This is a genomic window from Formosa haliotis (genome assembly GCF_001685485.1).
In the GTDB taxonomy this organism is placed as follows: domain Bacteria; phylum Bacteroidota; class Bacteroidia; order Flavobacteriales; family Flavobacteriaceae; genus Formosa; species Formosa haliotis.
Window position 1 is genome coordinate 1907913 of record NZ_BDEL01000001.1, and the last position, 115343, is coordinate 2023255.

Annotated in this window: 102 protein-coding genes and 4 pseudogenes (1 of these 106 only partly in view); 53 read left to right on the plus strand and 53 right to left on the minus strand. The window is 33.6% G+C overall.

Annotated features, from left to right (window positions below):
* Window positions 1-17: 17 nt before the first annotated feature.
* From A9D35_RS07720 to radC, 4 genes are all read right to left on the minus strand, one after another.
* On the minus strand, window positions 18-794 hold the full coding sequence (locus tag A9D35_RS07720) for a hypothetical protein (protein ID WP_066221214.1): 777 nt from the start codon (window positions 792-794) through the stop codon (window positions 18-20).
* A 33-nt stretch (window positions 795-827) separates the two neighbouring features.
* Window positions 828-1517 carry a YjjG family noncanonical pyrimidine nucleotidase gene (locus A9D35_RS07725; protein ID WP_066221216.1) on the minus strand — a complete coding sequence of 230 codons (690 nt, stop codon included), beginning with the start codon at window positions 1515-1517 and terminating at the stop codon, window positions 828-830.
* Window positions 1504-2808 carry a polysaccharide deacetylase family protein gene (locus tag A9D35_RS07730; RefSeq protein WP_066221219.1) on the minus strand — a complete coding sequence of 435 codons (1305 nt, stop codon included), beginning with the start codon at window positions 2806-2808 and terminating at the stop codon, window positions 1504-1506. Before A9D35_RS07730 ends, A9D35_RS07725 begins: the two co-directional genes overlap by 14 nt.
* A gap of 71 nt (window positions 2809-2879) precedes the next feature.
* Entirely contained in the window at window positions 2880-3578 is a 699-nt protein-coding gene (gene radC / locus A9D35_RS07735) for a RadC family protein (protein ID WP_066221224.1), read from the minus strand.
* 51 nt (window positions 3579-3629) lie between these two features.
* On the opposite strand from radC, the gene A9D35_RS07740 reads away from it, so the two are divergent.
* From A9D35_RS07740 to A9D35_RS07750, 3 genes are read left to right on the plus strand one after another with little or no spacing between them, the layout of a single operon-like run.
* Window positions 3630-4082, plus strand: coding sequence for a DUF1569 domain-containing protein (locus tag A9D35_RS07740; protein ID WP_066221230.1), 453 nt, complete (start codon window positions 3630-3632; stop codon window positions 4080-4082).
* A 17-nt stretch (window positions 4083-4099) separates the two neighbouring features.
* Window positions 4100-4690 (plus strand): FMN-binding negative transcriptional regulator, encoded by a 591-nt coding sequence (locus A9D35_RS07745; RefSeq protein ID WP_066221233.1) that lies wholly within the window; start codon window positions 4100-4102, stop codon window positions 4688-4690.
* A gap of 47 nt (window positions 4691-4737) precedes the next feature.
* Window positions 4738-7329 (plus strand): mechanosensitive ion channel family protein, encoded by a 2592-nt coding sequence (locus tag A9D35_RS07750; RefSeq protein WP_066221235.1) that lies wholly within the window; start codon window positions 4738-4740, stop codon window positions 7327-7329.
* Between the two features lie 66 nt (window positions 7330-7395).
* Here the strand turns inward: A9D35_RS07750 and A9D35_RS07755 are convergent, their stop codons facing one another.
* Window positions 7396-8751, minus strand: a complete 1356-nt coding sequence (locus A9D35_RS07755; RefSeq protein ID WP_066221238.1) for a UDP-N-acetylmuramate--L-alanine ligase — start codon at window positions 8749-8751, stop codon at window positions 7396-7398.
* 53 nt (window positions 8752-8804) lie between these two features.
* On the minus strand, window positions 8805-9545 hold the full coding sequence (locus tag A9D35_RS07760; RefSeq protein WP_066221243.1) for a tetratricopeptide repeat protein: 741 nt from the start codon (window positions 9543-9545) through the stop codon (window positions 8805-8807).
* 146 nt (window positions 9546-9691) lie between these two features.
* Here A9D35_RS07760 and A9D35_RS07765 point away from each other — a divergent pair, with 146 nt between their 5' ends.
* Window positions 9692-15892, plus strand: coding sequence for an alpha-2-macroglobulin family protein (locus tag A9D35_RS07765; RefSeq protein WP_066225928.1), 6201 nt, complete (start codon window positions 9692-9694; stop codon window positions 15890-15892).
* Window positions 15893-15995: 103 nt separating this feature from the next.
* Here the strand turns inward: A9D35_RS07765 and A9D35_RS07770 are convergent, their stop codons facing one another.
* The gene (locus A9D35_RS07770; RefSeq protein WP_066221245.1) at window positions 15996-16721 is read right to left on the minus strand and encodes an SDR family oxidoreductase; all 726 of its coding nucleotides are present in this window, start codon (window positions 16719-16721) and stop codon (window positions 15996-15998) included.
* A gap of 115 nt (window positions 16722-16836) precedes the next feature.
* On the opposite strand from A9D35_RS07770, the gene A9D35_RS19820 reads away from it, so the two are divergent.
* Window positions 16837-16959, plus strand: coding sequence for a T9SS type A sorting domain-containing protein (locus tag A9D35_RS19820; protein WP_501161663.1), 123 nt, complete (start codon window positions 16837-16839; stop codon window positions 16957-16959).
* Window positions 16960-17199: 240 nt separating this feature from the next.
* Here the strand turns inward: A9D35_RS19820 and obgE are convergent, their stop codons facing one another.
* Window positions 17200-18195, minus strand: a complete 996-nt coding sequence (gene obgE, locus A9D35_RS07775) for a GTPase ObgE (protein WP_066221248.1) — start codon at window positions 18193-18195, stop codon at window positions 17200-17202.
* A gap of 61 nt (window positions 18196-18256) precedes the next feature.
* The gene (locus A9D35_RS18360; RefSeq protein WP_083191655.1) at window positions 18257-19366 is read right to left on the minus strand and encodes an adenylate kinase; all 1110 of its coding nucleotides are present in this window, start codon (window positions 19364-19366) and stop codon (window positions 18257-18259) included.
* Window positions 19367-19526: 160 nt separating this feature from the next.
* Between A9D35_RS18360 and A9D35_RS07785 the strand changes: the two genes are divergently transcribed.
* The 5 genes from A9D35_RS07785 (at window position 19527) to A9D35_RS07805 (ending at window position 24447) form a co-directional block, all read left to right on the plus strand.
* Window positions 19527-20681, plus strand: coding sequence for a 5-(carboxyamino)imidazole ribonucleotide synthase (locus A9D35_RS07785; RefSeq protein ID WP_066221250.1), 1155 nt, complete (start codon window positions 19527-19529; stop codon window positions 20679-20681).
* A 147-nt stretch (window positions 20682-20828) separates the two neighbouring features.
* Window positions 20829-21308 (plus strand): 5-(carboxyamino)imidazole ribonucleotide mutase, encoded by a 480-nt coding sequence (purE, locus tag A9D35_RS07790; RefSeq protein ID WP_066221253.1) that lies wholly within the window; start codon window positions 20829-20831, stop codon window positions 21306-21308.
* 170 nt (window positions 21309-21478) lie between these two features.
* A complete protein-coding gene (locus A9D35_RS07795) occupies window positions 21479-23509 on the plus strand; it encodes a M3 family metallopeptidase (protein ID WP_066221256.1) in 2031 nt (676 codons plus the stop codon).
* Window positions 23510-23635: 126 nt separating this feature from the next.
* A complete protein-coding gene (locus A9D35_RS07800; RefSeq protein ID WP_066221258.1) occupies window positions 23636-24190 on the plus strand; it encodes a sigma-70 family RNA polymerase sigma factor in 555 nt (184 codons plus the stop codon).
* Between the two features lie 2 nt (window positions 24191-24192).
* Window positions 24193-24447: a hypothetical protein gene (locus tag A9D35_RS07805; RefSeq protein ID WP_066221260.1), complete on the plus strand. Its 255-nt coding sequence runs from the start codon at window positions 24193-24195 to the stop codon at window positions 24445-24447.
* A 155-nt stretch (window positions 24448-24602) separates the two neighbouring features.
* Here the strand turns inward: A9D35_RS07805 and A9D35_RS07810 are convergent, their stop codons facing one another.
* Together A9D35_RS07810 and A9D35_RS07815 are read right to left on the minus strand one after the other, a co-directional pair.
* Window positions 24603-24926 (minus strand): STAS/SEC14 domain-containing protein, encoded by a 324-nt coding sequence (locus A9D35_RS07810; protein ID WP_066221263.1) that lies wholly within the window; start codon window positions 24924-24926, stop codon window positions 24603-24605.
* Window positions 24927-25036: 110 nt separating this feature from the next.
* Window positions 25037-25870 carry a UbiA prenyltransferase family protein gene (locus A9D35_RS07815; RefSeq protein WP_066221264.1) on the minus strand — a complete coding sequence of 278 codons (834 nt, stop codon included), beginning with the start codon at window positions 25868-25870 and terminating at the stop codon, window positions 25037-25039.
* Window positions 25871-25989: 119 nt separating this feature from the next.
* On the opposite strand from A9D35_RS07815, the gene gcvP reads away from it, so the two are divergent.
* From gcvP to A9D35_RS07835, 4 genes are all read left to right on the plus strand, one after another.
* A complete protein-coding gene (gene gcvP, locus A9D35_RS07820; protein ID WP_066221267.1) occupies window positions 25990-28839 on the plus strand; it encodes an aminomethyl-transferring glycine dehydrogenase in 2850 nt (949 codons plus the stop codon).
* A 106-nt stretch (window positions 28840-28945) separates the two neighbouring features.
* Window positions 28946-30004 carry a 3-oxoacyl-ACP synthase III family protein gene (locus A9D35_RS07825; RefSeq protein WP_066221271.1) on the plus strand — a complete coding sequence of 353 codons (1059 nt, stop codon included), beginning with the start codon at window positions 28946-28948 and terminating at the stop codon, window positions 30002-30004.
* 29 nt (window positions 30005-30033) lie between these two features.
* Window positions 30034-30555: a class I SAM-dependent methyltransferase gene (locus A9D35_RS07830; RefSeq protein WP_066221273.1), complete on the plus strand. Its 522-nt coding sequence runs from the start codon at window positions 30034-30036 to the stop codon at window positions 30553-30555.
* Window positions 30556-30576: 21 nt separating this feature from the next.
* Entirely contained in the window at window positions 30577-31428 is an 852-nt protein-coding gene (locus tag A9D35_RS07835; protein ID WP_066221275.1) for a glycosyltransferase family 2 protein, read from the plus strand.
* 587 nt (window positions 31429-32015) lie between these two features.
* On the opposite strand, the gene A9D35_RS07840 is transcribed toward A9D35_RS07835, so the two are convergent.
* Window positions 32016-34652, minus strand: coding sequence for a valine--tRNA ligase (locus tag A9D35_RS07840; RefSeq protein WP_066221278.1), 2637 nt, complete (start codon window positions 34650-34652; stop codon window positions 32016-32018).
* Window positions 34653-34926: 274 nt separating this feature from the next.
* On the opposite strand from A9D35_RS07840, the gene A9D35_RS07845 reads away from it, so the two are divergent.
* Window positions 34927-35316, plus strand: a complete 390-nt coding sequence (locus A9D35_RS07845) for a DUF1573 domain-containing protein (protein WP_066221281.1) — start codon at window positions 34927-34929, stop codon at window positions 35314-35316.
* A 59-nt stretch (window positions 35317-35375) separates the two neighbouring features.
* Here A9D35_RS07845 and A9D35_RS07850 read toward each other — a convergent pair whose 3' ends face one another.
* Entirely contained in the window at window positions 35376-36704 is a 1329-nt protein-coding gene (locus tag A9D35_RS07850; protein WP_066221284.1) for a PDZ domain-containing protein, read from the minus strand.
* Window positions 36705-36823: 119 nt separating this feature from the next.
* Here A9D35_RS07850 and A9D35_RS07855 point away from each other — a divergent pair, with 119 nt between their 5' ends.
* The 11 genes from A9D35_RS07855 to A9D35_RS07905 all read left to right on the plus strand — a co-directional run bounded on the left by A9D35_RS07855 (window position 36824) and on the right by A9D35_RS07905 (window position 47871).
* On the plus strand, window positions 36824-38014 hold the full coding sequence (locus tag A9D35_RS07855; protein ID WP_066221287.1) for a pyridoxal phosphate-dependent aminotransferase: 1191 nt from the start codon (window positions 36824-36826) through the stop codon (window positions 38012-38014).
* The gene (gene murB / locus A9D35_RS07860; protein ID WP_066221290.1) at window positions 38014-39027 is read left to right on the plus strand and encodes a UDP-N-acetylmuramate dehydrogenase; all 1014 of its coding nucleotides are present in this window, start codon (window positions 38014-38016) and stop codon (window positions 39025-39027) included. The genes A9D35_RS07855 and murB overlap by 1 nt, the downstream gene beginning before the upstream one ends.
* A 69-nt stretch (window positions 39028-39096) precedes the next feature.
* Window positions 39097-39630, plus strand: coding sequence for an RNA polymerase sigma factor (locus tag A9D35_RS07865; RefSeq protein WP_066221293.1), 534 nt, complete (start codon window positions 39097-39099; stop codon window positions 39628-39630).
* A 9-nt stretch (window positions 39631-39639) separates the two neighbouring features.
* Window positions 39640-40449: an anti-sigma factor gene (locus tag A9D35_RS07870; RefSeq protein WP_066221296.1), complete on the plus strand. Its 810-nt coding sequence runs from the start codon at window positions 39640-39642 to the stop codon at window positions 40447-40449.
* Between the two features lie 147 nt (window positions 40450-40596).
* Window positions 40597-40800, plus strand: coding sequence for a membrane or secreted protein (locus tag A9D35_RS07875; protein WP_066221299.1), 204 nt, complete (start codon window positions 40597-40599; stop codon window positions 40798-40800).
* A gap of 8 nt (window positions 40801-40808) precedes the next feature.
* A complete protein-coding gene (locus tag A9D35_RS07880) occupies window positions 40809-41921 on the plus strand; it encodes a glycosyltransferase (protein ID WP_066221303.1) in 1113 nt (370 codons plus the stop codon).
* Window positions 41912-42460: an RNA polymerase sigma factor gene (locus A9D35_RS07885; protein ID WP_066221306.1), complete on the plus strand. Its 549-nt coding sequence runs from the start codon at window positions 41912-41914 to the stop codon at window positions 42458-42460. The genes A9D35_RS07880 and A9D35_RS07885 overlap by 10 nt, the downstream gene beginning before the upstream one ends.
* Window positions 42453-43667 (plus strand): Nramp family divalent metal transporter, encoded by a 1215-nt coding sequence (locus A9D35_RS07890; protein WP_066221309.1) that lies wholly within the window; start codon window positions 42453-42455, stop codon window positions 43665-43667. The genes A9D35_RS07885 and A9D35_RS07890 overlap by 8 nt, the downstream gene beginning before the upstream one ends.
* Window positions 43668-43721: 54 nt before the next feature.
* Window positions 43722-44600 (plus strand): lipoyl synthase, encoded by an 879-nt coding sequence (gene lipA, locus A9D35_RS07895; RefSeq protein WP_066221311.1) that lies wholly within the window; start codon window positions 43722-43724, stop codon window positions 44598-44600.
* Window positions 44600-45595, plus strand: a complete 996-nt coding sequence (gene gap, locus A9D35_RS07900; RefSeq protein WP_066221313.1) for a type I glyceraldehyde-3-phosphate dehydrogenase — start codon at window positions 44600-44602, stop codon at window positions 45593-45595. Before lipA ends, gap begins: the two co-directional genes overlap by 1 nt.
* Before the next feature lie 47 nt (window positions 45596-45642).
* Window positions 45643-47871 carry a tetratricopeptide repeat-containing hybrid sensor histidine kinase/response regulator gene (locus A9D35_RS07905; RefSeq protein WP_066221315.1) on the plus strand — a complete coding sequence of 743 codons (2229 nt, stop codon included), beginning with the start codon at window positions 45643-45645 and terminating at the stop codon, window positions 47869-47871.
* On the opposite strand, the gene lpxK is transcribed toward A9D35_RS07905, so the two are convergent.
* Entirely contained in the window at window positions 47868-48875 is a 1008-nt protein-coding gene (gene lpxK, locus A9D35_RS07910; RefSeq protein WP_066221317.1) for a tetraacyldisaccharide 4'-kinase, read from the minus strand. The two genes, A9D35_RS07905 and lpxK, sit on opposite strands and share 4 nt — an antisense overlap.
* A gap of 53 nt (window positions 48876-48928) precedes the next feature.
* Here lpxK and A9D35_RS07915 point away from each other — a divergent pair, with 53 nt between their 5' ends.
* From A9D35_RS07915 to A9D35_RS07925, 3 genes are all read left to right on the plus strand, one after another.
* Window positions 48929-50023 (plus strand): Nif3-like dinuclear metal center hexameric protein, encoded by a 1095-nt coding sequence (locus A9D35_RS07915; RefSeq protein ID WP_066221320.1) that lies wholly within the window; start codon window positions 48929-48931, stop codon window positions 50021-50023.
* Window positions 50024-50026: 3 nt separating this feature from the next.
* Window positions 50027-50806 carry a zinc ribbon domain-containing protein gene (locus A9D35_RS07920; protein WP_066221322.1) on the plus strand — a complete coding sequence of 260 codons (780 nt, stop codon included), beginning with the start codon at window positions 50027-50029 and terminating at the stop codon, window positions 50804-50806.
* 202 nt (window positions 50807-51008) lie between these two features.
* On the plus strand, window positions 51009-52205 hold the full coding sequence (locus A9D35_RS07925; RefSeq protein WP_038527458.1) for an IS256 family transposase: 1197 nt from the start codon (window positions 51009-51011) through the stop codon (window positions 52203-52205).
* A gap of 119 nt (window positions 52206-52324) precedes the next feature.
* On the opposite strand, the gene A9D35_RS07930 is transcribed toward A9D35_RS07925, so the two are convergent.
* Window positions 52325-52720, minus strand: coding sequence for an ankyrin repeat domain-containing protein (locus tag A9D35_RS07930; protein ID WP_066221324.1), 396 nt, complete (start codon window positions 52718-52720; stop codon window positions 52325-52327).
* Between the two features lie 503 nt (window positions 52721-53223).
* Here A9D35_RS07930 and gpmI point away from each other — a divergent pair.
* Together gpmI and A9D35_RS07940 are read left to right on the plus strand one after the other, a co-directional pair.
* A pseudogene (gene gpmI, locus A9D35_RS07935) lies at window positions 53224-54743 on the plus strand (2,3-bisphosphoglycerate-independent phosphoglycerate mutase).
* Window positions 54744-54761: 18 nt separating this feature from the next.
* On the plus strand, window positions 54762-55178 hold the full coding sequence (locus tag A9D35_RS07940) for a BT0820 family HAD-type phosphatase (protein WP_066221328.1): 417 nt from the start codon (window positions 54762-54764) through the stop codon (window positions 55176-55178).
* Window positions 55179-55183: 5 nt separating this feature from the next.
* On the opposite strand, the gene A9D35_RS07945 is transcribed toward A9D35_RS07940, so the two are convergent.
* A complete protein-coding gene (locus A9D35_RS07945) occupies window positions 55184-56458 on the minus strand; it encodes an acetyl-CoA hydrolase/transferase family protein (protein WP_066221331.1) in 1275 nt (424 codons plus the stop codon).
* A 121-nt stretch (window positions 56459-56579) separates the two neighbouring features.
* Between A9D35_RS07945 and map the strand changes: the two genes are divergently transcribed.
* Genes map through A9D35_RS07960 form a run of 3 tightly spaced genes read left to right on the plus strand, consistent with a single transcriptional unit; the run spans window position 56580 to window position 58546 of the window.
* Window positions 56580-57398, plus strand: a complete 819-nt coding sequence (gene map / locus A9D35_RS07950; protein ID WP_066225933.1) for a type I methionyl aminopeptidase — start codon at window positions 56580-56582, stop codon at window positions 57396-57398.
* Window positions 57398-58162: a class I SAM-dependent methyltransferase gene (locus A9D35_RS07955; protein WP_066221334.1), complete on the plus strand. Its 765-nt coding sequence runs from the start codon at window positions 57398-57400 to the stop codon at window positions 58160-58162. Before map ends, A9D35_RS07955 begins: the two co-directional genes overlap by 1 nt.
* Window positions 58163-58177: 15 nt before the next feature.
* Window positions 58178-58546: a DUF423 domain-containing protein gene (locus tag A9D35_RS07960; protein ID WP_066221336.1), complete on the plus strand. Its 369-nt coding sequence runs from the start codon at window positions 58178-58180 to the stop codon at window positions 58544-58546.
* A gap of 17 nt (window positions 58547-58563) precedes the next feature.
* Here the strand turns inward: A9D35_RS07960 and A9D35_RS07965 are convergent, their stop codons facing one another.
* Both A9D35_RS07965 and A9D35_RS07970 read right to left on the minus strand, forming a co-directional pair.
* Entirely contained in the window at window positions 58564-59550 is a 987-nt protein-coding gene (locus tag A9D35_RS07965; RefSeq protein ID WP_066221339.1) for an FAD:protein FMN transferase, read from the minus strand.
* Window positions 59551-59928 carry a DUF8840 domain-containing protein gene (locus A9D35_RS07970; protein ID WP_066221342.1) on the minus strand — a complete coding sequence of 126 codons (378 nt, stop codon included), beginning with the start codon at window positions 59926-59928 and terminating at the stop codon, window positions 59551-59553. It lies immediately after the preceding gene.
* A 103-nt stretch (window positions 59929-60031) separates the two neighbouring features.
* On the opposite strand from A9D35_RS07970, the gene A9D35_RS07975 reads away from it, so the two are divergent.
* The gene (locus tag A9D35_RS07975) at window positions 60032-60487 is read left to right on the plus strand and encodes a Na(+)-translocating NADH-quinone reductase subunit F (RefSeq protein WP_066225938.1); all 456 of its coding nucleotides are present in this window, start codon (window positions 60032-60034) and stop codon (window positions 60485-60487) included.
* Window positions 60488-60534: 47 nt separating this feature from the next.
* Here A9D35_RS07975 and nqrF read toward each other — a convergent pair whose 3' ends face one another.
* The 6 genes and pseudogenes from nqrF to A9D35_RS08005 all read right to left on the minus strand — a co-directional run bounded on the left by nqrF (window position 60535) and on the right by A9D35_RS08005 (window position 66603).
* Window positions 60535-61845 carry an NADH:ubiquinone reductase (Na(+)-transporting) subunit F gene (gene nqrF, locus A9D35_RS07980; protein WP_066221345.1) on the minus strand — a complete coding sequence of 437 codons (1311 nt, stop codon included), beginning with the start codon at window positions 61843-61845 and terminating at the stop codon, window positions 60535-60537.
* A 6-nt stretch (window positions 61846-61851) separates the two neighbouring features.
* Window positions 61852-62568 (minus strand): NADH:ubiquinone reductase (Na(+)-transporting) subunit E, encoded by a 717-nt coding sequence (nqrE, locus tag A9D35_RS07985; RefSeq protein ID WP_066221348.1) that lies wholly within the window; start codon window positions 62566-62568, stop codon window positions 61852-61854.
* A gap of 72 nt (window positions 62569-62640) precedes the next feature.
* Window positions 62641-63288: an NADH:ubiquinone reductase (Na(+)-transporting) subunit D gene (locus A9D35_RS07990; RefSeq protein WP_066221351.1), complete on the minus strand. Its 648-nt coding sequence runs from the start codon at window positions 63286-63288 to the stop codon at window positions 62641-62643.
* 3 nt (window positions 63289-63291) lie between these two features.
* A pseudogene (locus A9D35_RS07995) lies at window positions 63292-64043 on the minus strand (Na(+)-translocating NADH-quinone reductase subunit C).
* A gap of 2 nt (window positions 64044-64045) precedes the next feature.
* Entirely contained in the window at window positions 64046-65245 is a 1200-nt protein-coding gene (locus tag A9D35_RS08000) for an NADH:ubiquinone reductase (Na(+)-transporting) subunit B (RefSeq protein ID WP_066221354.1), read from the minus strand.
* A 2-nt stretch (window positions 65246-65247) separates the two neighbouring features.
* Entirely contained in the window at window positions 65248-66603 is a 1356-nt protein-coding gene (locus A9D35_RS08005) for a Na(+)-translocating NADH-quinone reductase subunit A (protein ID WP_066221358.1), read from the minus strand.
* 193 nt (window positions 66604-66796) lie between these two features.
* On the opposite strand from A9D35_RS08005, the gene A9D35_RS08010 reads away from it, so the two are divergent.
* From A9D35_RS08010 to A9D35_RS08030, 5 genes are all read left to right on the plus strand, one after another.
* Complete coding sequence (locus A9D35_RS08010; protein WP_066221361.1) at window positions 66797-68050, plus strand: type IX secretion system plug protein; 1254 nt, start codon at window positions 66797-66799, stop codon at window positions 68048-68050.
* Window positions 68051-68159: 109 nt separating this feature from the next.
* A complete protein-coding gene (gene apaG, locus A9D35_RS08015; protein ID WP_066221364.1) occupies window positions 68160-68546 on the plus strand; it encodes a Co2+/Mg2+ efflux facilitator ApaG/CorD in 387 nt (128 codons plus the stop codon).
* A 177-nt stretch (window positions 68547-68723) separates the two neighbouring features.
* A complete protein-coding gene (pruA, locus tag A9D35_RS08020) occupies window positions 68724-70352 on the plus strand; it encodes an L-glutamate gamma-semialdehyde dehydrogenase (protein ID WP_066221367.1) in 1629 nt (542 codons plus the stop codon).
* A 123-nt stretch (window positions 70353-70475) separates the two neighbouring features.
* A complete protein-coding gene (locus A9D35_RS08025) occupies window positions 70476-71588 on the plus strand; it encodes a lactonase family protein (protein WP_066221370.1) in 1113 nt (370 codons plus the stop codon).
* A gap of 144 nt (window positions 71589-71732) precedes the next feature.
* Window positions 71733-72845, plus strand: coding sequence for a lactonase family protein (locus A9D35_RS08030; RefSeq protein ID WP_066225942.1), 1113 nt, complete (start codon window positions 71733-71735; stop codon window positions 72843-72845).
* Window positions 72846-72876: 31 nt separating this feature from the next.
* On the opposite strand, the gene rsmG is transcribed toward A9D35_RS08030, so the two are convergent.
* Complete coding sequence (gene rsmG / locus A9D35_RS08035) at window positions 72877-73506, minus strand: 16S rRNA (guanine(527)-N(7))-methyltransferase RsmG (protein ID WP_066221373.1); 630 nt, start codon at window positions 73504-73506, stop codon at window positions 72877-72879.
* Between the two features lie 136 nt (window positions 73507-73642).
* Between rsmG and A9D35_RS08040 the strand changes: the two genes are divergently transcribed.
* A complete protein-coding gene (locus A9D35_RS08040; protein ID WP_066221378.1) occupies window positions 73643-74743 on the plus strand; it encodes a fatty acid desaturase family protein in 1101 nt (366 codons plus the stop codon).
* A 20-nt stretch (window positions 74744-74763) separates the two neighbouring features.
* Entirely contained in the window at window positions 74764-75954 is a 1191-nt protein-coding gene (locus A9D35_RS08045; RefSeq protein ID WP_174545273.1) for a pyridoxal phosphate-dependent aminotransferase, read from the plus strand.
* Between the two features lie 55 nt (window positions 75955-76009).
* On the opposite strand, the gene A9D35_RS08050 is transcribed toward A9D35_RS08045, so the two are convergent.
* From A9D35_RS08050 to trkA, 3 genes are all read right to left on the minus strand, one after another.
* Window positions 76010-76282 (minus strand): hypothetical protein, encoded by a 273-nt coding sequence (locus tag A9D35_RS08050; RefSeq protein WP_066221380.1) that lies wholly within the window; start codon window positions 76280-76282, stop codon window positions 76010-76012.
* A 107-nt stretch (window positions 76283-76389) separates the two neighbouring features.
* The gene (locus tag A9D35_RS08055) at window positions 76390-77883 is read right to left on the minus strand and encodes a TrkH family potassium uptake protein (protein ID WP_066221383.1); all 1494 of its coding nucleotides are present in this window, start codon (window positions 77881-77883) and stop codon (window positions 76390-76392) included.
* Between the two features lie 3 nt (window positions 77884-77886).
* Window positions 77887-79236 (minus strand): Trk system potassium transporter TrkA, encoded by a 1350-nt coding sequence (gene trkA, locus A9D35_RS08060; protein ID WP_066221386.1) that lies wholly within the window; start codon window positions 79234-79236, stop codon window positions 77887-77889.
* 100 nt (window positions 79237-79336) lie between these two features.
* Between trkA and ubiE the strand changes: the two genes are divergently transcribed.
* Together ubiE and porT are read left to right on the plus strand one after the other, a co-directional pair.
* A complete protein-coding gene (ubiE, locus tag A9D35_RS08065) occupies window positions 79337-80101 on the plus strand; it encodes a bifunctional demethylmenaquinone methyltransferase/2-methoxy-6-polyprenyl-1,4-benzoquinol methylase UbiE (protein ID WP_066221389.1) in 765 nt (254 codons plus the stop codon).
* 1 nt (window position 80102) lies between these two features.
* On the plus strand, window positions 80103-80831 hold the full coding sequence (gene porT, locus A9D35_RS08070; RefSeq protein WP_066221391.1) for a type IX secretion/gliding motility protein PorT/SprT: 729 nt from the start codon (window positions 80103-80105) through the stop codon (window positions 80829-80831).
* On the opposite strand, the gene A9D35_RS08075 is transcribed toward porT, so the two are convergent.
* The gene (locus tag A9D35_RS08075; RefSeq protein ID WP_066221393.1) at window positions 80818-81549 is read right to left on the minus strand and encodes an RNA methyltransferase; all 732 of its coding nucleotides are present in this window, start codon (window positions 81547-81549) and stop codon (window positions 80818-80820) included. The genes porT and A9D35_RS08075 overlap by 14 nt on opposite strands.
* 105 nt (window positions 81550-81654) lie before the next feature.
* On the opposite strand from A9D35_RS08075, the gene tamL reads away from it, so the two are divergent.
* The 9 genes from tamL to A9D35_RS18535 all read left to right on the plus strand — a co-directional run bounded on the left by tamL (window position 81655) and on the right by A9D35_RS18535 (window position 92613).
* The gene (gene tamL, locus A9D35_RS08080; RefSeq protein WP_066221396.1) at window positions 81655-84192 is read left to right on the plus strand and encodes a translocation and assembly module lipoprotein TamL; all 2538 of its coding nucleotides are present in this window, start codon (window positions 81655-81657) and stop codon (window positions 84190-84192) included.
* Between the two features lie 130 nt (window positions 84193-84322).
* Window positions 84323-85390 carry a class II fructose-bisphosphate aldolase gene (fbaA, locus tag A9D35_RS08085; protein WP_066221399.1) on the plus strand — a complete coding sequence of 356 codons (1068 nt, stop codon included), beginning with the start codon at window positions 84323-84325 and terminating at the stop codon, window positions 85388-85390.
* A 241-nt stretch (window positions 85391-85631) separates the two neighbouring features.
* Window positions 85632-86489, plus strand: coding sequence for an acetyl-CoA carboxylase, carboxyltransferase subunit beta (accD, locus tag A9D35_RS08090; protein ID WP_066221402.1), 858 nt, complete (start codon window positions 85632-85634; stop codon window positions 86487-86489).
* Window positions 86490-86635: 146 nt separating this feature from the next.
* Window positions 86636-86905 carry a 30S ribosomal protein S15 gene (gene rpsO, locus A9D35_RS08095; protein ID WP_066221406.1) on the plus strand — a complete coding sequence of 90 codons (270 nt, stop codon included), beginning with the start codon at window positions 86636-86638 and terminating at the stop codon, window positions 86903-86905.
* A 143-nt stretch (window positions 86906-87048) separates the two neighbouring features.
* Window positions 87049-89298: a polyribonucleotide nucleotidyltransferase gene (locus tag A9D35_RS08100; RefSeq protein WP_066221409.1), complete on the plus strand. Its 2250-nt coding sequence runs from the start codon at window positions 87049-87051 to the stop codon at window positions 89296-89298.
* A 299-nt stretch (window positions 89299-89597) separates the two neighbouring features.
* A complete protein-coding gene (locus A9D35_RS08105) occupies window positions 89598-90461 on the plus strand; it encodes a sigma-70 family RNA polymerase sigma factor (protein ID WP_055435630.1) in 864 nt (287 codons plus the stop codon).
* Between the two features lie 141 nt (window positions 90462-90602).
* Complete coding sequence (gene rpe, locus A9D35_RS08110) at window positions 90603-91265, plus strand: ribulose-phosphate 3-epimerase (RefSeq protein ID WP_066221412.1); 663 nt, start codon at window positions 90603-90605, stop codon at window positions 91263-91265.
* Between the two features lie 164 nt (window positions 91266-91429).
* Entirely contained in the window at window positions 91430-92014 is a 585-nt protein-coding gene (locus tag A9D35_RS08115) for a hypothetical protein (protein ID WP_066221414.1), read from the plus strand.
* A 353-nt stretch (window positions 92015-92367) separates the two neighbouring features.
* Entirely contained in the window at window positions 92368-92613 is a 246-nt protein-coding gene (locus A9D35_RS18535) for a transposase (protein WP_141675493.1), read from the plus strand.
* Between the two features lie 23 nt (window positions 92614-92636).
* On the opposite strand, the pseudogene A9D35_RS08120 reads toward A9D35_RS18535, so the two are convergent.
* The 24 genes and pseudogenes from A9D35_RS08120 to A9D35_RS08240 all read right to left on the minus strand — a co-directional run.
* A pseudogene (locus A9D35_RS08120) lies at window positions 92637-92999 on the minus strand (integrase core domain-containing protein); the annotation flags it as partial.
* 18 nt (window positions 93000-93017) lie between these two features.
* Window positions 93018-93695 (minus strand): integrase core domain-containing protein, encoded by a 678-nt coding sequence (locus tag A9D35_RS08125; protein ID WP_141675494.1) that lies wholly within the window; start codon window positions 93693-93695, stop codon window positions 93018-93020.
* A gap of 199 nt (window positions 93696-93894) precedes the next feature.
* Entirely contained in the window at window positions 93895-94128 is a 234-nt protein-coding gene (locus A9D35_RS19665; RefSeq protein WP_159427049.1) for a transposase, read from the minus strand.
* A 72-nt stretch (window positions 94129-94200) separates the two neighbouring features.
* Window positions 94201-95036 (minus strand): annotated as a pseudogene (locus A9D35_RS18365) (IS3 family transposase); the annotation flags it as partial.
* A 114-nt stretch (window positions 95037-95150) separates the two neighbouring features.
* Complete coding sequence (locus A9D35_RS08145; protein WP_066221420.1) at window positions 95151-97523, minus strand: GumC family protein; 2373 nt, start codon at window positions 97521-97523, stop codon at window positions 95151-95153.
* Between the two features lie 5 nt (window positions 97524-97528).
* On the minus strand, window positions 97529-98293 hold the full coding sequence (locus A9D35_RS08150) for a polysaccharide biosynthesis/export family protein (protein WP_066221423.1): 765 nt from the start codon (window positions 98291-98293) through the stop codon (window positions 97529-97531).
* An 80-nt stretch (window positions 98294-98373) separates the two neighbouring features.
* On the minus strand, window positions 98374-99522 hold the full coding sequence (locus A9D35_RS08155) for a glycosyltransferase family 4 protein (RefSeq protein WP_066221426.1): 1149 nt from the start codon (window positions 99520-99522) through the stop codon (window positions 98374-98376).
* A 220-nt stretch (window positions 99523-99742) separates the two neighbouring features.
* A complete protein-coding gene (locus tag A9D35_RS08160; RefSeq protein ID WP_066221428.1) occupies window positions 99743-100498 on the minus strand; it encodes a glycosyltransferase family 2 protein in 756 nt (251 codons plus the stop codon).
* A complete protein-coding gene (locus A9D35_RS08165; RefSeq protein ID WP_066221430.1) occupies window positions 100499-101044 on the minus strand; it encodes a WcaF family extracellular polysaccharide biosynthesis acetyltransferase in 546 nt (181 codons plus the stop codon). It lies immediately after the preceding gene.
* On the minus strand, window positions 101045-101992 hold the full coding sequence (locus A9D35_RS08170) for a UDP-glucuronic acid decarboxylase family protein (RefSeq protein ID WP_066221434.1): 948 nt from the start codon (window positions 101990-101992) through the stop codon (window positions 101045-101047).
* A 16-nt stretch (window positions 101993-102008) separates the two neighbouring features.
* Window positions 102009-103151 carry a glycosyltransferase family 4 protein gene (locus tag A9D35_RS08175; protein ID WP_066221437.1) on the minus strand — a complete coding sequence of 381 codons (1143 nt, stop codon included), beginning with the start codon at window positions 103149-103151 and terminating at the stop codon, window positions 102009-102011.
* Window positions 103152-103156: 5 nt separating this feature from the next.
* The gene (locus tag A9D35_RS08180; protein ID WP_066221440.1) at window positions 103157-104155 is read right to left on the minus strand and encodes a glycosyltransferase family 4 protein; all 999 of its coding nucleotides are present in this window, start codon (window positions 104153-104155) and stop codon (window positions 103157-103159) included.
* On the minus strand, window positions 104139-105224 hold the full coding sequence (locus A9D35_RS08185; RefSeq protein WP_159427050.1) for a hypothetical protein: 1086 nt from the start codon (window positions 105222-105224) through the stop codon (window positions 104139-104141). The genes A9D35_RS08180 and A9D35_RS08185 overlap by 17 nt, the downstream gene beginning before the upstream one ends.
* Window positions 105225-105400: 176 nt before the next feature.
* Window positions 105401-106519 (minus strand): glycosyltransferase family protein, encoded by a 1119-nt coding sequence (locus tag A9D35_RS08190; RefSeq protein ID WP_066221446.1) that lies wholly within the window; start codon window positions 106517-106519, stop codon window positions 105401-105403.
* Entirely contained in the window at window positions 106520-107488 is a 969-nt protein-coding gene (locus A9D35_RS08195; protein WP_141675495.1) for a CgeB family protein, read from the minus strand.
* A 47-nt stretch (window positions 107489-107535) separates the two neighbouring features.
* Window positions 107536-108564: a glycosyltransferase gene (locus tag A9D35_RS08200; RefSeq protein ID WP_066221452.1), complete on the minus strand. Its 1029-nt coding sequence runs from the start codon at window positions 108562-108564 to the stop codon at window positions 107536-107538.
* Window positions 108565-109308, minus strand: coding sequence for an acyltransferase (locus A9D35_RS19545; RefSeq protein ID WP_066221455.1), 744 nt, complete (start codon window positions 109306-109308; stop codon window positions 108565-108567).
* Window positions 109309-109313: 5 nt separating this feature from the next.
* Window positions 109314-110276, minus strand: coding sequence for a glycosyltransferase family 2 protein (locus tag A9D35_RS08210; RefSeq protein ID WP_066221459.1), 963 nt, complete (start codon window positions 110274-110276; stop codon window positions 109314-109316).
* The gene (locus A9D35_RS08215) at window positions 110273-111019 is read right to left on the minus strand and encodes an acyltransferase (RefSeq protein WP_066221462.1); all 747 of its coding nucleotides are present in this window, start codon (window positions 111017-111019) and stop codon (window positions 110273-110275) included. The genes A9D35_RS08210 and A9D35_RS08215 overlap by 4 nt, the downstream gene beginning before the upstream one ends.
* Window positions 111016-111900, minus strand: a complete 885-nt coding sequence (locus A9D35_RS08220) for a glycosyltransferase family 2 protein (protein ID WP_066221465.1) — start codon at window positions 111898-111900, stop codon at window positions 111016-111018. The genes A9D35_RS08215 and A9D35_RS08220 overlap by 4 nt, the downstream gene beginning before the upstream one ends.
* Window positions 111900-113090: a glycosyltransferase family 4 protein gene (locus A9D35_RS08225; protein ID WP_066221468.1), complete on the minus strand. Its 1191-nt coding sequence runs from the start codon at window positions 113088-113090 to the stop codon at window positions 111900-111902. Before A9D35_RS08225 ends, A9D35_RS08220 begins: the two co-directional genes overlap by 1 nt.
* The gene (locus A9D35_RS08230; RefSeq protein WP_066221471.1) at window positions 113081-113785 is read right to left on the minus strand and encodes a DUF1919 domain-containing protein; all 705 of its coding nucleotides are present in this window, start codon (window positions 113783-113785) and stop codon (window positions 113081-113083) included. Before A9D35_RS08230 ends, A9D35_RS08225 begins: the two co-directional genes overlap by 10 nt.
* A gap of 152 nt (window positions 113786-113937) precedes the next feature.
* Window positions 113938-114585, minus strand: coding sequence for a glycosyltransferase (locus tag A9D35_RS08235; RefSeq protein ID WP_066221474.1), 648 nt, complete (start codon window positions 114583-114585; stop codon window positions 113938-113940).
* Window positions 114586-114589: 4 nt separating this feature from the next.
* Window positions 114590-115343, minus strand: partial view of a glycosyltransferase gene (locus A9D35_RS08240; RefSeq protein WP_066221477.1) — the 3' portion only. 218 nt of this gene lie beyond the right edge of the window; the window shows 754 of its 972 coding nt (coding positions 219-972); its start codon lies off the right edge, out of view — the gene reads right to left on this strand; its stop codon occupies window positions 114590-114592.

The window sequence follows — 115343 nt, forward strand, 5'->3', positions numbered from 1 at the left end:
AGCCTCCGGTAATCGTATCAAAACTTCACGTTTAAAGTTTCTTGCTTTAATTGTTCGCCTTCATAATACTCTAAAACCCATTTGTCTCCAGATTTTCTAACCATCGCTTGTTTACCTTCAACATAATATACATCATCCATATTCGATTTTTTCAACTTATACACCACTTTAGGTGTGCTATCTACCAGTTGAAAACCATTCGCAATTGGTTGCGCATACAACATTCCTGATTTTGAAGTTGCCTCAATTGTAGCAACAGTATTTGGTGCACCTTCTGGTGTAGAAGCTACTGGATGTGATGGTACTGGCTCTGGTAATTGCGTAACGAAACCAACATTTGCAGCTGCTCCGGCGGTATTCGCACTTGGCTCGTATTTATAGTTTACCTGATTAAATGAATTAAAGGCTTTTCTTAATGCGGCATGATACGCCTTTTTAAAATCTTTTTCTTTTGAAATCCCTTCTTCGGTTTCATAAACCACCACATTCTTACAGTCTCTTAATTGTACTTTTAACTTGGTAGTAAATAAATTAGATTCGTTTAATACATTAGATCGCAATCCTAAACAACCATTTGCATTTAAATCTGCGGGTATACTGTCTTCAGACATTACTGTTGTAAATCCGTACTTTTCAAACAAAAATTGCGTTAATTCATTTAATTGATATTGGTTAGCTTCTTTTAAAAAATCGAAAGAATTCGGAACAATAACGTATTTATAATTGTTTAAGTTTGCTTGAGCAACGCTGTTAAAACATACACATAAGCATACTAGTAAAATTATTTTTTTCATGAGAATTATAGTTTTGAATAAAGTTAATTAAATTTATAAATAGTTTTTTAAAGCTTTTAGCTTATTAATTTGTGGGATGTGATTATGATGTATTAAGGGCACTTGGTTAAAATAAATTACCTGAAATCCAACTTGTAGTGCACCGAGGATATCGGCCTCTAAATTATCGCCAATCATAACACTCGATTCTACTTTTGCATTCGCCTTTTTTAAGGCCATGTTAAAAATATCGGGATGCGGTTTCTTCACCCCGGCTTCCTCAGAATTTGTAACTGTTTTAAAATACTGATTAATTTTTGAACTCGTTAATTTTGACGCTTGCACATTCTCAAATCCGTTTGTAATAATATGAAGGTTATATTTGGAGTGCAAATAGTTTAACATCGATTTAGCATCTTCAAATAAGTAATTAAACGATGGCAAATGCATGATATAATCTTCAGATAATTTATAGATGAGGGCCGCATCTACCGGAAATTCTATAGCGTTAAAGGCATCATTAAGTCTTCCAAATCGCAAGGTTTCCTTATCGACTTCATTGTTTCTAAACCGTCGCCAATAAGTTTCATTTATAGGAACATACGCATCTAAAAACAAATTTAAATCTGGTTGAAGTTCATTGATTTCAAATATTTTTTGAAATGTTAATGTAGAATTTTTTTCAAAATCCCAAAGTGTGTGGTCTAAGTCAAAAAAGACATCTTTTATTTTAGTTTTCATCATCTGTAGAATCTAAAATAATATTGAATAATTCTTTAAAATCTTTCCATCTCCCTAGTCCGCTAAACGTGTAATTATGAAATACAGGAACAAATTCGCCATTTACCCGTTTTACCTGATTAATAATATATTGTAGCGATTCTTTTTTATCTAATAAGGAGGCATTTTTTAATAAGGCGGAGTCTATAACGTGATACGAGTTTACTCGCAATGGTGTTTGTACTTCATAATCTAAATCGTAAAAGAAAAATGGTGTGCAAGTACCAGCTCTAAAACCTAATTCGTTAACATAGCCCATAGTATAATCGTCTTGGACTTCTAACTCTACCAAATTTCTATATAAATCTGGTAAATTTAATTTCGAGAATGAGTTACGCGACTCTATTAATGAGGTATTAATGATACCTTCCATCCGCAATTTTTCAGTCTTCAAAATATCTTGATCTTCTATAGCAAAATAAGATACTTTTAGTCCTACTTTACAATAATCTGCAACCGATTTAATTAAAGACACAAAGTCTTTTCTAAATACGCTAACACTTTTATCGTAGGTAGAATAATCGCCTATTAAAAAGAAAAAATGAAACTTATATGGCGTTTGCTTTTGCTTATTTAAAATATACTTAAACGAATCGTATGGATCGCGTTTTAAGCCAAACAACACCATATATCTGTAATATATTTTTTTAAATCGTAGGGCGAACAAATCTTTAAGCGTACCACCAAAGGTGCGCATAAGGCCTTTTAACCTAAATTCGTAAGGTGATGGTACATCTATTACGGGTTTAATCATGTAATCCCGCTCTTCGAATTTATAGTCGGGATAATGTGTTTTTAAAACCGCTTTAAATTTATAAGCCCAAATATCGACCACCGGTTGTTTTAAAAAATTATGCCTATAACCTAAACTTTCTTTAGCCTCATAACGCCCGTATTCATCTTTTACATGTGGTAAATATTCTTCGTACCGACTTAACAAATAGAATGATGCTGCAAAAATATCGTAAGGCATCGCACTTTTATCGCCGTTAAAAAAGAAACATTTAGTCTCTTCCCATTTCGAAACATTTAAATCTGGATCTGACAGACCTTGCTCGAACAATAAATCGTGACTACGTACAAAAATTTCACCTCCTAGGGCTTGTTTTGTGTACGACATTTTTAAACTATCGTGAGCGATAAACGTTTCTATAGTGGTAGTAAACGACACCGGAATACCGAGAATTCTGGTACAGAGATGTTTAAATGCAAATTTTACACGCGGTGTTATTTTATGAGTATAGACTAGTAGCACACAATAGATTTAAAGTAATAAAAGTAATGAATTTTACACGTATCCGCATAGATTCTTAAGTATAAAGCATACTACATCTCGTTTTCATCGACAAAACTAAAATAGGCATGCTCTGTTACAATAACATGATCTAATACTTTTATATCCAAACTAGAAGCTGCTGTTTTTAATTTTTGCGTAATTTGTTTGTCTGCAAGACTGGGTTTTAAAGTGCCTGACGGATGGTTATGCACCAAGATTAGTGCTGTTGCCCCAAGCTCTAAAGCCATTTTTAAAGTTAATCGCACATCGACCAAAGTTCCCGTAATTCCGCCTTTACTGAGTTGTTGTTTTTGAATAATGGTATTAGAATTGTTTAAATAAATAATCCAGAATTCTTCGTGTGGTAACTCGCCGAGAATAGGTTGCATAATTTCGAATACCGATGCAGACGATGTAATTTTTTTAATGACAATAGCTTCTTCTCCTCTACGGCGTCGACCTAATTCCATAGCCGCAGCAATGCTTATAGCTTTTGCTTCTCCTATCCCTTTAAAGGTCATTAATTGTTTAATAGACAACTTTCCTAAAGCACTTAAATTATGGTCTACACTAGCCAATATTCTTTTAGTTAACGCTACAGCGCTTTCGTTTCTGCTACCCGAACCAATTAAAATGGCAACCAATTCGGCATCGCTTAAAGCAGCTTGACCTTTATAAAGCAACTTTTCTCTTGGCCGGTCGTCTTCCGACCAATTTTTAATGGAAAATGGAGTCTTTTTATCTGACATAATTATAAATATAAAAATTGTAAATTACTGAAGCAACTAAATTCACGTATTATGAAATCTTTATTTGAAACAGAATCAGCACGTTCCATCATTGAAAGACTAGATTTACTTGATAATAACAGCCAAGCTTTATGGGGAAAAATGGATGTGGGACAAATGCTAAAACATTGTCAAGGTCCTTTAAATATAGCTTTACAAAAACAAGTTGTAGTAACCCAACTAAGCTTTTTTAAACGCTTAATGATGAAATTATATAAACCTTTTTTATATAACAACACCCCTTGGAAACACGATTTACCCACAATTGAAGAGTTTAGAGTCACTACGCCTCAATCCTTTACCACAGAAAGAGAACATTTAGAACAGCTTATCGCAGAATTTTCAGAAAAAACAGATGTTAAAACTTGGCCAAATCATCCGCTTTTTGGTTATTTTACACCCGAACAATGGGGTAAAATGCAGTACAAACATTTAGATCATCATTTGTCGCAATTTGGCGTATAATTAAAAAATTTTCAGCTTTGAATTACCCACCTAAAATCCATCAAGACTTCAATAAAAATCACATGATAGACGTGATTAAAACGTACCCGTTGGCTACGCTTATTTCTGTTGAAAACAACACGCCGTTTATAACGCATTTACCATTAATTTTTGAGGATGGTAAACTTGTTGGACACATAGACAATAATAATCCGCACACAAAATTATTGGCAAACAACAATCCGGTAACCGTCATATTTTCGGGGCCAGATTGTTATATTTCACCGAGTTTGTTTACAACTCCCGAATTACCTACATGGAATTATATTAAAGTGCACATTCAGGGTAAGGTTACAAAAATAAACGATCCGGAACGTGTTAAACAATCTATGGTTACTATGACCTCGATTTTAGAATCGCCTAACCAAGCCTATAGTTTAGAGCTTAACGACCCAAAAATGGAGCAGTTTATTAATTATGTTTCCGGTTTTACCATTGAAATCTTAAATTGGGAAGGCAAATTTAAATTATCTCAAAACAAAAGTGCAACCGCTCAACACATTGCAAAAACCCAACTAATAGAAGCCAATAAGGCAAGTATTGAACCATTTTTAGATCTTTTAAGTTAGTCCTAAGTTAATTTTTATATTTGTTTTTAAATTACGCATTTCAAATTATGAATCCCCGAACCAATAGCATATATCGATTTCTTCTTGTTGTACTATGTTTTACATGCTTTATATCGCATGCGCAAACCAATATACTACCAGAAATTTTACCCGAAAAAGCCGATTCTACAAAGGTAGATGCTCCTAAAGCGATCCCTTTAATAAATATTATTCAGGAAATTGATAACACGAAAAATCAGTTAAAATTAATTTCTAAAAAAACGGCGAAACCTAATGAGGTTTTAAAGATTGATTCTTTATATGTGAAACATGGAGAATTCCTGCTCCAAGAATCAGACGAAGTAGAATCCTTTATTAAACAAGGACCAAATACACAAAAAATAAACAACCTCATTTCTAAATGGAATGGCTATAAAAGCACCTTAACGGGCTGGCAATCTACAATCCAAAAACAAGAAGAGCGTAATTCAAGATTAGTAGAGGATATTAAAAGAAAGGAAAAAATTTGGAGCTTAAGTCATGAAAAGGCTAAAAATGAGAGTGCTCCACCAGAAGTTTTGTCTGCTATAAATGAGATATGGGAATCTGCAAAAGACCTCAAAAAAACTATAAATAATAACAACAATTATTATCTGGTTTTAGAAACCCGCATAAACGATCAAATCAATATTACCGAAAATATTATCGATAATTTATTAGATTTAAAAAATTCCGATTTATACGACATTTTCTACAAACGGCATGATGCCTTATGGAATACATCCTTTAAAAGCCCAGAAGTTAGCAATGTAGATAAATCTGAAGAGGTTGAATCTATACACAATAATGTTTCTGGTACCTTTCAATTTTTAAAAGGTAACATCGCGCTAATTATATCTTATTTCGTATTTGTATATTTTATAATTATCTCCATACGATATTTGAAGAATGGATTTATAAAATATGTTTACGAAGAAAAAACCGATAAATTAAAAAGGGCAAAACTTATTATTTTAAACCAAGGAAATATTTGTATTATATTTCTTTCTCTACTGGCGGCAAAAATATTTTTCGCCAATACGCCTAAATTATTTCAAGATATTTTAACATTCCTTGTCCTTGTATGTTCTATTCCATTAATAAGACCATACATGCACAAACAGTTTAAGAACATTATATATTTTGTTATTTTGTTTTTTATCCTCGACTCGACCAAATCTTATATATGGTTCTCTTCTGCAAACTATAGAATTTACATACTATTTGAAGCCCTTATTGTAATTGCAATCCTGTTTAGTTTTACGCATCCTTACTTAAAGACCCGCCGTATGCATTCAGATTGGTTCGGAACGCTGTTAATCCGATTAACTCCAATCGTGTATTTTTTAAGTATTGTATCAATCGTTTCAAATTTATTTGGCTATACCAATTTAACAGATATCACCTTAAAAATTTGTACACAAGGTGGTATTTTAACCACCTTCTTTTACAGCTTATTAATGATTTTTAACGGTATAGCTGTTGGGGTAATAAACCGCCATTACGGTGTAAAGTTAAGTTATAATCAATACGACCGTTTACGCATTGAAAAACGCACCCTTAAAACGTCGCGAGCCATTATTATCGTTATTTGGCTTATGTACTTTTTAAATATGATTGATTTACTAAGGCCTTTATTGGTATCCATTTCTGATTCCGTTAGCGAGCCTTACACAATGGGAACTTTAACCTTTACTCTTGGAGGTGTTTTAAGTTTTTTATTTACGTTAATCATATCGTACGCGTTAACGAAACTCGTCTCGTTTTTAATAAATGATGGCGATGGTGTTCTAAGATTTTTAAAGTTACCTAAAGGGATTCCTGCTGCTGTTTCTTTAGTTATTCGCTACTTTATCTTAGGATTTGGAATTATTTTGGCCTTGGGTGCTTTAGGTGTCGATTTAAGTAAATTCAACCTAATGGCAGGAGCTTTAGGTCTGGGTATTGGTTTTGGTTTACAAACCGTGATCTCCAATTTTGTTTCCGGATTAATTTTGGTTTTTGAACGACCAATTTTACCAGGAGACACAGTAGAGGTAAATAATTTACTAGGAACAGTTAACCGTATTGGCGTACGGTCGTCTAGTATAAGCACTTTTGATGGTGCCGAAGTTGTAGTTCCTAACAATAATTTAATATCTAACGATTTAATAAACTGGACGCTTTCCAATAACACGAAACGTGTTGAAATCCTAATAGGAACATCATACGATTCCGATCCGAACCGGGTTTTAGAAATTCTTTTTGAAATTGCTCAGGCACATAAATTCACTTTAAAAGATCCTGAACCCCGCGCACTTTTTAATGATTTTGGAGATAGTTCTCTTAATTTTAGATTACTATTTTGGGTGCATTACGAAGTTGGTTTACAAGCTAAAAGCGATATTTCTATTGCGATTTACAACCGCTTTAAAGAGGAAGGCATAGAAATACCATTCCCACAACGTGACCTTAATTTAAGGAATGTACCAGAAAATTTCTCGCTTAATGCGCCTACTCCTAAAAAACCTGCTTCAAAATCTAAAACAGACAAAAATTTAAAAGCTCCTTTAGTAGAACCTTTAAAAACAGATATGGATTCTGATGCTACTGCAGACTCTAGTACCGAGGATTCGAAATAACAAACTATTAATCACAAAAAAAGCGAGACCTATTAAGATCTCGCTTTTTTAATTTGATATATTAAGCTATTTTATTAGCGTTTTTACGTCGTTAAAATCTAAGCCGCCATAATTTCCAGAACTCATTAATAACAGTGCCGAATTCTCTAACTCTTGACTAAATAAGAAATTCTTAAAATCGTCCGGATTGGTATAAATAATTAAATCGTCTCGCTCGAAGGCTGAAGCAATTTGCGCTTTAGTAACCGCTTCTAATTTTTTAATTTCTACAGCATGAGGCGAGTAAAAAACCACTGCAACATCGGCCGCATCTAAAGCTCCTTTATACTCTTTTAAAAACTCGGCATTTAAACTACTATAAGTATGTAATTCTAAACAGGCCACTAAGGTTCTATTTTCGTATTGTGCTTTTACTGCTTTTGTGGTCGCTTCTACTTTACTAGGTGAATGAGCAAAATCCTTATAAGCTACACTGTTTTTACCTTCGGCTATCTTTTCTAAACGTTTACTGGCGCCTTTAAATGTTGCGATAGCTTCATAAAAATCCTCCTCGTCTATTCCCATGTGCTGACAAATCCATTTAGCACCGGCCAAATTGTTCAAGTTATGTGCACCAAAAACTTCAATAGGTAATGGTCCTTCCGAAGTTTCTAAAATAGTTTCACCATGCTCAACAGTATATGCTGGTGTATGATAAGGTAATTTTCTAATAGTATTTTCCGAAGCTTCAACGACACGTTTTACAGCTTCATCTTCTTCATTATAAGTGATGCTCCCTCCACGGACGATGCTATCTACAAAAATCTTAAATTGTTCTTCGTAATTTTCGTACGTAGGAAACACGTTTATATGATCCCAGGCAATGCCACTTAACAAGGCGATATTAGGTTTATACAGGTGAAATTTAGGTCGGCGATCTATGGGTGAGCTTAAATATTCGTCCCCTTCAAGTACAATAAAGTCATTGTCGTCTGTCAATTTCACCATCACATCGAAGCCTTCCAGTTGGGCACCCACCATATAATCTACATCGCGGTCGTGATATTCCATTACATGAAGAATCATAGATGTAATCGTGGTCTTACCATGACTACCGCCTATTACCACACGGGTTTTCTCCTTAGATTGTTCGTATAAAAACTCTGGATAACTGTAAATTTTAAGGCCTAAATCCTGAGCTTTTAATAGTTCTGGATTATCAGCTTTGGCATGCATTCCAAGAACAATCGCATCCAAATTACTTGAAATTTTCTCCGGAAACCACCCAAAGGCTTCTGGCAATAATCCTTTTGCTTGTAATCTTGATTTTGAAGGCTCAAAAATCTCATCATCACTTCCCGTTACCAGATATCCTTTGTTATGCAAGGCCATGGCTAAATTGTGCATCGCACTTCCGCCAATGGCAATAAAATGTACATTCATAAACTTAATTTGAAGTTTGTAAAGATACAGGTTTTAGTACGTTTTTGGAAAGATTATTGGCTAATCTCCGCTAATTTTTGCTGAAACTCTTCATCTTGTAACTGATTATATCCTGCCTTTAAAACACGAATAGCCTTATCTGTTTCGTTCTGTTTTAAATAAAATTCTGAAAGCGAAGTATAACATAATTTAGAGCCCCCTACTTCTACCGCCCGTTTGTAATATAATTCAGCCTGCTCATAATCCTTATCCAATTCATAAATATACCCCTTGCACAAATATCCGTCAACATTAGAAAGCGCTTCTAATTCCTCTGCAAATTGTAGTGCTTTAGTTTTACTTCCGCCTAAAATTCCAGGTAATTCCATATAAATTTTAACCAAGGCCCAACGGGAATTAATATGATTGGTATCTAATGCTGATGCTTTTAAAAATTCGTCTTTGGCTTCAAAAACCAAAGGGAGAGCTAACAATTTATTAACCGTCAAAGCTTTCATGGCCAATGCGCCTCCTAGTTTATAATGGTAGTTTGCCGAATCTGGATGCAAACCAACTAATTTGTTATATTCCTTAATGGATCGATCCCATGCCAAGGTATAACTATAGGCATCGCCTAACATTTCTATAGCAGAAACATCTAGATCTTGATCTTTTAGCGGCTCTAAAACCTTAATCACTTCGGTATAGGCTTCCTGTTGAAAATACATTTCGGCGGTAGACAAATCGAGTTGTGACCACACGACTTGTGGCAGAAAAAAACAAACGAAAATCACCATTAAAAAGAAATGCTTCATCTTACAAAAATATACTTTCTTAAATTTAATTGGTTGAATTTCTTTTGAGTAAAAATCGGTAACTTTAAGTTCAAAAATAATAGCGGAATTGTTTTTGATGTCAAAAAACCATTAAATGCAATCTTCAATAAATGACAACCTCAAATATGAAACCCAACATCGCCCTGTTTTTCTCGCTTTTAATAACCACTGTTGTTTGGGCTCAGCAACCAAATTTAGATTCATTATGGTCGCAAGTTGAAGTTTTAGAACTCGCCGATTTACCAAAATCTGCCTTAAATAAAGTAGAACAAATAGATAAAATCGCCCTTAAAACCAACAATCAACCGCAACATATTAAGGCGATGTTGTATAAAAGTAAATTCGCTTTAGTACTCGAGGTAGATGCGCAACTTAGTATTATAAACAATTTTAAAGTTGAAATTTCCAAAAGCCAAGCGCCCACAAAAAATATTTTAGAAAGTATTTTGGCCAATTTATATTGGGATTACTTTAAGCAAAACCGCTATCAGTTTTATAAGCGTACTAAAACTGCTTCGAAAGTTACGGAAACCGATTTTAGAACCTGGGATTTACAAACGCTTTTTAATGAAATTCAGTTACATTTTCAAAATAGTTTAGCCAATGAAACGGTCTTAAAACAAACACCAATAGATGCCTATTCAGATATATTATTAGAACAAAAAGACTCAAAACTGTACCGACCAACACTTTACGATTTACTAAGTCATGAAGCTTTAAAATTCTATAAAAGCACCGAACGAAACATTACAAAACCTGCTTATAAATTTGAAATAAATGACCCTGGACTTTTATGTGATTCTAAAACATTTTCACAATTAAAACTTCAAACCAAAGACACGGCTTCATTAGAGTTTCAGGCATTAAAAATTTATCAAGATCTCATTTGCTTTCATCTACAAACAGAGAATACCGCAGCTTTAGTTTCAACAGACATTGAACGTTTATTATTTGTAAAAGACAAAGCTGTTTTTAAAGACTCAGAAGAATTTTTAATTGATGCCTTACAAAACGAAAGCTCACGCTACAAGAACAGCCCAGAATCTGCGAGCTACGATTTAGAGCGTGCTAGAATGTATAAAATTCAAGGCGACCAATATTTTAATAAAACCTCAACGGAACTACGTTGGAAGTTAAAAGACGCTGTTGCATTATGCAACCAAATTAACACAGCTTTTCCTGAAACGCGTATAGCAAAACGGGCATTAAATTTAAAGTCGGAAATCTTACAGCCAGAGGTTAGAATCACCACAGAATCTGCTTTACCTATTCAAGCAAAATCTCGTTTGTTAATCACATATAAAAACACAGCCGTTCTTGAATTTAAAGTGACTAAACTATCACATAAATCTAAGTTAGATTTTAGACAATTATACAGCCAAAAAGAGAAAGACAGTTTTGCAGCTACTTTAAAATATAGCAAAACTTGGAGCGCACAATTAAAGAGCGAAGGAGACTTCCAAACTCACACTACCGAAGTTATAGTTCCTGCCTTAGACAATGGCATCTACTTTATTGCGGCTATAGACCCCAAATCGGGAACAACAGGCTACACGACGTTTCAGGTCTCTAATATGGCTTTGGTAAAAAAGGATAACGACAAACATCTAGTGTTTCAAATTATAAATAGAAATACAGGCCAACCTATTACAAATACAGAAGTCATTACAACTTACCATTATAATGACAACAAAACGAAAACAGAGCGAAACCTAACCGATAGTTACGGCAATATTCGGATTCCGAAAACGACTAAAAGCCAATACGTTCGTTTAAATTTAGCCATTAACAGTACAAACGACAAGGCATATTTCGATAATTTTCAGCTGTGGTATTATCACAAAAGGAATACAGATAACCCTGAGATCACCTACAAATCATTTTTATTTACAGACCGAAGCCTATATCGGCCTGGGCAAACAGTCTATTTTAAGGCTATCGCAATGCAGACCACAGCAGATAACAATGCCGTGTTAACACAACAGGACCTTGAGATATCCTTATATAACGTTAATCGTGAGAACGTAAAAACACTGACTTTAAAAACAAATGACTTTGGGTCTATTCACGGCGACTTTATTCTACCCAATACCGGATTAAATGGTGAATATTATATTGAAGTTAGTAGTGCAAATAGCGAAAAAAAACTTAATTCGCGAGCCTATTTTAATGTTGAAGAATACAAACGTCCGACATTTAAAACGACTTTCAACCCTGTAACAGAAACTTATAAAATTAATGATTCTGTTACTATTTCAGGAAAAGCTTTAGCGTTTTCGGCTAGTAGTATTTCTGGAGCAAAGGTTGTTTATCGTGTAACACGCAAGACAGAATTCCCAAACTGGTATTCCCGAACACGACCGTATTATTACAATGAGGCACAAGAAATAACACATGGTCAACTAACTACAGATAGCAATGGTGATTTTAGTTTTACATTTGAAGCTCTTGCTGACGAAGCTATTGATAAATCAGCGTTCCCAATTTTTAATTATGAAGTTACTACAGATATCACCGATATTAACGGAGAAACACGTTCTTCGTCTACCCTAGTTTCTGTAGGTTACCACACCACCAAAGCACGTTTAGAGATTGAAAACAAATTAAACAAAACCGAGAAAGACCACACCATAGGTATACAAACCATGAATTTAAATGGTGAATTTGTTCCCGTTAAAGGCAGTATGAAAATTTATAAACTACAAGGTCCGAACAATGTATTAAGAACACGTCCTTGGGAAGCTCCCGATTATCAAATTATAGATAAAGACACTTTCAAATCCGCATTTCCATACGATGCTTATAGTAATGAAGACGACCTTAATAACTGGACAAAAGGAAAACTAGTTTTTGAAAGAACTGTAAACACAGCAGATATTAAAAAGCTGAATTTACAAAACATAAAGTCATGGGGTTCAGGACAATATATCGCCATCTTTGAAAGTACTACAGCCCAATCGGAACACATTACAACAAGTACAACTTTCGAGTTATTTAGTCCAGACGACACTACCGTTGCAGACCATGGATTATTTCAAATTCAGACGGATAAATCAGAGTACCAGCCAGACGATGTAGTCGCGTTAACTTTAAGTTCTGCAGCCAAACACTTAGTGGTTACAGTTGAAGTAGAAAAAAATTATGAAGTTTATGCACGTCATACTGTGACTTTAAACCAGAATAAAAAAACAATTACTATTCCTGTCTCACAAAACGATTTAGGTGGCTTTGCCGTTCATTACAGCTATGCCGCTTTCAATAGTTTTAAATCGGGAACCGAGCTTATTACAGTACCCTATCCAGAAACGGACTTACGCATTACCACCAAAACATTTAGAGATAATCTACAACCTGGAACTCAAGAAACTTGGGAGTTTAATATTTCTGGCCCCCGAGGGGAGAAACTAAGCAGTGAAGTCTTAGCAAGTATGTACGACGCCTCTTTAGATGAGTTTTACAGACACAGTTGGAACCTATATGCTATTTCTCAGCCGCGATATGGTTCTTATAATAATTGGAGAGCAAATTCATCTTTTGGTAATCATTATATACACTTTAATTATAACCCCGAACAAATACAAGTAACACCGCAATTGTACGATGCAATAAATTGGTTTGGTTTTAATTTTAATGGTAACCAGTGGATTAATCGTCAATATTTAAGTCAAAAACGTGCTAGTATGGCCGTGTCGCCACCGCCTTCATCAGAAGTTATTTCAATCGTTGAAGATAATGTTGAAATAGAAGAAACTGTAATGGAAGAGGTTGCAGAAGACGTTAGTGTTCCTATTCGTGGGGTGAATTCATTATCAGGCAAAAACACACCTTTATTTATAATTGATGGAGTAGCATCTGAAGTAAATACCGTAAATAAAGAAGATATTTTAAGTCTTGAAGTACTAAAACCTCAGGAAGCTATGGCGCTTTACGGGCGCAAAGCATTATACGGCGTTGTTTTAATAACAACTAAAAATGGTTCAACTTTTCAAGATGTAAAAACAAGAACGAACCTAAAAGAAACGGCTTTTTTCTTTCCGCAGTTACAAACTAATAGCGCTGGTGATGTCAGTTTTAGTTTTACATCCCCAGAAGCTTTGACACAATGGAAATTGCAACTATTAGCACATTCCACGAGTATGAATAGTGCTGTAAAAACCCTTACTACAGTTACCCAAAAAGAATTAATGGTACAACCCAATGTGCCCCGTTTTCTACGTCACGGCGATGACATCATCATTAGTAGTAAAATTGTAAATCTATCTGACAACACCTTAGAAGGAGAAGCCATTTTACAACTTTTTGATGCCGTTACCAATAAATCTATCGACATTAATTTAGAAAATACTGAAGCTGTAAAACATTTTACTGTCGATAAAAATAATAACACACAGGTTTCTTGGCGTCTTAAAATTCCAGAAACTGTAGACGCTGTGCAATATAAAATTATAGCAAAAGCTGGTGATTTTAGCGATGGTGAACAAAATAGTTTACCAGTATTATCCAATCGAACTTTAGTTACCGAAAGTTTACCGTTATGGGTTAACGCAAACGAATCGCGAACATTTACGCTCGACAATTTAAAACAAAGCAATTCCAAAACCTTAAGCCATCATCAACTGACTTTAGAAATGACCTCCAATCCGGCTTGGTATGCCGTGCAAGCTTTACCGTATGTTATGGAATATCCTTACGATTGTAACGAGCAAATATTTTCAAGATATTATGCCAATGCTTTAGCCAGCCATATAACAACGAGCACTCCTAGAATTCAGGAGGTTTTTAAACACTGGGCAACTAAAGAAACCCTGCTAAGTAATTTAGAGAAAAACGAAGATTTAAAATCGATTCTTATTGAAGAAACACCTTGGTTACGGGATGCACAAAGCGAAACGGAGCAAAAGAAACGTATCGGGTTGTTGTTCGATTTAAATACGATGAGTGCTAAAATGCAAGCCACGCTTCAAAAACTGGAAAGTAATCAATTAGGTTCTGGTGCTTGGCCTTGGTTTGCTGGCGGTAGAGACAACCGATTTATTACGCAACACATCCTTACGGGCTTTGGTCATTTACAACATTTAGGCCTATCTATAAAACCAGCTACCAAGATGCTTAAGCAAGCGCTAAAATACGCCGATCAAGAATTTATAGCCAGCTACCAAGCAATTACAAAACGTAATGAAAAACCAGATTTAAATGCCGATCATTTAACTAGTATGCAATTACACTACTTGTATATGAGAAGTTTTTATACCGAAGAACAACCTTCCGAAGCGCTTAAAAAAATACAGGCCTATTACCTATCACAAATTAAAAGCTATTGGACCAAAAAATCCTTATACGACAAAGGCCTAATGGCTTTAATTGCTCAGCGTTCTGGTGACACCAAAACTGCTACTGCTATTTTAAAATCTTTAAAAGAAAACAGTATAACCAGTGACGAATTAGGGATGTATTGGAAATCGAATACCGCTTCTTGGTATTGGCATCAAGCCCCAATAGAAACCCAATCGCTTTTAATTGAGGTCTTTTCAGAACTAGAAAACGACACCAACACCATCGATAATTTAACCAAATGGCTTTTAAAACAAAAACAAACCAACCGTTGGTCTACTACAAAATCGACTACCGATGCTGTATATGCCATTTTACTGAAAGGCTCCGATTGGTTATCAATTTCTGATGCTTTGGATATTAGTGTAGGCGGAAAACCTATCCCTAAGGCCAAACTACAAGACGCCGCAATCGAAGCCGGAACAGGCTATTTTAAAACCACTTGGAAAGCAAATGAAATCACTTCAGATTTAGCCGAAATCACCTTGAATAATTCAAATAAAAATATGGCTTGGGGAAGTTTATACTGGCAATATTTCGAAGATTTAGATGCGATAACCTCAGCAGAAACCCCGTTACAATTAACCAAAAAGTTATTTAAAAAATCGAATACAGATACTGGTGAAATCTTAACCGAAGTGAATCCAGAAACCACATTAAAAGTTGGAGATTTAATTCGTGTACGTATCACCCTAAAATCTGATCGTCCTATGGAATTCATTCATATGAAAGATATGCGGGCCTCTGGATTAGAACCCGTAGATGTGTTATCTGGCTACAAGTACCAAGATGGTTTGGCGTATTATCAAAGCACTAGAGATGCGGCTACAAATTTCTTTTTCGACAATTTACCAAAAGGGATTTTTGTATTTGAATATGATTTACGAGTAAATAACGCAGGTAATATGAGTAACGGTATTACCACGATACAAAGCATGTATGCTCCAGAATTTAGTAGTCATAGTGAAGGTATAAGAATCCAATCTACCAATTAATCATCTTAATTTTAAGTTGAAATACCCTGGCGAAATGAGTTTTAATATTACAATAAAATCCATCCGTGTTAAGATGGCTTTTATCGTAATTTTAATACAGGTTCTACTTGCTTGGCGGCATTGTAGGTCTAACCTCTATTTTACTCGGTAAGGTTCTCGGGTTCATTTTCAATAAATCGACCACTAACTCACCAATATCTTCGCTTTGAATTTTCCAATCACTGCTACTATCTGGCGTTTTACCATTAAAATAGGTAGATACCGATCCAGGCATAATAGTACTTACTTTAACGCCATATTGACGTAAATCGAGCATAACGGCCTGAGTAAATCCAGTCACTCCAAACTTACTTGCATTATAGGCAGATCCGTTTGCAAAGAAATTTGCTCCCGCCAAACTAGAAATCGTAATATAATATCCCTTACTTTTTTTAAGTGCCTCTACACTGGCTTTAATAGAATAAAATGCACCCGTAAGATTAGTATCTATAGTGTCCTGCCATTGTTGCGGTTCTAGATCTTCTATAGAGGCGAAATGCCCAATTCCAGCATTGGCGACAACAATATCCAATTGGCCAAATGTATCTAAAACCTTGTTCACGGCCTGTTTCTGACTATCATAATTGCGAACATCGGCTTCTAGGCCGATAGCCTTCGCTCCTGTTTTGGAATCTGAATTAAGTTTTTCTGCAGCTTCTAGAGCGGCAGATTCCTGTCTTCCCGTAATTGCGACATGTATGCCTTCAGCCATTAAACATTCTGCTATTCCAAATCCTATTCCTTTAGTTCCTCCAGTAATTAACGCTACTTTATCTTGTAATTTATCCATTTTGTCATTTTTAATTTAATCGATACTACTTGTTCTTCAAAATCCTTAGAAATTTCATTTTCTAATACATTTTTACAACAACTTAATGTAATCAAATAAATATAAAATACAAACGATAGAAATTACTAATCCTGACCAAACTCAAATTGATATCAGCCACTTAAGCCAAGGTGTGTATATCGCATCATTTTTTGCGAATAACATTTTGATGGGTAATAAAAAACTAATTGTGAATTAAAGTATAATCTATCTCTAATTCATAGTTACAAGACCGTGTAGCGAAGTAAGAGCGATTTATTGAGTTTAGTCTTTTGAATACATAAAAAAAGCTGTCCGAAAAGTAATATTTTCGTCAACCTGAACTTGATTCAGGTTCTCACATAATTCGTTTTCGATGTGATGAGATTCTGAAACAAACTCAGAATGACGGATTTTATTGCTTTTTAGACAGCTTTTTAAATTGCTTACTTTGAAAAATTTAGTTTAACATCTTCCAAAGTTTATCTTTTAATTCTGTAATTCCTTGTTGTGCTACTGCCGAAATAAAAATATAATCTATAGGTAATGTAGCATCCAATTCAGCCTTTAATTCGGCTTGTAATTCATCATCTAACATATCGCATTTCGAAATAGCAATAAGTCGATCCTTATCTAACATTTCAGGATTGTAGCGACGTAATTCATCTAATAAGATTTCGTATTGTTTGCTAATATCTTCAGCATCTGCAGGAATTAAAAACAATAAAGTAGAGTTACGCTCTATATGTCGTAAAAAGTAATACCCTAAGCCTTTACCTTCTGCAGCACCTTCAATAATACCCGGAATATCTGCCATTACGAAAGTTTGGAAATCGCGATATTTTACAATTCCTAAATTTGGCTTTAAAGTTGTAAATTCATAATCTGCAATCTTAGGTTTTGCAGAGGTTATCACCGATAATAACGTTGATTTTCCAGCATTCGGAAATCCAACTAAACCTACATCGGCAAGCAATTTCAACTCTAAAGTTACATGCTTTTCCTCTAAAGGTGTTCCAGGTTGTGCATAGCGTGGGGTTTGGTTTGTAGCACTTTTAAAATGCCAGTTACCACGACCACCCATACCACCTTGACAGATAATACGTTCTTCACCATTTTCTGTAATTTCGAAAATTACATCGTTGGTTTCTGTATCCCGTATAACGGTTCCTAGAGGTACATCTAAATACACATCTTCACCATCTGCACCAGAACTACGACCACTACTACCGTGTTCGCCATGTCCTGCTCTTAAATGGCGTTGAAACTTTAAATGAAAAAGTGTCCATAAATTATCGTTACCTCTTACAATAACATGACCTCCACGACCACCATCTCCCCCATCGGGACCTCCTTTTGTGATATACTTCTCACGATGTAGATGCGTAGATCCTTTACCACCATTACCAGATGTTAAATGAATTTTTACGTAGTCTACAAAATTTCCTTCAGTCATAATTATTTGAACCTCTAAAATGAAGTTTTTAAAATGTTATATAATTCTTGATAAATTGCAATTACAATTTATCGATTACAGCACTTAAACGCTCTGTAATCTCTTCGATAGAACCTACCCCGTCTACTCCAAAATACTTATCCTGTTCAGAATAATAGTCTTTCAAAATAGCTGTTTTAGAATAGTATTCTTTTATACGATTTGCGATAATAGATTCATCTGCATCGTCTGAACGCCCACTAGTTTTACCGCGTTCTAACAAGCGTTCTATTAAAATTTTATCTTCTACTTCTAAGGCAATCATAGCGTTGATTTCAGAATCTTTGCTTTGCATTAATTCTTGTAAAGCGGCTGCTTGTGCATTTGTTCGCGGGAAACCATCAAAAATAAATCCGTTTGCTTTGGCGTTCTTTTCAACTTCTGCATTTAACATATCTATGGTCACCTTATCTGGTACCAATTCCCCTTTATCCATGTAAGATTTTGCTAACATCCCTAAAGCGGTTTCGTTTTTTATGTTGTATCTAAATACATCTCCTGTAGAGATATGTACTAGGTTATATTTTTCTTTTAAGAAGTTTGCTTGTGTTCCTTTTCCAGCACCTGGAGGTCCAAATAGGACTAAATTTGTCATATGTTGAGTGGTTTTAATTTGATATACTTCTGGTAAATCTCTTCCTAATCCATCATAATCTAAACCGTAACCCACAATAAACTTGTCTGGAATTTCTATCCCCACATAATGCAGTTTAAAGTCGCGTTTATAAGCCGTTGGTTTAAAGAAGAGTGTGGCTATACTTAAAGATTTTACGTTTTCATTTTTAAAAATGCGATGTACTTCTGCCAAGGTTCTTCCAGAATCAATAATATCTTCTAAAATAATAACCGATCGGCCCGTTAAGTCTTGGGTTAAACCTATTAAACGCTGAATATCTTCAGTAGATTTTACCCCTTCATAAGATGCTAACTTTATAAAAGTGACTTCGCAAGGATTTGGATATTTTTTAACAAAATCGCTCACTATCATAAACGATCCATTTAAAATTCCAACAAAAACAGGGATTTCATCTGCAAAATCTACAGCGATTTGATCTACCATACGTTGTAAGGCTTCGTCTATTTCTTTAGCCGATACAAATGGCTTAAAATATTTATCGTGAAGTTTAATCATAAAATAACCGGTTTTTGTTAATTCTTGGCAAAGATAATCAATTGAGACCTATAATCTAATTTAGAAAAAGGTTTCATAGTATTGATTCTTAAAATTAGAATAAATTTCATATTAAAATGTATTTTTGCATGGTTTAAAACACAAGTAAAACAGCAATATAATGAATTATTTTTCTTCAAATTTCAAATTAGGAATACTGGGTGGTGGACAATTAGGTAAAATGGTTCTTACCGAAACCCGTAAATTCGATATTTACACCTGTGTCTTAGACCCTAGTGAAGAAGCGCCTTGTAAAGTTGGTAGTAACGAATTTCATTTAGGAGATTTAATGGATTACGATACTGTTTTTAACTTCGGAAAACAAGTGGATGTCTTAACGATTGAAATTGAAAATGTAAATGTAAATGCGCTTGAAGATTTAGAAAAATCGGGCATACACGTATATCCTTCATCTAAAACTTTACGTACCATTCAGAATAAAGCAACTCAAAAATTGTTTTATGTCGATCATAAATTACCAACAGCACCATTTTCAAGGTTTGCGTATACGGTTGAAATTGAAGATGCCATTTCTAACGGCGGATTAGAACTTCCGTTTGTATGGAAAAGTGCTCAGTTTGGTTACGACGGTACTGGCGTAAAAATTGTTCGCGAAACAAAAGATTTAGAACACTTACCAAATGTAGAGTGTATTGCAGAGACCTTAATTCCGTTTAAAAATGAATTATCTGTAATTGTAGCCCGCAATGTATCTGGTGAGGTTAAAACCTATCCGGTGGTAGAAATGGAATTTCATCCTGAAGCCAACCAAGTAGAATATGTAATTTGTCCAGCACGTATTGATGACGACATTGCTAAAAAAGCTACAGATGTTGCCTTAAAAGCTGCTCAAGCATTTAATCATGTTGGTTTATTAGCTGTCGAAATGTTTCAGACTCAAGACGATGAGATTATGATTAACGAAGTGGCACCAAGACCTCATAATTCTGGTCATCAAACTATAGAGGCAAGTTTTACCTCTCAGTTCGAGCAACATGTTAGAGCGGTTTTAAATTTACCATTAGGAAATACCGCGAATAAATTAAACGGTATTATGGTGAATTTGGTTGGTGCCGAAGGTCATACCGGAGATGTAGTGTACAAAAACATTGAAACCATTATGGCAATGGATGGTGTTACACCACACATTTATGGTAAAAAACAAACCCGTCCGTTTAGAAAAATGGGGCATGTTACGATTGTAAATGAAGATATCGTTGAAGCCAGAAAAATAGCAGAAAACGTAAAAAATTCTATTCAAGTTATTACCGAATAGACACGATAGACTTTTAATTATGCTTTTGTCAAATCAAACGAAGTCGAGATCATACTCAAACTAATTCGTATATAATTAGGGTCAAAAATGGGTATACATTAAAAATTTAAAACGCATTACATATAGATAATGCATAAAACATATATTATGAATAAAGTAGGCGTAATTATGGGAAGTAAAAGTGACCTTCCTGTTATGCAAGATGCTATAGACATCTTAAAAACATTTAATATAGAGGTTGAAGTAGATATCGTTTCGGCACATCGAACTCCAGAAAAATTATTCGACTACGGAAAAAACGCGCACACTAGAGGTATACAAGTTATTGTTGCTGGAGCTGGTGGTGCAGCACATTTACCAGGTATGATTGCCTCATTATCGCCACTTCCGGTAATTGGCGTGCCTGTAAAGAGTAGCAATTCTATAGATGGATGGGATTCTGTATTATCTATTTTACAAATGCCTGGTGGTGTTCCTGTTGCTACAGTTGCACTTAATGGAGCAAAAAATGCTGGTATTCTAGCCGCACAAATTATAGGAAGCTCAGACCGCTCGGTTTTAGATAAAATCTTGGAATATAAAGAAGGGCTAAAGCAAGCTGTAATGGAATCGGCCAAAAGCTTATAAAACCAAAAAAGCCTCGAAGTATCGAGGCTTTTATCGCTATTAATCAATAAATTTTTTCAGAGTAACCAGCTCTTATATGAAAAAAATCTTTGCAAAGATATAACAATTCCTTAGTTATCAAGCATCAAATCACATTTTTTAACATTTATTTATAAAAATTAGTCGAAAAAATGAACATTCTATTAAAATCCTTTTCAACAGCATATAATACAGCACCATTTTCAGAAATTAAAAATGAAGATTTTTTGCCGGCAATTACTACTTTAATTGAAGACACTAAAGCAGAAATTAATGCGATAACTTCTAATACTGAACCTCCTACTTTTGAAAACACTATCGAAGCCTTAGAATTTTCTGGCGAACAATTAGATCGCGTTACCAGTATTTTCTTCAATTTAAATTCGGCTGAAACCAACGATGATATTCAAAAAATAGCTCAAGAAGTTTCTCCTTTATTATCTGAATTCGGAAACGATATCACCTTAAACGAAGCACTTTTTAAACGTGTAAAATCTGTTTACGACAACAGAACACATTTAAATTTAGATGCTGAACAAACCATGTTATTAGAAAAGAAATACAAAAGTTTTTCTAGAAATGGTGCAAATTTAGCCGAAGACAAAAAAGAAACCCTTCGCGCTTTAGATAAAGATTTAAGCAAATTAAAATTAAGTTTTGGAGAAAATGTATTGGCAGAAACCAATGCCTTTGAAATGCATATAACAAACGAAGATGATTTAAGCGGACTTCCAGAAGGTGCAAAAGAAGCAGCTAAACAATTGGCCGAATCTAAAGACAAAGATGGTTGGTTAATTACCCTAGATTACCCGAGCTACATTCCGTTTATGACTTACGCCGACAATCGTGAACTACGTAAAAAACTGGCCATTGCCGCTGGCAAAAAAGGCTTTCATAATAACGAGTACGACAATCAAGACCATGTATTAAACATCGCAAAAAAACGTTTTCAACGTGCCAATTTACTGGGGTATAAAACACATGCGCATTTTGTGCTCGAAGAACGTATGGCCAAAACACCAGAAAATGTTTCCGAATTTTTAAACGAACTATTAGAAAAGGCAAAACCGGCAGCGCACGACGAGTTTAAAAACTTAGAAGAATTTGCAAAATCTATCGATAATATCGATCACCTTGAAAAATGGGATGGCGCTTACTATGCCGAAAAACTAAAACAAAAATTATTCAATTTAGACGACGAGAAACTTAAACCATACTTTCAATTAGAAAAAGTAACGGCTGGTGCATTTTTGGTTGCCGAGAAATTATTCGGCTTACATTTTGAAGAAATTAATACGATAGACAAATATCACGACGATGTTTTAACCTATAAAGTTACAGATACCGACGGCGAATTAGTGTCCATTTTTTATGCTGATTTTTTCCCAAGAGCAGGAAAACGTAACGGAGCTTGGATGACTTCTTTCAAATCGCAAGCTATTAAAAACGGTAAAAACGAGCGTCCGCATATCTCTATAGTATGCAACTTTACCAAACCCACAAAAAGCAAACCATCATTATTAACCTTTAATGAAGTAACGACATTATTTCATGAATTCGGACATGCTTTACACGGCATGTTAGCTAACACTACCTACCCAAGTTTATCGGGAACCAGTGTATATTGGGACTTTGTTGAATTACCAAGTCAGGTTATGGAAAACTGGTGTTTCGAAAAGGAAGCTTTAGAGTTATTTGCTAAACATTATAAAACAGGCGAAGTCATTCCAATGGAATTAGTTTCAAAAATCAAAGAATCTTCTACCTTCCACGAAGGCATGCAAACCTTACGCCAGATTAGTTTTGGATTATTAGACATGAGTTGGCACGGGATAGATCCGTCGCAAATACAAGACGTAAAAGCTCATGAATTGGTAGCTTTCCAGAACACAAAATTATACCCAGACGTAAAGGAAAACTGTATGAGTACAGCATTTTCTCATATTTTTCAAGGCGGATATTCATCTGGATATTACAGCTATAAATGGGCAGAAGTATTAGATGCCGATGCTTTTGAATACTTTAAAGAAGCAGGTATTTTTAACACTGAAGTGGCTACAAAATTTAAAGACCACGTACTCTCGCAAGGAGGTACCGTAGACCCAATGACACTTTATAAACGCTTTAGAGGAAAAGAACCTCAGCCAGAAGCTTTATTAAAACGTGCAGGCTTAATTAAATAAATTTTAAAAAGTTCATAGCTATAAAAGGTTATGAACTTTTTTTTAAATGTTAAAGCTAACAAAAACCTAAGTAGGCGTTTGAAATAGTTTTCCTATTTTTGATTTAACAAACCTACAATTCTTTTTATGCCAGAACACAAAATTGATGCAACCAAATGGGTAGATTCTTATTCTGACTACCTTTATAACTACACGATATCTCGAGTTAGTGATACCGAAATTGCTAAAGATTTGGTGCAAGACACATTTTTTGCTGGTTTAAAATCTATGAAAAATTTTAAAGGAGAAGCTAGCGAACGTACATGGCTAATTTCTATTTTAAAACGAAAAATAATAGATTATTACAGAAAAATAAATTCGAAAAAAGGTAAAGCCGAAGTTCGCATGTCTTACAATACAGATGGCGAAGACGAAGGCGAATGGCTAGAAGAGCGCGTAGAAGACAAAGCCTATAAAAACGCGGAAGACCTTATTGAAAACACAGAACTTAGCGAAGCTATTTACAATTGTTTAGATAAATTACCTAAAAAACAAGCCCAGGTTTTTAAAATGAAAACCATAGAAAATTACGACACCGATATTATTTGTAATGAACTAAATATTACACCGTCTAATTTATGGGTTATTATCCATAGAGCACGAACAGCCCTTTCAAGTTGCCTAGAAAAAAACTGGTATTAATTATGAGTAAATTATTTTTGTCTTGCGAGGAAGCCGCAGAAATTTGCGACCGCTCTCAGTACGAAGAGTCTACGACATGGGAACGTATAAAACTTAGATTGCACGTATTTTTTTGCGGATTTTGTAAAGAGCATGCTCAAAAAAATCACAAGTTAACCGACACCATTAAAAGCTCGAACATAGTGTGCTTAGATGCCAAATCTAAAGCCGAAATGAAGTCTTGTTTAGAAAAAGAATTAAAAAACCAGAAATTATAACCGTTTTAGGAGATATAATTATTCCCATCTGTGTTCTATTCACCAATCCTTCCTATTGCCTCCCTACTGCCTCCCTATATTCAAAACACTTTAAATTAATTTTCAGCAACAAACGCTAAAGCTTCTTCAAGCTGAGAGACATCAAAGTATTGTTCTTATTTTCCTTCCTTTAGTCTTTCAAAAAAGAAATTATCAATAGGTATTAATGCCTTTAAAATTTTTGAATGACCAACAATCGCTAGGTTTCCAAGATTTTTAAATTTCCGTATAAGAAAGATGATATCTTCAAAAAAGGCTTTAGCCTCTGTTTGCGATATTTTGTATTCGTCTATTTTCACTAAAACATTTACAGTTTTAAAGCCCGAATCTAATTTTTCATTAAAAAGTTTTTGTGCTAATTTTTCATCTGTTTCAGTAAAACTGTCAATAACATCAAATGCTAAAACATTAGAATCGAAAGTTTTTATTTGTTCAATCATTTTGTTAGGTATTAAGGTTATCACCTCTATAAAATCATCTTTAAATATACCGATTTTGAGGCCGTAAAAAAAGAAGTGTTTAGCAAAAAAGCCCTATAATTAATTGGGAGTTACAACACCGCTAATTCCATCAACAACCAAACAATAGGAATTCCTTCAACCCAAAAAGCCGTATAAATATCGCTTTGTTTTTCTCGAGAAAACAAAGTGAACAGTATAAGTAGAAACGCAATACATAGCGTTATTAGAATATGACTCCCCTTTAAATCGGGTTTAAAAAATTCTAAAAAGAAAAACACAAGTGCCAACAACACACCTACAATTTTGGATCGCTTTACACCTATTTTCTGCGGAATTGTACCCAGTTTTAAACTATCGTATTTTAAATCGCGAAGTTCGAAAGGTATCATAAGTGCTATAATAAAAATAAAGCGCTGAATAAAATTTAAAAATACGATATCGTTAAGCGTATAATGTTCATTAATTAGCGGCAATAACACTGTTACTCCTGCCCAAACCAAACCAATAACATATACTTTTAAACCACCAATACTTCTTAAATTATGGTTCTTATCTACAAAAAAACGTTTTGGTAAAAATGGAATGGCATACATAAATGTTATGGCTCCAAACCCAGCTATAACGAGCATGGTATTTCGCTCTAACTGCAAAGCAAAATAACACATAAACACGAAACATAGGAGCGAGAATAATTGAATGGCACGCAGCCAACTCGCCAAAGCACGACGATGAAATTTAGCTAAACCAAAATATTTCACAAAATTATATCCTGTTGCCGATGCAAAAAATATAAAATACAATACATTTTCATCGAAAGGTAATTCGAATTTTATTAAGGTAATCCAAGCCAAAGCAAATACCGATAATGCAACATGAATACTGGCATTTAGGTAAAATTTAAAAAGTTGTTTTAACATCATCATATGGTAAAAATAAATAAAGTTAAATTAACACAAACCTTTAACATAATTCTTTAATAATTCTTACCTAAAATACTAGTCAAATTCCGTACTTTTGCGCGGCAAATCACAATCATATTTCAATGAATACAAATGCTTTCTCATTGCGTCATATTGGTCCTAGAGAAGCGGACCAAGACCAAATGTTAAAAACAATTGGTGTAGACAGTTTAGATCAACTAATTTACGAGACTCTTCCTGATGGTATCCGCTTACAAAAGCCGCTTAATTTAGACGCGCCTATGACAGAGCATGAGTATTTAACTCATATTCACGAGTTATCGAAACAAAACCAAGTATTTAAAACCTATATTGGTTTAGGTTACCACCCAACCATTTTACCTGCGGTTATTCAACGTAATGTTTTAGAAAACCCGGGTTGGTATACTGCCTATACGCCTTACCAAGCAGAAATTGCTCAAGGTCGATTAGAAGCTTTATTAAACTTCCAGACCATGATTACAGATCTTACGGGTATGGAAATTGCAAACGCATCGCTTTTAGATGAAAGTACAGCTGCCGCAGAAGCTATGAGTTTGTTGTTTGCTGTTCGCGACAGAGCACAGAAAAAAGCGGGTGTAAATAAATTCTTTGTTTCTGAAGCTATTTTACCTCAAACTTTAGCCTTATTACAAAGCCGTTCTAATCCGATAGGTATAGAATTAGTTGTTGGAGATGAAACAACTTTCGATTTTTCTTCTGAATTTTTTGGAGCTATATTACAATATCCTGGAAAAGACGGATTAATTAGCGATATTAAAACCTTTATAGAAAACGCGAAAGCAGCCGACATTAAAGTAGCTGTTGCTGCAGATATTTTAAGTTTAGTAAAACTTGAAGCACCAGGAAAATTTGGTGCCGATGTGGTTATTGGTACCACTCAGCGTTTTGGTATTCCTATGGGATACGGCGGACCACATGCCGCTTATTTTGCGACTAAAGAAGCTTACAAACGTGACTTACCTGGACGTATCATTGGAGTAACCAAAGACGTAAATGGTAACCGTGCATTACGTATGGCATTACAAACTCGTGAGCAACATATTAAACGTGACAAAGCAACATCTAACATCTGTACTGCACAAGTATTATTAGCTGTAATGGCAGGAATGTATGCCGTATATCACGGTCCTAAAGGTTTAACCTTTATTGCAAATGCTATTCACGACAAAGCATCTGCCCTGTCTAATGCTTTAAAAAGCATGGGATTTAAACAAAACAACACCACCTTTTTCGATACCTTAAATATCGAAGCCGATGCCGAAAAAGTAAAAGCACTTGCAGAAGCTAAAGAAATTAATTTCTACTATCCAGATGCAGATACGGTTACTATTTCTATAAATGAAACAACTTCTATTGCAGATATCAATGCAATTATTGCTGTATTTGCTGAAGTTGTAAAAGCAGACCCTATTGCTTTAGAAACCATTTCTGAAGCCAATAATATAAACGAAAACTTACAACGTACAACAGACTTTTTAACCTCTGATGTATTTAACTCGCATCATTCTGAAACGGAATTAATGCGTTATATAAAAATGCTTGAACGTAAAGATTTATCATTAAATCACTCGATGATATCTTTAGGATCTTGTACAATGAAATTAAATGCTGCTTCAGAAATGTTACCATTAAGTTGGTCTAACTGGGGAAGCATTCACCCATTTGTTCCTGTAGAACAAGCCAAAGGGTACCAAACCGTATTAAAAGCTTTAGAAGATCAATTAACCGAAATCACAGGATTTGCTGCAACATCGTTACAGCCTAATTCTGGAGCTCAAGGAGAATATGCTGGCTTAATGGCTATTCGCGCATATCACGAGTCTCGTGGCGATCATCATAGAAACATTTGTTTAATTCCTTCTTCTGCACACGGAACAAATCCGGCAAGTGCAGTAATGGCAGGAATGAAAGTGGTCGTTACTAAATCGACTGCCGAAGGTAATATCGATGTAGATGATTTACGTGAAAAAGCAGAATTACACAAAGACGACCTATCTTGTTTAATGGTTACCTATCCTTCAACTCATGGAGTTTACGAATCGGCAATTAAAGAAATTACCCAACTTATTCATGATAATGGCGGACAAGTGTATATGGATGGTGCAAATATGAATGCACAAGTTGGATTAACAAATCCAGGAAACATTGGTGCAGATGTTTGCCATTTAAACTTACACAAAACATTTGCTATCCCTCATGGTGGTGGTGGACCAGGTGTAGGACCAATCTGTGTTGCCGAGCAATTAGTACCGTTCTTACCAGGAAACCCAGTTATAAAAACAGGAGGAGATCAAGCCATAAAAGCTATTTCTGCTGCTCCATTCGGATCGTCATTAGTATGTTTAATCTCTTATGGTTATATTAAAATGTTAGGTGAACAAGGCTTATTAGCATCTACAAAAACCGCTATTTTAAATGCCAACTACATTAAAAGTCGTTTACAAGGTCAGTTTGACACCTTATATTCTGGAGAATGTGGTCGTGCAGCTCACGAGATGATTGTAGATTGCAGACCTTTTAAAGCTAACGGTATAGAAGTTACAGACATTGCTAAACGCTTAATGGATTACGGATTCCACGCTCCAACAGTATCTTTTCCAGTTGCCGGTACTTTAATGATTGAACCGACAGAAAGTGAAAGTAAACAAGAAATGGACCGTTTCTGTGACGCTCTTATTTCTATTAAAAAAGAAATCGATAGTGCATCTAAAGACGAACCAAATAACGTACTTAAAAATGCACCACATACTCTAGAAATGCTTACAGCTAGTACTTGGGATTTCCCATACACTAGAGAAACTGCTGCTTTTCCGTTAGATTATGTTCGCGACAATAAATTTTGGCCAACAGTACGTCGTGTAGATGATGCTTTTGGAGATAGAAATTTAATATGTACTTGCGCCCCTATTGAAGCCTATATGGAAGCCTAAGTACCGGTTTGGACATCGTAAAATAATTCAAAATACAAATTGCCTTTCTAGTAATTGTAACTATCTTCATAAAGATAAAACATGCTATAAAGGCAATTTCTTTTTAATGAACATAAAAATCACAGGAACAGGAAGTTACATACCTTCAGTTGTTCAAAAAAACGATAATTTTCTTAATCATTATTTCCTTAATGATGATGGATCTGACTTTAAAAATGACAATACTGTCATAATTGAGAAATTTAAATCCATTACAGGAATTTCTGAACGTCGTTACGTCACCGAAGAGTTAACCTCTTCAGACATCGGATTTTTTGCTGCCCAAAAGGCCATTGCCGATGCCAACATAGATCCTGAGACTTTAGACTATATTATTTTTGCTCATAATTTTGGAGATATAGAAAACGGCAACATTCAAAGTGATATGCTGCCTGGTTTAGGTGCGCGAGTAAAACATTTACTACGTATAAAAAATCCAAAATGTGTGGCTTACGATTTACTTTTTGGCTGTCCTGGTTGGATTGAAGGCGTTATTCAAGCCCAAGCATTTATAAAAGCAGGTATTGCAAAACGCTGTTTAATTATTGGTTCTGAAACCTTATCTCGAGTAGTCGATAAACACGATCGCGATGCCATGATTTTTTCCGATGGTGCTGGTGCTTGTATTTTAGAGGCTACAGAAGAAGACGGAGGCATATTAGCCCACGAAACAGCAAGCTATACCTTTGACGAAGCCTATTACCTATCGTTTGGCAAATCTAATAATCAAGATTTAGACCCGAATACCAAGTACATTAAAATGGATGGCCGTAAAATTTACGAATTTGCCTTAACCCATGTTCCGGCTGCCATGAAAGCGTGTTTAGATCAAAGCGGCGTGGACATCAAGGACGTTAAAAAAATATTTATTCATCAGGCCAACGAGAAGATGGATGATGCCATTTTAAAGCGCTTCTATCGCTTATTTAAAACACCAATTCCAGAGTTTATTATGCCTATGAGCATAGGTAACTTAGGAAATAGCTCGGTTGCTACCGTACCTACACTTCTGGACTTGGTTAAGCACAATAAATTTGAAAATCATAGCCTTAACAAGGGCGATGTTATTATATTTGCAAGCGTTGGAGCAGGAATGCATATTAACGCCATAGTTTACAAATATTAAAAGTACCGCTTATGCGGAAATAGAATACCATGTACGAAAGTCATTTTCCGCATAAGCGCTATAAAAACACTATTGAATTCCTAGAGAAACACGTTCAAAAAGAGTCTCATATTTTAGATTTAGGTGTTGTAAATCCATTTACTAAAGTTATGGAAGAACATGGATTTTCAGTTAAAAACACATCTGGCGAAGATTTAGATATCGATACCTCAGCCTTAAAAAACTCGACTGCCGATGTGGTTACCGCTTTTGAAATATTTGAACACCTCCTTTCTCCTTTTACCGTTTTAAAAGACATCAAAGCCAATAAATTAGTAGCTAGTGTACCGCTTAAATTATGGTTTGCTGAAGCATACAGAAGTAAAACCGATATGCGCGACAGACATTACCACGAGTTTGAAGATTGGCAATTCGACTGGCTTTTAGAAAAAACGGGATGGCAAATTAAAGCGCGCCATAAATGGACCAACCCAACAAACAAAATCGGAATTCGTCCTATTTTAAGACGCTTTACACCGCGATATTATATCGTATATGCCGAACGGATTTAATTTTTAAATCAGCTTTTTATATTGAATTTTTATATCGTCATACCCGCGCATAACGAAGCCGATTCTATTGGCTTAACTTTGGAATCTTTAGCTAAACAAACGCTGTTACCAAAACGGGTGGTAGTTGTAAACGATCATTCTACTGACGAAACCCAAAGTATTGTTGAGTCTTTTATTTCTAAATACCATTGGATTTCCCAAGTCAACGTGGTGTCTTCAGACAAGCATTTACCAGGTTCTAAAATCATCAATGCGTTTTATAAAGGCTATGACACCTTAGATGATGATTACGATGTAATTTGTAAGTTTGATGCCGATTTAATCTTTCCTAATACTTATCTTGAAACGATTTCTCAACACTTTTCATCTAGCCCTACTTTAGGCATGGCTGCTGGTTTTTGTTATATCGAAAAAAATAACGACTGGATTTTAGAAGATTTAACAAACAAAGATCACATTCGTGGGGCCTTGAAGGCCTATAGAAAACAATGCTTCCTAGACATCGGAAAACTTAAACCTGCTATGGGCTGGGATACCATAGACGAGCTATTAGCTAAGTTTTATCACTGGAACATTCTTACAGACGACAATTTACATGTAAAACACCTAAAACCTACGGGAGCGAGCTACAATAAAAGCTCTAAATACATGCAAGGTGAAGCCATGTACAAAATGCGCTACGGGTTTACCATTACAGCCATTTCTGCATTTAAATTAGCGATGAAGAAAAAGAACCTGTCCCTTTTTAACGATTATATGTCGGGTTACTTTAAAGCCAAAAATAATAATGTGCAACCTTTGGTATCTCCAGAACAAGGCAATTTTATTAGAAAACTACGTTGGAAAGGCATGCTGAAAAAGTTTGGGATTTAGTTAGTGAGAAACAAGAGCCAAGAATCAAGAATCAAGACGTTAAAGAACAAATTTGAAAATGTATTGATTTGAAAATTTGAAGATTTGATTCCTCCTTTCCTCGGAATTACAAGACCTTAATTAGCTAGCATTATTTCAAGGTATCAAGATCTAAATTTAAACTTCAGATTAGCTCCAATTTATCTAACACGCTCATTTGAAATCAATCGTCATGCTGAACTTGTTTCAGCATCACATAATTAAACAATAAGGATAGTAAAGCTTTGACACAATTTGATTTGAAATCTGTTGTTTTGAAGATTTAAAGATAGTATTTCGATACACTGTAATTCCGTTGCTCTCTATTACAGCACTCAATTACCAGAGAATAATACAACAATGACATAATCTAGAAATGTAGCAATTTGAAATTCAAGAATCGAGAATCCAACCGTCATGCTGAACTTGTTTCAGCATCACACAACAAGCTAAGAAATTTTTCTATAATGAGAATCTGAAATGAGTTCAGATTGACGACAATTCAAAGCATAAAAAAACACCTCAACAAAACTTAAAGAGGTGCTTAATTATATATACTAAAATTCGTGTTATTTCAAACTTACTAAACTCGATTTTATCGTTTCAATTTTCGCTAAGGCGTCGGCTTCTTTTTTACGTTCGTTGGCAATGACTTGTTCTGGTGCTCCATTAACAAAACGCTCGTTAGACAATTTCTTTTGAACCGATTTTAAGAAACCTTCGGTGTAGTTTAACTCTTCGGTTAGCTTCTTAATTTCAGCTTCAACATCGATAGCGCCTTCCATAGGAATAAAATACTCGTTAGATTTTACTCGGAATGTTAAGGCGCCTTCAACTGCTTCAGACACGTAGTTGATAGCTTCTAAATTTCCTAGCTTCGCAATAACAGAATCAAAAGCTGTATTTACGTTTTCATTATTGATTACAGAAAATCCTATAGCATCTTTAAAAGCAATGTTCTTATCTTTTCTTACTGTTCTAATACCCGAAATAACTTCAGAAGCAAATTCAAACTGAGCAATTAAATCTGTATTTATGGGCTTCGCTTCTGGCCATTTTGCAACAATTAATGCTTCCTCTGGAGTACGTTCGGCAATATATTGCCAAATATCTTCGGTTAAAAACGGCATAAACGGGTGAAGAATTTTTAAATTATCTTCGAAACGAACCATTACACTATTGTACGTTTTAGCATCAATAGGTTGTTGGTATGCTGGTTTTACAATCTCTAACAACCATCCGCAGAAATCATCGTAAATCAACTTATAAATACTCATTAAAGCATCGCTTAATCTGTATTTACTAAAGTGATCTTCTATTTCTACTAAAGCAGCTTGAAATTTAGCTTCGTACCAATCTAACGCTATTTTGCTAGATTCTGGCTGCTCAATCGCATCGCTAACTTCCCATAAATTGGTTAAATTAAAGGCATTCCATATTTTGTTACCGAATCCTTTTCCTTGTTGGCAAAGGGCTTCATCGAACATTAAATCGTTTCCTGCAGCGGAACTTAAAAGCAAACCAACACGAACACCATCGGCACTATAATCGTCGATTAATTTTAAAGCATCTGGAGAATTCCCTAAAGATTTACTCATTTTTCGACGCTGCTTATCGCGAACTAATCCCGTTAAATACACATTGTTAAACGGTTTTTCGTCTTTGTATTCGTAACCCGCAATAATCATTCTAGCCACCCAGAAAAATAAAATATCTGGACCGGTTACTAAATCGTTGGTTGGGTAATAATATTTTATGTCTTCATTTTCTGGATTACGAATCCCATCAAAAACACTCATTGGCCATAACCAAGACGAGAACCATGTATCTAAAGCATCGGTATCTTGCGTAAGATCGCTAGTTGATAGTTGTTGGTTGTTAGTTTTTTGTTTAGCTAACTCTAAAGCTTCTTCAATAGTTTCTGCAACTACGAAATCTTCTTTCCGATCGCCGTAATAGAAAGCAGGGATTTGTTGTCCCCATAATAACTGACGCGAAATATTCCAGTCGCGAATATTTTCCATCCAGTGACGGTATGTGTTTTCGAATTTCTTAGGAAACAGTTTAATTTCGGCATCTTCACCTAAAACCGCTTCGATTGCCGGTTTTACTAAATCTTCCATTTTTAAGAACCATTGGTCACTTAAACGAGGTTCGATTACCGCTTTAGTACGCTCAGAAGTTCCGACTTTATTTGTATGGATTTCAGTTTTTACTAAAACACCCAAAGTTTCAAGTTCTTTTGCGACAGTTTTTCTAGCCTCAAAACGATCTTGACCTTCAAATTGCAATCCGAAGCTATTTAAAGTTGCATTCGCATTAAAAATATCAACAACTTCTAAATTATGCTTATCTCCTAAATTCTTATCATTTTCATCGTGTGCAGGCGTTACTTTTAAACATCCTGTACCAAATTCTAAATCGACATAGTCATCTTCTATAATAGGTACCACGCGATTACAAATTGGTACAATCGCCTTTTTCCCTTTTAAATGTGTAAAACGTTCATCGTTCGGGTTAATACAAATAGCGGTATCTCCAAAAATAGTTTCGGGACGTGTTGTCGCAATGGTTAAAGTATCGTCGCTTCCTTCAATTTTATAATTAATGTAGTATAGGTTTCCTTGACGTTCTTCATGAATCACTTCTTCATCAGACAAGGTAGTTTGTGCTTCAGGATCCCAATTAACCATACGGTAACCCCGATAGATTAAGCCTTTGTTAAATAAATCGACAAACACTTTTATAACGGCTTCAGACATGTCGTCGTCCATGGTAAACTTGGTTCTATCCCAATCGCAAGAACATCCTAATTTTTTAAGTTGCTCTAAAATAACCCCTCCATATTCGTGAGTCCAATCCCAAGCATGAGCTAAAAATTCATCGCGAGTCAGATCGTTTTTATCGATGCCTTGCTCTTTTAGTTTTGCAACCACCTTAGCTTCTGTAGCAATAGAGGCATGATCTGTCCCAGGAACCCAACATGCATTTTTACCCAACAACCGCGCACGACGCACTAATACATCTTGAATGGTATTATTAAGCATATGCCCCATATGTAATACACCAGTAACATTTGGCGGCGGAATTACAATAGTATAGGGTTCTCTGTCATCTGGTGTAGAATGAAAATAATTATGTTTCATCCAGTAATCGTACCATTTGCTCTCTACAGTATTTGCATCATATTTTGAAGGAATATCCATCTGCATAATTTTGAATCTTAATATTGCTTAAAATGAAAATAAACACGCAATTATTAGATTTTTAAACTAATAAAAAAGGTGTTTATTCCACTTTGGAATAGTTTTTGAATTAAAAAGGCAAAAGTACTTATATTTCTTTTGATGTAAAATTATATTGTGTATTTATGGCTTAACAAAACCTAATGTTATGTTAATAGAAGTCGTATTACATCTAAAAATTTTGCATAATGACTAAAAAGTATTTACGTTTACACCAAATTTAAAATCATAAATCATGAAACAGCTTATAACTATTTTATTTATCGGATTGATTAGTTTTTCTATTCAAGCACAGGAAAAAGTGGCAAAAATTGAATTTAAATCAGATACGATAGACTATGGTACAATTGAAAAAGGTGCCAATGGTGTTCGTGTATTTGAATTTACAAACACTGGTGATGCTCCTCTTATTGTTTCTAAAGTAACATCTAGTTGTGGTTGTACCGTGCCTAAAAAACCAGAGGCTCCAATTATGCCTGGAAAAACTGGTGAAATTCAAGTAAAATATGATACAAATCGCGTTATGCCAATTAGAAAAACAATAACTGTTATTTCTAACGCAGACACCCCTACAGTAGCTTTAAAAATTAAAGGAGAAGTTATTGACCCGAGTAAAGCAAAATAATTACAAGATTAATTATATTTAAAAAGCCTTTGAGACCTACTCAATGGCTTTTTTTTGTTTTAATTAGATTCTAAAGGCGCTTCTAATTTAAATTTAAAATTAGAGACAAATCCGTTTCTATCTATAGTAATATTCATACGTTCGCCTACATCTCCATAAAACAAATGCACAATTTCTTGTAGTTTATATTGGTGGGCTTTTCTATTATTCACGCTTAATATAACATCGCCTACTAAAAGTCCGGCACGTTCTGCTGGCGAGCCTGGTCTTAGTTCTACAATAACGAAAGCAGGCTTTAGAATAATTTGATACGATGGCTTTAAAGCTACATCTATGTTTATTTTATTCCGAGAAAAGCCATCAGAATTAACCTCATCTACATTCACTATCATATCGCCATGGTGCTCTAATTCTATTCCACTTTTATTATAACTAAAAGAATCCTTAAAAAACTTATTCTTTTTAAGCGTTAATCGCGCCTTATTATAATCGACAATACAGTTGAATCGTTTTAAAACACTACCTGAAACACTGCCGTTTCGCGTTTTAAACCGTTTGGCCAGTTTAATATCTGTAGAATCTGGATAGGCAACATTAACATTTTCAAGTATAAACGATTTTAAATGCAGCTCCTGAATTTTTGCGCGTTTTCCATAAACACTACCACTTAAACCATGACCTAAAAAATCGATAAAATAGTTTTCATGTTCATACAGTCCTTGCGATTCATCTTCGAAAACCCACAAAGCATCACTTCCGCCAGAATCTATTAATAATTTTACAGGCACTACATTATCGTGTACTTTTATGTCGGCATTTAAAAAAGGCTTATTATTATAAAATTCTAAATTAATAGTTTCGCATTTGTCGCAGGGTTTATAGGTATAAGTATTAGGATTATAAATTTTAATATATCGAGACGAATAGTTTATCTCGATAACAAAATCTTTAAACAAATCGTAGCCTATAATACCATGAATAGGTATGCCTAATTGCGGTGTAAAATTTAATGTGGCATCATGAATGGCATACATATCCTGACTTGGATTAATCGCATCTCCTATTTTAAAAATATTACCCTTAGACTTTAAAGCTTCAAACGAATCTCCTTCCCCTAGGCCTTGCAAAAAATATGCTTCTGTATTATTAATTTGAAGTGTATCTTTTTCGTTTAAAAAACTAAACACGATAGGTTTTGCCACACCCGTATCTAAAATAAACGATAATTCTACCCCATTAATTTCAACAGGAATAACAATTAAATTATTAATAAGTTGAAAACGCACTTTATCGAACTTCTTTCCTTCGGGAAGTTGAAATTTGGATTGCGAGAACATTAAATAACTTCCACAAAACAAAAAGAAAAGAAAATACAACAGCTTTTTCATTTATTCGTAAAATTCATCCTTATTAATTTACAAATTTTTATTTTACGATAAGATTATTAGATTTTTTTTAGATAAAATTTAAGAATATTTCTCAACTTTGTAGCTTAAATTTTTAAACTATGCCAAAAATATCTACCAAAGGACAAAACATGCCAGAATCTCCAATTCGTAAATTGGTTCCCTATTCTGAAAAAGCATTAAAAGCCGGTAAAAAGATTTTCCATTTAAACATAGGTCAGCCTGATATTAAAACTCCCGAAGTTGCTTTGGAAGCTGTTAAAAACATATCCCTAACAACTATAGAATATTCGCGTTCTGAAGGTTCTGAAGAATACAGAACTAAAATAGCAGCGTATTATCATAAAAATAACATTGAGGTAAATCACGACGATATCATTGTCACAACAGGAGGAAGTGAAGCTTTACTTTTTGCTTTTGGAAGCATCATGGATGTTGATGATGAAATTATTATACCAGAACCGTTTTATGCAAATTACAATGGTTTTTCTACGGCTTCGGGCGTAAATGTTGTGCCCGTAATTTCTAAAATTGACAACAATTTTGCCTTACCTCCAATTTCTGAATTCGAGAAATTAATTACGCCAAAAACAAAAGCTATTTTAATTTGTAATCCTGGAAACCCTACGGGATACTTATATTCTAAAGATGAAATTCTTCAGCTTGCGGCCTTGGTTAAAAAACACAATTTATTTTTAATTGCAGACGAGGTGTATAGAGAGTTTACTTACGATGGTGTAAAACATCATTCTATCATGGAAATTGAAGGTTTAGAAGACTATGCGATTATGGTAGATTCTGTTTCTAAACGATATAGTATGTGCGGAGCCAGAATTGGGTGTTTAGTTTCTAGAAATAAAGAGTTGATTAAAACCGCCATTAAGTTTGCTCAAGCCCGATTAAGTCCGCCAACTCTTGCACAAATAGCTAGCGAGGCTGCCTTAGACACACCACAAAGTTATTTTGACGAAGTAAAAACAGAATATGTAGAGCGCAGAAATACGCTAATTTCTGAATTACGAAAAATTGATGGTGTTAAAATAGGTGTCCCAAAAGGCGCTTTTTATTGTATCGTAGAACTTCCTGTAAAAAACACAGATGCTTTTGCTCAGTGGCTTTTAGAAGATTTCGATTTAAATGGAGAAACGGTTATGGTTGCCCCTGCCGCTGGATTTTACTCAACTCCTGGCGAGGGCTTAAATCAAATTAGAATTGCCTACGTCCTTAACAAAGAGAGTTTAATTAAAGCCGTACATATTTTAAAAGAGGCTTTAAAAGTTTACAAAGACTAGTGAACATACAACATAATATATCTTTAAAACCTTATAATACCTTCGGAATAGATGTTGCAGCAAAACATTTTGTTGCAATATCTACTCTAGAGGAATTAACAGCCGTTTTATCGCTTAAAGACTATCCGAACAAACTTATTTTAGGCGGAGGCAGTAATATGTTACTCACTAAAGATGTTGATGCTTTAGTAATTCATATTAACATAAAAGGGATTTCAATTATTTCTGAAACGGAAGATAGCGTTTTAGTAAAAGCCAATGCTGGGGAGATTTGGCACGATTTTGTATTGTGGACCTTAAACCAAGATTATGGTGGCTTAGAAAATTTATCGTTAATCCCTGGTAATGTGGGCACTTCGCCTATTCAAAATATTGGAGCTTATGGTGTAGAATTAAAAGATGTTTTTGAATCTTGTGAAGCTATTCATTTACAAACTTTAAAATTACACACCTTTAACAAAGCTGCTTGTAATTTTGGATATAGAAATTCCATTTTTAAACAAGAGGCCAAAGGGCAATATATTATTACATCGGTTACTTTTAAACTAAGTAAAACCAACCACGAATTACACACCAATTACGGGGCTATTACTACAGAACTAGAACACATGCAGGTTAGCAATCCTAGCATACAAGATATCTCTAAGGCTGTTATTAGTATTCGAAATAGTAAATTACCAAACCCAAAAGACATTGGAAATAGCGGAAGCTTTTTTAAAAACCCCGTTGTTTCAAAAGATTTATATCTTCATTTATTACATCAATTCCCAGATATACCAAGTTATCCAGTTTCAGAAACCGAAGTAAAAATCCCAGCAGGCTGGCTTATAGAAAAGGCCGGATTTAAAGGTAAACGATTAGGAGACTATGGAGTGCATAAAAACCAAGCCTTGGTTTTAGTCAATTATGGCGGAGCAAAAGGATCGGATATTCTTAAGTTATCTGAAATAATTCAACAGACTATTCAAAGAATTTTCAATATTAGTATCGAATCCGAGGTTAATATCTTATAATTAGCAATAATTTATATAACTTTGATTAATTACAACCTATTGTGATTATGCTAACTTAATGCTATTATTTTGATTGCACCTATTGAACAGGAGATTGTTGGATTATTAAAGCATGGCAACAAGAAAGCCATTGCTTTACTATATGAGCATTATGCAGATACGCTTTTAGGTGTCATTTCTAAAGTTATTACAGACGAAGATTTAGCGCAAGATGTACTTCAGGAAAGTTTTATTAAAGTTTGGAAGAAAGCAAAATCTTACGACCCAAGTAAAGCCAAACTATTCACATGGTTGTATCGCATTGCATACAATACCGCTATAGACAAAGTAAGATCGGTATCGAATAAAGATAACAAGGAAGTCCAAATTGATGTTTCAAACGTATATCAATTAACGGCCGATGGTGTAAATCAAGATGTCATGGACATTAAAAAACACCTAAAGTCTATAGACCTCAAGTACCAAATAGTACTTAATGCTCTCTTTTTTGAAGGCATGACGCAGCAAGAGGCCAGCGATGAATTGGACATTCCGTTAGGCACTATAAAATCGAGATTAAAAATAGGACTTCGTGAATTGAAAAAAATTTACGATCCAGAATAAATTACAGTCATGAATGAAAAAATACATAAATTTTTAAATTCTGGTCTTCTAGAAAACTATCTAATAGGAGCTACTACTGCGAAAGAAACAGAATTAGTTGAAACTTACATCTCTAAATTTCCAGAGGTTGAAAATGCATACAATCAACTGCAACATAATTTAGAAATAGTATCAAAATATCATGCAGTAGAAGCACCTTCTTCTGTTTTAGATAAGATATTACACACTATAGATAACGACACTCCTGTAATTCAATTACAACCTGAATTGGAAACCAAACAAAAGCCGTGGTTTAAATATTATTCCATTGCTGCCAGTGTTGTTGCTATACTTTTTGCCTGTGCTTCATTTATCTTTTTTAGTCAAAATGTAGAACTGAAAAAAGAAAACCAAATAGTGGTTGAAGAAATTTTCGATTTGAGAAGTGATATAGAAATGAACAACAAAAAACTGGACAATGTTATGGCCCAGTTTAAGCAACTCAATAATCCTGAAACACAGAAATACATTATTAAAGGAAATAATCGCGCTAAAAATTTAAAAACCGTAGCTTACATTAACCCTAAAGACAAAACATCTATGATTGATGTGGTATCGCTACCAGACTTACCACAAGAACAGTGTTACCAAATTTGGGCAGAACTTAATGGTAAGATGGTTAACCTAGGTATTTTAGACGAAACCGACAGACAATTAAAATCGATTCCATATACCGAAAATGCGTTAGGACTTAACATAACTATTGAACCAAAAGGCGGAAATACGAACGCATCTTTAGAAAATTCTGTAGCAGAAATTGAGTTAAACAGCAGAGAATAAAACAAAATAAATCTACACAACTTAAGCCTCACTTTTACAAAAAAGTGAGGCTTACTTGTTTTACTCTTATTCTAAAAAGTAGTACCTTTGCACTTAGATATAATAGATTGTTTTAGTAATACATCTATTCATTTTAAATATTTGGTTATGAAATTATTTCTTATAACATTAGTTTTATTAGGGTTAGGATTCGCAGGGATTGCTATTAAGATTTGGGCTAAAAAAGATGGTAAGTTTGCAGGAACTTGTGCTAGCCAAAATCCGGCACTTAACCAATCTGGAGAATCTTGTGGCTTTTGCGGTAAATCACCAGACGAATTTAAAGACTGTAGCGAACCTCAACACTCTTAAAAACATACATGATTGCACTCGACATTATTTTCTACATTTTTGTAGCAATTGTCTTTATACAGTTATTTTATTATTTAATTTTTCTTAGAACTTTCGCATTTCTTGCACAACAAAAACCACAACCCAAAGACCTTCCTGTCTCTGTTATTGTGTGTGCCAAAAATGAAGAAGAAAATTTAAAATTATTCTTACCCTCGCTATTAAATCAAGATTATCCCAATTTTGAAGTCGTTTTAATTAACGATGCTTCAAGAGACGAAACTTTAGCCGTTTTCGAACACTTTTCTGAGCAATATAACAACATAAAAATTGTTGATGTAAAAAACACAGAAGCCTTTTGGGCAAACAAAAAATATGCCCTTACACTTGGTATAAAAGCTTCTAAATACAATCATTTACTTTTTACTGATGCCGATTGCAAACCTGTTTCCTCACAATGGATTTCGGAAATGACCTCGGCTTTCGATAATCAAAAATCGATTGTATTGGGATATGGAGCTTATGCTAAAATTAAAAACTCGTTACTCAATAAAATCATCCGATTTGAAACCGTATTAACCGCTTCTCAATACTTTTCTTATGCTAAATTAGGCATGCCGTACATGGGTGTAGGTAGAAATTTAGCCTATACTAAATCTTTGTTTTTCGAGGCTAACGGCTTTATAAATCATATGAATGTTCGCTCGGGTGACGACGATTTGTTTGTAAACCAAATGGCCACGAGTAAAAACACTGCGCTCTGTTTTACAACCGAAAGCTTTACAGAATCGGTTCCGAAGAAAACATTAACGGCGTGGATAAATCAAAAACGCAGACACATCTCTACCGTTAGTCATTATAAAAAAAGCCATAAGTTTTTACTAGGCCTATTTTACAGTACTCAACTCTTATTTTGGGTTCTAGCCATTGTTTTACTTTCACTTTTATTTCAGTGGGAAATTGTAGTAGGCTTAATTGGTTTACGTATTCTCGTGCAATGGTTAATTATGGGAAAAACTGCGAAAAAGCTAGACGAACCGGATTTAGTATTCTTTATCCCTTTCTTAGAATTTTTCCTTATTCTCCTACAATTAACTATATTTATATCTAATAAGATATCAAAACCCCATACTTGGAAATAGAAAAAGCCATAAGCAAAGCTAAAGAAAACGATCAGAAAGCCTTTAATTTTCTACTACATACCTATTGGGATGATGTCTATGGTTTTCAGTTAAAACGTATAGGAAACGAGAATGATGCCGAAGATATTACCATTCAGACCTTCTCTAAAGCATTCGACAAGATCGACACCTATAACGACGATTATGTATTTAAAACGTGGCTTATAGCCATTTCAAAAAATCTGCATATAGATTTACTTCGGAAAGAAAAAAGTTCTATTTCTAGACAAATCACCAACGAAGATGAAAATACTATTAATCAAGTTTTAGACGAAACTCCTTCGGCTGAAGACAAGATTATTACCGATCAAAATCTAGCAAAACTCCTCAGAGACATTAAAAAATTGAAGCCGCACTACCAAGAAGTGATTAATCTTCGGTATTTTCAAGAACTGACTTATAAAGAAATCTCTAACGAGCTTAAGGAACCCATAAATAATGTTAAGGTTAAACTATTACGTGCTAAAAAACTACTAGCCGAGATTATCCAAAATGCATGATTTTTTAAAACGGCTAGGCCCAGGATTATTATTCGCCGGTGCTGCTATTGGCGTTTCTCATTTAGTTCAATCTACTCGAGCCGGAGCCGACTTTGGTTTAGGCTTTATTTGGGCCTTGCTATGTGTACACCTCTTTAAATATCCTTTTTTTCAGATTGGACCAAGATATGCAGCAGCTACAGGAGAAAGTCTTTTGGACGGTTATAAAAAACTTGGCAAAGGTGTATTACTTGTTTATTTCATTATTACTTGTGCCACTATGTTTACCATACAAACGGCGGTAACCATTGTAACGGCAGGAATAGCTTCGGCACTATTTGGAGGTACTCTTGGCATTAAACATTGGACCATTATAATTCTGGTGGTGTGCTTTTTAATTCTGATTATCGGGAAGTACAAGGTCTTAGATAAACTGATGAAAATTATTATAGTTACGCTAAGTATTAGCACCCTAATTGCGGTTTACTTTGCCTTCTCGTCTGCGAATCTGACCTTAAATTTTCAACAAGTACTTCCTAAAAACAGTATAGAAATCGGGTTTCTAATTGCGTTTATGGGATGGATGCCAGCGCCTTTAGACATTTCTATTTGGCATTCCCTTTGGACCATAGAAAAGAAGAAAAGCAATTCTGAGATTACACCAAAATCGGCGTTATTCGATTTTAATCTTGGCTTCTTTACCACCATAATTTTAGGACTCGCATTTATGGCCTTGGGGTATCTCGTTATGTTTCCTTCGGGAGAAACATTTAGTGATTCTGCCACTGTATTTGCAAATCAGCTAATAGCCATGTACACTAAAAGTCTAGGGAGTTGGGCCTATTTAATTATAGGAATTGCCGCTTTAACAACCATGTTTAGTACTACATTAACCACTCTAGATGCCTCTCCTCGTGCTATGAACCGCTGTACCCAATTATTATTTCAAAACAATACTAAAAACTATGTATGGCTTTGGACCTTATTTTTATGCCTTGGCACCATATTTATTTTTTACTTCCTAGCTTCAGAAATGGCATTATTAATTAAAATTGCAACTATTATTTCATTCTTAACTGCACCTTTTTACGCCATTACAAATTATATTTTAATATCTAGTAAACACACACCTAAAGCGTGGCAACTGTCTAAACCGTTGCACATACTCTGTTGGCTAGGTATCATCTTCCTAATTGGATTTAGCATTTGGTATCTAACGGCTTTATAACATATTTTTTAGATTATACTTCGTATCTTTGCATTTCGAAAAGAGGAAAAATTTATGAATTCAGAAACAGCTTCAAATATTCTACCTGATCGCTTACCAAAACCTAAATGGTTACGAGTAAAATTACCAACAGGTAAAAAATATACCGAATTAAGAACTTTAGTAGACAAGTACAGTTTAAATACTATTTGTACTTCTGGAAGTTGCCCAAATATGGGAGAATGTTGGGGAGAAGGCACAGCAACGTTTATGATTTTAGGAAATGTTTGTACACGTTCTTGTGGATTCTGTGGTGTAAAAACTGGTAGGCCAGAAACCGTAGACTGGGATGAACCAGAAAAAGTTGCCCGTTCTATAAAATTAATGAAAATTAATCATGCTGTTTTAACAAGTGTAGACCGCGATGATTTAAAAGATATGGGAAGTATTATGTGGGCAGAAACCGTTAAAGCGGTGAGACGTATGAACCCGAATACAACACTTGAAACCCTAATTCCGGATTTTCAAGGTATCGAACAACATATAGACCGTATTATAGATGTGGCTCCAGAAGTGGTATCTCACAATATAGAAACAGTAAGACGTTTAACTCGAGAAGTTCGTATTCAAGCCAAATACGACCGTAGTTTAGGAACATTAAAATACTTAAAATCTCAAGGACAACGTAGAACTAAATCTGGTATTATGTTAGGCCTTGGAGAAACGCGCGAAGAGGTTATAGAAACACTTCACGATTTAAAAGATAATGATGTAGACGTGGTTACCATTGGTCAATACTTACAACCAAGTAAAAAACATTTACCGGTTAAGCAATTTATTACGCCAGATCAGTTTGCTGAATACGAAAAAATTGGATTAGAACTAGGATTTAGACACGTAGAAAGTAGCTCTCTTGTTCGTTCTTCATACAAAGCACAGAAACATATTAATTAATGATTAATGTTGCCATAAATGGATTTGGACGTATTGGACGTCGTGTTTTCCGTTTGCTCCAATCCAATCCCAACATTAACGTTGTTGCTATAAATGATTTAGCAGATGCTTACACCCTAAGTCATCTGCTAAAATACGATAGCATTCACGGTGTATTACCTGCCTCCGTAACGCACAAAGGACAACACATTATTGTTAACGATGTATCTGTGCCGTTATTAAATGAAAAGCATCCAAAAGACATTAATTGGCGTCCATACCAAGTAGATTATGTGATAGAATCTACAGGAAAATTTAAAACTAGAGAGGCTTTACAACATCATATTACAAATGGTGCTAAACGTGTTATTTTAAGCGTTCCTGCACATGAAGATGATATAAAAACTATAGTGCTTGGTGTGAATGACAATTTAATAGATGGCACCGAGACAATCATTTCTAACGCCTCATGTACCACTAATAATGCTGCTCCAATGATGTCGATTATAAACGATCATTTTGGCATAGAACAAGCATATATTACAACCATTCACTCCTACACTACCGATCAAAGTTTACACGATCAGCCCCATCGGGATTTACGCCGAGCACGTGCTGCTGGTCAATCTATAGTGCCTACAACAACGGGAGCAGCCAAAGCATTAACTAAAATATTCCCAGAACTTTCTGAAGTTATTGGAGGGTGTGGTATTCGTGTCCCGGTTCCAAATGGTTCGCTAACAGATATTACCTTCAATATAAAAAAAACGGCAACTATAGAAGATGTTAATAATGCTTTTAAACAAGCTTCGTTATCTCGATTTAAAAACATCTTAGAATATACCGCAGACCCCATCGTTTCTATAGATATTGTTGGTAATCCTCATTCTTGTATTTTCGACTCGCAAATGACTTCTGTTATAGGAAATATGGTGAAAATTATAGGTTGGTACGATAATGAAACAGGATATTCGAGTAGAATCATAGATTTAATATGCAAGTTATCGGAAAAATAGTTACTTTTAACGGGTAAAATTAATTTACACGTAAAGCTGACGTTTACATGATTAACATCAAAAATTATATCTGGGGAATTCTTATGCTGCTAACCTTCGTTGTTAATGCGCAGAATACTTTAAGCACCGACCCCGAAACCATACAAAACACTATAGATTATCGCATTACCCAGGCGCAATACGATATCGACAATAATAATTATTATCCGGCCAAGAAAAAATTAGAGACCGCTTTAAAACTTGCTGAAAACATTCAGAATAAAAAAAGTATTGGTTTAATTTATTCTAAACTGGGGAAACTTGAATATATTATTGAAGAGCCAGAAGAAGCAATTAAAACCTTAACCAAAGCGATAGAAGTACAACGTTTTGCTAAGGATAACATTAACATTGCCGAAACCTACAAAACCTTGGGTAACGTTTATATGACGTTAAAAGATTACGAACAGGCCTTAATTTATTTCACAGCTTCTTTAACTCTTTTTGAACAAGAAAACTTAGACGAATTTGCTGCCGAAGTCCTATTAAACGAAGGAAAGGCTTACATGTATTTAAAGCAATACAGAAAAGCTAGAGAGCGAATAGATAAATCTTTAGCCTTAGCCCAACGCTACGATTTAACAAAAATTAGAAGTAGTGCTCTAATCTATCAAGCCAAAGTATATTATTATTTAAATGATAACGACACGGCGCTTAAATTAGGAAACCAAGGTTTGATATTGGCAGAAAGTAATAGTTTTACCGATGTGCTAAGCCATGGATATTTAATTTTAAGCGAATTAAACGAGAAGCTAGGTAATTATAAGCTTTCTACGCAGTATTTAAAAAACCATATCGCGCTTTCGGAAACTTTACTCGAGCTTAAGCGTAAAAATCTATCTCCAGAAAAGCGTGCTAAATTTATTTTAGACGATCAAACCCAGTTTCAAAAAGAAAAAGAGGCCGATTTAGAGAAATTAAAAGTTGACAAAAGTTTAAACAAATTAGCTACGATTTTAAGTATTGCCTTAATTACTATTCTGTCGTTATTAACCTTGTCTTTATACAAAAACAACAACATAAGGTTAAAAACCAATAATATGTTGCACAAGAAAAACGGCGAACTTATTCTGGCGAAAGAAAAAGCCGAATTGGCATCAAAAACCAAAGCCAACTTCTTATCGACTGTAACTCACGAACTACGAACACCGCTATATGCCGTAACAGGTTTAACCAATATGTTATTGGACGAAAACCCTAAGCCAGATCAAATTCAGCACTTAAAATCATTAAAATTTTCTGGCGATTATTTGCTAACCTTTATAAACGACATCCTTCAAATTAATAAAATTGAAGCTAATAAAGTAGATATTGAATATGAAGTATTCGATTTAAAAAAGACGATAGCAAATGTTATTTCAGCATTAAACAATTCTGCCGAAGACAATAATGTAAAAATTCATTTCGAGTACGGTAACGATGTTCCTACAACCTTTAATGCCGACCAGATAAAAATATCTCAAATCCTTATCAATTTAATAGGAAACTCTATAAAGTTTACGAAAGACGGAGACATTTGGGTTCGCGTTAAAAAGTTGAAAATTAAAGACAACATTTACACCTTAAAATTTGAAATTGAAGATAACGGAATTGGTATTACCGAGGAAAAACAGAAACATATGTTTGAAAGTTTCTCTCAAGGCTCTATTCAAATTAATAGAAAATACGGAGGTACCGGTTTAGGTTTATCTATTGTTAAAGGTTTGATTGACATTTTAAATGGAAAAATCAATCTTAAAAGTGAACTAAATAAAGGAACTACTTTCTTTTTTGAAATCCCGTTAAAACATACCAATGACGAGGTGGTTGTAGAAGACCGTAAAAATTATTTTAAAGATGTTTCTGATTTAGAATTAAGTAACATTAAAATTTTAGTCGTTGAGGACAACAAAATCAACCAAATGATTACTAAAAAGATTCTGACTAAAATGAAGCTGATGTGCGATGTTGTAGATAATGGTGAAGAAGCAGTAGATTTAGTGAAGAACAACCATTACGATGTTGTTTTAATGGATATACATATGCCTGGAATTAGCGGGATTGAAGCCACTAAAATCATTAGAACCTTCGATAGAGAATTAAACATTTTTGCTTTAACCGCTGTTACCATTGAAGATAAAATGCACGAGTTTGAAGAAGCTGGTTTCGACGATATTATTTCTAAGCCGTTTAAACAAGATGAGTTTGAGAAGAAATTATACAGCGCCGTAATTGGTAATAAACAAAAAATGAGCTAAAATGTTTTTATAAACTTGGTCACAGTTTGATTAAAAACTAAAGGTCGATCTAAAACAGCTTCTATACTTAAATAGAATAAACTGTCTTCGAGAAACGAAAACTGATTTAAGCGCATAAAATCTTTTTCTGTAGTAATTATAAATGGTTTCTGCTTAAATACATCAAGCTCTTCCGCACTAAAATCGTGATGATCCTTAAAGTTCAAGTGTTCAAAATCCAACCCTTTTTCCTTTAAATACTCTACTAAAGGTGCTGGATTTGCAATTCCGGTAATTAAGGTGAATTTAGGAACTTGCTCTAATGGCACTTGTTTTCTTTTAGAAATAACGTGATCTGCATAGCTAATAGAACTAAAAAACACGTGTTGATGCAGCTCAGGTTTAATCGCTTGTAGTATAGCTTTCTTCTCTAAAACTGTAATGCTTACCGGACATTTTGTAACGATTATAACATCTGCACGTTTTGCTCCACTTTTAGGTTCTCTTAAATTTCCTGTTGGTAAAACAACATCAGACGTATACGTATTAGAAAAAGTGGTTAACACAATATTGAATCCGGCTTTTACTTTTCTATGTTGATAGGCATCGTCTAACAAAACAACTTCAGGTTTTGGTGTTGTAGCTCTTAATTTCTCTATGCCTTCTACTCTATTTGCATCAACTGCAACTTTAATTTTATCGGCATATTTGTAGTAGAATTGAAAAGGTTCATCACCTAAAACATCAGCTGTAACACCAGGAGCTCCTATTTGAAAACCTTCGCTTTTGCGTTTATAACCCCGACTTAAAGTCGCAACTTTATAATCGTCTTTAAGCAAGCGAATTAAATATTCTATCATTGGTGTTTTACCTGTTCCTCCAACACTTAAATTCCCCACACATATTACAGGAAAATCGAACGACTTAGATTCTAGTACACCCAAATCGTACAATTTATTTCGCACCCAAGTTACACTATAATATATTGGCACGATAGGAAAGAAGATGTAACGCAATAATTTCATTGTAACGAAAGTAAATATTTTATCTTTGTTTTAAACCTAATACCAAAAATATTATGATTGTTCAAGACGTTATAAATCATCTTGAAGATTTTGCACCCTTACAATATGCCGAAGATTTCGATAATGTTGGTTTACTTGTAGGTGATAAAAATCAGAAATTAACTGGAGTTTTGGTCACTTTAGACACTTTAGAGCCTGTTATAGATGAAGCCATTGCAAATAACTGCAATTTAATTGTAAGCTTTCATCCTATAATATTTAAAGGACTTAAATCACTAACAGGGAAAACCTATGTGGAGCGCGTGGTTTTAAAAGCCATAAAACACAATATTGCAATTTATGCCATTCACACAGCTTTAGACAACCATATTCAAGGTGTAAATGCAATGATTTGCGAACAACTTGGCCTGGTTAACACGTCGATATTGGTTCCGCAAAAAAACACCATAAAAAAACTTACAACCTATGTTCCTAAAACAGAAGCTGAAGTTTTACGCAAAGCTCTGTTTGCTGCTGGTGCAGGACATATAGGAAATTATTCAGATTGCAGTTTTAATACCGATGGCGTGGGTACATATAACGGAAATTCGAACGCTAACCCGACCAAAGGTGAAAAAGGAACACTTCACTACGAAGAGGAAACTCAGATTTCGGTTGTCTTTGAGAAACATTTAGAGTCTAAAATTTTGAAAGCCTTATTCAACACCCATTCTTATGAAGAAGTAGCTTACGAAATAATTACTCTAGAGAACCAAAACCAAGATATTGGAATTGGAATGGTAGGCGAATTTGAAACCGAAATGAGTGAAGCAGATTTTCTATCGTATGTAAAAACTAAAATGAATACAGCCTGTATTCGTCATAGTGCTTTATTACAGAAACCTATAAAAAAGATTGCCGTTTTAGGAGGTTCAGGAAGTTTCGCTATTCCTAACGCAAAACGGACTGAAGTTGATGCTTTTATAACTTCAGACTTAAAATATCACGACTTTTTTTCGGCAGAAAATAAGCTGATTTTGGCCGATATCGGGCATTTTGAAAGCGAACAGTTTACAAAAAACGGTTTAGTAGCACTTCTTACAAAAAAAATTACTAATTTTGCAATCGTTTTATCAAAGACTGACACAAACCCTGTTAAGTATTTTTAAAGTATGGCAAAAAGTAAAGAAGTAACTGTAGAAGAACGTTTAAGAGCTTTATACGATCTACAACTTATCGATTCTAGGATTGATGAAATTAGAAACGTTCGCGGAGAACTACCTTTAGAGGTACGTGATTTAGAAGATGAAGTTGCTGGACTACACACAAGACTTGAGAAATTAGATGCGAGTCTAGAAACTTTAGACGAAGAAATTAAATCTAAAAAGAATTTAATTGAAGAGGCTAAATCTTTAATTAAAAAATACAGTGAGCAACAAAAAAATGTTAGAAATAACAGAGAATACAACTCACTAACAAAAGAAATTGAATTCCAAGATTTAGAAATTCAATTAGCTGAAAAGCACATTAAAGAATTCAAAGTTCAAATTGAACAAAAGAAGGAGGTAATTAATCAAACTAAAGAACGCTCTAAAGAACGTCAAGCGCATTTAAAACACAAAAAAGGTGAATTAGATGCTATTTTAGCTGAAACTGAAAAAGAAGAGTTGGCTTTAATTAAAAAATCTGACGAGTACAAGACTTTAATTGAAGAGCGATTAGTAACGGCCTATACAAGAATTCGTACTAACGTTAAAAATGGTTTAGCTGTTGTTGCTGTAGAAAGAGGCGCTTCTGGAGGATCTTTCTTCACCATTCCACCACAGGTGATTATGGAAATTGCATCTCGTAAAAAAATAATTACAGATGAGCACAGTGGAAGAATCTTAGTAGATGAAGCTTTAGCTTTAGAACAAAAAGAAAAAATGGAAAAGCTTTTCGCAAAGTTTTAATCCGTTCCTAATACAAAATCAAAAACCGTTTAAAATTATATTTTAGACGGTTTTTTTATGCCTTAAGTTTAGCATCAAGTTCCATAAAGAAATTACTAGCATAAAAAAAGGTAGTATCTCATAAACTGTGTAAGTTTTAAAATCTCAGGTTAAATATTAATCTGAGATTTTTTTATTCATTAATTTTAACTTTTACACACTTATGAAACCAGAAGATTTATTAAACGAAGACTTTTTAAAACAATTCAAGAATGCACCAGAGCTAACATCCTTTTTAGAACAGTTGCACAAACGTGGTATTGAGAAGTTACTAGAAGGGGAACTAGATGCCCATTTAGACTACGATAAGCACAAAAAAAGCAAAGCAGCCAACCTTCGAAATGGTTACACTAAAAAGAAATTAAAATCCGTTTTAGGAGAAACAGAGATTCAAGTTCCTCGAGACCGTGATAGTTCGTTTAATCCTTTAATTGTAAAGAAAAGAGAAAGTACAACAGAAGGCATCGAAAATATTATTATATCGCTTTATGCCAAAGGCATGAGTAACAGTGATATTGAAGAACAAATACGTGAGCTGTACGATTTTAATATTTCTACATCCACTATTTCAAGGATTACAGATAAGATTACAGAAGATGTTATTGCTTGGCGGAACAGGCCTTTGGAGGCCACTTACCTAATTGTTTGGATGGATGGCATCGTATTTAAAGTTAGGGAAAACTCTAAAGTCATAAACAAGACTATTTATATTGCAGTAGGCCTGAGAACAGATGGCAAAAAGGAAGTCCTAGGATTATGGTTAGGTAAAAATGAATCTTCAGCCTTTTGGATGAGTGTTTTAACCGATATTAAAGCTCGAGGAACTCAAGATATACTTATCACAGCTACCGATAATTTAAATGGATTTACGGATACTATTAAAACTATTTTTCCGAAATCAACGACTCAAATTTGTGTTGTGCATCAAATAAGAAATTCGTGTCGTTACGTGGTCTGGAAGGACAAAAAGGAATTTACTCGTGACATGAAGCAAATCTATACTGCTCCTACAAAAGAAGCTGCAAAAGCTGCTTTAAATGACTTCAAAACTAAATGGGATTCTAAATATTCTTACGCCATTAAAAGTTGGGAAAATAATTGGGATGAGCTTACAGTATTCTTTGATTTTCCTATTGAAATAAGAACCATAATCTACACCACAAATCTTATAGAAAACCTAAATGGAAAGATACGGAAATACACAAAAAACAAACTCTCGTTTCCAACCGATGAAGCAGTTATGAAATCCGTGTTTTTAGCTTTGAGAGAAAGCACTAAAAAATGGACCATGCCAATCAGAAATTGGGGAGTGATACTAAATCAATTTTTAGCTATATTTGAAAACAGGATTAAGTTATAAATAACCTAACCCTGAAATTTTGAACTTACACACTTTTTAGGATAGTGTCTAAAAAAAAGAGGACACCCATAATAGGCATCCTCTTTCATTAATAAATTAGTTTGTTTGTCTTGGTGTTATTATCTTACTACTACAGCTTCAATAATTTGTTGAGCGTCTTTAGCATTAGTTGCTTTTGCATAATCTAAAGCAGTATACCCTTTATTGCATCGAGTTCTTAGATTAGCTCCATTTTCAATTAAAAGTTGAAGAATTTCAACTCTATTATATTTTGCTGCGTACATTGCTGGAGTAAGTCCGTTAGATTTTCTATTTACGTTTTCTCCGTTTGCAATCAATTTTTTAACGATTTCAGTATCTCCTTTTGCTATAGAAGTACATAATAAATTAACATCAGATTTATACACACTTACCTCAAGTGTATTTGAACTTGAATTAGAAATAAAATTAGAAGCTTGAACGTTTGTTGAAACGGCTCCAAATACGAATGCGATAACTAATAATACATTTTTCATAATACAGTATATTTAAAATAATAGGAATTTTTTACAAATTTAATAATAATTAGACTATTAGAAGCTTAAATTTTACGAATTACACAAATTTAACATCGATTTAACATTAGATAAAAATGACCTATTTCAGACCAAAATATCCCTTAATTGACTACTAAATTTGTAATGTGTTGAAGGCCTTAATTCTGGCTCAGAATACTGCCTAAAATTTGAATAATAACTTTCGATTTTTCTCATGATGAATACGTTTTTAAGATTTAATTTTTGATTTTGATTGTACCTTAAAGACGATTCTAAAAAAATATGTTACAGTTTTGTAGAAGAAAAATTCACGAATAACTATTTGACTTCAAATTTGTTAATGTTTTATTAAAGAAAAATCGATTGAAAAACTGTTTAGATTAAAAATCCTACGAAAAACGCAAAAACCCTTAATTTGTCATTCAAATATTTATCTAAAGCCATTTTAAACTTTTATCTTTACATTCAAAATAAAATCTATTATGAATAAAAAAGTCATCTTAATGATACTAGATGGTTGGGGGAAATCTCCAGACCCAAAAGTATCGGCTATAGACAATGCCAACACACCTTTTATCGATTCTTTATATACCAAGTACCCAAGTGCGCAATTACGCACAGATGGTGAAAATGTTGGTTTACCAGAAGGACAGATGGGAAACAGTGAAGTTGGACATATGAATTTAGGTGCCGGACGTATTGTTTATCAGGATTTAGTTAAAATCAATTTAGCTGTAAAAGATAAAACTTTAGGTCAGGAAAAGGTACTAGCAGATGCATTTCAATATGCGAAAGACAACAATAAACCCGTTCATTTTTAGGATTATTAAGTTCTGGAGGTGTACACTCGCATATTAAACATTTATACGGATTGTTAGACGCTGCAGATGAAGCTGGACTTAAAGATGTTTTTGTTCATGGGTTTACAGATGGTCGTGACGTAGATCCGCATTCTGGATTAGGTTTTGTTAACGAATTAGAAGCCCATATAAAAGATACTCCAGCCAAAATAGGATCTATTGTTGGTCGTTATTACGCGATGGATAGAGATAAGCGTTGGGAGCGTGTTAAACTTGCTTACGATGGTATTGTTAATGGTGAAGGAGAACGTACCACTAATGTTGCCGAAGCAATTTCTAAAAACTACGAGAACAAAATTACAGACGAGTTTATAAAACCAATTGTACATTGCGACGAAAACGGAACGCCTCTTGCACAAGTGAAAGAAGGAGATGTTGTTATCTTTTTTAACTTCAGAACCGATAGAGGTCGTGAATTAACAGAGGCTTTATCGCAAACAGATTTTCACGAACAAAACATGCATAAATTAGACTTGTATTATGTTACAATGACTAATTATGATGAGAATTTTAACAACATAAAAGTTATCTTTAATAAAGATAACCTTACAGATACTTTAGGGGAAGTTCTATCTAAAGCCAACAAGAAACAAATTAGAATTGCGGAAACAGAAAAGTATCCACACGTTACATTTTTCTTTTCTGGCGGACAAGAAGAACCGTTTGAAGGCGAATCTCGTATCTTGAAAAACTCTCCAAAAGTAGCGACTTACGATTTACAACCAGAAATGAGTGCTCACGAACTAAAAGATGCACTTATTCCAGAATTAAAGAAAGGTGACGTAGATTTTGTTTGCCTAAACTTTGCTAATGGCGATATGGTTGGTCATACAGGAGTTATGGAAGCCGCCATTAAAGCTTGTGAAGCTGTAGATGATTGCGTAGAACAAGTTGTTACGACAGCCCTAGAAAGCGGTTATACTACCCTTTTAATTGCCGATCACGGAAATTGCGAAACCATGATAAATCCAGATGGTTCTCCAAATACAGCACACACAACAAATCCGGTACCTTTAATTTTAATTGATAACGAATTAAAGCAAATCAAGGATGGCGTTTTAGGAGATATGGCACCAACCATTTTAAAATTAATCGGTGTTCCGCAACCAGAAGCAATGACAAGACATTCGTTAATTGACTAAAAACACAAGATCTACTTAATGATTTTTCAAGATAAACTAATTATTGCTATAGACTTTGACGGAACCATTGTGGAGGATGCCTACCCTAGAGTGGGGAAACCTAAAACATTTGCTTTTGAAACTTTAAAAAGGCTTCAAAAAGATGGTCACCGTCTTATTCTTTGGACATACAGATGTGGCCAACCATTACAGGATGCTGTCGATTTCTGTAAAGAGAACGGCATTATTTTTTATGCCGTGAATAGTAGTTTTCCTGAAGAACAGTATGACGAATCAAAAAGCAGAAAAATCAACGCCGATATTTTTATCGATGATAGAAATGTTGGCGGATTTTTAGGATGGGGAGAGATATACCAACTGCTATCCGATCCTAAATTTGATCCGAGTGGTATAGAAAAAAAGAGAGGATTTTTCTCCTCTCTTTTTAAAAAATAATAGTTTTAATTACCACGGATTAAGTTAAAATAATCTCGATCTATCGATTCGCGATGATCTGGGTGTGCAATGCCAACCAATGCTTTTACACGCTGATCGATTGTTTTTCCGTATAAATCGGCTACACCATATTCGGTTACAACATATTGTACATGTGATCGTGTTGTTACTACTCCAGCTCCAGAATTTAATGCGGGTACAATTCTACTAACTCCTTTTTTAGTTACAGATGGTAATGCTATTATAGCTTTTCCGCCTTCGCTTAAAGAAGCACCTCTAACAAAATCCATTTGTCCGCCTACACCTGAATACAAGGTAGAGCCAATAGAATCTGCACAAACCTGCCCCGTTAAATCTATTTCAATAGCCGAATTAATGGCCACCATTTTAGGATTTTGCTTAATAATAGCAGCATCGTTAGTATAATCGGAAGTTCGTAATTCTATATAAGGATTATCGTTTACATAATCGTATAATTTTTGAGTTCCCATTAGAAAAGTAGCTAAAGCACGACCAGGGTTTATGGTCTTATAATTCCCATTAATAACATCCTTCAAAATTAAATCGATAACGCCATCAGAAAACATTTCGGTATGTAAGCCCAAATCTTTGTGATTGCCTAACAAAGCTAACACCGCCTCTGGAATAGTACCAATTCCCATTTGCAGTGTACTTTTATCTTCAATCATGTTAGCGATATACGCCCCTATTTTTTGTTCAACTTCTGTAGGTGCAGGAATATTATGCGCTGGTAATGGCTCGTCGCATTCCACAAAGGCATCAATTTCAGAAATATGCATAATGCCATCACCAAAAGTACGTGGCATTTGTTTATTAACCTGTGCTATTACATAATCTGCATTATCTATAGCTGCTAAGGTGGCTTCAACCGAAACTCCTAAAGAGCAATACCCATGTGCATCTGGAACAGATACATGAATTAAAGCCACGTTTAAATCGACTATATTTCGTTTAAATAATAAAGGTAATTCACTTAAAAAAACAGGGGTATACGATCCGTTTCCTGCTTTAATAGTATGCCTTACATTACTCCCAATAAAAAAAGAATTTACATGAAAACTCTCGTGAAATTTTGGATTAGCATACGGAGCTTCCCCATGAATAATGATATGGCAAACCTCTACATTTTTTAGCTCTTCATGCCGCTCGGTCATCGCATTTAATAATAGCTGGGGTACCGCCGCACCTGCATGAACATATACTCTATCGTTAGACTTTATAATTTTTACCGCCTCTGCTGCGTTTACAGGCTTATACATACATCTTAATTTTGCTACAAATTACAACAATTTTTAAGGCAAAAAAACTGTCAAAAGTCATAGTCCATTTAAACAAATTAACTTGGTATTTTTAAGTATCTTTGCAGCATATTTTATAGTCATGATTATAGTAAAAACACGAGAAGAAATAGAATTAATGCGCGAAAGTGCCTTAATCGTATCTAAAACTTTAGGTGAATTAGCAAAAGCCGTAAAACCTGGAATATCTACATTAGAACTTGATAAAATTGCAGAAACATGTATCCGTGATCACGGTGCCATACCTGGTTTTTTAGGCCTTTATGATTTCCCGAATACGCTTTGTATGAGTCCGAATGCACAAGTTGTACATGGTATACCAAACAAAGAACCGTTAAAAGAAGGCGATATTATTTCTATTGATTGTGGGGCATTAAAAAATGACTTTTATGGCGATCATGCTTACACCTTTGCTGTTGGTGAGATTGCTCCAGAAACTCAAAAATTACTAGACGTTACTAGAGCATCAATTTACGTTGGATTACGCGAACTTAAAGTAGGTAAACGTGTAGGTGATGTAGGTTTTGCAATTCAAAACTATTGCGAATCTCACGGTTATGGTGTTGTTCGTGAATTAGTGGGACATGGATTAGGACGAAAAATGCATGAAGATCCTGAAATGCCTAACTACGGAAGACGTGGTCGTGGTAAGAAATTTGTTGAAGGTATGGTAGTAGCTATTGAACCTATGATTAATTTAGGAACCCAGCGCATTAAACAACATCGCGATGGTTGGACCATTACAACCCAAGACAATAAACCGAGTGCTCATTTTGAACATGATGTCGCTATCGTTGACGGAAAAGCTGAATTACTTTCCACTTTTGCTTATGTCCACGATGCCTTAGGTATAAAAACCAACGAAGAAGATGAGTTTAGACAAACGGCGTTTGTACTTTAATGAAATCACTTTTTAAATTCGTTTTAAATACCATTCCCAGACCATTACTTATTCGTTTGAGTTATGTGGTACGCCCTATTATGGCCGCAGCCCTTAAAGGTGACACCTTTACAGATCCTATAGATGGCAAAAGCTTTAAATCTTTTTTACCTTACGGATATGGCACCCAACGCAATAATGTATTATCGCCTTCTACCTTATCTTTAGAGCGCCATAGATTATTATGGTTATATCTTAAACAGGAAACGGACTTTTTCACCGCGCATAAAAAAGTTTTACACTTTGCTCCCGAGCAGGCATTTTACAAACGTTTTAGAGCTTTAAAGAATTTAGATTATACCACTACCGACTTATTATCGCCATTGGCTGATGTTAAAGCAGACATCTGCAATTTACCATTTAAAGATAATAGTTTCGATGTTATTTTATGTAATCACGTTTTAGAACATATTCCAGACGACACCAAGGCAATGCAAGAATTATATCGGATTTTAAAGCCTGAAGGCATGGGAATTCTACAAATTCCACAAGATTTATCTAGAGCTACGACGTTTGAGGATGATTCTATAACAGATCAAAAAGAACGCGCTAGAATATTCGGACAATATGATCATGTTCGTGTATATGGCTTAGATTATTTTGATAAACTGAGAACTATAGGTTTTAAAGTAGATCCAGTAAATTATACCGCTACACTATCGGATACTGAAATCACGAAGTATTGCCTAGCTAAAGGCGAAATCATACCTGTGGTTTACAAATAAAAACAACTAGAATATATGACACAACATGTTATTATAGCAACAGGAAGCATTTTTGGTATGTTAGCCGTAATATTTGGTGCATTTGGTGCTCATGCCTTAAAGAAAATTTTAACTACAGACCAACTGCAAAGTTTTGAAGTTGGCGTAAAATACCAAATGTATCATGCCATTGTTCTTTTAGCCTTGGGCATGTACTCTGGAACAATAACCGCAGCAACATATTGGTGTTTTACCTTAGGAATTATACTTTTTTCGTTTAGTATCTACGGATTGGTCTTATCAGACTCTAAAGGTAAAAAAATTAGGTTTTTAGGCCCCGTAACGCCACTGGGCGGTTTACTTTTAGTTAGTGGTTGGTTACTAATCTTAATTAATTTGTTTTAGTCTTTTTCTAAAAGGAACTAATTCTCGGGAAACCCATTAAGAGAAAGCATACCTAATTCTTGCTTTCCTGTTTCATATATTAAGAACACTTTCAATTCTGGGTTTCGGTTTACAAACGCCTTCACTTTATCCATACCCATGGCTTTAAATGCGGTAGCATATGCATCGGCAGTCATACAATCTTTAGCGATTACCGAAATGCTTAAAAGATTGGTTTTACTAGGATAACCAGAATGCGGATCTATAATATGAGAAAATTTATTTCCTAAACTATCAACCTTAAATTTTCTATAAGTTCCTGAAGTTGCCATAGCTTCATCTTGTAATTCAATGGCACGAATTAAAGATTGTGTACCATCAAAATGAGGCATTTCTACGCCCACTTTCCATGGTTTATTTTTCTCTATGTTTTTACCTTTAGTTCTAATTTCTCCACCAATTTCAACCAAATAATTAGAAATATTCTTAGATTCTAAAAACCTTCCAATAACATCTACTCCGTAGCCTTTTGCAATCGCATTAAAATCTAAAAAGGTGTTTGGATCTTGTTTAATAATTTTATGGCCATTTCTAGATACTTTTTCTAAACCAACACTTTGCATTAAATGCCCTATTTTAAGACTATCTAACCCAATTATTTCCTTTTCTGGCCCAAAATCCCACGCATTAACCAAAACCCCAATGGTTGGATCGAAATCACCATCTGTTAACTTATAAATAGATTTAGATGCATCAAAAACATGCACAAAGTGATCGTCTATAGTAAAAACTTCATTCTTATTAACTTTTGATATATCCGAATCTGGTATATATGTAGACATAGAATGATTAACCACCGTAAATAAACTATCAAACTGTTTCTGATAATTTATACCGTTTTTAGAAAAATATTGCACAGAATAGGAAGTTCCAAAAACGGGGCCAGATAACTTAACATTTTCTGGAGATGAGTTACATGAAAAAACTAAAATAATAAGTAGGAAAAATAAGGGGATGCGTTTCATTTAATTCAGATGGGTTTCTATAACTTGAATGCCGTTATATTCTATTAAATACTCTTCATTTAAATACACAGGGAGCTCTTCACCTTTCGGATTACCCAACCCAACACCAGCATATAACACTTTTGCATCTTTGGAACGCGCATGGTCCTTAAACGTTTCCATCCACACCACATCGTAATTGTTAGGGTTTTCTGGAAGAAGTACGGCACGAACAATAACAAAAAAATACTGCCCGTTTGCATCGATACAAACAAATTGAGGGTGACGCTTTAATTTACTATTAATAGCCACAAACTCGAATCCGCGTTGTTCCAATTCTTTTCCAACGTGGTTCATTGCTAAATTGTGTAGTTCTTGTTTAGATAAGGCTTTGCTCATACTACAAAATTACTATTATTATTGTTGACGAACTAAATTTTGAAATCACAAATTTAAACTAGTTGATTTTTTTTGTAATTTAATGGGTATCAAAACAGTAATTATGAAAACTACAAATCGATTTGATGTTGCCATCAATAAATTATATAATGCCTTCCATAACGATAATTTACACCCAGAATGCTGTAAACAATGTGCTGTTGGAAACCTATTAGATAATATGGATTATTGGAAACATTTATCTGATGAGCATGGTTCCACAACATTAAACTATTTGGGGCAAGTCCATCAAAATTTAGGAAGACGGTTTAACGGATATACACCACAGGAGTTATTACAAATTGAAGCCACTTTTTTGGAAGCTTGTGGTTACGAACTTCCGCTACATTATAAAAACAAAAAACCAAAACATCCAACAAATAAAGACAACTTGTTTAATGGACTAAGTGCTGTGGTGTCCCTATTATGTGAATTTGATGGCATACCAAATATTATGGACTGTAATAAGTTGTTTGAGTATGAGCCACAACCTAATAAGTTAGAAAACATTCCGGCATAAAAAAACCGACTCTATTGAATCGGTTTTTAATTATAATATTTAGGATGTTATCCTCCAAAGTCATCAAATCTGATATTTTCATCAGGTAATCCGAAGTCTTCACCCATTTTCTGAACAGCTTTGTTCATTAATGGAGGACCACAGAAATACAATTCAATATCTTCTGGAGCATCATGTTTGCTTAAATAATTGTCGATAACCACGTTGTGAACAAACCCAACAAAACCATCTCCTGGAGCATCTATATCTTCTTTAACTTTCCAGTTATCTTCTGGTAAAGGCTCAGATAATGCTAAATAGAATTTAAAGTTAGGGAATTCCTTTTCTAATTCGTAGAAGTGCTCTAAATAGAACAATTCACGTTTAGAACGACCTCCGTACCAATAGGTAACTTTACGTCCTGTTTTTAATGTTTTGAATAGGTGATATAAGTGAGAACGCATTGGTGCCATACCAGCTCCTCCACCTACATATAACATTTCAGCATCAGATTCATTAATAAAGAATTCACCGTAAGGACCAGAAATTACTACTTTATCACCTTTTTTTCTTGAAAAGATATAAGATGATGCAATCCCAGGATTTACATCCATCCAACCGTTTTTAGCACGATCGAAAGGTGGTGTTGCAATACGAACGTTCAACATAATTTCACGTCCTTCTGCTGGGTAAGAAGCCATAGAATAAGCACGCTCTACGATTTCTGTATTCTTCATGACCAAAGGCCATAATTTAAACTTATCCCATTCCTCTTGAAACTTATCTGGAGTTTCGTGCTCTTCTGGGTGTGCAGTAATATCCATGTCTGCAAATTTTACTTCGCATTCTGGAATTTCAATTTGAATATATCCACCAGCTTTATAATTCATGTCTTCAGGAATTTCTACTACGAACTCCTTAATGAATGAGGCTACATTATAATTACGAACTACGGTTGCTTCCCATTTCTTAATTCCGAATACTTCTTCTGGAATTGTAATTTCCATGTCTTGCTTAACTTTAACTTGACAAGCTAAACGAGCTCCGTGTTGTAATTCTTTTCTTGTAAAGTGAGGTGTTTCTGTAGGTAAAGCTTCTCCTCCACCTTCTAAAACATGACACTCGCACTGAATACAAGTACCCCCGCCACCACAAGCCGATGGTAAGAATATTTTATTATTTCCTAAAGTAGAAAGTAAACTTCCTCCAGAAGCCACTTCTATCTCCTTTTCACCATTTATTTTAATCTTTACAGGACCAGATGGTGATAATTTTTGTTTTACAACTAATAATAATGTAACTAATAGTAACAAAATAATTAAAAAAGCTACTACCGTTGCAATTATTGTTCCTGTTGTACTTGCTGCTAAAATCGTCATGATATCTTAGTTGATTACTTTAGTATTATTGGCTAACTCGTTTACATTTTCTGTTTTAGGAGTTTCTACCTTTACTGTTTTCTCTTCTTTTGCACCTTCGTCATCACCACCTGTTAACATACCACCAAAACTCATAAATCCGATAGCCATTAATCCAGTAATAATAAAGGTAATTCCCAACCCTCTTAAAGCGGGAGGTACATTTGAATATCTAATTTTTTCACGAATAGCAGCAATAGCTAAAATTGCTAAAAACCAACCAATTCCTGACCCCACACCGTAAGTTGTTGCCAAACCTATAGAAGGAATTTCACGAGATTGCATAAATAAAGAACCTCCTAAAATAGCACAGTTTACCGCAATAAGTGGTAAGAATATACCTAGAGAGTTGTATAATGAAGGTGAGAATTTCTCAACAATAATTTCCACTAATTGTACCATGGTAGCAATGGTAGCAATAAACATGATAAATGATAAGAAACTTAAATCGTAATCTGCATATTCTGCACCTAACCATTTTAAAGCACCTGGTTGTAATAAATACTGATCTAATAACCAGTTTAAAGGTACAGTTATAGCAAGCACAAAAATTACAGCAGCTCCAAGCCCCACAGCAGTACTAACTTTTTTAGATACCGCAAGGTAAGAACACATTCCAAGGAACGTGGCAAATACCATGTTGTCTATAAAAATCGATTTTAAAAATAATTCTATATGTTCCATATTTTTTAATATTGAGTATTGAGTTGTTAGCATTGAGACTCTAAAACCTCATTACTAATAGCTCACTACTAATTAATGATCTTCAATTAAAGCTTTATTTCTACTACGTTGTACCCAGATAATAATTCCAACTACTATTAAAGCCATAGGCGATAAAAGCATAAATCCGTTGTTTTCATATCCTAAAGCATATAGTCCAGTTTTTTCAATTGGATCACCTAAAACTTTAAATCCTAATAACGTACCAGAACCTAATAACTCTCTAAAGAATCCCACAATAACAAGAATTAATCCGTAACCGGCAGCATTTCCTATACCATCTAAAAACGATCTCCAAGGTCCGTTTGCTAAAGCAAATGCCTCAAAACGCCCCATGATTATACAGTTAGTAATAATTAAACCAACAAATACAGAAAGTGTTTTACTTAATTCGTATGAGAATGCTTTTAATACTTGATCGACAATAATTACCAAGGCGGCAACAACAACTAATTGTACAATAATTCTAATTTTTGAAGGAATAATATTTCTCATTAAAGAAATAACAACATTCCCGATTCCTAACACTGCCAATACTGATACAGCCATTACGATAGACGCCTTTAATTGCGCTGTAATTGCTAACGCTGAACATATACCTAATACTTGAATAGTAATAGGGTTATTATCCAACAAAGGATCAGTGATTAACTTAGTGTCTTTTTTTGATAAAAGTGCCATAAATTAATTGTTTTTTAAATTATCGAAAAAAGGTTTGTAAAGCTTTAAATCGCTTTTAATCATTGCTGTAACTCCGTCACCTGTAATAGTAGCTCCAGCAATTGCATCGACTGCATTATCTGTTTTATCTTCGTTCTTAGGATCTGCATTTCCTTTAGCCACTGTAATTCCTTTAAAATTACCTGAAGCGTCTAGTAAATGCTCACCAATAAAGTCGTCCATAAAGAAACGTTCTTTAATATTGGCTCCTAACCCAGGTGTTTCTCCTTTATGATCGAAATAAGCACCATGAACAACCATGTCTTTATCTACAGAAACATAGCCCCAAATAGCATCCCATAATCCTTTTCCATAGATTGGAATTACATATAAGGTATTACCATCCTTTTCTCCTACAAACACAGGTAAGTTTCTTTTTGAAGCATCGCCAGCAGCAGCAGATTTGTCTTTTTAAGATCTATTAAATACGCTTGGTCATTCTCTGTAGTTTCACCATTATGTATTACCAATTGCTTAGTAATATATTTTTGGAACAACTCTGGTGCATCTTTTGTAGATACAAACACTGCGCTACCTTCTGTATTATCATTAACGCCCATAGCATACAAAATGTTTTGCTGCTTTTCGATACGTTGATTCTCGGTAATTCTAGGCTTCAATGAAGATGCAGTAAAGGCTAATAAAGCACCTACTACTACAACCATCACGATAGCAAATATAATGGTATATGAATTTTTGTCTGTTCTATTTTCCATTGTTAAGCCGTTTTTACTTTTAAACGTTTCATTCTTTTCTTTACATTACCTTGAATTATGTAATGATCGATAGTTGGAGCAAACACATTCATTAATAGAATTGCAAGCATTACTCCTTCTGGGTATGCTGGGTTGAAAACACGAATCATTATTGATAAGAATCCAATTAAAAATCCGTAAATCCATTTTCCTTTATTGGTTTGCGATGCTGTTACTGGATCTGTTGCCATATAAACAACACCAAAAGCAAAACCACCAATTAATAAATGATGCCAAAATTCTGTATTCATTAAAGAGTAAAACTTACTCGTTTCAGAAATCATTCCTGAAGAGGCAACACCATTAAAAATTAATCCCATTACTAAAGCTCCTAATACTGCAGACACCATAATTCTCCAGCTTCCAATCTTAGTAAAGATTAAAAACAAACCTCCTAATAGGATTAAGAATGTAGATGTTTCTCCTACAGACCCCGGTATAAACCCGAAGAACATATCAGACAACGAATAGTTAATATGATGCCCTTGTGCAAGACTACCTAATATGGTTTCTCCCGATATAGCATCGACATTTGCTCCCGCTGCAATTTCTTGAGTACGTTCTACAGCGCCGTGAACCCATACTTTATCTCCAGACATCCAAGTTGGATATGCGAAGAATAAAAAGGCACGTATAGTTAACGCAGGGTTTAGGATATTCATCCCGGTTCCTCCAAAAACTTCTTTCCCTATAACCACACCAAAAGCAACTGCAACCGCTAACATCCATAATGGAATATCAATTGGTACAATTAAAGGCACTAACATTCCTGTTACTAAATACCCTTCTTCTACTTCGTGGTTATTAATGGTTGCGAATATAAATTCTATACCTAAACCTACACCGTAAGACACGACTAGTAGCGGTATAACTTTAATTAATCCAATATAAAATGCATCCCAAGATAAAAATTCTACAGGAGCACCCATAGCTGCAAAATGCTGATAACCGGCATTAAACATACCGAAAATCAAACATGGTACCATTGCCAAAATAACCGTATTCATCGTACGCTTTAAATCGTCGGCTACTTTTATATGAGTACCATTATGAGTGGTTTCATTTGGCAAGTATAAAAACGTATGCAATGCATTAAACGCCGGAGCCATCTTGGTTCCTTTATACTTCTCTTTTAAATTATGTAAATTACTTTTTAAACTCATGATTACCCTATTTCTTTAATCATTACATCTAAACCTTTTCTGATAATTTCTTGATGTGGTTGTTTAGATACACAAACGAATTCTGTTAACGCAAAATCTTCTGGAGCAACCTCGTACATACCAAGTGCTTCCATTTCATCTAAATCTTTATACATACAAGACTTAAGAATTTGCATTGGAAAAATATCTAAAGGAAAAACCTTCTCGTAATTACCCGTTAACACAAAAGCTCTATGCTCTCCGTTTGTATTTGTATTTAAATCGTATTTTTTATTCGGACTTAACCAAGAAAAGGTTAAAGCTCTCGATGTAGAAATTTTATTGAAGATAGGCATTGTCCATCCTAAAAACTCATAATCGTCTCCTTCAGGTATAACCGTAATTAAATTACTATAATATCCTAAATAACCATCTGGCTTAACTTGTTTCCCAGTTAATACATTACCAGAAATAATACGATTATTACCGTTTTGTTCTATTCCGTTATCGTAAACTATCGTTGCTATTTCGCTAGCAATTTTAGTTTTAAAGTATCTTGGTTTCTTAACCGAAGATCCTACTAAAGCCACAATACGCTCGGCATTAAACTTACCAGTTAACAATAATTCACCTATAATTACAAGGTCTTGCGGATTAATAGTCCAAACCACTTCCCCTTTATTAACCGGATCAATTTTATTGATCTGAGTTCCTACATTCCCTACCGGATGCGGCCCAGATAATTTATGTACACTTACACCTTGTAATCCTGCTAAAGGGGAATTCGATCCGTTTTTAACAGACACATGAACTTTACCTGTTGTTAATTTTCCTAACGCAGAAACAGCAGCTTGTAATTCAGCCTCTTTTCCTTGTAAAGCAAAATCTAGATCAACCGCTAAAGGCGCACTATCATATCCCGAAATAAAAATAGCTTTTGGCGATTTTGTCGGGTTAGCAATAATGTCGTAAGGTCGTTGCTTAATAAACACCCAACATCCTGTTTCCTGCAAATATTGACTTATGGCTTCTGGTGTTGCAGCGTTAATATTGATTTTTTCGTTTTCCTTATAAACTTGCGCTTTATCTGCTTGGATTTTTATTGCTAAAATTTTACGTTTTTCACCACGTAAAATATCAACAATTTCACCTGAAACAGGCGAAACAAATTTAACAGACTCGTAAGATTTATCATAAAAAACAGGATCTCCTGCATTTAATTTATCTCCTACTCTTGCAACTAATTTTGGAATAACTCCGTGAAAGTCTTCTGGCCTTAAAGTATAGGTATTGCTTACTACAGCACTTTCTAAAGCTTTTTCTGCTTCACCTTTTAGCTTAATGTCTAGACCTTTTGTAATTTTAATGTCGTTTGACATATTATAAATCTATTTATTAATAATAGTTAGACTGATTTCAATACTAAAACAATCGAAAAATCGGTGCAAATTTAAGAATAAAAAGATAAAACAGTACGAATTATAATTTATCTTAATTATTTATAATTATTCTAAATTACAAAGTAAGACAAGGTTTTAAATTTCCTTATATTTACCCTTTAAATGTACAAAAATGAGTTATAAAATTTACACCTTCATATTTTTTTCTTTTGTTTTCGGCTCATCTTTTGCTCAAATACAAGAAGAAACTAGTCCACCCGACTATATAAAAACCATAACCTTTAAAGGAGATACAGATGTAAGTATTTTGCCAATTATAAATTTAGGCGATGTGTTACAACTTGAATTTGATGCCCTTAATGGTAATGAAGACGACTTTTATTACTCTATTGAATATTTTAATTACGATTGGACACCTACCTCTTTAATGCGGTCTGAGTATATTGATGGATTCGACAAACAGCGTATTACACAATACGACAACTCTTTTAACACCTATCAATTATACTCCCATTACGTGCTTACCATTCCTAACAATCAAGTTAGAAGTTTAAAGGTTTCTGGTAATTATATGATAAAAGTTTACAATGAAAGCGACGAGCTTATGTTTTCTAGAAAATTTATGGTTAACGAAGGAGGTGCAAATGTTGGAGTAACTATTAAACTGTCTAGAGATGTAAAATATTTAAACGAAAAACAAACTGTCGACCTTTTAATAAATTCCAATACCATTCTATTTAACAACCCCTTACAAACTGTTAAAACAACAATTATTCAGAACAATAATTTAAAAACAGCCATTAACAATGTAAAACCAATGTACACAATGGGGAACGATTTAATTTATAAGTATAATACCGAAACTACTTTTTGGGCCGGTAATGAATACTTATATTTTGAAAACAAGGAAATTCGAGTGGCTAACTCTGGTATTAATTTCGTAGACCTACAAGAGCTTTACAACAATTACCTTTTTACTAATGGGGTTAGAAAATACAAACCTTACACCTACAACCCAGATATAAACGGAAATTTTGTAATTAACAATATAGATTCCGAATACCCAAATATTGAAGCCGATTATGCCTGGATCCATTTTTCTCTCCTTGCCGATGAAGTGCCTATAAATAAAAGTGTACATGTGTATGGCAATTTCAATAATTACGATGTTAATGAAACAACCAAAATGACCTACAACCAAGACAAAGGGGTTTACGAAAATGCCATGCTATTAAAACAAGGATTCTACAATTACAAATTTGTAGTTCAAGAAGAGACTGGGCAAGTTGATGAAGGCTTTATAAGTGGAAATTTTTATCAAACAGAAAACGATTATAAAGTCATTGTGTACTACCGCGACTTAGGCGGACGATACGATAAAATTATTGGAATTGGAGAAGCGAGCTCTTTAAATCTATCAAATTAACAGCTTTTTAATATTATTTTTAACAATACAGGAAAGGCAAAATTCGTGATATATCAATTTATTTCGTATTTTTGACAAACAAAACACACTCTTAATCAAGAAGATATATATGGTTCAACAGGTTACAAGAGGCATAAAAATCTCGGTAGAAACTTCTTTTGAAGGTACATTTTATAGAAATTATAAAATACAGTATGCCTTTGAATATAAAGTTACTATAGAAAATCAAAGTAAAGATTCAGTACAGCTAAATGCGCGTCACTGGACTATACTTGATGCCTTAAATAATGTTGAAATTGTTTCTGGCGAAGGTGTTATTGGCTACAAGCCTGTTCTTAAACCTGGCGAGTCTCATTCTTACAAGTCAGGCTGCATGCTAACCTCTCCTTTTGGCGCTATGCGCGGTTTCTACAATATGGTCAACTTAAATAATACCAAAAAATTTAAAGTCATAATCCCTACTTTCAAGTTAAGTGCTCCGTTTGCTATAAATTAGAACACATTAACTTTCATTTCAAAATTTTCCATCCTTCTTTTTATATTTTGCTTCTTTATTAAAAGACTGATATTTCCCCCTATTTTAACGAGTTTTTAGGACATTCTAAATCTAGCAACCAAGATAAATATTGTACCTTTGGTTCTAATTTAACAAACTCAATAAACTTATATTATTATGGGAAAAGGATTTTTTAACACACCAATTGCCATTAACGAACCTGTAAGGAGTTATGCTCCTGGATCTCCAGAACGCGAATCTGTTTTAGCGGCTTACAAGGAACTTTTTAATAGCAAAGTTGATGTACCTCTATATATTAACGGAAAAGATGTAAAAACTGGAAATACCAGAACGATGTCTCCTCCGCACGATCACAAACACGTGGTTGGTCAATATCATTTAGCTGAAAAATCTCATGTAGAAGATGCTATTGCAACTGCTCTTGAAGCTAGAAAAGCATGGTCTCAAATGCCTTGGGAACACAGAGCAGGAATTTTCTTAAAAGCAGCCGAACTTATTCAAGGTCCTTACCGAGATAAAATTAATGCTGCAACCATGATTGCACAATCTAAAACAATACATCAAGCAGAAATTGATTCGGCTTGCGAATTGATAGACTTTTTACGTTTTAATGTACAGTTCATGACAGACATTTACCATGAACAACCAGAAAGTACAAGCGACGCTTGGAATAAAATTGAATACAGACCTCTTGAAGGATTTACATACGCAGTAACACCTTTTAACTTTACAGCAATAGCAGGAAACTTACCAGCTTGTATGGCTTTAATGGGAAATGTTGTTGTTTGGAAACCTAGCGACAGCCAAGTATATTCTGCCAAAGTAATTATGGATATTTTTGAAGAAGCTGGTGTTCCTCCAGGAGTGATTAACGTTGTTTTTGGTGATGCCGAAATGATTACCGATGTTGTCATGTCTAGCCCAGATTTTTCTGGATTACACTTTACAGGTTCTACACATATTTTTAAAGAACTTTGGAAAAAAATTGGGAACAATATTCACAACTACAAAACGTACCCAAGAATTGTAGGTGAAACTGGTGGAAAAGATTTTATTGTCGCACACAAAACAGCTAAGCCAAAACAAGTAGCTACAGCTATTGTTAGAGGTGCATTCGAATTCCAAGGACAAAAATGTAGTGCTGCTTCTCGTGCCTACATAGCAAAAAGTATTTGGGACGAAGTTAAAGACTATGTTATTGAAGATGTAAACTCTTTCAAACAAGGGTCACCAGAAGACATGTCGAACTTTGTAACTGCGGTTATTCATGAAGGTTCTTTCGATAAATTAGCTAAATATATAGATGAAGCTAAAGCTGCTAAAGATGCTGAAATTATTGTTGGAGGTGGATACGATAAAAGTAAAGGTTACTTTATAGAGCCAACTGTTATCTTAACAACAAACCCTAATTACACAACAATGAGCACAGAGCTTTTTGGCCCTGTAATAACCATATATGTTTATGAAGATGATGCCTTTAGCGAAACTCTAAAATTAGTTGACGAAACTAGTGAATACGCTTTAACTGGTGCCATTTTAGCACAAGATCGTTATGCCATTATTGAGGCTACAACAGCTTTACAAAATGCAGCTGGTAATTTCTATATAAACGATAAACCTACCGGTGCCGTAGTTGGTATGCAACCTTTTGGAGGCGCAAGAGCCTCTGGAACGAACGACAAAGCGGGTAGCCCACAAAACTTATTACGTTGGGTATCTCCGAGAATGATTAAAGAAACTTTTGTTACGCCTACAGATTACCGTTACCCATTTTTAGGTGAGTAAGAATCTGTAAAAATCATACACAAAAGCCTGTCTTACAACGAGACAGGCTTTTTTTTAAATTAAATATAATTTGGGTGTTCCTTTAAAAATCTGTTTCTTCGTTTTACAACAAATCCACGTTACATGAAAACTCTTCTATCCATTTTTAGTCTTATTTTAATAACAAGTTGTAATTCGAATAAATCGACAAACACCAAGGAGAGTTTAGCTTTTTATGTAGGTACTTATACTTCTAAAAACAGTAAAGGCATTTACAAATACGCCCTAAATACGGATGGAGTTTTTACAAAAATAGGATTAGTTGCCAAAACAGAAAACCCCTCGTTCTTAAGTTTTAGTTCAGATAAAAAACATCTTATTGCAGCAAATGAAATAGATCTTGAAGGCAGTGAATCCATCACCTGTTTTAGTATTAAAAACGATTCTTTAATACTAAAAAACAGCATTCCTTCTGGTGGCACCAATCCGTGTTTCGTTACTACAAATTCCGATAATTATGTGCTTGCTACCAATTATTCAAGTGGAACAGTAGCACTAGCAAGCTTACAAAATGATGGATTATTGACAAAGGTCTTAGATATTCAACAACATGACGGTAATGGCACCACAAGCAGACAAGAAGCACCACACGCCCACTCGGCTTGGTTTGAACCTAATAGCAACACTATAATTTCGGTTGACTTAGGAACCAACCAATTGTGGTTTTCTAAAATAGATTCAAACACCAAAGCCTTAAACCCTGTTGCTCCTTTTAAATTAGACATGGCAAAAGGTGCAGGACCAAGACATTTAACTTTTCATCCAAATAACAAATGGATCTATGTTTTAAACGAATTAAACAATACGGTCTCTCGGATAGAAAAATCACCGGACACCACATATCACGTTAAAGAAAGTATTTCTACGCTTCCAGAAAATTTTTCAGGCAACAATACAAGTGCAGACATACATGTTTCGTTAGACGGTAAGTTTCTTTACACCTCTAACCGAGGTCATAATAGCATTGCTATATTTAAAATCGATTCTACTAAAGGCTCTCTCAACCCAATAGGGCACGAATCGACAAAAGGTCTGGACCCCAGAAACTTTTCGTTAACCCCAAACAATAATTATATTGTTGTAGCCAACCAAAACTCCAATAATTTGGTAGCCTTTAAAAGAAATAAAAACGAAGGAACATTAATGTTTACAGACGAAATTAACGCTCCAACTCCGGTTTGTGTATTATTTGAATAATTAGGCCAAATACAATTTTGGAGGGTGCCTCTTTTTAGTTAATTTTGTGAATCACCTTATTAAAACAACTTCTAGCAAATAAATCGTTAATTAACACGTCTAAGATTAAATAGTATTCAGCTTTATAAAAACCCCATGTATCCTATGAAAACATTTTTATCTATTTTAAGTTTATGCTTAATTTTAAGTTGTAGTTCACATAAATCATCTTCAAAAAAAGCTGATAACTACTCTTTTTTTGTAGGAACGTACACCACAAAAGACAGTAAAGGCATTTACAAATATGCTTTAAACAAAGATGGTTCATTTCAGAACATAGGATTACAAGCTATTACCGAGAGCCCTTCATTTATCAGTTTATCTGCTAACAAAGATTACCTAGTTGCTGGTAATAAGCTAGACCCAAACCCAGGAAGTTTAACCGCTTTTGCTATAGAAGGTGACTCCCTTATTCTTAAAAACGCTATTACTTCTGGAGGTAAAAATCCGTGTCATGTGGCTATTAATAAGGATAATTATGTAATTGCAGCAAATTATGGCAGTGGAACTCTTGGCCTTTTTCATTTAAAAAATGATGGTCATTTAAGTAATTTATTAGATACCCAACAACATATTGGAAAAGGGACAACTAGCAGACAAGAAGGTCCTCATGCACATTCATCATATTTTGTTCCGAATAGCGATGAAATTATAACTATAGACCTAGGTACTAATGGTTTGTGGTTTTATAAAATTAACAAGGAAAATAATACCCTTCAACCTAATCAGCCTTTAATATTAAATATGGCTGAAGGAGCTGGCCCTAGACACCTAACCTTTCACCCAAACAACAAGTGGATTTACATTGTAAACGAATTAAATAATACCGTTACAAGAATAGAACGTTCAGGAGAAGGGCAATACGCTATTAAAGAAAGTACCTCTATTATTCCTAATGATTTTAAAGGAAGTACAGCTGCTGCAGATATTCATATCTCTTCCGATGGCAAATTTCTATACGCGTCAAATCGCGGACATAACAGCATTGCAATTTTTACGGTAAATGAAAAAAATGGCGAGTTAACCTCTTTAGGATTTGAATCGACACGAGGAGAAACTCCAAGAAACTTTTCTTTATCTCCTCATGAAGACTTTATAGTTGTAGCCAATCAAAATTCCGACAATTTAGTATCGTTTAAAAGAGATAAAAAAACAGGATTATTAACTTTTGCACACGAAATTAAAGCACCAACACCGTCTTGTGTCATTTTTGAATAATATTGACAAGCATCCATCTTACTAGAAAAAACTAGCCTTTATATTTTATAGGAAGGTGAACTATTTTTTTGGTTTCGAAAAATTCTTCATCAAAATAATCACTTAAATTATAAAGCGTTGCCGTTTTATAGTCTTGAAGTTCTTCGGCCAAATCGCCTCCTTTTAGATATATAATTCCGTTTTTTAATGCGTTTTGCTGTGTTTTAGCAATTTTACCTTTTGTCCAATGCACAAATGTAGGCATGGCTGCCACAGCTCTACTAACAATAAAATCGTAAGTATCGTCTATATCTTCAACACGGCTATGGGTGACTTTTACATTGGTTAATTCTAAACCTTCAACAACATCTGCAACCACTTTCAACTTTTTGGCAATACTATCTACCAAATGAAAAGAACACTCTGGAAACATTATAGCCAATGGGATTCCTGGAAATCCGCCACCAGTACCTACATCCATTAATTTAGTTCCTTCTTTAAATGAAATTAATTTGGCAATCCCCAAAGAATGCAGTACATGACGTAAATACAGTTCATCGATATCTTTTCTAGACACCACATTAATTTTTAAATTCCAATCCTGATACAAGCTTTCTAGTTTTTGAAACTTAGAAATTTGCTCTTCTGTTAAATCTGGGAAGTACTTTAAGATTAGGTCCATTTCATTTTATTTTTGGCAAAAATATACTTTTTAAAGCCATTTTTTTATGATTTAAATAAGAAGTTACGCCGCTTTATTAATTATCTTTGCCCAAAATAGCAACCTTCTAATTTTGTTGCTATTAAATAATTTATTTATGACTAAACAAATGTTATCGTTTTCACGTACAGATTCTGCAAAATTTTTCAGAACACTAAACAAACGTGTTAACGAATATTTTAAAGAGAACAACATTAAACGTACAGGAAACTGGAAATTATGGCTAAAAACAATAATCATGTTTACCATATTTTTAGCGCCTTACTTTTTAATTCTAACCTTAGATATTCCGCAATGGGCCCAACTTTTACTAACAATAGTTATGGGAATTGGAATGGCAGGAGTTGGAATGAATGTTATGCACGACGGAAATCACGGAGCCTTTTCGGATAAAGAATGGGTAAACCGATTAATGGGTAGTAGTATTTATATTCTTGCAGGTAATGTATATAACTGGCAAGTACAACATAATGTATTACACCACACTTACACCAATATTCACGGCCATGATGAAGATTTAGAAGCTGGACGGATTTTAAGATTCTCAAGACATTCTGAATGGAAATGGCATCATAAATTTCAACATTACTACTCCGTTTTACTTTACGGTTTATTAACTATTAATTGGGCCATTACTACCGATATTAAACAAATGAGACGCTATATGAAGCGTAAACTATCGTATGGAAAATTCCCAAGTCCAGTATTAAATTGGAGTAAGCTAGTTATTTCAAAAATAATATATGTTAGCATCTGGATTATAATTCCGATGGTCGTTTTAGACTTAGCTTGGTGGAAAATCTTACTTGGTTTTTTCATTATGCACTATACTGCCGGATTAATTTTAAGTGTTGTTTTTCAGTTAGCACATGTTATGGAAGATGCCGAAATGCCACTGCCTTCCGAGGATGGTACTATGAAAAACACTTGGGCTATTCACCAGTTAAAAACTACTGTTAATTTTGGTGCTAAAAGCAGAATTATAAATTGGTATACTGGCGGATTAAACCACCAAGTAGAACATCATATTTTTCCACATATTAGTCATGTACATTACACCAAGATTTCTAAAATTGTAAAAGAAACGGCTAAAGAATTTAATTTACCATACAACGAATATAAAACTACTCGTAAAGCTATTGCAGCTCACTTTAACTATTTGCGTGAAATGGGTATGAAACCAGCTTTACAATCTTAACTAACAGAATTAATTATTACATGAATCATCCACTTTCTGACAGAATTACCAGCCTGCCTGCATCGGCTACATTAGCTATGGCGGCTAAAGCTCGTGAACTAAAAACACAAGGCATCGATATTATTGGATTAAGTTTGGGAGAACCAGATTTTAATACACCAGAATTCATTAAAGATGCTGCTATTAAAGCGATTAACGACAATTTTAACTCATACTCTCCTGTAGACGGATATGTAGAGTTAAAAGAAGCGATTATCACAAAATTTAAACGCGACAACAATTTAACGTATACACCTTCACAAATTGTGGTTTCTACTGGAGCTAAACAATCTATTGCTAATATTGCACAGGTTTTACTTAACCCAGGAGACGAAGTACTTTTACCTGCACCATACTGGGTAAGCTACTCGGCTATTGCGACTTTATGTGAAGCTACTTATAAAGAAATCCCTTCAACCATTGATAATGATTTCAAAATAACTCCAGAACAGTTAGAGGCTGCTATTACGCCTAAAACTAAAATGGTATTTTTTAATTCGCCAAATAACCCAAGTGGAACTATTTATAGCGAAAGTGAATACCGTGCCCTTGCTGAAGTTTTAGAAAAACACCCTAACATTTTCGTTCTTTCTGATGAAATTTACGAACACATAAACTACGGCGAAAAACACTTTAGCTTTGCTGCCATTCCAAGTATGTACGACCGTACCATTACTGTTAACGGTGTTGCAAAAGCATTTGCCATGACAGGATGGAGAATTGGTTATATTGGAGCCCCAGAATGGATCGCTAAAGCTTGTACAAAAATGCAAGGACAAATAACATCTGGAACGAACTGTATTGCACAACAAGCAACCATTACAGCTTTAAACGAATCTCCTGAGCGCATTACCTATATGGTCGATGAATTTAAAGTGCGTCGTGATTTAATTCTAGATTTATTAAACGATATCGAAGGATTCAAAACAAATGTTCCTGAAGGTGCGTTTTATGTTTTCCCAAATGTAGCAGATTTCTTTGGAAAAACTTTAAGAGGAAAAACAATTAATAACGCTACAGACTTCTCGTTATACTTATTAGAAGAAGCTCACGTGGCTACTGTGACTGGCGAAGCGTTTGGAAACTCTGACTGTATTCGTATTTCTTATGCTGCTTCGCAAGAACAGATTAAAGAAGCTATGAAACGTATTAAAGCTGCTGTAACAGAATAAGCTTTAAACTTATTATAAAACATGAAAAGCCACATCTTAAACGATCGTGGCTTTTTTATGCAAAATAATAAAGTATACTAATTAAGAAAATTAAAAAGACAGACAAGACAACTATGCGTTTATTAAAAACATGATTATTCTCTTTATGAAGTTTCCGCTTTAGCTTATTTAATTCGGAGGCATTAGCATTGGGGGTTTTAAACTCTAGAGGTTTCTTATCTGTTCCGAATCCACCCATGGAGTCTTTTAACGATTTACGCTTTTTCAATAATTTCTTATTGTTTTTTAGCGACGTTATCATAGCTTGTGTAGCACCACCAAAACTCATTTGTCTATATTTTAATTAACAACCATTAATATAATGGAATTTAGCTAATAAAAATAATAATGAAAATAAGAAATACAGTTTGACCTCTCTAATTAAGGAGTATACTATTACCTGTTTCTCCAGAAAAATGGGGTTAGTAAAACTAGAACAGTAAAGAGTTCTAAACGACCAATTAGCATTAAAAAGCTACACCACCATTTTCCAATCCCTGGTAAGGCAGCGTAGTTTGTAACCGGACCAAAATTACCTAATGCAGGCCCAACATTCCCTAAACTTGACGCCGACAATCCAACTGCCGATTCGAAATTAATACCGAGCATAGAAAACCCTAAAGCACCTACAATAAACGATAGCATATACAAGATAAAAAACGCCAAGATATTAAAAACAATATCTCCAGAAACCGATTTGGTGTTATAACGAACGGGTAATACCGCGTTTGGATGAAGAGAACGTTTAAACTCCATAAATCCGTTTTTAATCGTAATTAAATGACGTACCACTTTTATACCTCCAGCCGTACTTCCTGCCGAGCCACCTAGAAACATGAGTCCGAAGAAAAAGACCACTAAAAAATGTGTCCATAACGTATAATCTGCAGACACAAATCCTGTTGTTGTAATAATAGAAAGTACTTGAAATAAACCATGTCTAAACGCACTTTCACCTTGCCCCCACACCATTGGATGCACAATAGTAGACATGTTTAAATCGGCTTTAAAATAAATAATTAAAGATACTATGGCCGTAAAAATAACTATAAACCAGCAATACAATTTAAACTCTTCATCTTTATAAATCTTAATAAACTTCCCTTTAAATGCAAAGTAACTAAGTACAAAATTAGCCCCTGCAAAAAACATAAAGAGGATAATAATATATTGTATAATAGGTTGATGATTCCAATACGCTACACTGGCATTTTTAGTAGAAAATCCTCCTGTAGAAAGCGTTGATAAAGCATGATTTATAGCATCGAAAAATGTCATTCCTGCTAACCAAAGCAGCAAGGTTTCCGCAACCGTGTACCCAAAGTAAATTAGCCACAACCGTTTTGCTGTGTCTGTAATCCGTGGATGCAATTTATCGGCACTTGGTCCAGGAGCTTCAGCCGCAAATAGCTGCATACCTCCTATACCAAGTAATGGAAGTATGGCTATAGCCAAAACAATAATTCCCATACCACCAATCCAATGCGTTAAACTACGCCAAAACAAGACTCCATGCGGTATAATTTCGATATCATGTAAAATAGATGCTCCGGTTGTGGTGTATCCAGACATGGTTTCAAAAAAGGCGTCTGTAAAACTAGGAATACTATGGGTTAAAAGATAAGGTAAGGTTCCCGATAAGGTCATGACTAACCAGCCAAAAGTTACTATAATATAACCTTCACGCTTATTCATTTCCTTTTTATGATCTTTAGTTGCAATCATAACAACCGCACCTAGCATCACAGGAATCATTCCGGAATAAAACAGTTTTATGGTAACTCCATCATCGTATAAAAGACTAACTAAAGCCGACAGAAGCATAAACCCACCGTTGAACAACAACAGTAATCCTAAAAGATGAAAAATAATTTTAAAATTAAGTTTCATAAGTTATAGAAATATTTTTTCTACCTGCTTAATCGCTTGTGGTAAACAACAAACTACCACCCGATCACCTTCCGTAATTCTAAAATCTCCTAAGGCTATAATTCCGTTATCGTTTCTAATAATACCTCCTATAATTGCTGAACGAGGAAAATCTAATTCCTTAATTAGTTTATTACAGATTAACGATTTAGATTTTACCTTAAACTCTAATAATTCGGCATGCATATTATTCAGTTTTGTCATTGCAATAACATCTCCTTTTCTAATATATCTAAAAATATTATTTGCAGCCAAAAGCTTTTTATTAATCAACGTATCAATTCCGATAGATTGCGATAGTTCAAAATAATCCATGTTTTCTACCAGAGCAATGGTCTTTCTAACATTTTTAGATTTTGCAACTAAACAGGACATAATATTGGTTTCAGAATTCCCTGTAACCGCAATAAAGGCATCCATATCGCTAAGGTTCTCCTCTTCTAATAAATCTACATTTCTCCCATCTCCATTAATCACCAAAACTTTAGGTAATTCATCGGCTACATCAAAAGCACGGTCTTTATTTTTTTCTATTAATTTTACACGCGTAGAAGAATTACTTAAATCGCGAGCCGCTTTAAAACCGATTTTACTTCCACCTAAAATCATGACGTTTTTAACTTCGGTGTTCGCTTTTCCTGTAAGTTTACAAAGCTCTTCGGCACCACCTTCCGAGGTGATAAAAACCACATTATCTCCCGCTCGAAAAACCGTATCTCCCCTTGGGATTATAGTATATTGTGTACCAAAACGCTGAATAGCAATTGGGACAAAATGAATTTCAGGTAAAATTTGGGCTGCTTCCTTAACAGTTTTTCCTACAAAACTTACAGATTTAGCAAGGTTTAACCCTACCATGGTTAAGGCCCCATCATCAAACTCATAACTATCTGTAAAGGCAGACTGATCGAGCAACAATTTAATTTCGGCAGCAGCTAAAGCTTCAGGAGAAATAAGTTCGTCTATTCCAAATTTAGTAAATCCAACTTCTTCCTTATGATTAATAAATTCGGTATTAGATATTCTTGCAATCGTCTTTTTTGCTCCTAATTGCTTAGCTAAAACACAAACCGTAATATTTGTAGTTTCAGAAGACGTTACCGCTATAACAAGATCGCTTTGAGACACTCTTGCATCCTTTAAAATAGAAATTGAAGTAGAATCGCCCTTAATAACTTTTATATCCAAATGCCTATCGGCATAAGTTAAACTGTCCTTATTAACATCTATTAAAGTTATTTCTTGAGCTTCGTAAGACAAAAGTTTTGCCAAATGAAACCCAACCTCACCAGCACCTGCAATGATAATTTTCATGTATGGAATTTCGTAAAAAGTACAACAAATATAAGGGAATTTATAATTTATGTCCACTTTTACATTTAATATAATTATTTGTTTCCAAGTTTCTTAATACATGGCGAATAACTTATATTTGCTGAAAATTTTAGGTTTGACAAAAGTAAATCCCTACAAAGACAGCGACTTAGGTAAAAAAGAGCAAGTCACAAAAATGTTTGATACTATTTCTGGCACTTACGACGATTTAAATCGGGTAATCTCTTTTGGTATTGATATAAAATGGCGTAAAAAAGTGGTTGAACTTGTTAAAAACACCAACCCCAACTCTATTTTAGATATTGCTACAGGAACTGGCGATCTGGCCATTAATTTAGCTGAAACTCAGGCCGAAAAAATAGTAGGATTAGATATTAGTCCTGGTATGCTAGAGGTTGGAAAACAAAAAGTAAAAGCTAAAAATCTGGAAGGTACTATTGAAATGATTTTAGGAGATTCTGAAAACATGCCCTTTGCTGATAACACTTTTGATGCTATAACAGTGGCCTTTGGGGTACGGAATTTTGAAACTTTAGAAAAAGGTTTATCCGAAATTCTACGCGTGTTAAAACCTAACGGAATTTTTGTTATTTTAGAAACCTCGGTTCCAATAAAAACACCTTATAAACAAGGCTACAAAATGTATTCTACTTATATGTTACCCATTATAGGAAAACTATTTTCTAAAGACAAAAGTGCTTATAAATATTTAAGCGATTCGGCTGCTGTTTTTCCTCATGGAGAAGCTTTGAACAATATTTTAAGAAAAATTGGGTTTATTAATGTTAAAGATTTTCCACAAACATTTGGAGTCGCTACCATTTATACATCATCTAAAGAGTAATATGAAAAAACTAGTTGTAATTGTATTTTTTATTCTGATTTCGCAATCGAGTTTTGCCCAATTATTTAGCCGAGAACGCATTTTAAATAACGAAAATTTTGATAAAGACAGATTTAGTTATGGCTACTTTTTGGGGTTTAACAGTTATGATTTTAATTTCGATTATAAAGCCGATGCTCCTAACGAAGAAATTCAAGTTGAAACAAGTTTAGGGTTTAATGTTGGGCTTCTAGGGAACCTAAGAATTAATGATTATTTCGATTTGCGTTTCGAGCCCGGATTGTATATTACAAATAGGAAATTACATTATTCTGAAAGTTATTTCCCCGATGATTTTACTCCGACCGATGCGGATTTGATTAGAGAAGTTAAATCTACATATATTCACTTTCCGCTTTTAGTTAAATTCTCGGCGAAACGACTAAATAACTTTAAACCCTTTGTAGTAGCCGGAGCTTCCATGTCGTTAAACTTAAACAGTAACGAAAACACACCAGGTGGTAATCACTCTGGACATTTTAGAATGGTAAAAAACACCTATTACTATGAAATTGGTGCCGGAATCGATTTTTATTTACGTTACTTTAAGTTCACCCCATCCATTCGCGGCGTATTTGCTATCAATGACGAATTAGTTCGCGACGATCCTGCAGAAGGTCCTAGTCCATGGACCGACAATATTGAGAGCATGAAAACACGTGGTATTTTTGTAAACTTTACGTTTCAATAGTTCGTCGTTTAAATTCGCTTAACAATATTGAAGTTGCTGTAGCAACATTTAAACTTTCGGTAGCTTTTAAATCTCCAAATCTCGGGATTGCTATTTTTTCAGTTATTAAAGCTTCTATTGGGGTTGAGATTCCGTTAGCCTCATTTCCCATTACCAAAATACCAGAATTAGGTAAGGTGTGTGTGTATACATTTTCACCGTCCATAAAAGCACCAAAAATAGGAACTTCAGCTTCTTTTAAGAAATATTCTAAATCTAGATAACTTATATTTACACGTGTTATAGACCCCATCGTAGCTTGTACTACTTTTGGATTAAAACAATCTACAGTTCCTTTATTGCAAATTAAATCCCGGATACCAAACCAATCGCACAATCGGATAATGGTTCCTAGATTACCAGGATCCCGAACATCGTCTAATGCCACACATAGTTGTGAAAGATCTATAGCTTTTGCCTTAGGGATTTCGAAAACAGCCAGTGCCTGATTGGGAGTTGTTAAAAAGCTAATTCGTTTTAAATCGGCTTCAGAAATTAGCGTTTCTAAAGTACTTTCAATATTAAAACTTTCTGTAGTATATAAATGTTGTAGTTTTAGGTCGGATTGCAACAATTCTTTAATTGTTTTTATCCCTTCTGCTACAAACAAATTCGACTCTACTCTATGCTTTTTAAGCTTTAATTTATTAATTAATTTTATTTGATTTTTTGATAACATTCAAATAATGTATTTTTGATTTTAAAAGCGACCTTTTACGTTTGCTTTAATACGATTGCAACCATAACCCAAGACTTTTAAACGTTTTTAATTCCTAAAATATACTTGAAACAAAGGTTCTCAAAAATAGTGTTATTTATTTTAATAACGGGTTTAATTACGGCTTGTAATTCTGTTAAAAGAGTTGGAGAGAACGAGCATTTGTTGGTAAAAAACACGATTTATATAGATAGTGTTAAAAACAAGTCCGAGCAAATTGACAACTTATTATATCAAGAGCCTAATAAATCTATGTTTGGTCTTCCCGTGCGACTATACATTTACAATTTAGCACGACCAAATATAGACTCGATTTTAGATGCCCATTTAAATAGGTCGGCAAAACACCGCAAACGCTTAGAACGTTTTTTATCTAAAAAGCAACTAGGACAATATATAGAATCTAAACAAGGTTTTAACAGCTGGCTAAAATCTACTGGGGAAGCTCCTACTCTAGTTAGTGAACCAAGAGCTATTAAATCGGTTAAGCGTTTAGAAGATTACTACACTAATAATGGCTGGTTTGATGTCTCGGCAAAATTTGATACTATACAAAAAACAGCCAAAAAGACAGAAGTAGAATACCATGTAAATTTGGGCTCACCCTATGTTATTGATAGTGTTTCTACCAAAATAATGTCGCCTATTGTAGATTCTATTTATAATCAGTTTAAAAACAGATCCTTCTTAGTTAAAGGAAAACAATACAAAACTGAAGATTTTGAAGCCGAACGAGACAGAATTACTAGAAGTCTTCGAAATCATGGAATATATCAATTTAGTCAAGACTATGTTATTTTTCAAGCAGATACTATAAATACTAATAAAAAAATAGGCGTAGAAATTCAAATTAAAGATTACGCTTTAAAAAACCAAGATTCTGCAAGACGTGTCCCGTTTAAGGTTTATAAAATAAAAGACGTTAATATTTTTACCGATTCTTCTCACGATACTAGAAATTCTACGATTCAAGATTCGGTAAGTTTTAATGGCTACAACTTATATAGTTACGAAAAAATGGCGTTTCGCCCAAAAGCCCTTACCGATGCTGTATTTATAAATCCGGGCAATGTTTTTAGTGATATAGCAAGAACCCGTACCTATCAGCATTTAAGCGAACTTAAAACCTTTAAATACCCAGATATAAAATATATTGAAAACCCAGATACTACACTAACAGCCAACATTTACCTAAAACCATTAAAGAAGTTTAATCTAGGGTTTAGTACCGAAGTATCCATGAGCGATATTCAGGTTATTGGATTTACTGTTAGTCCGAGTTTATTGGCCAGAAACATTTTTAAAGGTGCCGAAACCTTACAATTATCCGGGTTTGCCTCTATTGGTTCTTCAAAAGAAGCTAGTAGTAATTCTAGTAAAAACAAAGATGTATTTTTCGATATCAATGAAATAGGTGCCGATTTAAAATTAACGATTCCAAGATTATTTTTTCCTATAAAAACCGATAGTCTAATCCCTAAGTACATGTCGCCAACCACGCGAATTGGCTTAACAGTTGCTAGTCAGAAAAACGTAGGATTAGACAAACGTTCCTTTACAGGATCTTTAAATTATAATTGGAGACCAAAAAAGGGAAAGACTCAAGCGTTAGATTTATTTAACGCACAATATGTTCGTAACTTAAATCCAGACAACTATTTCTATGTTTATAGTACATCGTACAATACGTTAAACGATATGGCTCATGACATTGGATATATTCCAAGAACCGAAGATTTGAGTATTCCCGATGGTACAGACGAGTTTATTAACGAAGTTTTAAGCGACAACCCTCCTCCAGGCACCACAGACGACGATATACAAACCGTTAATAATATAGACGAGCGTATGATTCGTTTAACAGAAAACAACCTAATTGTTTCTACTGCCTACACCTTTATTAAAGACAGCAGAAGAAACACAAGCGACGAAGATTTCTTTATTTTTAGATTTAAAATAGAATCTGCTGGAAATTTATTAGCACTAGGTTCTAAACTTGCAAATAGTCCTAAAAACGACGACGGGCGTTACGAGTTGTTTAATGTAGCCTATTCTCAATTCATTAAAACAGAATTCGATTTTACAAAACACTGGGATTTAGGTCATAAAAACATATTGGCTATTAGAAGCTTTTTCGGAATTGCTGTGCCTTACGGCAACTCTCCAAACATCCCGTTTGCAAAGAGTTTCTTCGCGGGTGGAGCGAACGACAATAGAGCGTGGACAGCCTACGATTTAGGTCCTGGTAGCTCGCAAAGTAACGACGATTTTAACGAAGCCAACCTTAAACTAGCATTAAATATCGAGCACAGATTTAATATGTTTGGCGATTTATACGGAGCTTTTTTTGTAGATATTGGAAATATCTGGAATGTTTTTGATAATATAGAAGATGAAAGTGCCACTTTCAATAATTTAAGTTCATTGAAAGATACAGCCATTGGTTCTGGTTTCGGACTCCGTTACGACTTTAGCTTCTTAGTCTTTAGATTCGACATAGGTTTTAAAACTTACGATCCGTCTTATTCTGAAGGCGAACGATGGCTTAAAAATTATAATTTTGGCCATGCCGTTTATAATGTGGGTATTAACTATCCATTTTAAGCAAAATAAATTACGAACATTTATAACGTTTTCGTGATTCTATAGGGTATTATAAGCCATTTACAACAAAAAAACACATAAAATGTATTACTTTTGAAGAAACCTAACATAACAATTAAACTTAAATAATATGGGACATAACATCAAACCAGGAGTTGCAACCGGTAAAGAAGTACAAGAGATTTTTAAATATGCAAAAGAAAAAGGATTTGCACTTCCTGCTGTAAACGTAATAGGATCTAACACTATAAATGGTGTATTAGAAACAGCAAGAGACTTAAATGCTCCCGTTATTATTCAATTTTCTAATGGAGGAGCAGTATTTAATGCCGGAAAAGGATTAAGTAACGAGAACCAAAAAGCTGCTATTGCTGGAGCTACAGCTGGAGCTAAACATGTTCATTTAATGGCCGAAGCTTACGGGGTACCTGTAATTTTACATACAGACCATTGTGCTAAAAAACTTTTACCTTGGATCGATGGTTTATTAGATGCAAGTGAGAAACATTTCGCAGAAACAGGAAAGCCACTTTACAGCTCTCACATGATAGATTTAAGCGAAGAGCCAATTGAAGAAAACATTGCCATTTGTAAAGAATATTTAGCTCGTATGAGTAAAATGGGAATGACTTTAGAAATTGAATTAGGAATTACTGGTGGTGAAGAAGATGGCGTAGATAACAGTGATGTTGATGAATCTAAACTATATACACAACCTGAAGAAGTCGCTTATGCTTTCGAAGAATTAAGTAAAGTAAGCGATCAATTTACTATCGCTGCTGCTTTCGGTAATGTTCACGGTGTTTACAAACCTGGTAACGTAAAATTAACTCCAAAAATTCTAAAAAATTCTCAAGAATATATTTCTAAGAAATATAATGTAGAGCATAACCATATCGACTTCGTATTTCACGGAGGATCTGGTTCTACTGTAGAAGAAATAAGAGAAGGAATTAGTTATGGTGTAATTAAAATGAATATCGATACCGATATGCAATTTGCATTTATGAGCGGTATCCGCGATTATATGGGTGAAAAAGCGGAATATTTAAAAACTCAAATTGGAAGCCCAGACGGACCAGAATCACCAAACAAGAAATATTACGACCCAAGAGTTTGGTTAAGAAAAGGTGAAGAAACCTTCGTAGCCAGACTAAAAAAGGCTTTTGAAGACTTAAATAATGTAAACACATTATAAAATAAGTCTATTGGTTTAGCTGAAATTAAAAACAAAATTTTAATTTTGACATCTGCAATTTAATTGAAATTTCAAGGGATAAAACATTAAATACTTTATCTTTAGATATTTAACAGATTAAACTCAGAAAATCAACTAACGTAAATGTATTCTATATGATACATTTACGTTAGTTAAAACAAGCTAAACAACAATTTTTAAGCGTTCCCAAAAGCTTAAAAAACTAAAAATAAAAATCAATATGTCTTGGTTTAAAAGAAAAACAAAAGGAATAACCACCACTACACAGGAGAAAAAAGATACTCCAAAAGGACTTTGGTATAAATCTCCAACGGGTAAAATTGTAGATACCGAAGAGTTAGAACAAAATTTTTATGTAAGTCCAGAAGATGGTTATCACGTAAGAATTGGTAGTAGAGAATACTTCGAAATACTTTTCGACGACAATAAATTTAAAGAATTAGATGCAGACCTTAGCTCTAAAGACCCATTAAAATTTGTCGACACTAAAAAATATCCAGATCGTTTAAAAGCGGCTCAGGATAAAACCAAATTAACAGATGCCGTAAGAACAGCGGTTGGAAAATCTAAAGGTAAAGACTTGGTCATTGCTTGTATGGATTTCAGTTTTATTGGCGGCTCAATGGGGAGCGTTGTAGGAGAAAAAATTGCTCGTGCAGCCAATTATTCTTTAAAACACAAAATTCCTTTAATGATTATTTCTAAATCTGGGGGAGCTAGAATGATGGAAGCAGCATTATCTTTAATGCAATTAGCTAAAACATCGGTAAAACTAGCCCAATTGGCAGATGCAGGAATTCCTTATATATCCTTATGTACAGATCCTACTACTGGCGGAACAACAGCTTCTTTTGCTATGTTAGGAGATATTAACATTAGTGAGCCAGGAGCTTTAATTGGATTTGCCGGACCTAGAATTGTAAGAGACACCACAGGAAAAGAACTTCCTGAAGGCTTTCAAACTGCCGAGTTTTTATTAGAACACGGCTTTCTAGATTTCATTACACATCGTAGAGATTTAAAGAACAAAGTTAATTTGTATATCGATTTAATTACAAATCAACCATTAAGAGCTTAAAATTTAGAAAGAGACGTTTACGTCTCTTTTTTTTATTACATTCATAAAAATTCCCTAATATATATTTAAATGATATAATATTGCTATATTTGCCGCTTGAAAGAAAAACTTTCATGTACATAAAAATCATTTAAATAAATATTGGAATGTATTTAACAAAAGAATCTAAAGAAGAGCTTTTTGCAAAACACGGTAAAGGAAAAAAAGATACTGGAACTGCAGAAGGACAAATTGCATTATTCACGCACAGAATTAATCACTTAACAGAACACTTAAAAAAGAATCGTAAAGATTATAATACAGAGCGTTCATTAGTAAAATTAGTAGGTAAGCGTAGAGCATTACTTGATTACTTAACTAAGAAGGATATCTTAAGATATCGTGCAATTGTTAAAGAATTAGGATTAAGAAAATAAGAAAAGAGAGGCTTTATGCCTCTTTTTTTAGTTAAAAACATCTCGTAAGAGACAAGATAAAAAGCTGTTACATAGTTTTTCATTGGTCACCACACAACAACTACAACACAACGACCATTGTTTAATTTAGAACTAAAAAATTTATGATTCCAAAAGTTTTTAAAGAGGTCATAGACCTTGGTGATGGGAGAGAAATTTCCATCGAAACCGGAAAATTAGCTAAACAAGCTCATGGATCGGTTGTTGTACAATCTGGAAATTGCATGTTATTATGTACTATTGTTTCCAATTACAAACAAAGTGATGTTGACTTTTTACCATTAACGGTAGATTATAGAGAAAAATTTGCAGCTGCTGGACGTTATCCTGGCGGATTCTTTAAAAGAGAAGCACGACCAAGTGATGGCGAAGTTTTAACTATGCGTCTTGTAGACCGTGTTTTACGTCCACTTTTCCCAAAAGATTACCACGCAGAAACTCAAGTTATGATTCAATTAATGTCTCATGACGAAAACGTGATGCCAGATGCGTTAGCTGGATTAGCTGCTTCGGCCGCCATTCAACTATCCGATGTACCTTTTGAAACGCCAATATCTGAAGCAAGAGTTGGTCGTATCAACGGAGAATTTATCATCAACCCTACTCAAGCACAATTATTAGAGTCTGACATCGATATGATGATTGGAGCATCTGCTGATTCTGTTATGATGGTTGAAGGTGAAATGTTAGAAATTTCTGAAGAAGAAATGGCAGATGCAATTAAATTTGCTCACGAAGCTATTAAAGTACAATGTGCTGCACAAATAAAGTTAGCTGAAGCCTTTGGTAAAAAAGAGACTCGTGAATACGAACCAGAACGCGAAGATGAAGATTTAGCGAAAAAAGTTCACGATATGGCATACGACAAAGTGTATGCTGTAGCAAAAGCGGGATCTGCAAAACACGAAAGAGGTGCTGCATTTGCTGAAATAAAAGAAGAAATTAAAGCAACATTCTCTGAAGAAGAGCTAGAAGATTTCGGCGATTTAGTATCTAAGTATTATAGCAAAGCAGAAAAAGCTGCGATTAGAAATTTAACTTTAGATGAAGGTTTACGTCTTGATGGTCGTAAAACCGATGAGATTAGACCAATATGGTGTGAAGTAGATTACTTACCATCAACACATGGGTCTTCAATCTTTACTCGTGGAGAAACTCAAGCATTAGCAACAGTTACTTTAGGAACATCTAGAGAAGCAAACCAAATAGACATGCCGTCTTACGAAGGCGAAGAGCGTTTCTATTTACATTACAACTTCCCTCCTTTCTCAACTGGTGAAGCGCGTCCGTTAAGAGGAACCTCTCGTCGTGAAGTAGGTCATGGAAACTTAGCACAACGTGCTTTAAAAAATATGGTTCCTGCAGATTGCCCTTACACAGTACGTGTGGTTTCTGAAGTTTTAGAATCTAACGGTTCTTCTTCTATGGCTACTGTTTGTGCTGGTACAATGGCATTAATGGATGCTGGAGTTCAATTAAAGAAACCGGTTTCAGGTATCGCTATGGGACTTATTACCGATGTTGAATCAGGGAAATATGCTGTACTATCAGACATATTAGGTGATGAAGATCATTTAGGTGATATGGACTTTAAAGTAACAGGTACTGCAGATGGTATTACAGCTTGCCAAATGGACATTAAAGTAAAAGGATTATCTTACGAAATTCTTGTAAAAGCATTAAAACAAGCCCGCGAAGGTCGTTTACATATTTTAGGTAAATTAACAGATACTATTGCTGCTCCTGCAGAAGATGTGAAACCACACTCACCAAAAATGATTACTAGAAGAATTCCTAATGAATTTATTGGTGCATTAATTGGTCCTGGAGGAAAAGTAATTCAAGAATTACAAAAAGAAACAAATACAACTATTGTTATCAACGAAGACCCTGTTACAGAAGAAGGTATTGTTGAAATCTTAGGTGTAGGAAACGATGGTATCGCTGCCGTACAAGCTAAAATCGACTCATTATTATTTAAACCTGAAGTTGGTAAAACGTATAAGGTTAAAGTAATAAAAATGCTAGACTTTGGTGCTGTAGTAGAATATCTAGATGCACCTGGTAACGAAGTATTATTACACGTAAGTGAATTAGCTTGGGAACGTACAGAAAATGTATCGGATGTTGTGAATATGGGAGATGTCTTTGAAGTAAAGTATTTTGGAATTGATCCAAAAACACGCAAAGAAAAAGTATCTCGTAAAGCCATTTTACCTAAGCCTGAAGGTTATGTAGCTAGACCACCAAGAGAAAATAACGATCGTGGTGGACGTGATAATAGAGGTAGAGATAATCGCGGACGTGACAACCGTCGTGACGACAGAAAACCAAGAGAAAGAAAAGACGATTAAATTTTAATCTTCTCGATAAAACTAAAGCCAATCTTACATTAAGATTGGCTTTTTTTATTATTCCGACTTTCAATAAAATTGAATATAAACGAGCAGCTTCAATATAGCGCAGACATTACTTAGCATACCTTTTTGTGGCTCTTATTAGATTGAATCCTATTTAAGAATTCATTATAAATTCAGTTTAAATTATATTTAATAAAAAAAAATTCTTCCTCTTTTGTAACATTCATTATAAAACTTACGTATAACTACATACAAAGGAGTATTCACTTAATTATTTACAAGAGAACTTTACAATGAGACAACTTAAAATTACGAAGCAGGTTACAAACAGAGAAACAGCTTCGCTAGATAAATATCTTCAAGAAATTGGAAAAGTTGACTTAATTACCGCAGACGAGGAAGTAGAATTAGCACAACGCATTAAAGCAGGAGATCAAATCGCTTTAGAAAAATTAACAAAGGCTAATTTACGTTTTGTTGTTTCGGTAGCAAAGCAATATCAAAATCAAGGATTAACATTACCAGATTTAATTAACGAAGGAAATTTGGGTTTAATTAAAGCTGCACAACGTTTTGATGAAACTCGTGGTTTTAAATTTATTTCATATGCCGTATGGTGGATTCGCCAGTCTATTCTTCAAGCTTTAGCAGAACAGTCTAGGATTGTACGTTTACCATTAAACAAAATTGGATCTATTAACAAAATTAATAAGACCTTTGCTTTTCTTGAGCAAGCACATGAGCGTCCGCCAAGTGCAGAAGAAATTGCAAAAGAATTAGACATGACCATTAACGATGTTAAGGAGTCTATGAAGAATTCTGGTCGTCACGTAAGTATGGATGCTCCCCTGGTAGAAGGAGAAGACTCTAACCTTTACGATGTATTAAATAGCGGGGAGTCTCCAAATCCAGACCGTGAATTACTACATGAATCTTTACGAACAGAAATTGAACGTGCTTTAGAAACATTAACACCTCGTGAGGCAGATGTTATTCGATTATATTTCGGATTAGGGAATCAGCACCCAATGACTTTAGAAGAAATTGGAGAGACGTTTGATTTAACGCGTGAACGTGTAAGACAAATTAAAGAAAAGGCTATTAGAAGGTTAAAACACACCTCTAGAAGCAAAATATTAAAAACATATTTAGGATAAACCCTAAAACCGGCAACAAACAGTTTATCCTCTATGATTAGAGAAAAATATAACTGTTCGTTTTTTGATTGATGAAAGAACCCTCGGCTGATTACCGAGGGTTCATTTTTTTATATTACATTTGCGCCAAATTATATTCCAATGTGTTCAAAATTAATTGCTCCCTCTATTTTAGCTGCCGATTTTGGTAATCTACAACGAGATATTGAAATGGTAAATACAAGTGAAGCCGATTGGTTTCATATCGATATTATGGATGGTGTTTTCGTCCCTAATATTTCTTATGGTATGCCTGTTTTAGAAGCAATAAATAAGCACGCTAAAAAAACAATCGATGTACATTTAATGATTGTTGATCCTGACCGATACATTAAAACCTTTGCAAATTTAGGAAGCGATGTTCTTACAGTACATTACGAAGCTTGCACACATCTTCATAGAACCCTTCAGGCCATTAAGACTGAAGGTATGAAAGCAGGAGTAGCACTAAATCCGCATACCAACATAAACGTTTTAGAAGACACTATTAATGATATAGACTTGGTATTAATCATGAGTGTAAACCCTGGTTTTGGAGGTCAGAAATTCATTGAAAATACCTATTCTAAAATTGAACAATTAAAAGCATTAATACTACGAAAAGGAGCACAAACGAAAATAGAAGTAGACGGAGGAGTCACCGATAAAAATGCCAAAGCATTAGTTGAGTCTGGTGCCGATATTTTGGTTGCCGGCAGTTATGTTTTTAAAAGTTCGGATCAAGAAAAAACGATTTCCGAATTAAAAGCATTAGTCAATTCTTAATCAGAAATTAAACTATTCTTAATACATTAAACAATTAATTTTGATTATGTTAGTGACATCTTTTTTATTTTACAGATTAACTAAAAAAAACAACTGTTGTCTAAAAATTTAAAATAAACTTCTATTATAACCATTTAAACATTATTTTTACTAAAAATTTTAACATGAAAAAATTTACAATAATATTTTTCTTTTTAATGTGTACCACATTAACATATAGCCAATATAGAGGATATGACGAATGGGTTGCCAGTATTGGTATTAACATTCTAGACAATAGTGCTTTCCAAGACCCTATCAAGGGATCTGAGCGTTGGAGTTTTAAACATCCTATCACAATAGGAATAGAATATAAATGGGACGAGCATTTTTCTATTAGTCCGATGCTTAGTTTTAATGCTGTTGATGAAGTTTATGTAGACGCAGGACAAGCACAAGAGACAGGTTTACCGCAAGGTTGGATTGAAGGAGGAAATTATGTGTCTTTTGATGTGAATGGGAAATTCTATTTCGATGAGTATATTGCTCAAAATGATAAAATTGATGCATATGCTGGTTTGGGACTTGGTTACTACAAGGTTGCAGATGAATCTAATGGATCTGGAAACTTCACAATCGGTATGCGATTTTGGTTTACTCCAGAAATTGGTGTAAGAGTTCAAAGTTTAGCTAAGTTTGCATTTAAAAATGATAAAGTATATGCCAATAATAACTTTATTCATAGTATAGACTTCTTATATAGATTTTAAAGGTAGTATCTCACTAAGAAGTAGAAGTATGTAAAGTTTAAATATCGAGGGTTAAGGCTCTCGATATTTTTTTGTTTAAATTTTACACACTTATCAAAAAAAAAATATTCTAAACGACGATTTTTTTAAAGAGTTTAAAATAGGAAACGAACTGACCTCTTTTCTAAAATCCATCCAAAAACGAGGCTTTGAAAAAATGCATGAAGGGAAAATTGATGCTCATCTGAATTATGATAAGCATCAACAATTTTATAACAGTAATACCCGTAACGGTTACGCTTCCATAAAGATAAAAAGGCATTGGAAGAGAGTAGTATTAAAGTTCCCTACGACGGAAAAGCACATTTAATCCTATGCTAGTTCATAAACCAGCCAATTTCGTCGATGGTATAAAGATTGTGATTATCAGCCTTTACTCTAAAGTTATAGGTTACTCCTATATTGAAGAAAAGATACGAGAAGTTTACAATTTTAATGTATCCCACAGTCACCATGCCCGTATCACAGATAAAGTTACCAATGATATTGTAGCCTGTCAGAACAGACCGCTGGAGCCCGTATATTTAATAACTTGGATGTATGGTATTGTATTTAAGTAAGATTCGGTAGTACTCTAAAGTCATTAACAAAACCATATACATTGTAGGCTTCCCCATATTAGAACTGCTTCTAAAACTGGTTTAAAATTACTGTTTTTAATTCTCTTGGGTCTAACCCCAAGAGAATTAATTTTTGCATACTTAATTGGAGAAATTTTTCCTAGAGCATCGTGTGGTCTGTGGTTGTTATAGTCATCTATCCAGACCTGGGTCTGTTCTCTAACCTGATCAAGATCTTCGAATATGTATTTGTTTAGGACTCCACGTCTATAACTTCCATTAAAGCGTTCTATAAAAGCATTTTGAGTTGGTTTTCCTGGTTGAATATATTTAAAATCTATTCCATGCATTTGACTCCATTCATTAGTGATATTAGCGATAAACTCAGTGTAGCCTATCCCTTTTTAGGACACCTCTAAATTCGACAAAAAATTGTTTTCTTGCTCGGATTTGGGGATTAAATTTATTTCATCTTCAAATCTGGGCATAAATTCTACAGTGGATTTGTTTCCCAAGGATTTATGCGGATGATTATTATTGTAATCCAGTTTCCATTGATTGTTTAACTTTTGTAATTGATAGATATCATCAAAATAATAAGCATCCAGTATATCTTCCCTGTAATGCCTATTAAATCTTTCAATATATCCATTCTGCATTGGTTTGCCTGGTTGAATATACTTGATTTCGATAAAGTTTCTTTCACACCAATTAGCAAAGGTCTTTGATATAAACTCAGGACCATTATCACATCTAACGTACTTAGGAATAACTATTTCCTCTTTAAGTTGCTCTAAGACCTCTACAACTGCTCTGGCAGGAAATGACAATCCAGCTTCTACAAGTAATGCTTCTCGATTGCAATCATCTATAACGTTCAACACACGAACCTTTCTTCCATCACTAAGAACATCACTCATAAAATCCAAACTCCAACAAATATTCAATGATACTGGAGCTTCTAAAGGTTGTTTGACTCTTGTTGCCAAACGTTTCTTGTGTTTACGCCTTAGTTTAAGTTTCATTTTTCTGTATACTCTCAGAACACGTTTTCTGTTCCATTTATGACCTTCGCGACGGATTCGGTTATAATACTCGTCAAAACCTCTAGTAGGTAATTGCTGGCAAGTTCAGAAAGCTTGTCAATGACTTCTTTGTCATTTTTCTTCCTTTGGTAATACCACATAGAGCGTGTCAGCCCAGTAACTCCACGAGCGCGCTTAACGGACACTTCGTACTGTTTTATTAGATATTTGACACGAAATCGTTTGTCGGAAGGTCTTAGAACTTTTTTGATAATACGTCCTTTAGCATCCGAATATCAAGAGAAGCATCAGCATACATTTGCTTAAGCTTAAGGTTTTCTTCTTCAAGTTCCTTTAGTCGCTTTAAATGGCTCGCTTCCATACCACCATATTTCTTGCGCCAATAATAAATGGTACTCTTGTCGATTCCTAGTTCTCGGGCTAGTTCTGGGACGCTTCTTCCTTGTTCATTCTCCTTTAGGATCTTCACAATCTGTGTCTCGGTAAATTTGCTTTTTTCATGTGACAGTTTAAAATTTAAAATTAATAAATTCGAATTTTATGCTGTCCTATTTTTAGGGAAGGCTACATCAGGACCGTTATCCATTCTTATCTTCCGGGGTTTTCCTTTTTTATTTATTAAGTGGTTAAGCACCCAGACTATGCGATTACTGGTTAATGAAAAATCTATTTCTATATGAAGAACTTCTCGGTTAAAATCATCAATGATGTTAAATGCTCTAAAACGTCTTTTGTTCTCTAGTACATCGGTTACAAAATCCATACTCCAAGTATGATTGAGCTCATTAGGAACCTCTAAAGGCTCTTTTACCCTAGCAGGCAAACGCTTCCTTACCTTTCTACGCAAAGGCAGCCCTAAAGAAACATAAACCCTATGTACACATTTGTGATTCCAAGGTTTGCCTTCTTCTCGTAATCGGTCATAGGCTTTCCAAAAGCCTTCTTCAGAATGTTCTTTGGCCTTTTCCTGTATAGCTTGCTCTATCTCGAGATCGTCCATGGGTAATGGTGTGTAATAATAAACACTCTTACTCATATTGAGAACACGGCACGCCCTACTGATACCGTAATGAATAAGTTCCTTTGCAATACTCCGCTTACGGCAGGGCTTTATAGCTTTTTTTCAATTATTTCTTTAGCCATTTGATGGTCTAAAGCTAAAGTCGCATACATCTGTTTAAGTTTGCGATTTTCCTCTTCTAATTCTTTAATACGCTTTAGTTCCTTTCCGTTCATGCCAGCATAACGTTCTCGCCATTTATAAAAGGCCGATGTACTTACACCATGTTCACGCGTTATCTGTTCAACACTCTTACCGTTATCGAACTCTTTTAAAATCTTAGCTATTTGCTGTGGACTGAATTTACTTTTTCTAATAATTACTGTTTAAAGTTAATATTATTTTTACACTTTTAAACAGTTCGGTTTTAGGGAGAGCTTAGACAAACAAATTCAATCAACTTTAAGTCCAGTCTAATGCAGTAATACCAATCAAATATGAAACTTCTTTTTAAACCAAGCTCTAGAAAACTTTTTAATAACTACATCAGTATGATAACCATAACCATAGCCATAATTATAACCGTAACCTCTAGAAAATTTGGATTCATTTAAATCATTAAGCACATAGACCACATTTTTTAATTTTTTACTTACAAATAATTCATTAGAAAAATTAACTAATTTCTTTTCTGTGAATCCCGCTCTAGCAACATAAATCGTTGCATCTGCATATTTAGAAATTAATAGTGTATCTGTTACTAATATCACCGGTGCAGTATCTATAATTATATAATCATATAGTTCTTTAGCCTCTTCTAATAATGTGTTTAGTCGACCATTTGAAAGGAGTTCTGTAGGGTTTGGAGGGATTGTTCCCGAAGTCAATACATCTAAAGATGAAGCATTATACTTACTCTCCTGTAAATATGATTTCCATTCACTATCAGGGTTAACAAGATAATCTGATAACCCCAGCGCTTTTTTATGACCTTCTGTTAAGTTAATTTTTGGATTTCTTAAATCTGCTCCAATTAATAATACCTTTTTATTAATACTAGAAAAAGCTAAAGCTAAATTTACAGAGACAAATGTTTTTCCCTCACCTTTAATAGTGGAAGTTACTAAAACTATTTGGGACTTATTTACGGCCTTTGAAGGTAATACGAAACTCAAATTTGTACTTAAAATCCTAAAAGATTCAGCTAAAATTGTTTTATCATGAGGATTGGAAAATAATCCAGCACCTTCAAGTTTAGGAATCTCTCCAATTATAGGAATAGATTGGTTACCATTTTGAATATCCTTCTTATCATAAATTTTATCATCCAACTTGAATATTAAAAATAAGACTCCAAAAGGTATCAATAATCCCACTAATAAACTTTTAATATAGATACTCTTACTATTCGGAGATATTGGAGCCCCTGAACTGAACGCATGTTCAATTATTTTTATGGAAGGAGAGGTAATTGCCAAATTGATTGCTGCTTCTTCACGTTTTTGTAATAATAATAAATATAAATTTTCTTTAAGATTTTGTTGACGTTCTATCGACCTTAACACCTTTTGCTTCTGAGGTAAACTTCTTACTAACCCATATGCTTTATCTTCTTCTTTTCGTAATTGTGATAAAGATGTATTTAATTGCTTAAAGTAAGACTGTAATGAATTTTCAAGATTGTATTTTAAATCTCTAATCTTTGCTTCTAACACTACTATTGCGGGATTATTTTCTCCTGCACTAGTTATCAACTTATCGCGCTCTAAGACTACTGAATTGTAATTCTGTATAAGCCCATTAATATTTCCATTGTCTAAACCCAAATTGGCAGGTAAAAGTGCAAAATCATCATTAGCAATTAAAGGAGATTCTAAAAGTCTCGCTAAGGCTAACTGACTTTCAAGTTGGAAGACTTGATTCTCGAATGAAGATCTTTTACTCATACTATAGCCTGCATCAGATTCAAAAGACACTAAGTTATTATCCTGTTGATAAACTCTTTTATCTACCTCAATAGAATCTAATTCTTCTTCTAGGTAAATAAATCGATCATTAACAAAATCAATAGTACGTTGAGAAACTAGTTGTCTATCTTCAATTCCATCTAAATTAAATTGATCAACAATTTTATTTAAAGCAGCTTCACTCCGACTCGAACTTTCATCTATCATAGATATTTGTAAAATATCTGTTGTACCCATTCTCTGAATAGTTAATTGATTGGATAATTGATTCGCTGCCGAACCTATTGATTGAATAGTTACAGTAAAAATTAGTCCTCTATAATTATTAATCCAATCGTAAGAACTAATAAGAAAAGGGAAACCTTCTATAGGCGTATTTAAATTGTAATTATTAACAACAAATTTATTTTCATGATTTTCTCCAGAACTAATTTTATATCCGTTAGAAGTAATTTCAATAAAATATTTAGCTCCTCTTAATTTTTCATTCGAAACAAGACTAATTAGCTTAAAAGGAGTCTTCCATACTTCCTGCCTCTTAAATTGTCCTTCAATAAAATATCGAATATGTAAATCTAAACTATCTACTACCTTTTTCAATAATCTGTTCGATTTAATAACCGCGATTTCATTTTCTAGATTTTTTGGCTCTGAAAACAAATTCATTCGATCTGATGAGATAGCTAAACCATTCGCCTCATCACCCAATATTTTAATTTTTGAAAATGATTGAAATGTTTCAGGTGTATATCTCAAATACAAAAAGGCAACAGATAAAGATAACAAGGCGAATAACACAAACCATTTCCAATAACTGAGATATTTAAAAATTTCACTTACTAAATCCACACTTTCCTTTTTATCTTGGAAAAACTGTTGCTTTGAAGATTTTTCCATTTCCCTTAACTCTTTATTAATAAAACAAGTGTAATAACAAAAGAGACCATTCCTAGCAATGACCCAACATTATTTATATATCCAGCACTTTTAACTTTTGGCCCATTTGGGTTAACAACAATTATATCGTTCTGCTTTATTCTATAAAAGGGAGTCGTAAACCAATCCGTCTTTGTCATATCAACATGTGTAACTGTCCTAACTTGATTCTCTTCTCTTATAATCATAATATTCTCACGTTTACCATTAATAGTTAAATCTCCGGCTAAACCTAAAGCTTGTGGAAGAGTAATCGTTTCTTCATCATAATCATATGTACCAGGTTTGCTCACTTCTCCTAAAATAGTAATCTTAGCATTAACAATTCTAACAATCACGGTGGGATCTTTTAAATGCCCACCTTCAACCAAAATATTTTTTATATACTCTTCCAGTTCTATAGTTTGCTTATTCAAAACATTAAGCGTGCCCAAAACTGGAAACGTAATATTTCCTTCATTAGACACCAAATACCCTTGTAGTTTTAACATATTTGCTCCTGCTCCTGAATTTTGATTTGTAGTAACTCTATTATATGGTATAGCTGCCTCTGGATTTAATGAACTTACTTTAATATCTAATATGTCATTAACTTGAATTTTTGTTGTATTAAAAACAACCTCTTGCGGAATATTTTCATTGTCCTGAAAATATAATATTTCCTTTTTTGTAGAACAAGAATTACATAATAACATGACTACAAGCATGTTTAGAAACCAATTAATTTTCATTAACTTTATTTTATTATTAATTTACAAATATAGATTGAATCCAACTAATTGCAACTTTCTTAAGGGAAAGATTTAGAAATTTATTTAGCTTTAGTATAGTTTACTAAATTCAGTTTTCTTAATAGTCTATTAAGTTTAATTCGTTTCTTAAAAACACTATAATTTATAAAAAAAGGTAAAGAAAACATAACAATACCAAATATTACAACACTTATCAATTGCACATTAACAGGTATGTTTTGAAATAGTAAGGCAAATATTAAAACACAAGTAGAAGCTATCGAAATTATAAGAGTTACTTGCCAATGTTTTAAACCTAATTGTAACATATGATGGTGAATATGATTTTTATCTGGACTAAATGGATGCTTTTTAAGGATAACGACGCGAACATAGAAAATCCTCAAGGTATCCAATAATGGGAAAAAGAGTATTGCTAAAATTATAACAGGTGAGTTAGAATAAAATTGTGATCCTGGATTTAATTGATTAAAACTAATAAAGGCAACGGCTTGAAACGCTAGTAAAAACCCAACGACCATAGATCCCGTATCCCCCATAAAAATTTTACGAACCTTAGAAAAGTTAAAATACAAAAACGGTACTAAAGCCCCAACTAAAGCTAATGATAACACCGTAAGTGTCATATCTCCCATTTTAAAAAACAAAAAGCCTAAAAAAGCACTTGCTAGCAGTCCAACAGATCCAGCCAAACCATCTAAACCATCAATTAAATTGTAAGCATTGATAATTAAAATAAAAACGAATAATGTAAATCCAATTGAGATAAAATAAGGTATATCATAAAGTCCTAATATTCCTGAAAAACTTGTAATTCTAATATCTGTTATTAATATTACTAATAGGGCAGCAATAATTTGCCCCATCATTTTTTTCTTCGGAGATAGTATCAAAATATCATCTTTAACACCAAGAAAGAAAAGTATGATTAAAGCCCCTAGTATGGGCATAAGTATTTTACCATTTAAAAAGGCGCCTGATAGAGATATTACTATTGCAACTGCAAAGAAAATACCAATACCACCTAAGGTAGGAACGGTCTTAGAGTGTACGCTTCTCTTATCGGGTACATCAACCAATTGCTTTGCATGTGCAATAAAAATTATTGTAGGAAAGGCTAGAAAAGCGGTAACTAAGGCTAACAAAAACGGAAATAATAATAACATTTCTCCGATCCCCTTATCTATAATTTCAGTTATTAAATTCATTAATAGCGGTTTGGGTACAAATGTACAACTTAATACAAAATTGAACAATTGTTGGTTTTTTGATTTATCAGAACTGCGAAATACAATATAAATTAACCCTATGATACTGAAATAGGTTAATTCAAATGCACAAAAAATTAGTTCATATACTATTTAAACAGAAAATAAATTCTGCTCTAAAACAATTCTGACCTCGTCTTCACTATTACAAAAGTAAGTTTTACTTTTTAAATAGCTGAGGAATTTTAGAGAGATTTTTTGAACAAACAATAATCGTAGGATTCCCAACTTTGTTCCCTTTAACAGCCATATAATCTTCTCTTGTTTTTAACCAAATATTTTTAAGACTGCGATTACTAGCACCACCTACTCTCATTTTTGTAATAACTTCGGGCAAATAGGCAAATTGTAATGTATTATCCTTAAATATTCGTAACATCATATCGTAATCTGCTGCTATTTTAAAATTTAAATTAAATACCCCATGTTTATTATAAACCTCTTTTTTTAGAAACAACGTGGGATGAGCTGGCATCCATCCTTGTTTTAGTAATTTTTTTGAAAAGGATTTACTTTCCCAATTTCTAATCACTTTGTCCGAATTGGTTGCATTAATATAATGTAAATCCCCATAAACACCATCGACATTGCTTTCGTTAAAGCATTTCACAATATGGTTGATGGTCTTTTGTGAGTTAAAAAAGTCATCGGAATGTAGAAAACCAACGATATCTCCCGTTGCTTTTTCAATGCCTTTATTTAAGGCATCATAAATGCCTTTATCTGGTTCGGAAACACAAACAATATTATCATGATTTTGCTTTTCTGAATCGATAAGTGTCAAAGTTTTATCCTTTGAAGCTCCGTCTATAATAATATACTCTATATTATCATAATCTTGAGACAACACGGATTTCATACAATGTTGAATCGTATTTTCGCTATTATATGTAGCTGTAATTATGGAAACTTTCATTTATTCAATATTTCTTTTCCTAATTGATTCTGCTGGATTTCCCTGGTAAACCACATAAGAATCCATATTTTTAGTTGCTACCGAATTAACGGTTAAAATGGCATGTGTTCCTATGGTTACCCCTGGACATACTACAGATTTAGCTCCAACCCAAGCGCCATCTTCAATATGAATCTCTTCCACAATTAAATCGAAAGTTGATTTTTTATAATTATGGTTTCCACATAACAACATAGCTTCTTGCGACACGCATACGTGGCTACCTATAGATACCTTTGCCAAATTATCTATCCAAACTTTTTCACCTATCCAAGTAAAATCCCCAATCGTTAACAACCAAGGATGTTTAATATTTACACCGGGCTTAACAACCACTCCAGTTCCTATTTCTGATCCAAAAAGCCGTAACAAAAAAACTTTTAAACCAGAACTAGGATTTAATGGATTAATAAAAAACAAGACGTTTATAAAATACCAACATAAACGCTTTAGTTTACCTCCGGGTTGATACCAAGAGTTATTGTATGTTGATAAATCTGTTTTCAATTACTTTTCTGCTTTTAATAGAGTATCAAAATAAGCAATGGTTTTTACTAAACCTTCTTCTAATTGAATTTTTGGTTCCCATCCGTTTAGTTCTTTTTTAGCTAAATCGATGACCGGCTTACGCTGTAAAGGATCGTCTTGTGGTAAAGGTAGGTGTATTATTTTAGATGAGGAGTTCGTCAATTCAATCACTTTACTTGCTAATTCCATCATGGTAAACTCTACGGGGTTACCAATATTTACAGGTCCCATAAATACATCACGACTGTTCATCATACGTATAGTTCCTTCAACTAAATCATCAACATATTGAAAAGAACGTGTCTGACTACCGTCTCCAAACATCGTAATATCTTCTCCTTTTAAGGCTTGTACTATAAAATTAGAGACCACACGCCCATCATTAGGATTCATATTTGGACCATACGTGTTAAAAATTCTAATAATTTTAACCGCAACTTCATTCTGTAAATAGTAATCCATAAATAAAGTTTCTGCACATCGCTTTCCTTCATCGTAGCAAGAACGTAATCCAATAGGGTTTACATTTCCCCAATAAGTTTCTGGCTGAGGGTGTACTGCTGGATCTCCGTAAACCTCACTTGTTGATGCTTGTAAAATTTTAGCCTTAACACGTTTTGCTAATCCTAACATGTTAATCGCCCCCATAACAGAGGTTTTAATCGTTTTAATTGGGTTGTATTGATAGTGCACTGGTGAAGCTGGACAGGCCATATTATAAATCTCATCTACTTCAATCATAAAAGGTTGAGTTACATCATGACGTACCAATTCGAAATAATGATGATCCATTAAATGTTCGATATTCTTTTTACTTCCTGTAAAATAATTATCTAGACAAATCACTTCATTGCCTTCGTTTAAAAGACGTTCACATAAGTGTGAACCTACAAACCCGGCTCCTCCGGTGATTAAAATACGTTTCATTTTTTACTATTTATTTTTAATTGAATAATTGTCTATTAGCTTCCAAAACTTCTGGGTTTTCGCAAAATACTTTTGCATAATTATAAGCTGCCTCAGACCACTCCTTATAGGAGTCTGCATCCATTTTTGCAGCCTTAATTAAAACCTCAGTGATACTATTTGTATCTTTTAACGGAAGATCCCAACCTATGCTTTTAGATTCCAAATCTCTCCAAGGTGTTTGATCAGAAATAATAACAGGACATCCTGCTGATAAACCTTCCAATATAGCATGTCCAAAATTCTCTCCTTCTGATAACAGGACTAAAAATTCATAATCCCTAATTACATTAGGTACTTCGTCACCATCAATTACACCTTTATGAGTTACAGTAACACTTTTAGGTAGTTTTTTTATAATTTCTTTACATTCATCCCAATATACAGAATCATATATTGGACCATAAAGATCTAAAATTATAGTTGCATCTTCAACAGGTATCAATGCATGTAAAATGTGATGCGTCCCTTTTTCTCTTGATATTCGTGCAATGCAAACCATCTTTGCGACATTTTCTAACTTCTGTCTTTTACTATTCTCATCTGATATCAAACGAGGTAGGTTCGCTGCTACAAGCACATTTGAATTTCCTGTATTATTTATTATATGTTGTTTTTCTGCTTCATTAGTAGCATGAAACATAATGTTTTTATATAGTCCATATTGCTTTGCTAATTTTAAAAACATTTTTTTACGTCCTTTTTTGACTGAAAATGCTTGTGGGTTTAACATACCTCTGGCTGCAACTACAACTGGCATATTAGATTTCTTCAAATAATACAAGGGCAGAATTGAAAAATTTAAAGAATAAATACCATTAATATACCCTATATCAAAAGTTGTTTCTGCTATTAAACTCTTAATAGTTTGTTTATTTAACTGATCGTTAGAAATATAATATACTTTAGTATTGTCGTTTATAGAATTCCATGAATTCGAGGTTATGGCTTTATAAGGTTCGTTTTCACAATAATCCGTATCCCTAGTAACAATTAAAAATTCGAATTCATCTTTAAAATGAGCTATTAAATTTGCATAAGATCGTACGGGTCCACCAGAACGTGTTCCAGGTAAAAACCAATCGATAAAAATTAATATTTTCTTTTTAGGGTGTTCCAATTCAATTAATTTAAAATAGATTTATATAGTTCTATATACGCGTTTGAGATATTTTCTAAACTAAATCGTTCGACATTCTTAATTCCTTTATCCACTAATATATTACGATATCTTCCATCTGATACAACCTTCTGAATTCCATTTCTAATAGACTCCACCTCGTAGGGGTTTACTAAACAGGCACTGTCCTTGGCCACTTCTTTCATAGCACCCAAATTAGAGGTAATAACAACTCTACCAACAGCTTGTGCTTCTATTATAGGCATTCCAAAACCCTCATATGTGGAGGCAAACAATACAAAATCGCAGAGTTCATATTCCCTTACCACTTCAACATAGTCAATATTTACTCGCGTCACATATGTAATATTATATTTTTTTAATAATGCCATATGATTTTCGGAAAGTTCCCCTATAATTCGTAATTCACATGAAATTCCTTTTAAAGCTTCAAAGGTACGTTCTAAATTTTTATTAGCTTTAGTTCCTATTAATAAAATTCTAGGAGAAATATTATTAAAAGGTTTGGGTTTAAAGTGTAATTGGGAATTCACAGGATTATAGATAACTCTAATTTTGTTCGATGCAAAAGGAATTAATTTTGACAGCTCCAATTTTGTAAATTCTGAAATTACAGTAATACGTTTAACAAACAACGCAGGTAACCAAAACCAAAATAATTTAATATAAAATTGTTTAACAAAATTCCCTTGAAACGCGGATCCAATATCATGGATAGTTAAAACAGTATTCTTACCTGTCACTAATGCTACATAGTGGACATCTCCTGTGATATGATGAATGTTATTTTTCTTATCTATAGTTAAACTCTTTATATTTTTAAATAAAACAACTGGACTTCCTCCAGAATAAGGTAGTTCTATCGTGTTTGTATTACAACGGTCAGATACTTTTAAATTTATGCTGTAAAATAATTCCTCTATACTATTGTATTGAGATAAACGTTTTCTGAAAATATAATTTAAGCTATGATTGTCTTTCAAAATTCCAATTTAAAAATTTCTTGCCTGCCCAAATAAAAAGAAATATAACTACAAGAGATTTAACTAAATGATTTAAAACTACTACTAATTCTGTTTCGGCTTTAACTACTTGTAAAAATAGCAGTGGAATAAAAAATATTAAAATAGTATTTACATTAACCTGCCTAAGAAAGTAATTCCAAAAACCAATTAGAGACCAACTCCAAATGCCCATAAAAAAAATGCCCCCTACAACACCAAAATTCGCATAAGCCTCACCTATAATACTTAACCCCATAGATGTATTTTCTCCTAAAGTAAGTCCTGTAAACCTCAAAAAATTTTCTACCCCTCCAGCTTGTTTTTTATTTGGATTAAGAAATCGAGGCAAGGCACTAGCAGAAATAGCATCTTTAACTGTTTCTCCTTCTGCGAATGGCTCATTACCTGGTACATTATTCATAATAGCACTAATAATCCATCCTTGATTTAACCTTACATTTAACTGTCCCTGTTCCTCTTCATTTTCCAAATCTCCTCCAGAAATTCGCTGACTTAAAATGGATAAAAACAATTCAGTATTATTACCTGAATATCCTTGTTGGATTATCATTCTATAATTATGTTTAACAGCTTGTATAGCAGTACTCAGAATGAAACCTGCCAATAAAACAATAATGTTCATTTTAATTTTTGTTTTATATTTATAAGCCCAAAACATATAATAAAATGTAGTCCATAACAAAAAATCATGAAACATTCCCGATCTCAAAGCAGATAAAAAGAGGTAAACAATTACTCCATAAAATAAATACCTGTGCCACTTTTGATCTGAAAACAACAAAATAAGCCCACCTACAAACTTAAAATTAGCTACTAAAAAAAAGAAGAACTGTAAGCTGCCCGGCATATAACTTTTCAAGAAATCACAAAATACACCTATAATCAATATATATACCCCGTAGTATTCGAATCCTTTAAAATTTATGTCTTTCTTTTTTAAGTTATACTTTTTTAAGCCAAATAAAATTATTCCTGCATAAACAAAGTAAGCAGGGACCACATAACTCATATAAATGGTTTCTGTCACATACATATAATATTTATAGTGATGAAATTCGTTACCGTAATCAAATACAGGCCCCACAATCCACTGAAGCCCCGCGATTAGAAGCATGAATTCCAAAATAGGGATGCTCTTTCCTAGATTTGATACAAATCTAAAACCTACAAAAATGACTGAAATTATTCCTATTGTCGACCACATTATTTAGGTTCTCTTTGCAATTCTAAAATTAATTCTTGCAATGCAACTTCTGCAAAAAAATGTTTACTATTTTTCTTAACACTTGGAATCACTTCTTCTAACTGTAAAGTTTCAACATTTTCAAAATTAATAGCGATAACATCTTCAGAAGCATATGACTTAATACCAAACATTTTATCAGAATACCATACTGTTAAACCACAGGCTAAATATTCAAACAGTTTATTGGGTGCATTATATTTAAAATTATCAGTTAAAGCCTTATAAAGAATAACTCCAACATTATATCTAACCAATAGTTTTGGTAATTTACTATACTCTATTCCGTCCTCATTAAACTTGATATATTGAGAATTTAATTTTCTTAGATAATCTAAAGTTTCTCTGTTAAAATTATACCCATATATATCAAAAAAGATTTTACCCTCTTGACTGATTACCCAAGAACAAAATTCTCTTAAATATGAATAATCAAGCGATAAAGTTCCCACATAAATACATTTAATAATGTTATCGTTGAATAAATTCTCCTTTTCAATATTCCAAGAACTCGGTGGATAATTAGGAGTAACATACATCTTATCTTTTGATATATCTGGATGGTCTTTTAGAAACAGATTAACTCTATCTGAATTTGTTTGAGAAATCCACTCAGCCCTTTTAAATAAAAATTTTTTTTCCAAATAATGATTCAAGACAACTTGCTTAGATGCTACTTTTTGATACCAATGATTAGAAAAATACTCATGAAAATGTATATATAATTTTACCTTCCTATTAAAAATAAAAATGTATAAAAAAACAGGTAAGGCAGAAAAGCTTTCATAATACAAAATTTTATCGGGACGAAAAGCAATTAAATTTGACATCATTTTGAATAGAGAAATAATTTCTATAAATTTCTTTCTAGTGAAACTAGTATTTAAAGTGGGAGAATCTCCCCTGCAGATGCTATCTAAATTACTATTTACATATGAATCCCTTTTCTTTTCATTCTTAGTAGAATAGGCTTTTATCTTAAATTTTTCATTCTTTGAAAGAATATTCAGAAGATTAGTTACTGGAGGGTAGAATTCTAGAGGAAGAGAATGAATTACTGCAAGTCTTATTTTATCCATTTAATGCCCTATAGTTTTTAATAATACATTCTTTATTATACTTTTATAGTCAAAACCATTATCCATAACCTTTAACTTTCCTTTATTCGTTAATTTTTCTAACTCATCCAAATTATTCATATAATATGATAATTTATCTAATAATTCTTCATTAGAAGAGTAAAACACAACTTCGTCTTCTTTATAAAATGCCGTTGTTTCTTGATTTCTTTCTGTTAATAAGGCTGTCCCACATGCAGGAATTTCGAATGTCCTCGTTGTATGTAACTCTGGAAATCTTTTAGACAACATCCCTAGAGAAAACATTGAAGAAGAAATTAACTTACTATAATCTTCTCCAAAAATTGATTCTCCTAAAAAATTAAATTTTGTATTATCCTTATATTTCTCAGAAAAACTTCCCCATCCCTTTCCTACAACGGTTACTTCAATATCATTCATTAATAAAAACTTGACTAGTTTAAACCTGGAGTCTTCAGCTAAACCAATGAATACAACTGTTTTAGTTTTATCCCTAAATTCATGATATGATTTATGAATATTTTTATCGAATCCTTGGGTGGTCAAAATAATTTTTTCTGCATCGACCAGTTCTTCATAAAACGGAATTTCCTTTGATTTAGTTGTAATAACATAATCAAACAAATTTATATTAGAAATAAATTTATTTGATTTATTTTCATAGAAAGCCATGTCTGGAGTGAAATGAATTAACTTTTTTGAGTTATCCTTCAAAATCATTAATGTACGGCGACTTAAGATCATTCCTTTATCGACCCAAATCAAATCGTAATTTTTTGACTTTATTTGCTTTTGAATAAATGTATTTGTATTATACACTAAAGGGCCAAGCTTATATCTAAATCCTAAAGACCTAAAAATTTTTAATGTTCTAAAAAACGGAATATGAGTATTAATAATCTGAAAATTTTCTACGGATAAAATGGCTTTAATTTGATCTGCTCGCATCTTACTTGTAGTCCCCTCCGAATATTGACCTATATACAAAATTTTTTTCAATTTATTAATGAATCTATTTTATTAATGTAAACGTCTGGAGAATAAGCTTCTAACATTTTTAATCTGGCTGTTTTATATTCTTCAATATTAATATTCTTAATTTTATGAAGTAATTCGTCATGCCAATCAACACTATCCAACATAAATGTGTCCAAACTTAAATTTTTAGCAATACAACCAATTCCTCCCGAATTAAACCCCACTATAGGCACTCCTTGATTCAAGGATTCGAGGAAAATAACTCCTAGTGGTTCATTCTTATTAAAATGGATTACGACATCTATATTTTGATAAATATCTATTTTATCTTTAATAAAACCTTTGAAATTTATTGTTACAAAATTCAATTGGCCACACCATAATACAAATTTATCAATCTCATCTGAGCTATCAACATGTCCAAAGAAAAAGAAGGTGATATCTTTATTTTTTTTCTGCTCTAGGAAATCTATAAACTCATACATCTCTTTCAATCCTTTAGATTTAGATACGCGACCTATAACACCTACTTTAATCTTCTCTAAATCATCATAACTAGTATTCCACTCTATATCAGACTTAAATGCTCGTGCAGGCGAACTAACAACTTGAGATTCTATTCGAACATTATCATAAATCAACGAAGCTATAAATTCTGATGTACTGATTAATTTAACATTCTCAGGAATCTGTTTTAATCTCGATTTTTCTGTATCCTCCGTTAATCGAACATGAATAATGAAATTTCTCCAGAAAAATAGTCTTGCTAAAATTATAATATACTTAGAATGTCCTCCCTCATTTACATAAACTTTATTGTACCTATAAAATAACTTAAATGCCAATGTGAGATAAAACCAATTTAAGTTATCAAATTGATAAAGTGTATGCTTCAAATTATTCACATTATTTAATTCCTCAAGCAAACCATTATACTCTTTTTTTATATAGACATCATACTCTTTATGTGTTCCACATAAAAAAGCAAAAAGTGTTTGTTCACTTCCGTAGAATTTTCCTGAAGGGCTCACTATTGCTGTTTTCATTTAGATACTTTTTAACAATTTTGCAGGATTTCCCGCAACAATCGTATTTTCTAAAACATTTTTAGTCACTACAGAACCTGCGGCTACTACACTTCTCTTACCTATCGAAACTCCTGGAAGTATTTTTGTATTTGCCCCAATCCAACAACCGTCTTCAATCACTACATTCTTAATAATTAACCCTCCTTTCCAAGAAGGAACAGATTTATCAGTATATTTATGATTATGGGTAAATATGAAACAGTTGTTAGCAATAGCTACATTATCTCCAATAATAACATCACCACTTAAATCAATAATCGTGTTATTACTTACATTAGAATTGTTACCTATAATTAAATTGCCCTCCATCCCCTTCTCTCTTGAATATAGTTGGCAATATGAAGAAATAGATATGTTTTCTCCTAGTTTCCAATTAGAATTCTTAACTCTAATTACACAAAAGGGCTCTAATTGAAAGTTGCCCCCCGTTTTAAAGGATGCATTCTTTTCTACAATTAATTGAGAATTAGAATGAATATGACTATCATTTCCTAATACTAGCTCTCCTTCTACTGTAATAAAACTATGTTTTCCTAACCTATTATTATCGCCTATTAAAGCTCTTCCTTTACCCCTCACATTTAAAGGGAAATCAATTCTTGGATTTCCTTTAAAGTTAAATCTACTTAATAAATAAACTGAATAAACTATCTTTGATAGTTCCCTGCCCATTGACTTTATAAAGGCTGTAAATACTTTCATTCTTATTATCTATTTATTTTATTTATTATTGATTTTATTTTAAGTGTATTCTTAAAGCCTAGAATAGAGCTTAATTTTTTAAATTTCTCACCACCAACAGGCCACATCTTTTTAAAACCAAGATCATAAAATTCCAATGAGGCTGTTTTTGATAATTCCGGAAAGGTATACTTATATAAATATATAAAATGAAGAAAATTATATCCTAATCCGCACTTTAGCTCATTGGTCAAATTAACTTTTTTTACTTCCTTCTTGTATGAAATATACGATTTCAATAGGCTTTCTGCCTTTTGAAAACTTAAGTTATTTGATTGGGATATACTATTTGGATTTCCTGATCGATAAAAAACTTTTGCGTTTTTACAAAATTTAATTTCTTTTGTATTTAATAAAACACGAGTAAAAAACTCTCCATCTTGATTTATTCTAAGACCTTCATCCCAGATGCCTGATTTTTGAATAATAGCTCTTGGAACAAGCCAACAATGTACCGCTCCCATACCTTTTCCTCTCCAAGAATCATTCAGCCATTTGTAGCCTTTATCATAATCCTGATTTACTTCTTGATTTTGCCATTTAACATTGTCTGTTTTATCATAAAATCTTCCCCAAACACCACTAGAAATGACTTCGCTCGTTTCGCCGTGAAGCTCTTTAATTTGTATTTCAATTTTCTCTTTACACAATAAATCATCTGCATCCAAATATTGTATATATTCCCCTTCACTCAATTCAAAACCATAGTTTCTTGCGGCACATGCGCCTTTCCTAATATTTTTGACAACTTTTATATTATCTGCTTCATATTGTTTGGCAAGTTCAAAAGACCTATCTGTCGAATAATCATCTACTACTATGACTTCTATATTTTTATATGTTTGATTTAATACTGAATTCATAGTCTCTTCAAGCCATGCTTCAGAATTATATAAAGGTATTATTATTGAAACTAATTTAAATCTCATATATTTTTTATCAATTTAGCAGGGATGCCTCCCACAATAGTTTCCTCCTTAACATCCCTAGTTACAACAGAGCTTGCAGCAATAACAGCTCGTTTACCAATTTTAACACCTGGTAAAAGAGTGACTCCCGAACCTATCCAAGCTCCGTCTCCTATTTGAATGGGTTTAGAGACAATTGCACCTTTCCATGCTGGTAATTCTTTATTTGTATATTCATGATCGTGAGTATACAAAGTACAATTAGGCCCAATTGCAACATCGTTCCCTATTGAGACATCATTTACAAGGTCTAATATAGTCCCATCCCCAATATTACAATTATCTCCTATCACTAGTCTTCCATTTCCTTTTTTCTCTCTAGAGAAAATTGCACAGTAATTAGCGATACTGACATTGTTTCCTATAAACCAATGATTGGCAATAAACATTTTTGAAAATTCACCTATACTAAAATCATTCCCAATAGTTAAACTGGTATCTTTTTTCAACTTAATTTCACTATTACTGTGAAAAACACAATTATTGGCTGCAGTCATTTTACTTTTTTTATCAATACCAAAAAGCGAATACTGTTTTAAAGTACTTTCTTTCCCAATCGTTAAAGTTCCCTTGCCTTCTCTTATAATTGGCAAAAAAACCTTAACATTCTTTCCTATATTTGATTTCTGTAATAAATACAACCAATATATCTTTCTAAAAAAAGACTCTAAGCTAGTTTTAAATGCGTCTAATAAAATTTTCATTTTAATAACACATTATTTACTAAACCAAGATATCCTATTCCATAATATTTTCTCATTTCTTTAAATTTTGAAAAATTAGAATATTTTATTTGCGACAGTATTAGTTTGGAAATTCTTTTTTCATATACCAAATTTACTTGTTTTTTACAAGTATTATCCAAAGGGCAAGTTTGTCTGTTTATAAAATCTTGACCAACCATTAATGTTTTTAAAGCATTCATGGGGTTTTTTTTCCTAATAGATGCTTCTTGACCATCAGATAAACGGTACCAAACAATACCGTGAGGCATTAATACTAATGAACAATCCAAAGCTAAACGGTGCCATAATTCATAATCACCATAATGTCTAACATTAGCAAAACCTTTTTTTTCCTCAAACACATCTCTTCTAATTATACTCGATAAAGGAGCCTTATGAAAAATAGATTTTTTATCAATATAATGTCTTTCATAACTCTCTTTAGAATTTAATACAAAAGGGAATATGCATTTTTCATCCTGTTCTATTGAACATAAACCAAACCCTGCAGAAGGATATTGTTCCATATAATACACCAACTGTTCCAAACCGTAGGGGTATATCATATCGTCGGCATCGACATATTTTAAGTATTTACCTTTAGCATATGAAGCTGCCTTATTTCTGTTTGGATAATCTCCTAAATTCATATCATTTAGGTATACTTTAATTCTTTCTTCTTGAGAGGCAAAAGTCTTTGCTATCTGCAAAGAAGTATCATTCGAGCGATCGTCTACAATTATAAGTTCCCAATTTTTATATGTAGATGCTAAAACACTTTTTATCGCGTCAGCTATATATCTTTCGCGATTATAAACAGTCATCAGCACCGAAACAAGTGGTTCATGCAAATTTCTCATTAAAAATTTGGATTAAAATTAAATTTCCTTATAAATTGGACTATTCTATTTGGGATCCATCTTTTATTTAAAATAGGGCCTAAAGGTATTTTTGGTACATTATTTAATTTATTTAAATTAACCGAAACTTGTGTAAATGCATCAAAATAATTCTTTGCATTTTTTTCAGGGTTAAACATTTTGTTTGCTTTAACAATTGCATTTTCTTTCATCTTTTCTAAAATGTCTGGAGAAGTATATAGTTCAATTAATGATTCCGAAAATGCATCAACATTATTAACTTCTACCAGTATGCCATCTTTATTCTGAGAAACTACTTCCGGAATACCACTCTCTATAGAACTAATAATAGGAACACATCCAGACTTCATAGCCTCTACTAAAACATTAGGCAAACCTTCAGATCGTGTTGGAAATAGCAACACGTTATTTCTTTTTAATATCTCAATAACTTCCTCATTATTTTTTTGTCCAAGAAATGTTACATTTTTATTATTCTGGAACGCTTCTTGCAACCAAAAGTTCAATTCACCGCTACCTACAATATTAAAATGGTATTTAATGTCTTTATCTTCCAGTTTTTCAATAATAGAAGGTAATAAGTCAACACCCTTACGCTCTATTAAATTACCGACAAAAACGATTTTAAGAATATTATCTTTAAATTCGACTAATTCATTTTTTACTTCTGGTACGGGGTAATAAATAAGGTTTACTTTATGCCTGTTGGCCGGCTTTAATCTAAGATTTAACTTATCGTTGATAAATTTACTGTATACAATAAATTTATCGATGTAATCCTGAAATATTTCACAATGTCCATAATAAGTCTCAAAGTCACCATGCACTATATAAATTAATGGATTAGAAAGTTTTAATAACACTACCATTCGTAATTCTGTAATATCATTAGCAACAATAATTGATTCACTATTTACTGTTTCTCTAATTGTATTTAACGTATGGTATAAGTTATCAAAACCACTTAAATTAAATCTAACAACATCATCACACCAATCTTCAGATATAGTATTATGATTTTTTTCCTCATACTTATATAATACTAATTTATATTTTAAATTACTTTTAGGCTTAAATTTTATAATGTTTTTTAATATGGTTGATACTCCTGCAGGAACATCTTTATTAAAAATAACAATCTTTGTTGCTTTAAATTCTTTTATGTCCATGTAGGAGGATATTTAAAAATTCTATTTTGAATTTTGTTAAACAATGTATTTTTCACAACTCCCGTATTAATAAATTCAGCTACATCAAAGAGATGAAATGTTGTATGTAATAAAATCATGTCTTCAGGATTACTAAGCATAATATTACTATTAGGTTTATATTTTTCTTTTGAGAACGAGATTGCATCCAGATGCTTTAGTTTATGAAATAATAATATATCTGAAATTAAAGGAAAATCCCTATCATCATGTTTAAAATAAAGTCTATAATTACTATTTAACATTCTTTCTTTCCTTCTATCCCACTTATTTTTAGCCTCTTCCTCACTTTTATAATGTAAGAAATGAATTTCGACATCATCTAAAACTCCTATTGGATAATGAATATTTTCAATTGGATACATTGAAGATTCCTGAAAAGTCATTTCTTCCCGCATGTAGAAGTCAAAATTTTGGAGTAATTTTATGTAACATGGAGAATTAATAAAAAGACCTATAAAAGGCGTATTATAAGGTAAATCTAAAGCTTTATAAATCGCCCCTCCCCAACAATTGTTGGAAATAATTGCAAAATTGTTGTTTCTTATTCTTGATTTCAATATTCTATTTAAAACAACTCTATTAACATTTTCCCTTCTTAATTTTATGGCCTGGATTAGTTTTTTAATGCTGGTTTCAAAAATAATTTTATTCAAAATTCCGAAATAAAATTTGTTTCCATTACTTACTAATTTAAAATAGAGTTTAAAAAGTTCTTTTTGGTTTATTTTATTTATTAATAAGAAATTAATGTGCCAGACACTTCCTGCTATTTCAATCTCTTTTTCTTCCTCTTTATTAATTTTAGTTAAAAAAACAGGTAATTCTTTTTCTTATGCCATTTACACGATTCCTGGTACCATATATCATCGAAACTTCCGTGAGATAAGTGTTGCACTTTTATATTTTTGGGTACTATTATTTTGTAATTATTTTTTTTTATTTGATAAGAATAATCTATGTCATACATATGAAAACCTTTTAATTGATCGCTAAAAGGTATCTTTTGCCAAATTTCTTTACGTGTAGCCAAGAACATCCCATCAACTACAACGACTTCCTGATTCTCTAGATATGTATTTTTATTTCGGTTCTTTTCATCAAAAAAAGCATTACTCCTATAGTATTTTGAGGGTAATGCTACCCATGGTGTTGGTTCGGCAGATTTATAAATGGCCCCTGCCATTCCGATTAAGCCAACATCTTTATTATCTAAAAGTGTTATTAACTCAGAACCCCAATTATTTGAGTGAAAAAGAATATCTTCATGTATAAACAATAAATTATTATAAATAGCTTTCTTAGCACACAAGTTATATACTTGGCATATACCTAAAGATTCTACTCTATTATCAAAAGCAATTATTTCATATTTAATACCAATTGTTTTATTTATATTATTTTTTACTTGAGATAATAAATCTGGCTTTACTGAACAAATTATGATTGAAAGCATACTATCATCTTTTAAGTGTGTTAAAAAATTCTACTAAAGCGTACTCTGTTTTACTTCTACTATAAGATTCAGATGTATGCCGTGCATTTTTTTGCATTTCATAAATTAAATCTCCATTAGTTGAAATCTGGTCTATAAATTGGTTTAATTTTTCGACTAAAAGATATGGCTCATTATTTTGAAAAGAAAAACAATTTTCACCATCCCTTATAAAGTCTCGAGATCCATAACCTTCATAAGTATAAACAATACAGCCTGACGCCATTGCTTCAACTATTGAAGCATTCAAAGATTCAAAAGTATTTAGCGCTATAAAAAATTTTGACTCCTTAAAAACATCAGAAACTTCTTTATGCGTATACCCCTTTAGTTCAACAATCTCCCATTTTTTTCGTTCAAAAAAATTCAGTTTCTTCCCATATCTACGATTCAATAAACTATATACAATTTTATAATCGATTTGATCAAATTTGGGAAACATTACAATCTTATTTTTTTTATGATCAAACCCCATTTTTGTTTCTTCCACTTTAAAATTTTCTAAAATAAAAGGAGGTATCATAACTTCAGGTAAATCAATATATTTCTCTATAACACCACTCATATGTGGCATGATAGAAAATACATAATCAAATCCTAAACTTTTGTGTGTTTCATTCTTAGGTAAATTATTAAAAACATAACCTAAATTTTGAATGAATAAGATCTTTATACAATTAAGTTTCTTTAAAGATTTAAAATCAACACTGACTTCTGGA

What these genes read in the sequence shown, in the direction of transcription:
- porT (WP_066221391.1), top strand. Translation starts at nt 80,103, where the DNA reads ATGAAAAAACTAGTTGTAATTGTATTTTTTATTCTGATTTCGCAATCG.
- A9D35_RS08010 (WP_066221361.1), top strand. Translation starts at nt 66,797, where the DNA reads ATGAGTTATAAAATTTACACCTTCATATTTTTTTCTTTTGTTTTCGGC.
- A9D35_RS18360 (WP_083191655.1), bottom strand. Translation starts at nt 19,366, where the DNA reads ATGATTAAACTTCACGATAAATATTTTAAGCCATTTGTATCGGCTAAA.
- A9D35_RS07740 (WP_066221230.1), top strand. Translation starts at nt 3,630, where the DNA reads ATGAAATCTTTATTTGAAACAGAATCAGCACGTTCCATCATTGAAAGA.
- A9D35_RS08025 (WP_066221370.1), top strand. Translation starts at nt 70,476, where the DNA reads ATGAAAACTCTTCTATCCATTTTTAGTCTTATTTTAATAACAAGTTGT.
- A9D35_RS07850 (WP_066221284.1), bottom strand. Translation starts at nt 36,704, where the DNA reads ATGAAAAAGCTGTTGTATTTTCTTTTCTTTTTGTTTTGTGGAAGTTAT.
- purE (WP_066221253.1), top strand. Translation starts at nt 20,829, where the DNA reads ATGAATAAAGTAGGCGTAATTATGGGAAGTAAAAGTGACCTTCCTGTT.
- A9D35_RS07750 (WP_066221235.1), top strand. Translation starts at nt 4,738, where the DNA reads ATGAATCCCCGAACCAATAGCATATATCGATTTCTTCTTGTTGTACTA.
- pruA (WP_066221367.1), top strand. Translation starts at nt 68,724, where the DNA reads ATGGGAAAAGGATTTTTTAACACACCAATTGCCATTAACGAACCTGTA.
- A9D35_RS08040 (WP_066221378.1), top strand. Translation starts at nt 73,643, where the DNA reads ATGACTAAACAAATGTTATCGTTTTCACGTACAGATTCTGCAAAATTT.
- A9D35_RS07890 (WP_066221309.1), top strand. Translation starts at nt 42,453, where the DNA reads ATGCATGATTTTTTAAAACGGCTAGGCCCAGGATTATTATTCGCCGGT.
- A9D35_RS07810 (WP_066221263.1), bottom strand. Translation starts at nt 24,926, where the DNA reads ATGATTGAACAAATAAAAACTTTCGATTCTAATGTTTTAGCATTTGAT.
- ubiE (WP_066221389.1), top strand. Translation starts at nt 79,337, where the DNA reads ATGGCGAATAACTTATATTTGCTGAAAATTTTAGGTTTGACAAAAGTA.
- A9D35_RS07815 (WP_066221264.1), bottom strand. Translation starts at nt 25,870, where the DNA reads ATGATGATGTTAAAACAACTTTTTAAATTTTACCTAAATGCCAGTATT.
- accD (WP_066221402.1), top strand. Translation starts at nt 85,632, where the DNA reads ATGTCTTGGTTTAAAAGAAAAACAAAAGGAATAACCACCACTACACAG.
- A9D35_RS08225 (WP_066221468.1), bottom strand. Translation starts at nt 113,090, where the DNA reads ATGGACATAAAAGAATTTAAAGCAACAAAGATTGTTATTTTTAATAAA.
- A9D35_RS08045 (WP_174545273.1), top strand. Translation starts at nt 74,764, where the DNA reads ATGAATCATCCACTTTCTGACAGAATTACCAGCCTGCCTGCATCGGCT.
- A9D35_RS07905 (WP_066221315.1), top strand. Translation starts at nt 45,643, where the DNA reads ATGATTAACATCAAAAATTATATCTGGGGAATTCTTATGCTGCTAACC.
- A9D35_RS07955 (WP_066221334.1), top strand. Translation starts at nt 57,398, where the DNA reads ATGAAATCACTTTTTAAATTCGTTTTAAATACCATTCCCAGACCATTA.
- rpe (WP_066221412.1), top strand. Translation starts at nt 90,603, where the DNA reads ATGTGTTCAAAATTAATTGCTCCCTCTATTTTAGCTGCCGATTTTGGT.
- A9D35_RS08170 (WP_066221434.1), bottom strand. Translation starts at nt 101,992, where the DNA reads ATGAAACGTATTTTAATCACCGGAGGAGCCGGGTTTGTAGGTTCACAC.
- A9D35_RS07990 (WP_066221351.1), bottom strand. Translation starts at nt 63,288, where the DNA reads ATGGCACTTTTATCAAAAAAAGACACTAAGTTAATCACTGATCCTTTG.
- A9D35_RS07830 (WP_066221273.1), top strand. Translation starts at nt 30,034, where the DNA reads ATGTACGAAAGTCATTTTCCGCATAAGCGCTATAAAAACACTATTGAA.
- A9D35_RS07915 (WP_066221320.1), top strand. Translation starts at nt 48,929, where the DNA reads ATGATTGTTCAAGACGTTATAAATCATCTTGAAGATTTTGCACCCTTA.
- A9D35_RS18535 (WP_141675493.1), top strand. Translation starts at nt 92,368, where the DNA reads ATGCTAGTTCATAAACCAGCCAATTTCGTCGATGGTATAAAGATTGTG.
- A9D35_RS19545 (WP_066221455.1), bottom strand. Translation starts at nt 109,308, where the DNA reads ATGAAAGTATTTACAGCCTTTATAAAGTCAATGGGCAGGGAACTATCA.
- A9D35_RS07975 (WP_066225938.1), top strand. Translation starts at nt 60,032, where the DNA reads ATGAAAACTACAAATCGATTTGATGTTGCCATCAATAAATTATATAAT.
- A9D35_RS07940 (WP_066221328.1), top strand. Translation starts at nt 54,762, where the DNA reads ATGATTTTTCAAGATAAACTAATTATTGCTATAGACTTTGACGGAACC.
- gap (WP_066221313.1), top strand. Translation starts at nt 44,600, where the DNA reads ATGATTAATGTTGCCATAAATGGATTTGGACGTATTGGACGTCGTGTT.
- A9D35_RS08190 (WP_066221446.1), bottom strand. Translation starts at nt 106,519, where the DNA reads ATGGATAAAATAAGACTTGCAGTAATTCATTCTCTTCCTCTAGAATTC.
- A9D35_RS07725 (WP_066221216.1), bottom strand. Translation starts at nt 1,517, where the DNA reads ATGATGAAAACTAAAATAAAAGATGTCTTTTTTGACTTAGACCACACA.
- A9D35_RS07770 (WP_066221245.1), bottom strand. Translation starts at nt 16,721, where the DNA reads ATGGATAAATTACAAGATAAAGTAGCGTTAATTACTGGAGGAACTAAA.
- A9D35_RS08200 (WP_066221452.1), bottom strand. Translation starts at nt 108,564, where the DNA reads ATGAAAACAGCAATAGTGAGCCCTTCAGGAAAATTCTACGGAAGTGAA.
- A9D35_RS07785 (WP_066221250.1), top strand. Translation starts at nt 19,527, where the DNA reads ATGAATTATTTTTCTTCAAATTTCAAATTAGGAATACTGGGTGGTGGA.
- A9D35_RS07765 (WP_066225928.1), top strand. Translation starts at nt 9,692, where the DNA reads ATGAAACCCAACATCGCCCTGTTTTTCTCGCTTTTAATAACCACTGTT.
- A9D35_RS07825 (WP_066221271.1), top strand. Translation starts at nt 28,946, where the DNA reads ATGAACATAAAAATCACAGGAACAGGAAGTTACATACCTTCAGTTGTT.
- rpsO (WP_066221406.1), top strand. Translation starts at nt 86,636, where the DNA reads ATGTATTTAACAAAAGAATCTAAAGAAGAGCTTTTTGCAAAACACGGT.
- A9D35_RS07960 (WP_066221336.1), top strand. Translation starts at nt 58,178, where the DNA reads ATGACACAACATGTTATTATAGCAACAGGAAGCATTTTTGGTATGTTA.
- A9D35_RS08215 (WP_066221462.1), bottom strand. Translation starts at nt 111,019, where the DNA reads ATGAAAATTTTATTAGACGCATTTAAAACTAGCTTAGAGTCTTTTTTT.
- A9D35_RS07840 (WP_066221278.1), bottom strand. Translation starts at nt 34,652, where the DNA reads ATGGATATTCCTTCAAAATATGATGCAAATACTGTAGAGAGCAAATGG.
- A9D35_RS07845 (WP_066221281.1), top strand. Translation starts at nt 34,927, where the DNA reads ATGAAACAGCTTATAACTATTTTATTTATCGGATTGATTAGTTTTTCT.
- A9D35_RS07755 (WP_066221238.1), bottom strand. Translation starts at nt 8,751, where the DNA reads ATGAATGTACATTTTATTGCCATTGGCGGAAGTGCGATGCACAATTTA.
- A9D35_RS07760 (WP_066221243.1), bottom strand. Translation starts at nt 9,545, where the DNA reads ATGAAGCATTTCTTTTTAATGGTGATTTTCGTTTGTTTTTTTCTGCCA.
- A9D35_RS07720 (WP_066221214.1), bottom strand. Translation starts at nt 794, where the DNA reads ATGAAAAAAATAATTTTACTAGTATGCTTATGTGTATGTTTTAACAGC.
- A9D35_RS07945 (WP_066221331.1), bottom strand. Translation starts at nt 56,458, where the DNA reads ATGTATAAGCCTGTAAACGCAGCAGAGGCGGTAAAAATTATAAAGTCT.
- A9D35_RS07795 (WP_066221256.1), top strand. Translation starts at nt 21,479, where the DNA reads ATGAACATTCTATTAAAATCCTTTTCAACAGCATATAATACAGCACCA.
- A9D35_RS07880 (WP_066221303.1), top strand. Translation starts at nt 40,809, where the DNA reads ATGATTGCACTCGACATTATTTTCTACATTTTTGTAGCAATTGTCTTT.
- lipA (WP_066221311.1), top strand. Translation starts at nt 43,722, where the DNA reads ATGAATTCAGAAACAGCTTCAAATATTCTACCTGATCGCTTACCAAAA.
- A9D35_RS07805 (WP_066221260.1), top strand. Translation starts at nt 24,193, where the DNA reads ATGAGTAAATTATTTTTGTCTTGCGAGGAAGCCGCAGAAATTTGCGAC.
- apaG (WP_066221364.1), top strand. Translation starts at nt 68,160, where the DNA reads ATGGTTCAACAGGTTACAAGAGGCATAAAAATCTCGGTAGAAACTTCT.
- A9D35_RS08160 (WP_066221428.1), bottom strand. Translation starts at nt 100,498, where the DNA reads ATGAAAGTTTCCATAATTACAGCTACATATAATAGCGAAAATACGATT.
- A9D35_RS08145 (WP_066221420.1), bottom strand. Translation starts at nt 97,523, where the DNA reads ATGGAAAAATCTTCAAAGCAACAGTTTTTCCAAGATAAAAAGGAAAGT.
- A9D35_RS07870 (WP_066221296.1), top strand. Translation starts at nt 39,640, where the DNA reads ATGAATGAAAAAATACATAAATTTTTAAATTCTGGTCTTCTAGAAAAC.
- A9D35_RS08000 (WP_066221354.1), bottom strand. Translation starts at nt 65,245, where the DNA reads ATGAGTTTAAAAAGTAATTTACATAATTTAAAAGAGAAGTATAAAGGA.
- nqrE (WP_066221348.1), bottom strand. Translation starts at nt 62,568, where the DNA reads ATGGAACATATAGAATTATTTTTAAAATCGATTTTTATAGACAACATG.
- A9D35_RS08235 (WP_066221474.1), bottom strand. Translation starts at nt 114,585, where the DNA reads ATGCTTTCAATCATAATTTGTTCAGTAAAGCCAGATTTATTATCTCAA.
- A9D35_RS08030 (WP_066225942.1), top strand. Translation starts at nt 71,733, where the DNA reads ATGAAAACATTTTTATCTATTTTAAGTTTATGCTTAATTTTAAGTTGT.
- A9D35_RS07930 (WP_066221324.1), bottom strand. Translation starts at nt 52,720, where the DNA reads ATGAAAAATGTATTATTAGTTATCGCATTCGTATTTGGAGCCGTTTCA.
- A9D35_RS08105 (WP_055435630.1), top strand. Translation starts at nt 89,598, where the DNA reads ATGAGACAACTTAAAATTACGAAGCAGGTTACAAACAGAGAAACAGCT.
- A9D35_RS08055 (WP_066221383.1), bottom strand. Translation starts at nt 77,883, where the DNA reads ATGAAACTTAATTTTAAAATTATTTTTCATCTTTTAGGATTACTGTTG.
- rsmG (WP_066221373.1), bottom strand. Translation starts at nt 73,506, where the DNA reads ATGGACCTAATCTTAAAGTACTTCCCAGATTTAACAGAAGAGCAAATT.
- A9D35_RS07920 (WP_066221322.1), top strand. Translation starts at nt 50,027, where the DNA reads ATGGCAAAAAGTAAAGAAGTAACTGTAGAAGAACGTTTAAGAGCTTTA.
- A9D35_RS08155 (WP_066221426.1), bottom strand. Translation starts at nt 99,522, where the DNA reads ATGAATTTAATAACTGAAATTATAGATAAGGGGATCGGAGAAATGTTA.
- A9D35_RS08100 (WP_066221409.1), top strand. Translation starts at nt 87,049, where the DNA reads ATGATTCCAAAAGTTTTTAAAGAGGTCATAGACCTTGGTGATGGGAGA.
- A9D35_RS07800 (WP_066221258.1), top strand. Translation starts at nt 23,636, where the DNA reads ATGCCAGAACACAAAATTGATGCAACCAAATGGGTAGATTCTTATTCT.
- A9D35_RS08220 (WP_066221465.1), bottom strand. Translation starts at nt 111,900, where the DNA reads ATGAGAAATTTGCATGAACCACTTGTTTCGGTGCTGATGACTGTTTAT.
- trkA (WP_066221386.1), bottom strand. Translation starts at nt 79,236, where the DNA reads ATGAAAATTATCATTGCAGGTGCTGGTGAGGTTGGGTTTCATTTGGCA.
- gcvP (WP_066221267.1), top strand. Translation starts at nt 25,990, where the DNA reads ATGAATACAAATGCTTTCTCATTGCGTCATATTGGTCCTAGAGAAGCG.
- A9D35_RS08115 (WP_066221414.1), top strand. Translation starts at nt 91,430, where the DNA reads ATGAAAAAATTTACAATAATATTTTTCTTTTTAATGTGTACCACATTA.
- nqrF (WP_066221345.1), bottom strand. Translation starts at nt 61,845, where the DNA reads ATGACGATTTTAGCAGCAAGTACAACAGGAACAATAATTGCAACGGTA.
- A9D35_RS07875 (WP_066221299.1), top strand. Translation starts at nt 40,597, where the DNA reads ATGAAATTATTTCTTATAACATTAGTTTTATTAGGGTTAGGATTCGCA.
- A9D35_RS08050 (WP_066221380.1), bottom strand. Translation starts at nt 76,282, where the DNA reads ATGAGTTTTGGTGGTGCTACACAAGCTATGATAACGTCGCTAAAAAAC.
- A9D35_RS07970 (WP_066221342.1), bottom strand. Translation starts at nt 59,928, where the DNA reads ATGAGCAAAGCCTTATCTAAACAAGAACTACACAATTTAGCAATGAAC.
- obgE (WP_066221248.1), bottom strand. Translation starts at nt 18,195, where the DNA reads ATGACTGAAGGAAATTTTGTAGACTACGTAAAAATTCATTTAACATCT.
- fbaA (WP_066221399.1), top strand. Translation starts at nt 84,323, where the DNA reads ATGGGACATAACATCAAACCAGGAGTTGCAACCGGTAAAGAAGTACAA.
- A9D35_RS07855 (WP_066221287.1), top strand. Translation starts at nt 36,824, where the DNA reads ATGCCAAAAATATCTACCAAAGGACAAAACATGCCAGAATCTCCAATT.
- A9D35_RS08150 (WP_066221423.1), bottom strand. Translation starts at nt 98,293, where the DNA reads ATGAAAATTAATTGGTTTCTAAACATGCTTGTAGTCATGTTATTATGT.
- map (WP_066225933.1), top strand. Translation starts at nt 56,580, where the DNA reads ATGATTATAGTAAAAACACGAGAAGAAATAGAATTAATGCGCGAAAGT.
- A9D35_RS08005 (WP_066221358.1), bottom strand. Translation starts at nt 66,603, where the DNA reads ATGTCAAACGACATTAAAATTACAAAAGGTCTAGACATTAAGCTAAAA.
- A9D35_RS07965 (WP_066221339.1), bottom strand. Translation starts at nt 59,550, where the DNA reads ATGAAACGCATCCCCTTATTTTTCCTACTTATTATTTTAGTTTTTTCA.
- A9D35_RS08075 (WP_066221393.1), bottom strand. Translation starts at nt 81,549, where the DNA reads ATGTTATCAAAAAATCAAATAAAATTAATTAATAAATTAAAGCTTAAA.
- A9D35_RS08195 (WP_141675495.1), bottom strand. Translation starts at nt 107,488, where the DNA reads ATGCGAGCAGATCAAATTAAAGCCATTTTATCCGTAGAAAATTTTCAG.
- A9D35_RS07925 (WP_038527458.1), top strand. Translation starts at nt 51,009, where the DNA reads ATGAAACCAGAAGATTTATTAAACGAAGACTTTTTAAAACAATTCAAG.
- A9D35_RS08210 (WP_066221459.1), bottom strand. Translation starts at nt 110,276, where the DNA reads ATGAGATTTAAATTAGTTTCAATAATAATACCTTTATATAATTCTGAA.
- radC (WP_066221224.1), bottom strand. Translation starts at nt 3,578, where the DNA reads ATGTCAGATAAAAAGACTCCATTTTCCATTAAAAATTGGTCGGAAGAC.
- lpxK (WP_066221317.1), bottom strand. Translation starts at nt 48,875, where the DNA reads ATGAAATTATTGCGTTACATCTTCTTTCCTATCGTGCCAATATATTAT.